110 protein-coding genes and 1 riboswitch (1 of these 111 cut by a window edge) are annotated in these 113,395 nt (G+C 72.5%); of the genes, 62 read left to right on the forward strand and 48 right to left on the reverse strand.

The features are described 5' to 3' along the window. Positions 1–242: 242 nt before the first annotated feature. The 4 genes from Val02_RS14240 (at position 243) to Val02_RS14255 (ending at position 4,743) form a co-directional block, all read left to right on the forward strand. Positions 243–1,166, forward strand: a complete 924-nt coding sequence (locus Val02_RS14240) for a GTPase family protein (RefSeq protein ID WP_203899524.1) — start codon at positions 243–245, stop codon at positions 1,164–1,166. Continuing rightward, positions 1,153–1,353, forward strand: coding sequence for a hypothetical protein (locus tag Val02_RS14245; protein WP_203899525.1), 201 nt, complete (start codon positions 1,153–1,155; stop codon positions 1,351–1,353). Before Val02_RS14240 ends, Val02_RS14245 begins: the two co-directional genes overlap by 14 nt. A gap of 51 nt (positions 1,354–1,404) precedes the next feature. Further along, positions 1,405–4,455 carry a helix-turn-helix transcriptional regulator gene (locus Val02_RS48185; RefSeq protein WP_203899526.1) on the forward strand — a complete coding sequence of 1,017 codons (3,051 nt, stop codon included), beginning with the start codon at positions 1,405–1,407 and terminating at the stop codon, positions 4,453–4,455. Between the two features lie 72 nt (positions 4,456–4,527). Continuing rightward, positions 4,528–4,743: a hypothetical protein gene (locus Val02_RS14255; RefSeq protein ID WP_203899527.1), complete on the forward strand. Its 216-nt coding sequence runs from the start codon at positions 4,528–4,530 to the stop codon at positions 4,741–4,743. Positions 4,744–4,786: 43 nt separating this feature from the next. Here Val02_RS14255 and Val02_RS14260 read toward each other — a convergent pair whose 3' ends face one another. Then, complete coding sequence (locus Val02_RS14260; protein ID WP_239152889.1) at positions 4,787–5,239, reverse strand: helix-turn-helix transcriptional regulator; 453 nt, start codon at positions 5,237–5,239, stop codon at positions 4,787–4,789. Positions 5,240–5,422: 183 nt separating this feature from the next. Here Val02_RS14260 and Val02_RS14265 point away from each other — a divergent pair, with 183 nt between their 5' ends. The 16 genes from Val02_RS14265 to Val02_RS14340 all read left to right on the forward strand — a co-directional run bounded on the left by Val02_RS14265 (position 5,423) and on the right by Val02_RS14340 (position 26,493). Then, positions 5,423–7,975: a caspase family protein gene (locus Val02_RS14265; protein ID WP_203899529.1), complete on the forward strand. Its 2,553-nt coding sequence runs from the start codon at positions 5,423–5,425 to the stop codon at positions 7,973–7,975. A 3-nt stretch (positions 7,976–7,978) separates the two neighbouring features. Next, positions 7,979–11,551 carry a CHAT domain-containing protein gene (locus tag Val02_RS14270; protein ID WP_203899530.1) on the forward strand — a complete coding sequence of 1,191 codons (3,573 nt, stop codon included), beginning with the start codon at positions 7,979–7,981 and terminating at the stop codon, positions 11,549–11,551. A gap of 79 nt (positions 11,552–11,630) precedes the next feature. Next, positions 11,631–12,230 (forward strand): sensor histidine kinase, encoded by a 600-nt coding sequence (locus Val02_RS14275; RefSeq protein WP_203899531.1) that lies wholly within the window; start codon positions 11,631–11,633, stop codon positions 12,228–12,230. Continuing rightward, positions 12,227–12,886, forward strand: a complete 660-nt coding sequence (locus Val02_RS14280; RefSeq protein WP_203899532.1) for a response regulator — start codon at positions 12,227–12,229, stop codon at positions 12,884–12,886. The genes Val02_RS14275 and Val02_RS14280 overlap by 4 nt, the downstream gene beginning before the upstream one ends. Positions 12,887–13,015: 129 nt before the next feature. After that, positions 13,016–13,567: a hypothetical protein gene (locus tag Val02_RS14285; RefSeq protein ID WP_203899533.1), complete on the forward strand. Its 552-nt coding sequence runs from the start codon at positions 13,016–13,018 to the stop codon at positions 13,565–13,567. Positions 13,568–13,716: 149 nt separating this feature from the next. Then, complete coding sequence (locus Val02_RS14290) at positions 13,717–14,709, forward strand: sugar ABC transporter substrate-binding protein (RefSeq protein ID WP_239152891.1); 993 nt, start codon at positions 13,717–13,719, stop codon at positions 14,707–14,709. A gap of 7 nt (positions 14,710–14,716) precedes the next feature. After that, on the forward strand, positions 14,717–15,709 hold the full coding sequence (locus Val02_RS14295) for an ABC transporter permease (RefSeq protein ID WP_203899534.1): 993 nt from the start codon (positions 14,717–14,719) through the stop codon (positions 15,707–15,709). A 23-nt stretch (positions 15,710–15,732) separates the two neighbouring features. Further along, positions 15,733–16,563: an ATP-binding cassette domain-containing protein gene (locus tag Val02_RS14300; protein WP_203899535.1), complete on the forward strand. Its 831-nt coding sequence runs from the start codon at positions 15,733–15,735 to the stop codon at positions 16,561–16,563. Beyond that, a complete protein-coding gene (locus Val02_RS14305; RefSeq protein WP_203899536.1) occupies positions 16,560–17,588 on the forward strand; it encodes a LacI family DNA-binding transcriptional regulator in 1,029 nt (342 codons plus the stop codon). Before Val02_RS14300 ends, Val02_RS14305 begins: the two co-directional genes overlap by 4 nt. Positions 17,589–17,599: 11 nt before the next feature. After that, positions 17,600–20,026 carry a glycoside hydrolase family 32 protein gene (locus Val02_RS14310; RefSeq protein WP_203899537.1) on the forward strand — a complete coding sequence of 809 codons (2,427 nt, stop codon included), beginning with the start codon at positions 17,600–17,602 and terminating at the stop codon, positions 20,024–20,026. 42 nt (positions 20,027–20,068) lie between these two features. Continuing rightward, positions 20,069–20,620, forward strand: a complete 552-nt coding sequence (locus Val02_RS14315) for a PadR family transcriptional regulator (RefSeq protein ID WP_203899538.1) — start codon at positions 20,069–20,071, stop codon at positions 20,618–20,620. 276 nt (positions 20,621–20,896) lie between these two features. Continuing rightward, a complete protein-coding gene (locus Val02_RS14320) occupies positions 20,897–21,535 on the forward strand; it encodes a CPBP family glutamic-type intramembrane protease (protein ID WP_203899539.1) in 639 nt (212 codons plus the stop codon). A 554-nt stretch (positions 21,536–22,089) separates the two neighbouring features. Beyond that, entirely contained in the window at positions 22,090–22,851 is a 762-nt protein-coding gene (locus Val02_RS14325) for a fatty acid desaturase (protein WP_203899540.1), read from the forward strand. Next, on the forward strand, positions 22,848–23,960 hold the full coding sequence (locus Val02_RS14330) for a 5'-methylthioadenosine/S-adenosylhomocysteine nucleosidase family protein (protein ID WP_203899798.1): 1,113 nt from the start codon (positions 22,848–22,850) through the stop codon (positions 23,958–23,960). The genes Val02_RS14325 and Val02_RS14330 overlap by 4 nt, the downstream gene beginning before the upstream one ends. 164 nt (positions 23,961–24,124) lie before the next feature. Further along, the gene (locus tag Val02_RS14335; RefSeq protein ID WP_203899541.1) at positions 24,125–25,453 is read left to right on the forward strand and encodes a hemolysin family protein; all 1,329 of its coding nucleotides are present in this window, start codon (positions 24,125–24,127) and stop codon (positions 25,451–25,453) included. After that, positions 25,450–26,493, forward strand: a complete 1,044-nt coding sequence (locus Val02_RS14340; RefSeq protein ID WP_203899542.1) for a hemolysin family protein — start codon at positions 25,450–25,452, stop codon at positions 26,491–26,493. The genes Val02_RS14335 and Val02_RS14340 overlap by 4 nt, the downstream gene beginning before the upstream one ends. 19 nt (positions 26,494–26,512) lie before the next feature. Here the strand turns inward: Val02_RS14340 and Val02_RS14345 are convergent, their stop codons facing one another. The 9 genes from Val02_RS14345 to Val02_RS14385 form a co-directional block, all read right to left on the reverse strand. Beyond that, positions 26,513–27,808 (reverse strand): sialidase family protein, encoded by a 1,296-nt coding sequence (locus Val02_RS14345; RefSeq protein ID WP_203899543.1) that lies wholly within the window; start codon positions 27,806–27,808, stop codon positions 26,513–26,515. Continuing rightward, positions 27,805–28,338 carry a SigE family RNA polymerase sigma factor gene (locus Val02_RS14350; protein ID WP_203899544.1) on the reverse strand — a complete coding sequence of 178 codons (534 nt, stop codon included), beginning with the start codon at positions 28,336–28,338 and terminating at the stop codon, positions 27,805–27,807. The genes Val02_RS14345 and Val02_RS14350 overlap by 4 nt, the downstream gene beginning before the upstream one ends. Before the next feature lie 99 nt (positions 28,339–28,437). Continuing rightward, positions 28,438–29,190, reverse strand: a complete 753-nt coding sequence (locus Val02_RS14355; RefSeq protein WP_203899545.1) for a D-alanyl-D-alanine carboxypeptidase family protein — start codon at positions 29,188–29,190, stop codon at positions 28,438–28,440. A gap of 86 nt (positions 29,191–29,276) precedes the next feature. Continuing rightward, positions 29,277–31,364 (reverse strand): CotH kinase family protein, encoded by a 2,088-nt coding sequence (locus Val02_RS14360; RefSeq protein ID WP_203899546.1) that lies wholly within the window; start codon positions 31,362–31,364, stop codon positions 29,277–29,279. Then, positions 31,361–32,128 (reverse strand): polyphosphate polymerase domain-containing protein, encoded by a 768-nt coding sequence (locus Val02_RS14365; RefSeq protein ID WP_203899547.1) that lies wholly within the window; start codon positions 32,126–32,128, stop codon positions 31,361–31,363. Before Val02_RS14365 ends, Val02_RS14360 begins: the two co-directional genes overlap by 4 nt. After that, positions 32,125–32,712 carry a DUF4956 domain-containing protein gene (locus Val02_RS14370; protein WP_203899548.1) on the reverse strand — a complete coding sequence of 196 codons (588 nt, stop codon included), beginning with the start codon at positions 32,710–32,712 and terminating at the stop codon, positions 32,125–32,127. The genes Val02_RS14365 and Val02_RS14370 overlap by 4 nt, the downstream gene beginning before the upstream one ends. A gap of 285 nt (positions 32,713–32,997) precedes the next feature. Continuing rightward, positions 32,998–33,822, reverse strand: coding sequence for a carbohydrate ABC transporter permease (locus tag Val02_RS14375; RefSeq protein WP_203899549.1), 825 nt, complete (start codon positions 33,820–33,822; stop codon positions 32,998–33,000). Then, on the reverse strand, positions 33,819–34,691 hold the full coding sequence (locus Val02_RS14380) for a carbohydrate ABC transporter permease (RefSeq protein WP_239152894.1): 873 nt from the start codon (positions 34,689–34,691) through the stop codon (positions 33,819–33,821). The genes Val02_RS14375 and Val02_RS14380 overlap by 4 nt, the downstream gene beginning before the upstream one ends. Then, a complete protein-coding gene (locus Val02_RS14385; protein WP_203899550.1) occupies positions 34,688–36,052 on the reverse strand; it encodes an ABC transporter substrate-binding protein in 1,365 nt (454 codons plus the stop codon). Before Val02_RS14385 ends, Val02_RS14380 begins: the two co-directional genes overlap by 4 nt. A gap of 242 nt (positions 36,053–36,294) precedes the next feature. On the opposite strand from Val02_RS14385, the gene Val02_RS14390 reads away from it, so the two are divergent. Further along, on the forward strand, positions 36,295–37,320 hold the full coding sequence (locus tag Val02_RS14390; protein ID WP_203899551.1) for a LacI family DNA-binding transcriptional regulator: 1,026 nt from the start codon (positions 36,295–36,297) through the stop codon (positions 37,318–37,320). Between the two features lie 40 nt (positions 37,321–37,360). On the opposite strand, the gene Val02_RS14395 is transcribed toward Val02_RS14390, so the two are convergent. From Val02_RS14395 to Val02_RS14405, 3 genes are all read right to left on the reverse strand, one after another. Beyond that, positions 37,361–38,680: a hypothetical protein gene (locus Val02_RS14395; protein ID WP_203899552.1), complete on the reverse strand. Its 1,320-nt coding sequence runs from the start codon at positions 38,678–38,680 to the stop codon at positions 37,361–37,363. 128 nt (positions 38,681–38,808) lie between these two features. Then, positions 38,809–40,329, reverse strand: coding sequence for an alpha/beta fold hydrolase (locus Val02_RS14400; RefSeq protein ID WP_203899553.1), 1,521 nt, complete (start codon positions 40,327–40,329; stop codon positions 38,809–38,811). A gap of 102 nt (positions 40,330–40,431) precedes the next feature. Further along, the gene (locus Val02_RS14405) at positions 40,432–41,172 is read right to left on the reverse strand and encodes a DJ-1/PfpI family protein (RefSeq protein ID WP_239152896.1); all 741 of its coding nucleotides are present in this window, start codon (positions 41,170–41,172) and stop codon (positions 40,432–40,434) included. 148 nt (positions 41,173–41,320) lie between these two features. On the opposite strand from Val02_RS14405, the gene Val02_RS14410 reads away from it, so the two are divergent. Both Val02_RS14410 and Val02_RS14415 read left to right on the forward strand, forming a co-directional pair. Beyond that, the gene (locus tag Val02_RS14410; protein ID WP_239152898.1) at positions 41,321–42,289 is read left to right on the forward strand and encodes a GlxA family transcriptional regulator; all 969 of its coding nucleotides are present in this window, start codon (positions 41,321–41,323) and stop codon (positions 42,287–42,289) included. Between the two features lie 148 nt (positions 42,290–42,437). Further along, complete coding sequence (locus Val02_RS14415) at positions 42,438–43,850, forward strand: FAD-dependent monooxygenase (RefSeq protein WP_203899555.1); 1,413 nt, start codon at positions 42,438–42,440, stop codon at positions 43,848–43,850. Positions 43,851–43,853: 3 nt separating this feature from the next. Here Val02_RS14415 and Val02_RS14420 read toward each other — a convergent pair whose 3' ends face one another. After that, entirely contained in the window at positions 43,854–44,234 is a 381-nt protein-coding gene (locus Val02_RS14420) for a VOC family protein (protein ID WP_203899556.1), read from the reverse strand. 55 nt (positions 44,235–44,289) lie between these two features. On the opposite strand from Val02_RS14420, the gene Val02_RS14425 reads away from it, so the two are divergent. Both Val02_RS14425 and Val02_RS14430 read left to right on the forward strand, forming a co-directional pair. After that, the gene (locus tag Val02_RS14425) at positions 44,290–44,802 is read left to right on the forward strand and encodes a DinB family protein (protein WP_203899557.1); all 513 of its coding nucleotides are present in this window, start codon (positions 44,290–44,292) and stop codon (positions 44,800–44,802) included. Positions 44,803–44,812: 10 nt separating this feature from the next. Further along, entirely contained in the window at positions 44,813–45,853 is a 1,041-nt protein-coding gene (locus tag Val02_RS14430) for an FAD-dependent monooxygenase (protein ID WP_203899558.1), read from the forward strand. Positions 45,854–45,882: 29 nt separating this feature from the next. Here the strand turns inward: Val02_RS14430 and Val02_RS14435 are convergent, their stop codons facing one another. Both Val02_RS14435 and Val02_RS14440 read right to left on the reverse strand, forming a co-directional pair. Further along, positions 45,883–46,953, reverse strand: a complete 1,071-nt coding sequence (locus Val02_RS14435) for a MerR family transcriptional regulator (protein WP_203899559.1) — start codon at positions 46,951–46,953, stop codon at positions 45,883–45,885. Between the two features lie 69 nt (positions 46,954–47,022). Continuing rightward, positions 47,023–47,985 carry an AraC family transcriptional regulator gene (locus Val02_RS14440; RefSeq protein ID WP_203899560.1) on the reverse strand — a complete coding sequence of 321 codons (963 nt, stop codon included), beginning with the start codon at positions 47,983–47,985 and terminating at the stop codon, positions 47,023–47,025. Between the two features lie 90 nt (positions 47,986–48,075). Between Val02_RS14440 and Val02_RS14445 the strand changes: the two genes are divergently transcribed. Continuing rightward, a complete protein-coding gene (locus Val02_RS14445) occupies positions 48,076–48,924 on the forward strand; it encodes an NAD(P)H-binding protein (RefSeq protein ID WP_203899561.1) in 849 nt (282 codons plus the stop codon). A gap of 3 nt (positions 48,925–48,927) precedes the next feature. Then, positions 48,928–49,257: a hypothetical protein gene (locus Val02_RS14450; RefSeq protein WP_203899562.1), complete on the forward strand. Its 330-nt coding sequence runs from the start codon at positions 48,928–48,930 to the stop codon at positions 49,255–49,257. A 51-nt stretch (positions 49,258–49,308) separates the two neighbouring features. On the opposite strand, the gene Val02_RS14455 is transcribed toward Val02_RS14450, so the two are convergent. From Val02_RS14455 to Val02_RS14470, 4 genes are all read right to left on the reverse strand, one after another. Next, the gene (locus Val02_RS14455) at positions 49,309–51,018 is read right to left on the reverse strand and encodes a carbohydrate-binding domain-containing protein (RefSeq protein ID WP_203899563.1); all 1,710 of its coding nucleotides are present in this window, start codon (positions 51,016–51,018) and stop codon (positions 49,309–49,311) included. Beyond that, positions 50,982–51,773, reverse strand: coding sequence for a polyphosphate polymerase domain-containing protein (locus Val02_RS14460; RefSeq protein WP_239152900.1), 792 nt, complete (start codon positions 51,771–51,773; stop codon positions 50,982–50,984). The genes Val02_RS14455 and Val02_RS14460 overlap by 37 nt, the downstream gene beginning before the upstream one ends. Further along, positions 51,770–52,342: a DUF4956 domain-containing protein gene (locus Val02_RS14465; protein WP_203899564.1), complete on the reverse strand. Its 573-nt coding sequence runs from the start codon at positions 52,340–52,342 to the stop codon at positions 51,770–51,772. The genes Val02_RS14460 and Val02_RS14465 overlap by 4 nt, the downstream gene beginning before the upstream one ends. Before the next feature lie 210 nt (positions 52,343–52,552). Beyond that, positions 52,553–53,107, reverse strand: coding sequence for a DoxX family membrane protein (locus Val02_RS14470; RefSeq protein ID WP_203899565.1), 555 nt, complete (start codon positions 53,105–53,107; stop codon positions 52,553–52,555). Between the two features lie 161 nt (positions 53,108–53,268). Here Val02_RS14470 and Val02_RS14475 point away from each other — a divergent pair, with 161 nt between their 5' ends. Next, positions 53,269–54,120 carry a universal stress protein gene (locus Val02_RS14475; protein ID WP_203899566.1) on the forward strand — a complete coding sequence of 284 codons (852 nt, stop codon included), beginning with the start codon at positions 53,269–53,271 and terminating at the stop codon, positions 54,118–54,120. A gap of 61 nt (positions 54,121–54,181) precedes the next feature. Here Val02_RS14475 and Val02_RS14480 read toward each other — a convergent pair whose 3' ends face one another. Then, positions 54,182–57,625, reverse strand: coding sequence for a discoidin domain-containing protein (locus Val02_RS14480; RefSeq protein ID WP_203899567.1), 3,444 nt, complete (start codon positions 57,623–57,625; stop codon positions 54,182–54,184). 286 nt (positions 57,626–57,911) lie between these two features. Here Val02_RS14480 and Val02_RS14485 point away from each other — a divergent pair, with 286 nt between their 5' ends. The 7 genes from Val02_RS14485 to Val02_RS14515 all read left to right on the forward strand — a co-directional run bounded on the left by Val02_RS14485 (position 57,912) and on the right by Val02_RS14515 (position 64,926). Further along, on the forward strand, positions 57,912–59,033 hold the full coding sequence (locus Val02_RS14485) for an inositol-3-phosphate synthase (RefSeq protein WP_203899568.1): 1,122 nt from the start codon (positions 57,912–57,914) through the stop codon (positions 59,031–59,033). Further along, complete coding sequence (locus tag Val02_RS14490; protein WP_203899569.1) at positions 59,030–60,013, forward strand: SCO3242 family prenyltransferase; 984 nt, start codon at positions 59,030–59,032, stop codon at positions 60,011–60,013. The genes Val02_RS14485 and Val02_RS14490 overlap by 4 nt, the downstream gene beginning before the upstream one ends. A 13-nt stretch (positions 60,014–60,026) precedes the next feature. Next, the gene (locus tag Val02_RS14495; RefSeq protein ID WP_203899570.1) at positions 60,027–60,872 is read left to right on the forward strand and encodes a sugar phosphate isomerase/epimerase family protein; all 846 of its coding nucleotides are present in this window, start codon (positions 60,027–60,029) and stop codon (positions 60,870–60,872) included. After that, positions 60,869–61,474, forward strand: coding sequence for an EboA domain-containing protein (locus Val02_RS14500; protein WP_203899571.1), 606 nt, complete (start codon positions 60,869–60,871; stop codon positions 61,472–61,474). Before Val02_RS14495 ends, Val02_RS14500 begins: the two co-directional genes overlap by 4 nt. Before the next feature lie 67 nt (positions 61,475–61,541). Further along, on the forward strand, positions 61,542–62,393 hold the full coding sequence (locus Val02_RS14505) for a TatD family hydrolase (protein ID WP_203899572.1): 852 nt from the start codon (positions 61,542–61,544) through the stop codon (positions 62,391–62,393). Continuing rightward, a complete protein-coding gene (gene eboE / locus Val02_RS14510) occupies positions 62,393–63,532 on the forward strand; it encodes a metabolite traffic protein EboE (protein WP_203899573.1) in 1,140 nt (379 codons plus the stop codon). Before Val02_RS14505 ends, eboE begins: the two co-directional genes overlap by 1 nt. Before the next feature lie 11 nt (positions 63,533–63,543). Continuing rightward, on the forward strand, positions 63,544–64,926 hold the full coding sequence (locus tag Val02_RS14515) for an alkaline phosphatase family protein (protein WP_275415574.1): 1,383 nt from the start codon (positions 63,544–63,546) through the stop codon (positions 64,924–64,926). Here the strand turns inward: Val02_RS14515 and Val02_RS14520 are convergent. Then, positions 64,900–65,439: a WHG domain-containing protein gene (locus Val02_RS14520; protein ID WP_203899575.1), complete on the reverse strand. Its 540-nt coding sequence runs from the start codon at positions 65,437–65,439 to the stop codon at positions 64,900–64,902. The two genes, Val02_RS14515 and Val02_RS14520, sit on opposite strands and share 27 nt — an antisense overlap. Next, complete coding sequence (locus tag Val02_RS14525) at positions 65,436–66,293, reverse strand: LysR family transcriptional regulator (protein WP_239152902.1); 858 nt, start codon at positions 66,291–66,293, stop codon at positions 65,436–65,438. The genes Val02_RS14520 and Val02_RS14525 overlap by 4 nt, the downstream gene beginning before the upstream one ends. Before the next feature lie 70 nt (positions 66,294–66,363). Here Val02_RS14525 and Val02_RS14530 point away from each other — a divergent pair, with 70 nt between their 5' ends. Both Val02_RS14530 and Val02_RS14535 read left to right on the forward strand, forming a co-directional pair. After that, positions 66,364–67,236 carry an NAD(P)H-binding protein gene (locus tag Val02_RS14530; RefSeq protein ID WP_203899576.1) on the forward strand — a complete coding sequence of 291 codons (873 nt, stop codon included), beginning with the start codon at positions 66,364–66,366 and terminating at the stop codon, positions 67,234–67,236. A gap of 58 nt (positions 67,237–67,294) precedes the next feature. Next, entirely contained in the window at positions 67,295–67,861 is a 567-nt protein-coding gene (locus Val02_RS14535; RefSeq protein ID WP_203899577.1) for a TIGR03086 family metal-binding protein, read from the forward strand. Here Val02_RS14535 and Val02_RS14540 read toward each other — a convergent pair. Beyond that, positions 67,849–69,270: a family 43 glycosylhydrolase gene (locus tag Val02_RS14540; RefSeq protein WP_203899578.1), complete on the reverse strand. Its 1,422-nt coding sequence runs from the start codon at positions 69,268–69,270 to the stop codon at positions 67,849–67,851. The genes Val02_RS14535 and Val02_RS14540 overlap by 13 nt on opposite strands. Then, positions 69,270–70,601 (reverse strand): glycoside hydrolase family 43 protein, encoded by a 1,332-nt coding sequence (locus tag Val02_RS14545; protein ID WP_239152904.1) that lies wholly within the window; start codon positions 70,599–70,601, stop codon positions 69,270–69,272. Before Val02_RS14545 ends, Val02_RS14540 begins: the two co-directional genes overlap by 1 nt. Positions 70,602–71,007: 406 nt before the next feature. Here Val02_RS14545 and Val02_RS14550 point away from each other — a divergent pair, with 406 nt between their 5' ends. From Val02_RS14550 to Val02_RS14560, 3 genes are read left to right on the forward strand one after another with little or no spacing between them, the layout of a single operon-like run. Beyond that, positions 71,008–71,856, forward strand: coding sequence for an ABC transporter substrate-binding protein (locus Val02_RS14550; RefSeq protein WP_203899579.1), 849 nt, complete (start codon positions 71,008–71,010; stop codon positions 71,854–71,856). Continuing rightward, positions 71,853–72,710 (forward strand): amino acid ABC transporter permease, encoded by an 858-nt coding sequence (locus tag Val02_RS14555; RefSeq protein ID WP_239152906.1) that lies wholly within the window; start codon positions 71,853–71,855, stop codon positions 72,708–72,710. The genes Val02_RS14550 and Val02_RS14555 overlap by 4 nt, the downstream gene beginning before the upstream one ends. Continuing rightward, positions 72,707–73,447, forward strand: coding sequence for an amino acid ABC transporter ATP-binding protein (locus Val02_RS14560; protein ID WP_203899580.1), 741 nt, complete (start codon positions 72,707–72,709; stop codon positions 73,445–73,447). Before Val02_RS14555 ends, Val02_RS14560 begins: the two co-directional genes overlap by 4 nt. Here the strand turns inward: Val02_RS14560 and Val02_RS14565 are convergent. From Val02_RS14565 to Val02_RS14580, 4 genes are read right to left on the reverse strand one after another with little or no spacing between them, the layout of a single operon-like run. Then, entirely contained in the window at positions 73,431–74,309 is an 879-nt protein-coding gene (locus Val02_RS14565) for an SDR family oxidoreductase (protein ID WP_239152908.1), read from the reverse strand. The genes Val02_RS14560 and Val02_RS14565 overlap by 17 nt on opposite strands. Then, entirely contained in the window at positions 74,306–75,037 is a 732-nt protein-coding gene (locus Val02_RS14570; protein WP_203899581.1) for an SDR family oxidoreductase, read from the reverse strand. The genes Val02_RS14565 and Val02_RS14570 overlap by 4 nt, the downstream gene beginning before the upstream one ends. 54 nt (positions 75,038–75,091) lie before the next feature. Next, positions 75,092–75,928, reverse strand: coding sequence for a helix-turn-helix domain-containing protein (locus tag Val02_RS14575; RefSeq protein WP_203899582.1), 837 nt, complete (start codon positions 75,926–75,928; stop codon positions 75,092–75,094). Positions 75,929–75,972: 44 nt separating this feature from the next. After that, on the reverse strand, positions 75,973–76,515 hold the full coding sequence (locus Val02_RS14580) for a gamma carbonic anhydrase family protein (RefSeq protein ID WP_203899583.1): 543 nt from the start codon (positions 76,513–76,515) through the stop codon (positions 75,973–75,975). 128 nt (positions 76,516–76,643) lie between these two features. On the opposite strand from Val02_RS14580, the gene Val02_RS14585 reads away from it, so the two are divergent. After that, positions 76,644–78,239: a long-chain-fatty-acid--CoA ligase gene (locus Val02_RS14585; RefSeq protein WP_203899584.1), complete on the forward strand. Its 1,596-nt coding sequence runs from the start codon at positions 76,644–76,646 to the stop codon at positions 78,237–78,239. A gap of 43 nt (positions 78,240–78,282) precedes the next feature. Here the strand turns inward: Val02_RS14585 and Val02_RS14590 are convergent, their stop codons facing one another. Continuing rightward, positions 78,283–79,758, reverse strand: coding sequence for a family 43 glycosylhydrolase (locus Val02_RS14590; RefSeq protein ID WP_203899585.1), 1,476 nt, complete (start codon positions 79,756–79,758; stop codon positions 78,283–78,285). A gap of 213 nt (positions 79,759–79,971) precedes the next feature. On the opposite strand from Val02_RS14590, the gene Val02_RS14595 reads away from it, so the two are divergent. Next, positions 79,972–80,631, forward strand: coding sequence for an HAD family hydrolase (locus Val02_RS14595; RefSeq protein WP_203899586.1), 660 nt, complete (start codon positions 79,972–79,974; stop codon positions 80,629–80,631). Here the strand turns inward: Val02_RS14595 and Val02_RS14600 are convergent. Continuing rightward, positions 80,597–81,439, reverse strand: coding sequence for an EamA family transporter (locus Val02_RS14600; RefSeq protein WP_203899587.1), 843 nt, complete (start codon positions 81,437–81,439; stop codon positions 80,597–80,599). The genes Val02_RS14595 and Val02_RS14600 overlap by 35 nt on opposite strands. A gap of 69 nt (positions 81,440–81,508) precedes the next feature. Here Val02_RS14600 and Val02_RS14605 point away from each other — a divergent pair, with 69 nt between their 5' ends. Both Val02_RS14605 and Val02_RS14610 read left to right on the forward strand, forming a co-directional pair. Next, entirely contained in the window at positions 81,509–82,360 is an 852-nt protein-coding gene (locus Val02_RS14605) for a LysR family transcriptional regulator (protein WP_203899588.1), read from the forward strand. A gap of 55 nt (positions 82,361–82,415) precedes the next feature. Continuing rightward, a complete protein-coding gene (locus tag Val02_RS14610; RefSeq protein WP_203899589.1) occupies positions 82,416–83,069 on the forward strand; it encodes a ThuA domain-containing protein in 654 nt (217 codons plus the stop codon). Here Val02_RS14610 and Val02_RS14615 read toward each other — a convergent pair. Beyond that, positions 83,059–84,078 carry a hydroxyacid dehydrogenase gene (locus Val02_RS14615; protein ID WP_239152910.1) on the reverse strand — a complete coding sequence of 340 codons (1,020 nt, stop codon included), beginning with the start codon at positions 84,076–84,078 and terminating at the stop codon, positions 83,059–83,061. The genes Val02_RS14610 and Val02_RS14615 overlap by 11 nt on opposite strands. A 61-nt stretch (positions 84,079–84,139) precedes the next feature. Here Val02_RS14615 and Val02_RS14620 point away from each other — a divergent pair, with 61 nt between their 5' ends. After that, positions 84,140–84,793 (forward strand): class I SAM-dependent methyltransferase, encoded by a 654-nt coding sequence (locus tag Val02_RS14620; protein ID WP_203899590.1) that lies wholly within the window; start codon positions 84,140–84,142, stop codon positions 84,791–84,793. Positions 84,794–84,810: 17 nt separating this feature from the next. Here Val02_RS14620 and Val02_RS14625 read toward each other — a convergent pair whose 3' ends face one another. Next, positions 84,811–85,683, reverse strand: coding sequence for a bifunctional 5,10-methylenetetrahydrofolate dehydrogenase/5,10-methenyltetrahydrofolate cyclohydrolase (locus Val02_RS14625; RefSeq protein WP_203899591.1), 873 nt, complete (start codon positions 85,681–85,683; stop codon positions 84,811–84,813). An 11-nt stretch (positions 85,684–85,694) separates the two neighbouring features. Continuing rightward, positions 85,695–85,775, reverse strand: a riboswitch (ZMP/ZTP riboswitch). A gap of 32 nt (positions 85,776–85,807) precedes the next feature. Then, positions 85,808–86,170, reverse strand: a complete 363-nt coding sequence (locus tag Val02_RS14630) for a hypothetical protein (protein WP_203899592.1) — start codon at positions 86,168–86,170, stop codon at positions 85,808–85,810. A gap of 196 nt (positions 86,171–86,366) precedes the next feature. Between Val02_RS14630 and Val02_RS14635 the strand changes: the two genes are divergently transcribed. After that, a complete protein-coding gene (locus Val02_RS14635; protein WP_203899593.1) occupies positions 86,367–87,107 on the forward strand; it encodes a cupin domain-containing protein in 741 nt (246 codons plus the stop codon). Here Val02_RS14635 and Val02_RS14640 read toward each other — a convergent pair. After that, entirely contained in the window at positions 87,085–87,741 is a 657-nt protein-coding gene (locus Val02_RS14640; protein ID WP_203899594.1) for a maleylpyruvate isomerase family mycothiol-dependent enzyme, read from the reverse strand. The genes Val02_RS14635 and Val02_RS14640 overlap by 23 nt on opposite strands. An 87-nt stretch (positions 87,742–87,828) precedes the next feature. Here Val02_RS14640 and Val02_RS14645 point away from each other — a divergent pair, with 87 nt between their 5' ends. Beyond that, positions 87,829–88,266: a MarR family winged helix-turn-helix transcriptional regulator gene (locus tag Val02_RS14645; RefSeq protein WP_203899595.1), complete on the forward strand. Its 438-nt coding sequence runs from the start codon at positions 87,829–87,831 to the stop codon at positions 88,264–88,266. A 32-nt stretch (positions 88,267–88,298) separates the two neighbouring features. After that, positions 88,299–89,045, forward strand: coding sequence for an alpha/beta hydrolase fold domain-containing protein (locus Val02_RS14650; RefSeq protein ID WP_203899596.1), 747 nt, complete (start codon positions 88,299–88,301; stop codon positions 89,043–89,045). Here Val02_RS14650 and Val02_RS14655 read toward each other — a convergent pair. Genes Val02_RS14655 through Val02_RS14660 form a run of 3 tightly spaced genes read right to left on the reverse strand, consistent with a single transcriptional unit; the run spans position 88,972 to position 91,010 of the window. After that, positions 88,972–89,901 (reverse strand): alpha/beta fold hydrolase, encoded by a 930-nt coding sequence (locus Val02_RS14655; RefSeq protein ID WP_203899597.1) that lies wholly within the window; start codon positions 89,899–89,901, stop codon positions 88,972–88,974. The two genes, Val02_RS14650 and Val02_RS14655, sit on opposite strands and share 74 nt — an antisense overlap. A gap of 13 nt (positions 89,902–89,914) precedes the next feature. Further along, positions 89,915–90,037 (reverse strand): hypothetical protein, encoded by a 123-nt coding sequence (locus Val02_RS48190; RefSeq protein ID WP_275415575.1) that lies wholly within the window; start codon positions 90,035–90,037, stop codon positions 89,915–89,917. A gap of 37 nt (positions 90,038–90,074) precedes the next feature. Next, positions 90,075–91,010, reverse strand: a complete 936-nt coding sequence (locus Val02_RS14660) for a hypothetical protein (RefSeq protein WP_203899598.1) — start codon at positions 91,008–91,010, stop codon at positions 90,075–90,077. Between the two features lie 95 nt (positions 91,011–91,105). Here Val02_RS14660 and Val02_RS14665 point away from each other — a divergent pair, with 95 nt between their 5' ends. Then, positions 91,106–92,047, forward strand: coding sequence for a phosphotransferase family protein (locus Val02_RS14665; RefSeq protein WP_239152912.1), 942 nt, complete (start codon positions 91,106–91,108; stop codon positions 92,045–92,047). Between the two features lie 79 nt (positions 92,048–92,126). On the opposite strand, the gene Val02_RS14670 is transcribed toward Val02_RS14665, so the two are convergent. Together Val02_RS14670 and Val02_RS14675 are read right to left on the reverse strand one after the other, a co-directional pair. Continuing rightward, positions 92,127–93,239 (reverse strand): serine hydrolase domain-containing protein, encoded by a 1,113-nt coding sequence (locus Val02_RS14670; RefSeq protein ID WP_203899599.1) that lies wholly within the window; start codon positions 93,237–93,239, stop codon positions 92,127–92,129. A gap of 52 nt (positions 93,240–93,291) precedes the next feature. Further along, positions 93,292–93,444 (reverse strand): response regulator transcription factor, encoded by a 153-nt coding sequence (locus Val02_RS14675; RefSeq protein WP_373317896.1) that lies wholly within the window; start codon positions 93,442–93,444, stop codon positions 93,292–93,294. A 109-nt stretch (positions 93,445–93,553) separates the two neighbouring features. Between Val02_RS14675 and Val02_RS14680 the strand changes: the two genes are divergently transcribed. Both Val02_RS14680 and Val02_RS14685 read left to right on the forward strand, forming a co-directional pair. Continuing rightward, on the forward strand, positions 93,554–94,042 hold the full coding sequence (locus Val02_RS14680) for a GNAT family N-acetyltransferase (RefSeq protein WP_203899600.1): 489 nt from the start codon (positions 93,554–93,556) through the stop codon (positions 94,040–94,042). A 38-nt stretch (positions 94,043–94,080) separates the two neighbouring features. Continuing rightward, positions 94,081–95,244 (forward strand): MFS transporter, encoded by a 1,164-nt coding sequence (locus Val02_RS14685; protein WP_239152913.1) that lies wholly within the window; start codon positions 94,081–94,083, stop codon positions 95,242–95,244. Here Val02_RS14685 and Val02_RS14690 read toward each other — a convergent pair. Next, entirely contained in the window at positions 95,225–96,295 is a 1,071-nt protein-coding gene (locus Val02_RS14690; protein ID WP_239152915.1) for a sensor histidine kinase, read from the reverse strand. The two genes, Val02_RS14685 and Val02_RS14690, sit on opposite strands and share 20 nt — an antisense overlap. A 17-nt stretch (positions 96,296–96,312) precedes the next feature. Next, positions 96,313–96,975: a response regulator transcription factor gene (locus Val02_RS14695; RefSeq protein WP_203899601.1), complete on the reverse strand. Its 663-nt coding sequence runs from the start codon at positions 96,973–96,975 to the stop codon at positions 96,313–96,315. An 88-nt stretch (positions 96,976–97,063) separates the two neighbouring features. On the opposite strand from Val02_RS14695, the gene Val02_RS14700 reads away from it, so the two are divergent. The 9 genes from Val02_RS14700 to Val02_RS14740 all read left to right on the forward strand — a co-directional run bounded on the left by Val02_RS14700 (position 97,064) and on the right by Val02_RS14740 (position 105,755). Continuing rightward, positions 97,064–97,963, forward strand: coding sequence for an ATP-binding cassette domain-containing protein (locus Val02_RS14700; RefSeq protein WP_203899602.1), 900 nt, complete (start codon positions 97,064–97,066; stop codon positions 97,961–97,963). After that, entirely contained in the window at positions 97,960–99,354 is a 1,395-nt protein-coding gene (locus tag Val02_RS14705) for an ABC transporter permease subunit (protein ID WP_203899603.1), read from the forward strand. Before Val02_RS14700 ends, Val02_RS14705 begins: the two co-directional genes overlap by 4 nt. After that, complete coding sequence (locus tag Val02_RS14710; RefSeq protein ID WP_239152918.1) at positions 99,351–100,079, forward strand: ABC transporter permease subunit; 729 nt, start codon at positions 99,351–99,353, stop codon at positions 100,077–100,079. Before Val02_RS14705 ends, Val02_RS14710 begins: the two co-directional genes overlap by 4 nt. A gap of 44 nt (positions 100,080–100,123) precedes the next feature. Then, positions 100,124–100,723, forward strand: a complete 600-nt coding sequence (locus Val02_RS14715; protein ID WP_203899604.1) for a PadR family transcriptional regulator — start codon at positions 100,124–100,126, stop codon at positions 100,721–100,723. Continuing rightward, the gene (locus tag Val02_RS14720; RefSeq protein ID WP_203899605.1) at positions 100,720–101,091 is read left to right on the forward strand and encodes a hypothetical protein; all 372 of its coding nucleotides are present in this window, start codon (positions 100,720–100,722) and stop codon (positions 101,089–101,091) included. Before Val02_RS14715 ends, Val02_RS14720 begins: the two co-directional genes overlap by 4 nt. 73 nt (positions 101,092–101,164) lie before the next feature. Then, positions 101,165–103,072, forward strand: coding sequence for a hypothetical protein (locus Val02_RS14725; protein WP_203899606.1), 1,908 nt, complete (start codon positions 101,165–101,167; stop codon positions 103,070–103,072). 285 nt (positions 103,073–103,357) lie between these two features. Further along, entirely contained in the window at positions 103,358–103,726 is a 369-nt protein-coding gene (locus tag Val02_RS14730) for an effector-associated constant component EACC1 (RefSeq protein ID WP_203899607.1), read from the forward strand. Further along, entirely contained in the window at positions 103,713–104,960 is a 1,248-nt protein-coding gene (locus Val02_RS14735) for a caspase, EACC1-associated type (RefSeq protein WP_203899608.1), read from the forward strand. The genes Val02_RS14730 and Val02_RS14735 overlap by 14 nt, the downstream gene beginning before the upstream one ends. Before the next feature lie 57 nt (positions 104,961–105,017). Beyond that, on the forward strand, positions 105,018–105,755 hold the full coding sequence (locus Val02_RS14740; RefSeq protein WP_203899609.1) for an OmpA family protein: 738 nt from the start codon (positions 105,018–105,020) through the stop codon (positions 105,753–105,755). Between the two features lie 22 nt (positions 105,756–105,777). On the opposite strand, the gene Val02_RS14745 is transcribed toward Val02_RS14740, so the two are convergent. The 4 genes from Val02_RS14745 to Val02_RS14760 all read right to left on the reverse strand — a co-directional run bounded on the left by Val02_RS14745 (position 105,778) and on the right by Val02_RS14760 (position 109,279). Then, positions 105,778–105,993 carry a helix-turn-helix domain-containing protein gene (locus Val02_RS14745; RefSeq protein ID WP_203899610.1) on the reverse strand — a complete coding sequence of 72 codons (216 nt, stop codon included), beginning with the start codon at positions 105,991–105,993 and terminating at the stop codon, positions 105,778–105,780. After that, entirely contained in the window at positions 105,993–106,454 is a 462-nt protein-coding gene (locus Val02_RS14750) for a DUF2975 domain-containing protein (protein ID WP_239152920.1), read from the reverse strand. Before Val02_RS14750 ends, Val02_RS14745 begins: the two co-directional genes overlap by 1 nt. A 61-nt stretch (positions 106,455–106,515) precedes the next feature. Next, a complete protein-coding gene (locus Val02_RS14755) occupies positions 106,516–108,555 on the reverse strand; it encodes a M1 family metallopeptidase (RefSeq protein WP_203899612.1) in 2,040 nt (679 codons plus the stop codon). 82 nt (positions 108,556–108,637) lie between these two features. Next, a complete protein-coding gene (locus Val02_RS14760) occupies positions 108,638–109,279 on the reverse strand; it encodes a hypothetical protein (RefSeq protein WP_203899613.1) in 642 nt (213 codons plus the stop codon). 140 nt (positions 109,280–109,419) lie between these two features. Between Val02_RS14760 and Val02_RS14765 the strand changes: the two genes are divergently transcribed. Beyond that, positions 109,420–110,394, forward strand: coding sequence for a TIGR03557 family F420-dependent LLM class oxidoreductase (locus Val02_RS14765; protein WP_203899614.1), 975 nt, complete (start codon positions 109,420–109,422; stop codon positions 110,392–110,394). 113 nt (positions 110,395–110,507) lie between these two features. After that, entirely contained in the window at positions 110,508–111,542 is a 1,035-nt protein-coding gene (locus Val02_RS14770) for a trypsin-like serine peptidase (protein ID WP_203899615.1), read from the forward strand. Between the two features lie 76 nt (positions 111,543–111,618). On the opposite strand, the gene Val02_RS14775 is transcribed toward Val02_RS14770, so the two are convergent. Both Val02_RS14775 and Val02_RS14780 read right to left on the reverse strand, forming a co-directional pair. Further along, entirely contained in the window at positions 111,619–112,197 is a 579-nt protein-coding gene (locus tag Val02_RS14775) for a DUF4097 family beta strand repeat-containing protein (RefSeq protein WP_203899616.1), read from the reverse strand. A 115-nt stretch (positions 112,198–112,312) separates the two neighbouring features. After that, positions 112,313–113,395 carry the end of an Ig-like domain-containing protein gene (locus Val02_RS14780; protein WP_203899617.1) on the reverse strand. It continues 2,616 nt past the right edge of the window, so the window shows 1,083 of its 3,699 coding nt (coding positions 2,617–3,699); its start codon lies beyond the right edge, outside the window; its stop codon occupies positions 112,313–112,315.

The following is a 113,395-nucleotide window of genomic DNA, read 5'->3' on the forward strand; positions in this document are numbered from 1 at the left end:
AGCGCGCACGACGGACGCGCGACACAAATACCTACGCACCTTTCCCCATGTACGGCAACGGTTTCGGAGAAGCACCATCGACCTGTCGGAGAAACACCCGCAGGGAGATGCGATGACCGACGAGGAACTGGCGGGCGTCCGGCCGGAACACATCAGCGTCCTCAGCCTCAAGTACGTCGAGGACGACCTCGAACCGCCCCGCCCGGCCTGACCGGGACGGCACACCACGATTGGGAAAGGTCATGGCAGGACTGAGCGACAGCGACAAGGAACGGCTACGCCAGGAGTGGGAACGCGAACTGACCCGCAAGCCGCCGACCATCGGCGTCGTCGGCGTCTCCGGTGTGGGAAAGAGTTCGACCATCAACACGATGTTCCGGACCGATCTGCCGATCAGCCACACCGTCGCCTGCACGAAGGCGGTCACCGACGTGCCGCTGCGGGTCAGGGTCACCGGCGGGCCGGGGGCCGGACGGGACGCCCGGCTGGTGGTGCGTGACGCGCCAGGGCTCGGCGAGGACGTCCGCAGGGATCCCGCCTATCTGCGGATGTACGAGGAGACGTTGCCGGAGTGCGACGTCATCCTGTGGGTCATGACGGCCCGGCAGCGGGCGGTCGCCCTCGACCAGCAGTACCTGCGCCACTTCACCCACCTGCACGACCGGATCGTCTTCGGCCTGAGCCAGGTGGACCTCGTCGAACCGCGCGACTGGAAGGCCGGTTCCCTCGTGCCCTCCAAGGCCCAGGAACGGCACATCGAGCAGATCCGGGCGGACCGCGCCGAACGGCTCGGGGACGTGCTCGGCCGGCCGGCGAAGGTGATCCCCTACTCGAACCATCAGGGCTTCAACCTCGAATGGCTCTTCGCCGGCGTGCTCGAGGCCTGCACCCCGGGACGGAAGTGGATTTTCGAGGGCCTCCGCAACTTCCGGCTCGAGGACTGGATCCCGGCGACCCCGGCGGCACAGCCCACGCCCACGCCGGCTCCGGCACGGGAACGGGCTGCGCCCGGCGTCATGCGGCTCGGCGCCGACATCTGGCGGGTCCTCTTCGGCACCCAGGTCCCGACCACGGAGGAACTCGACCGGATGGACCGGATCGCCCGGAACCTTCGGGCGGAACGCGGCCACGCGGCGATGAAGGAGGTGCGCGATGACCACGTCTGAGTTCCTCGACGACGAGGACATCGCCCGGATGGAGCGCTACGTGCGGGACATGCGCCGCCGCCGCGCGCTCGGCCAGGCGATCTCCCGGGCCGACTTCGCCGCCTGGGCCTCGCACGCCGCGGCGTGGCTGCTCGATCGGCTCGAGGACGCCTGGGACTGGGTGCGCCGGGCGCTCGGACTGGTGTGAACCCGTCCCGGCGGGCAGACACCGGGCGGCACGCGCGGGAGCATGGGCACTGTGGGATTGCCCGCCCGACAGCATCGGCCGGACCCGTCGTTCGTCGGGCGGGAGGACGAACTCGCGCACCTGGACCGGCGGCTGACCCAGGCCGCCGCGGGCGTGCCGTACGCCGTGCTGGTCCGGGGCGAGGCCGGCGTCGGCAAGAGCCGGCTGCTGCGCGAGTTCGCCCAGCGGGCCCGCGCCGCCGATGCCCTGGTGCTGAGCGGCTCGTGCGTCCCGCTCGGCGCCGGCGAACTGCCCTACGCACCGCTCATCGACGCCCTGCGCCGGCTGGTCCGCGAGGTCGGCGAGCCCACCCTCCTCCGGCTCGCCGCGCAGCCGTACGCCGACCTCGCCGACCTGATCCGGGACTTCAGCGACACCGTGCCCGAACCGGTCGGCGAGCCGCGTTCGCAACTGCGCATCTTCGGCGCGGTGCTGCGGCTGCTCGACCGGCTCGGCACGGACCGGCCGGTGCTGCTGACGCTGGAGGACCTCCAGTGGGCCGATCCGTCCACATTGGACCTGCTGGCCTACGTCATCCCGGCGCAGACCGACGAACGGGTGCTGGTGGTGTGCAGCTACCGCACCGGCGACCTGCCGCCACGGCATCCGCTGCGGGCGGTGGTCGCCGAACTCGCGCTGGCCCGACGGGTGGACCAGCTCGACCTGGTGCCGTTCACGCGCACCGAACTGCGGGCGTTCCTCGCGACGTTGACCGGCGCGCCGGTCGCCCCGGAAACGGCCGCCCACGTACACGAACTCTCCGACGGAAACGCCTTCTTCAGCGAGGAGCTGGTCATGGCAGGGGTGATCGAACGCGGCGACCCCACGGCGCCGGCCGTCCGGCTGCCCGGCTCGCTGCGCGACCTCGTCCTGACCCGGTTCGAACTGCTCGGCGACGACGCCCGCGAGGTGCTGCGCATCGCCGCCGTCGCCGGCCGGCGGGTGGGCCATCGCCTCCTCGCGGGGGTGTGCGACCTGCCGGCCCGCCGGATGACGGCGGCCCTGCGCGAGTGCGTGGCACAGCACATGCTGCTGACCGATCCCGACGACGACGGCTACCTGTTCCGGCACGCGCTCGTCCGCGAGGCGGTGTACCAGGATCTGCTCCCCGGCGAGCGGGTGGAGCTGCACGCCGCGGTGGCCGCCGTCCTCACCGCCGACCGGCGCCTCGGCCGCACCGAGGACCTCACCTTCGGCGCCCAGCTCTCCTACCACTGGTACGAGGCGGGTGCGTATGCGGAGGCGCTCGCGGCCGCGGTCCGGGCCGGCGACACCGCCATCCGGGTGCGCGCCTTCCGCGAGGCCGAGCTGCAGTACCGGCGGGCGGTCGGACTCTGGTCGCGGGTACCGGATCCGGCCGCCGTCACCGGCACGACCCATGTCCGTCTCCTCGCCCGCGCCGCCGACGCGTCGCGCTGGTCGGGCCGGACAGAGCAGGCGGTCGAACTGGTCCGCGAGGCGCTGGCGGAGATCGACGCCGCCGACCGGGCCCAGGCGGGCGAACTGTGCGAGCGGCTGGGCCGCTACCTGTGGGAGGCCGCGGACACGGCCGGTTCGCAGCAGGCGTACGCCGCGGCGCTGCGCTGCCTCGCCGACGAACCGGACTCGGCGGTCTCCGCCCGCGTGCTGGCCGGCCAGGCGACGGCGGAGGTGCGCGCGGGACGCTACTCGGCGGGGCTGCGCATCGGTGTCCGGGCGGTCGAACTGGCCCGCCGGGTCGGCGCCAAGGCCGAGGAGGGGCAGGCGCTCAACACCGTCGGGGTGGCGCGCACGATGACCGGCCGGGTCGAGGAGGGCATCGCCGCGCTGCGCTCCGCGCTGCAGATCGCCGAGGCGACCGACCGGATCGAGGAACTCTTCCGCGGCTACGGCAACCTGATGCTGGCCCTGGAACACGCCGGCCGGTTGGAGGAGTCGGTGCGGGTGGCTCTCGAGGGGCTGGACCGCGCCCGCCGGCTCGGCCTGCAACACACCCGGGGCGGCGGCGTGCTCGCCAACAACGCCGGCGCCGTGCTCGCCTCGCTCGGCCGGTGGGACGAGGCGACCGCGCTCCTCGCCGACCTGGTCGAGGAACGGCCGGTGCGGGAGAGCCTGTATCCACGGCTGACGTTGGCGGAGATCGAGGTGGGGCGGGGCCGGTTCGCCGACGCCGAACGGCATCTCGCGGCCGTTCGCGAGGAGGGCGACTCGTTGCGGGAGCCGAAGTTCGTCGCCTCGCGGCACGCGTGCGAGGCCGAGTGCGCCCTCTGGCGGCGGCAGTTCGACGACGTCGGCGCAACGGTCGCCGCCGGTCTGGCCGCGATCGGCGACTCCGAGCAGTTCGTCCTGCTGCTGCGGCTGCACGCGCTCGGGCTGCGCGGCGCGGCCGACCGGTGGCTGCGGCTCTCGGCCCTGCACCGCGCCGGTTCGGAGGAACTGGCCCGGGTGGAGGCGGCTATCGTCGCGCACCGCGGCGCGGTCGACGCGTTGGTCGACTCGCCGGCCTGGTCCCCGCTGCCCGAGGCCCGCGCATTGCACCTGCTCTGCCTCGCCGAACGGGACCGGATCGCCGACGCGCCGGATCCGGCGAAGTGGGGCGCGGCGGCCGACGCATGGGACGCGTTCGGCCGGCCCTTTCCCGCCGCGTACGCCCGGTGGCGGCAGGCCGAGGCGGCGGTCGTCCGGCGCGACTCCGCCGTGGCGACCACCGCCGCGCGCAGCGCACACGCCGCGGCCGAACGCCTCGGCGCCGAGGCGCTGCGGGCGGAGGTCGAGTCGCTGGCCCGGCGGGCCCGCCTGGACCTGCGTGCCGGGGCCGCACCGCCGCCGCCGCGCAGACGCCCGGCCGACCCGTTCGGGTTGACCGCGCGGGAGCGGGAGGTGCTGCGCCTGATCTGCGACGGCAGCACCAACCGCCGGATCGCCCGGACGCTGTTCATCGCGGAGAAGACCGCCGGCGTCCACGTGTCGAACATCCTGATGAAGCTGGGCGTGACGAGTCGCGGCGAGGCGGCCGCCGCGGCCCACCGGCTCGGCATTTTCGATCCCGATGACTCCGGCCCGAACGAGGGACCGGCACCGTGAATCCATTCTACGAAAGGCGAGAAAATGACATCGGCGGAGAAGACTCCGGCGCCGCGAGGGATCCGGCTGCACGTGGGACGCTTCGACTACGCACTCGACCTGGGTGCGGAAAAAGATTCGGTAACCCTGCTCGCGGAGATCGAAACCGCGGTCAGCTCCGGGGCGTTCGTGTCGGTTCCGGTTCTCGACGACCACGGTTGCCGGCTGACGCTTTACCTGAACGGCGCGCTGATCGATTCGTACGCGGTCGACAAAGGCCTCGGGCCTCGGCCGACCGAGTTCTCGTAGGAATGGCGGGCGGATGCTCCGGTGACCCCGGGGCATCCGCGCCTCACATCATGCCCAGGCGCTGCGCGAGAAGCACGGTACCGAGCCGGTCGGCGGTCCCCATCTTGCGGTACAGCTTCTCCTGGTGCTTGGTCACCGTGCGCCGGGAGACGCCCAGCCGGTGCGCGATCGCCGCGGCGGTGAGCCCCTCGCCGAGCAGTCCGAGCACCTCCCGCTCCCGGGGCGTGAGCCGGGGCGCGACGGGCGCGTCCGTGCCGGGAGCCGGCCCGGCCGAGGGTGCGGGAGACGCGCCGGCCCAGACCCAGCGGCCCGCGCGGCGGGACAGCACCCCGAATTCGACACCGACCACGACGAGGGCGCGCACCACGGCGAGATCCCCGCGCGCCATCGTCCACAGCAGACGGAGGGTCTCCGGTTCGACCGGCCCACCGAGCAGTTCGACCAATTGACGATCGACGGCCGCATCATACGGCTCGACGACGTTCACGGCTGTCACGAATCCTCCATTTGAGTTCGCGATGAAAAGACGACACAACGCGGCGATCGCTGCGACCAGCATCGCTTTCGAATGACCCGCGAACATGGGGAGAACTGCGCACGATCGACGCGGTGACCACCCTAGAAATCGCGCCTACGATCCCTAGGCAGAAACGGATCGCATTCCTCCCGGAGGCACACCATGGCACGACGGGCACTTCTCATCGGATCGGCGACCGGCGGACTCACCGGTGTCGCACGCGACATCGAATCCATGGGCGAACTGCTCGACGGCCGGGGATTCGAGATCCGCGAACTGACCGGCGCGAACGCCACGCGGGCGGGAATCCTCGACGGTTACGAGAAATTGATCGCCGACTGCGCTTCGCCCGACACCGCGTTCGTCTACTACAGCGGCCACGGCGGGATCGTGCGGCCGCTGGCGACCGACGCCGCGACGCCGGCCGGCGACATCCCGCGCGACCTGCAGTTCATCGTGCCGACCGACATCGAGGCGTCCACCCCGGCGGACTTTCTCGGAATCCTCGACACCGAGCTGGCGGTCCTGCTCGCCAGGCTGCTCGAGCGCACCGAGAACGCCGTCGTCATGCTCGACTGCTGCCACGCCGCGCACATGGCCCGCGATCCGCAGCTGCGGCCGCGCGCCCTGCCGCGACTGTCCTATCTGGACCTCGCCGACAACCTCGAACGCCGCCGGAAGGCGGGACTCCAGGTGGACCTGCTGCCGGCGCTCGGCAACCGGGGCGTGCGACTGGTCGCATGCGCACCCGAGCAGTCCGCGTACGAGTACCCGAACCGGGACGGCGTCACCGCCGGCATCTTCACCGAGGCGTTCCGGGCGGCGCTGAGCGAGGCCGGCACGGCGCCGGTCACCTGGTCGACGCTGATGCGCCGGATCCGGGACCGCACCCTGACCCTCGCCCCCGAGCAGCGGCCGGAGGTCGAGGGGAACTCCGCGCGCCTGCTCTTCGAAGTGGAGACCGCGGAGCGGACGGACGCCGTTCCGATCGCCTGGGTCGCCGGCACCCGGGCGTCGATCCCGGGCGCGGCACTGCTGGGCATCGGGGCCGGCGACCGGTTCGCCGTCATGCCCGCCGGCGCGGTGCGCGTCGACGACGCGACGACGATCGCGGTCGCGACCGTGGCGGCGGCCCGGGGTGCCGCGGCCGAGGCGATTCTGGAGTTCCGGCCGGGGCACGCCGCGGTGCCGATCGGCGCGCAGGCCCATCCGCTCAGCGCCGCCGCCCGCCGCCGTCCGGTCGCGAGCGGCGGGACGGGCCCGTTCGCCGAGCGGCTGCGGGCGGCTCTCGCGGCGGCGCCGACGCTGCGGCCGGCGGGCCCGGACGACGGCGTCCTGCTGGCCGATGTCGAGTTCACCGGCGACGCGGCGGTCATCCGGGACGCCGCCGGCCCGCTGACCCGACCGGTGCCGGCCGACGACGCGGGCATCGGGCAGCTGGTGACCATGCTCGGCCGGCTGGCCCGCTCGGCCACGCTGCGGGAGCTGGCGCCCGCCCCGGACGAGGTGCTGGACGAGGAGTTCGGCGTCGAGTGGGGACGCGTGGTGGACGGCGCGGCGGTGCCGATGACGCCGTCGGGTGCCCTGGTGCACGCGGGCGACGCGGTGTATGTGCGACTGCGCAACGACAGCGACCGCCGGCTGTACTTCTTCGTGTTCGATCTGGGGGTGTCGGGCGTGATCGACCTGCTCACCCAGGACGATCCGTCCGGGCTGCGGATCGATCCGGGCCGCGAGTACGTGCTCGGCGCCCGCGACGGGGTGCTCGAGGGCAGCGCGGTGAGCTGGCCGGCGGCCGTTCCGGCCGGTGCGGCCCGACCGGAGGCGCTGCTGGTCCTGGTCACCGCCGCCCGTCAGGAGCTGGCCGTGCTGCAGCAGGAGGGGATCACCGACGCCGGGTCCGCGAAGCGGTTCGAGGAGATCAGGCGGGACGGTTCCGCGCTCGAACGGGCGCTCGCCGACATCGTGCTCGGCGGCGAACGCGAGGTGGCCCGTGCCCGCGGACGGCCGGTCGTCCGCTACGCGGCGCAGCGGGTGGAGTTCCTGCTGAGCCCGTTGCCGCGGCCCACTCCGGAGGTCGCGACGTTCCTGGTCGACGAGCGGCCCGAGCGGTCGATACGGCTGCTGGGCGCCCGGGACGCCGCACCGGCCACCCCGGTGGCGATCCGCCTGCGCGAACTGGTCGTGCACCGCAACCGCGCGTGGGGCGGCAGCGACATCCGGGTCGACGCCCTGATCGTCACCGGCGGCGGCGACGGCGACGTCCCGGTGTACCGGGCGGGAACGGCGCGGTTCGGCAACGTACGCGACGGCGACCGGCTGCCGCTGGACAACCTGCTCGTCTACCACGGCCCCGCGGTCGGATACCTCGATCTCGCCTGGTGGGTGTCGCGGGACCGCACCGCGAGCCGCGCGCTCGGCGACCTGCTGGCCGAACGGCTCAACGCCGCGGAGTTCACGGCCGCCGCCGCGCAACTGGCCGGGCTGGCGGTCGCCGCGCCGCAGGCCGCCGCTGCCGTCGCGGCGGTGGGAGCGGCGGCGATCGTGGTCAACACCGCGTACCGGCTGCTGTCCGAGGCCGTCGGCGACAGCATCGGGATCTACCGCACGTCGTTCCTGGCCGGCGAGGACTTCGGGATCGGCCGGCATCCGCGCGACGGGCTGCTGCGCGCGCAGGACTTCTCCTACTCGTACGAGATCGTCGGGGTGGGCTGAGCGATGGGTGGCACCGCGGTCGAACTCCTTCCCGGCGGGCTGCTCGACCGGCTCGTCGCCACGGCCGGCCCCGACGGGCTCTCGCCGGTGCGCGCCGCGGCCGCTGCGGGTGCGTTCGTGCGGGCGCACGAGGAGGTGACGGCGTTGCGGGCCGGCGATCCCGTGTCGCTGCTCGCCTGGGAGCACTACACGTGGCACTCGCGCTGGCTCGGGCTGCCCGACGGCGACGCCCGGCCGATGGGCCACCTGCTGCTGCGGATGTTCGAACGGCCGCCCCGGCCGCGTCGCGAACGGGTCACCCGCGCGGAGGACTGGATCGTCGGCCGGCTGCTCACCGACCTTCGGGACACCCGCGCCACGCTCTCGCCGCAGCTGCTGTCCGCCTCCCCCGCCGGCACCGCCGCGTCGAACCTCGGTCTCGGGATCGCGTCGATCGACGAGGCGCGCGAACGCCTCGCGGACCGGCCCGACCTGCTGGGACACCTGGACCTGCTCGCCGCCGACCTGGCCGCCCGCGCCGACGAGCGCACCCTGGCCGAGGAGTACCTCACCGCGGCGCAGCGGCGGCTGACCGATGCCGGCGACCGGTCCGGCCTGGCCGCCGCGGCGCTGCTGCTCGGCGACCTGCGCGCCGCGCCGCTGATGTCGCCCCTGGGCTGGAACTGCGTGCTGTCCGTGGAGCCTTCCTCGCCCGACTGCGCGCTGGCCGAGACGGTCGAGGCGGCCGAGTTCGACGGGTCCACTGTGGACAGTTCCGGGGCGTTGGCCGCCTACGCGACGGCGGCGCAGTGCTACGAGGCGACCGGCGGCGTGGCCGGCCTGGCGGCGGTGGCGCTGCGGCACTGCTATCTGGCGTTGCTCGACGGCGACCCGGCCGGCGCGATCGCTTTGGCCGAACGGGCCGGGGCGGCGTTCGCGGAGGAGGGCCGGCCGTTGGACGCGGCGGTGGCCGCCTGCCACGGCGCGCTGGCCGCGATCGCCGACGACCGGCTCGCGGTGGACGCGCAGGGCGCGGATCGGATCGTGGCGGCCGGCCGGGCGACGATCGGCGACGCGCCCACCGTCGGACTGGGGCTGTTGTGCACCAGGATGGCGCGCTACTGGGCCTCCCGCGGCCGCCGACCCGAACGGGCCCGCGCCGCGCTGGGCCTCGCGGAGCGGATCTTCGCCGGGATCGCCGAACCCGTGCTGCGCAGCCAGACCGTGGCGGAGATCGCCCAGGTGGCGGCCTCCGTCGGGGACGTGGCGGCGGTGCGGATCGCGGTGCGCGACGCGCTGGCCGCCGACGCGGCGCCGCTGGTCGAACCGGCCGACCCGACCGACGACCGGCGCATCCGTCGCGCCCTGCTCGCGGGCCGCCTGTACACCCTGGCGAGCGGGGTGCGCGACGTCGACGGGATGCGGCTGGCGAGCCGTGACCTGGAGGACGCCCTGGGCCCGTTGCGCACCGGCCTGGCCGGCTACACCGGCCGCGCCCTCGTGATCGCGAACCACCTGCTGACGATCGCTACCCCGCCCGGGCATCGCATCGTGGACCTGCTCTACCGGGCCCGCGAGGCGCGCGACGCCGGCGCGTCCGACGTCGACGGGAGCCTCGTCGCGCAGGCCCGCGCCGATCTGGAACTGATCCCGTCCGGCGAGCGCGACCTCGCCGAGGCGTTGCTGCTGGCGCACGTCGGCGATCGCGCGGGTGCGTCGGAGGCGTTCGCCCGCCACACGCAGCGGGAACTGGCGCCGCTCCCCGCCGGCGGGCAGGAGTGGCGCATGGCGCACGTGGCGGGGTTGGCGTTCCAGCTCACCGTCGGCCACACCGCACGCGCCGCCGCCCATCACGCGGCGCTCGTCGCGGCGCGGACGCCCTGGTGGGCCGGGCTCGGACCGGACTGGCAGCACCTGAGCACGGAGGGTCGGCTGCGCGAACAGCAACACGAGGAGGCGGCGGCGCTCGAGGCGTTCGACCGCGCTCTCGAGGAGATCGAGGGGGTCCGGGCCGGCCTCAATCGCGACGACCTGAAGACGTGGTTCTTCTCGGGCGCGGAGGTGCAGAACACCTATCTGGACGCGATCCGCGTCGCGCTGCGGCTCGGCGAGCACGGCCGCGCCTTCGGGTACGCCGAACGGGCCCGGGCCCGCGCGCTGCTCGACCTGCTGTCCGCGAACGCCGGGGTCGACCACGCCGGGCTCCCGGAGGAACTGGTCCGGCGCTGGCGATGGGCCGGCGCCGACGTGACGCTCGCGCGCGGTCGCCTGGCGCGGGCGCTGCAGCGGCCGGAGCCCGACGGCGCGGAGATCGCCGAACTGCGCGCCCGGCTCGACCGGGCCGACGAGCGGCTGCGCGCCGTCGAGGCGGAACTCCAGGCCGGCAACAGCAGGTTCTGGCGCACGGTCAACCCGCAGGCGGAGACGCGGAACCTGGCCGACGTGGCGGCCGCGCTGCCGCCCGGGGTGGCCGTCCTGCAGTACGCCGTCGGGCGCTACGACCTGCTCTCCTGGGCGGTGACCCGGGACGGGATGGTCGCCGCGCACCGGGCGGAGGGCGAACACGGCATCCAGGGGCTGGTCGCCGGGATGCTCGACGCGTGCGCCACCGGTGACGAGTACGCCGCACCGGCCGAACGCCTCGCGGATCTCCTGCTGGAGCCGCTGCGCCCGGTCGTCGAGGCGGCCACCGCGCTGCTGCTGGTGCCCTCCGGGCCGTTGGCCCGGCTGCCGTTCGCGGCCCTGCCCTGGAACGGCTCCACCCTCGGCGCGGCGGTGCCGCTCACGGTGCTGCCGAGCGCGAGCGCATCGGCGACGGCGCGGCCCGCCGGACCCGCCGGTGGGCGCTCGCTGGTGGTGGGCGACCCGTCCGGGATGGCCTACGTCCCGGAGGGCTCGGCGGTCCCGATCCCGCAGCCCGCGCTGCCGGCCGCCGGCGTCGAGGCGTGGCGGGTCGCCGGCCTGCTGGGCGGCGCGGTGGACCTGCTGCTCGGCGACGACGCGACCGAGGCGCGGGTGCGCGCGCTCCTGCCCGACGCGGCCGTCGTGCATCTCGCCACGCACGGGGTCCTCGACCCGAACGCGCCCCTGGCGACCGCCGTCCTGCTGGCCTCCGGGGAGTCGTTGACGGCCGCGGAACTGTTCGGGCAGCGGCTGAACGCCGATCTCGTGGTGCTGAGCGCCTGCCGCACCGGCACCGGCACCGTGGTGCGCGGCGACGAACTGCTCGGCCTCGGCCGCGCGGTGCTGGCCGCCGGTGCCCGTTCCGTGGTGGTGACGCTCTGGTCGATCAGCGACCTGTCCGCGACGCTGTTCATGAGCGAGTTCCACCGGCGGCGGCTCGCCGGGGAGTCCGACGCGCGGGCACTGCGTGCGGCGGGAGGCTACCTGCGGGCGCTCTCCCGGGAGGAGGCCGTGGCCGCGTTCGAGGGGCTGCGCGCCGGTGCCGAACGCAGCGGTGACGGCGACCTCGTGGCGCGGCTGGACCGGGCCCGGGAGATCGGCGGGTGGTCGCGTACGTCCGCGCCGTTCGCCCACCCGTACCACTGGGCGCCGTACGTGCTCGTCTCGGCCGGTGTCGGGGCGGCGCCCGGATGAGCGGACGCCTGCGGAAGCGAATCATGGGGCACTGCGTGCTTGTGTCTCGTGACGCCGCGGAGCGAAGCGAGGCGGTGTCATGAGCACGCAGTTGCGGCGGGACCTGCACGACGTGCTCGGGCCGGCGTTGGCCGCGCTCGCGTTCCGGCTGGAGGCGGCGCAGGTCATCGTTCAGCGCGAGCCGCACCGGGCCGCGGAGGTGCTGCTGACGCTGCGGTCCGGCGTCGGGCACGCCGAACGCGCCCTGCGCGAACTGGTCGACGGGGTGCGACCGTCCACATCGGACAGTGCGCGGGGCTGCCCGGTCGCCCGGATCAGGGCGTTCGTCGACGGGCTCGCGGGCACACCCGGGCCGGCGATCACCGTGCACGCGCCCCCGGGACCGGCGGTGCCACCGACGGTCGGCGACGCCCTGTACCTCATCGTCACCGAGGCGTTGACGAACGTCCTGCGACACGCCGGCGCCGGCCGCTGCGCGGTGCGCATCACCCGCGGGGAGGCGCTGGAGGTGGAGGTGCGCGACGACGGCGTGGGCATGCCGGACGGGGTTCCCCGGCCCGGTGTGGGCCTGCGGTCGATGGCCGCTCGCGCGCGGGCGCTCGGTGGCACCTGCCGGGTCGAATCGGTGGCCGGCGTGGGCACCCGCGTACGGGTGCGGCTCCCGCTGCCGGCCCGATGACGGACGACCCGATCCGGGTGCTGGTCGTCGACGACCACCCGGTCTTCCGGGACGGACTGTGCGCGCTGTTGGAGGCGTTCGAGGATCTGACGGTGGTGGGGCGCAGCGGTTGCGGTGCGGCGGCCGCGGAACTGGCGCACGCGCTGCGGCCGGACGTCGCCGTCCTCGATCTCGGCCTGCCCGACGTGAGCGGATGCGAGGCGGCACAACGCATCCGCGCCCGCGCTCCGCGCGTCGGCCTGATCGCGTTGACCCTGGCCGACGACGACGCGTCGGTCTTCGCCGCGCTGCGCGCGGGGATGCGCGGGTACCTGCTCAAGGACGCCGACGCGGGTCGGGTCGCGCAGGCGGTCCGCACCGTGGCGAGCGGCGCCGCGTTCTTCGGCCCGGCGGTCGCCGAACGGCTGTCGGGGTTCTTCGCGGCGGCGCCCGGCGCGGCGGCGTTCCCCGAACTGACCGCCGGCGAACGGGCGGTGCTCGACCTGATGGCCGCCGGCCTGAGCAATCCGGAGATCGCCCGGCGCCTGATCGTCAGCCCGAAGACGGTCCGCAATCGGATCTCCTGCATCTTCGCCAAGCTCCGGGTGCCCGACCGGGCCCACGCGATCGTCCGCGCCCGGGAGGCCGGCATGGGCCGGCTCCGTTCGGCTCGGTGACGCGCCGGTGAACCCGGCGGGGACGTCCCGCGTTTCGGGGACACCGCTCCCCTGACGGCGGGACCGGTCCCCGTGAACGGTGTTCCCGTGCACCGCCACCCCGGCGGGCCACGTCCCTTGGGGGAACACATGCGCAGAATCATCACCGGATGTCTCACCGTCCTCACCACCCTGGCCGTCGTGGCGCTCACCGCGGCGCCGGCCGGGGCGGAACCGTCCGGCTCGCAGGCGTCCGCACCGGCCGGCGCCGAACGGGCGACCGTCGAACAGATGCCCCGGCCGGAGACCGCACCGCAGGTGACCGTGCGGACGAGCGCGTACTTCGCCGACTGCCCGCAGTCCGCCGGGTACTGCACCTACGACAGCGGCTGGGAGTACTACGACGGGAGCTGCCAGGCACGCACCCAACTGGCCTGGTGGCGCGGCTCCAACACGGTCTCGATCCAGGTCCACGTGTACAGCCCGTTCCTCTTCGCGGCCTGCCGGGTGTACTCGACGCCGCAGTTCGCCACGACGTTCAACTTCACGGTGAGCGGTGGGTCGTTCTACGCGATGGCCTGCTCGGCGACGGACCCGACCTGCTCGAACTACCAGATCTGGAGCTACTTCGACAACTCCGGCCTGCACCCGTTCTTCGTCCCCTACGTGTACGCGATCTCGGCGGCACACACCAAGGCCTGACCCGAACGGCGCACCGGCCACCGCCGGTGCGCCGGCATCGGACGAAACACGCGCGACATCTTGACGTGACGCGGGCCACGCGCCCAATATCCATAGAAGCATGTCAACGTTGACACACGTTGATCTCTGCTCCAGGGAGGTGTGCGACCGTGGCCGACCGCAGGACGACGACCCTGTTCCTGACCATCGTGCTCGGCTCCGCGTTAGGGGCGGCCGCCTGCGGCGACTCCGACGGCGGGAGCGACAAGGTCAAGATCGGACTGATCACCAAGACCGACACCAACCCCTTCTTCGTGAAGATGAAGGAGGGCGCGCAGAAGGCCGCCGACGCGGCGGGCGTCGAGCTGATGACCGCCGCCGGCAAGAACGACGGGGACAACGCCAGTCAGGTGACCGCCGTGGAGAACATGGTGGCCGCCGGCGTGAAGGGCATCATGATCACGCCCAGCGACACCAAGGCGATCGTGCCGACCATCCAGAAGGCGCGCGCGAAGGGCGTTCTGGTCATCGCGCTGGACACGCCGACCGAGCCGCAGGACGCCACCGACGCCCTCTTCGCCACCGACAATCTCAAGGCCGGTGTCCTCATCGGACAGTACGCCAAGGGCGCGATGGCCGGCCGGACGCCGAAGATCGCCACACTGGACCTGGCGCCCGGCATCACCGTGGGAGTGTTGCGGCACAACGGTTTCCTGCAGGGCATGGGCCTCAAGGACGGCGACCCGTCGATCGTGTGTTCCCAGGACACCCTGGGCGATCAGGCCAAGGGCCAGACCGCGATGGAGAACTGCCTCACCAAGGCGCCCGACATCAACCTCGTCTACACCATCAACGAACCCTCGGCGTTCGGCGCGTACACGGCGCTCAAGGCGAAGGGCCGGGAGAAGGACGTCATGATCGTCTCCGTGGACGGCGGCTGTGCCGGGGTCCGCGGCGTCCAAAGTGGACAGATCGCGGCCACCTCCCAGCAGTACCCGCTCAAGATGGCCGAACAGGGCGTGCAGGCCGTGGTGAAGTTCGCCAAGGACGGGACGAAGGCGACCGGCTACACCGACACCGGGGTCACGCTCGTGACGGACAAACCGATGCCGGGCCAGGACACCAAGGACACCGCGTTCGGCCTCGCCAACTGCTGGGGCTGAGCGGCGGATGTCGACCGAAACCGCCGCCGCCCCGCTGACCGGACCGCCGCTGTGGCGGCGCATGGTGACCGGCTCCACGCTGGGGCCGCTCGCCGCGCTGCTCATCGCGGGCGCGTTCTTCTCGATCCGGACCGAACAATTTCTCAGCGCGGGCAACTTCTCGCTCATCATCCAGCAGGTGATGGTCGTGGGCACGCTCGCGCTCGGCCAGACCCTGGTCATCCTGACCGCCGGCATCGACCTGTCCAACGGGGCGGTGATGGCGTTCGGGACGATCGTCATGACGAAGCTCGCCGTGGACGGTTCGCTGCCGCCGGTGCTAGCCGTCGCGCTCGGGGTGCTGGTGTGTGCCGCGTTCGGGGCCGCCAACGGGCTGCTCGTGACGCGGATCGCGCTGCCGCCGTTCATCGTGACGCTGGGCATGCTCAACATCGCCTTCGCGCTCACGCACATCTACTCGAAGGACCAGACCGTCTCCGGCCTTCCGGGAGCGCTCACCGCGCTCGGTAACACGTTCACGCTCGGCGGCACCGACGTGACGTACGGGTCCATCGTGACGATCGCGCTGTTCCTGCTCTTCGCCTACGTGCTGAGCCAGACGGCGTGGGGCCGGCACGTCTACGCCACCGGCAACAACCCCGAGGCGGCGCGGCTGACCGGCATCGCCACCAAGCGGGTGCTCGTCAGCGTGTACACGGTCGCCGGTGTGGTGTACGGGATCGCCGGGCTGCTGCTCATCGCGCGCACCAGCGTCGGCGACCCGCAGGCCGGGCAGACGGAGAACCTCGACAGCATCACCGCCGTGGTGCTCGGCGGCACGAGCCTCTTCGGCGGCCGCGGCGCCGTGCTGGGCACGCTCATCGGGGCGCTCATCGTCGGCATCTTCCGCAACGGCCTGCAGCTGATGGGTGTCCAGTCCATCTACCAGACGCTCATCACCGGCGTGCTCGTCATCCTGGCCGTCACCGTCGACCAGCTCTCCCGCCGGAGGGCATCGTGAGCGCGCCTGCGCGGGAGGGCCTCGTGAGCGAGCCGATTCTTCAGGCCCGCGGGCTGTTCAAGCGCTACGGGCACGTGACGGCGTTGGACGGCGCGGACTTCGACCTCGAGCCCGGCGAGGTCCTCGCGGTCATCGGCGACAACGGCGCCGGTAAGTCCACGCTCATCAAGGTGCTCACCGGCGCCGAACGTCCCGACGCCGGTGAGGTCCGGCTCGACGGCCGGCCGCTGCACCTGCGCAACCCGCTCGACGCCCGCCGGCAGGGCATCGAGACCGTGTACCAGGATCTCGCCGTCGCGCCGGCCCTGGACATCGCCAGCAACCTGTACCTCGGCCGGGAACTGCGCCGAAAAGGGTTGCTGGGCAACGTTTTCCGGATGCTCGACACGCCAAGGATGCGGGCCGAGTCGGCGCGGCACATGGCGGAGCTGCGGATCGGCCTGCGCACGCTGACCCAGCCGGTGGAGAACCTCTCCGGCGGCCAGCGCCAGGGCGTCGCCGTGGCCCGCGCGGCGGCGTGGGGCAGCCGCGTCCTCGTGATGGACGAGCCGACCGCCGCGCTGGGCGTCAAGGAGTCCGGGCAGGTGCTCGACCTCATCCGCCGCATCCGCGACCGCGGCCTGCCGGTGGTGCTGGTCAGTCACAACATGCCGCACGTCTTCGAGATCGCCGACCGGATCCACGTGCAGCGCCTCGGCAAGCGCGTGGCGGTGGTCAAACCGTCGGAGTACTCGATGGCCGAGGTGGTCGCCGTGATGACCGGAGCGGTCACCGTCGACGGCGGCGCGGCGACCGTCGTGGACCGGGCCGCCGCCGACGCCGCGGGTCTGTCCACAGAGGACGATTCCGCGTGAACGCCCGGACGCGGGCCCACGGTTCGCGTCCCACCCTGCACGACGTGGCCCGGGAGGCGCAGGTCAGCGCCCGCACCGTCTCCCGGGTCCTCAACGACGAGCCGCGGATCAGCGCACCCACCCGCGAACGGGTCCTGCAAGCCGTGGCCCGCCTGGGATACCGGCGCAACGCCATGGCCCGCAACATGCGCGTCGGCGCCCGGGACTCCGCGGTCGGCCTGGTCATCCCGGACCTGGCCAATCCGTTCTTCAGTGTCGTCGCGGCGGCGGTGGAACGAACGCTGCGCACCAGGGGCCTGTACGTCGTCATCGCGTCGTCGGAGGAGGACCCGGCGCGGGAACGGGCCGTCGTCACCGACATGCTCGGCCGGCAGGTGGCGGCGCTCGTCGTGGTGCCCTCCGGCGACGACCACGCGTACCTGCGCCTGGAACGCCGTCGCGGCCTGCCCGTGGTGTTCCTGGACCGGCCGCCGAACCGCCTCGCGGCGGACGCGTTCGTCAGCGCGAACACCGACGGGGCGCACCAGGCCGTCACGCATCTGCTCGCGCACGGCCACCGGCGGATCGGCTTCATCGGCGACCGGCCCACGACGCTCTACACCCGCCGCGAACGCTTCCGCGGCTACCGTTCCGCGCTCGCGCAGGCGGGGATCGCCGTGGATCCCGCCCTGGTCGACCGCGGCCATCACGAGAACGACGCCGCCGAGGCGACCGTTCGGCTGCTGTCCGCTGTGGACCCGCCGACGGCGGTCTTCGCGGCGAACAACCTCGCCTGCATGGGCGCCATGATGGCGCTGGCCCGGGCCCGCCGCCGCGACGTGGCGCTGGTGGGCTTCGACGACTTCACGCTCGCCGACGTCTTCGACCCCGGCATCACCGTCGTGGCGCAGGACCCGCACGGGCTCGGCACCGCCGCCGCCGAACGCGTCTTCGCCCGCCTCGACGGCGATCGCGGCCGGGCCCGCACGACGGTTCTCGCGACGCGGCTGATCGTGCGCGGTTCCGGAGAGATCTCAGCATCCTGAGGAGTGGCACCATGGACCGTCGCACCGTTCTCAAGACCGGCCTCGCGGCGGGTGTGGCCTCGATGGCCGTTCCCGCGCTGGAGGAGCCCGCCGTGGCCGCCGACGACCTGCCCGGCTATCCCGAGTTCCCGTACCCGCCGACGGACTATCGGGAGCCGCTGCGCGGGCAGTTCCACTTCAGCGCGCGCTACGGCTGGATGAACGATCCCAACGGGCTCGTGTACCACGACGGGCAGTACCACCTCTTCTTCCAGCACAACCCGCACGGGCTCGAGTGGGCGGAGATGCACTGGGGCCACGCCACCAGTCCGGACCTGGTGCACTGGACGCAGAAGCCGATGGCGCTGCAACCGGGGACCCATCCCAACCGGCTCTGGTCCGGCAACGGCGTCGTCGACACCGCCGACGTGTCCGGGCTCGGTGCCGGGGCGCTGCTGGTCTTCACGGCCACCGAGGGGGTGGCGGTGGCGTACAGCACCGACGGCGCGCGGACGTTCCAGAACTACGACAACGGCCGCAAGCTCGTCGTGCCGCCCGGTACCGAGAGCCGCGACCCGGTGGTGCGCTGGGATCCCGGCAGCGGCCGGTGGGTGATGGTGGTGTGGTCGAACGGCGGCGGCAACGGCGGATCCTTCTACACCTCCCCCGACCTGCTGAACTGGACCTACCGCAGCCGCTTCGGCGCCGACTGGTTCTTCGAGTGCCCGGACTTCTTCCGCCTGCCGGTCGACGGCGACCCGGCCCGCACGCGCTGGGTGCTGACCCACGCCGGCGGCGACTACGTCATCGGCACCTTCGACGGCACCACCTTTCGGCCCGAGTGGCCGTCCCCGCAGCGGATGGACCACGGCACCAACTTCGCCGGCGGCACCTTCTACGCCGGGCAGACGTTCGGCGGGGTGCCGGACGGGCGGGTCGTGCAACTGGTGTGGCAGCAGGGCGACGTGCGCGGCGCCGCCTGGACCGGCAACGCGAGTTTCCCCTGCGAACTGCGCCTGGTGAGCTCCCCGGACGGGATCCGCCTCACCCGCACACCGGTGGCCGAGATCGCGCTGCTGCGCACCGGTTCGCAGACCTGGCGGGACCGCACGGTGCCGGCCGACGGCACGGGCGACCCCTTCGCCGGCCAGCACGCCGACACCTACGAGATTCTCGCCGAGTTCGACCTGTCGCGGACGACGGCGCGGCAGTTCGGGTTCCAGTTGCACCGGCGGCCCGACGGGACGGCCGATCGCACGCTCACCTACGACGTCGCCGCGCGAACCCTCGACGGCAGGCCGCTGCCGGCCGTGGACAACCTCCTCGAGCTGCGCCTGCTCGTCGACCGCGGGCAGCTGGAGATCTTCGGCAACGACGGGCTCTTCTCCTGGACGGACACCGTCGCGTTCAACAGTGCGGCGGACAGCCAGGGCATCCGGCTCTTCGCCACCGGCGGCGCGGTGCGCGTCGTCAGCGCGACCCTGCACCGGCTCGGCTCCGCGTGGGGTCGCGGCGAGTCCACATTGGACGGCAACCTCGCCGGGCCGTGGACAGCGGTCGGCGCCGTCTGGTCCGACACCCGGAACGGCAAGCAGGGCAACGCCGGCGGCGACGGCTTCTACCTGAGCGCCACGCGCGCCACGGACTTCGTCTACGAGGGCGACGTGCGCCTGGAGACGGCCCGGGCGGTGGCGCTCACGTTCCGGGCCAGCGCGGACGCCCGACAGCACTACACCGCCTGCGTCGACTCCGGCGGGATCGTGAAGCTGTGGCGCCCCGGCCGGGACATCGCCACCGCCCGCGCCGCGATCTTCAGCGGCCGCTGGTTCCATCTGAAGATCGAGGCGACGGGGCCGCGGATCCGGGTCCACCTCGACCACCGGCCGGTCATCGACGCGACCGACACGGCTTACGCCACCGGTCTTCTCGGCGCGAACGTCTACAGTGGAATCGCCACGGTGCAGAACCTGATGCTGAACGGCCCCGGCCTCGTCAGCACCCTCGCCGGCCCGTGGACGCCGGTCAGCGGCGCGTGGACGGTGCCGGTGGCCCGCCCCGGCCTGCACGGGCTCTCCCACTCGGACGCCTTCGCGCTCAGCGCCACGAGCCGGGCCGATCTCACCTACGAGGGCGACCTCACCATCGTCAACGGCACCGCGGCGGCACTGACGTTCCGCGCCAACGCCGACGCCTCCCAGCACTACACCGCGAACATCGACGCGGCCGGGCTGGTGAAGCTGTGGCGGCCGGGCCGCGACATCGCCACGTACGCGACGCCGATCCGGCAGGGTCGCCCGTACCACCTGCGGGTCGTGGCGACAGGTGCGCGGCTCCAGGTCTTCCTGGACGGTGGCGCCGCTCCGGTCATCGACGCCACGGACACCGCGTTCGGCTCGGGACTGTTGGGGGTCAACGTCTTCCGCGGCTCCGGGGTCGCGCAGAACCTGCGTCACACCTGACCACCCTTGCAGATAAGACAGTAGCGATATATCGTTACCGCCATGAGAACACACTTCAGAGGGCGGCCGGAGCGCCGCCACCATCACCCGGACGCCCCGCACGGGGGCATCCAGCACGGTCGCGGTCGCGGCGGACGTCGGCACGGCGGCCGCATGCCCCGCGGCGACGTCCGCACGGCCGTCCTGCTCCTGCTCGCCGACGAGCCGATGCACGGCTACCAGCTCATGCAGGCCGTGGCCGACCGCACCGGCGGCCAGTGGCGCCCCAGCCCGGGCGCCGTCTACCCCACCATCAACCAGCTCGAGGACGAGGGCCTCGTGACCATCACGGCCGACGCCGGGCGCAAGCTCGTGGCGCTCACCGACACCGGCCGCGAGCACGTGGCCGCGCTCGGCGATACCGACCCGTTCGCGTCGTTCGCGGACGGTGGGCGCCCGGTCGACCTGCACGGCGCCGTCCGGCAGGTGCACGAGGCCGTGCGCCAGGTCGGGCGCACCGGCACCGAGGACCAGATCGCGGCCGCCGCGCGGATCCTCGCCGACACCCGCAAGGCGCTTTACCTCCTGCTCGCCGACGGCCCGTCGACCACCTGAGAATCGCTCCGCACCCCCATGAGCTTCCAGGCATACCTCGACACCAGCGACAGGCACGTGGGGACCACCGGCAGGCACCGGGACGAGTCCACCACCCTGCACCTCGACGGCGTGCACAACCGCCCCTGACGGGGCCGTCAGGCGTGGCGGGAAGGTCGCGCTCCTCGACTCCACTGTGGACGGTCACGGCCTCGCCGCGCCGCGCTGAACAACTCGGCCGCCGGACTTCGCCCGCACGCCGCCTCCCGTACACGCGGATGGCGTTCGATCACGAGGATGCGCACCGTCCGGGTCCGGCTCGCCGCCGAGTACGTCCTCGTCTTCTTCGTGCTCGTCGGCGGATACGCCTGGCTCCGGCCGCCCGGCGGGCCCGTCCCACCGCTCGTGCTGCTCTGCGGGGCGGCCCTGTGGTGGCTGCGGCGGCGGCCGGAGTTCGACCGGCGGGACCTGTGGCGGTGGTCCGCCGTGCGGCCGGCGCTCCCCCGGATCCTCGCCCTGTGGGCCGTCGCGACGGCCGCCACGCTCGTGGTCGTCACACTGGTCGAGCCGCAGCGGCTGTTCCAGCTGCCGCGCCAGGAACCGTTGCTGTGGTTGGCAATCATGGCGTTCTACCCGCTGGTGTCGGTGTATCCGCAGGAGGTGTTGTTCCGGGCTTTCCTGCTGCACCGGTACGCGCCGGTGTTCGGCTCCGGGTGGGGCGTGGTGGCCGCCAGCGCGGCGGCGTTCGGCTTCGCGCACATCATCTTCGGCAACGTGATCGCCGTCGCGGCGACGCTCGTCGGTGGGTGGATGTTCGCGCGGAGGTACCGGCGGACCCACTCGCTCGCGGCGGTCTGCGTCGAACACGCCCTGTACGGCGTCGCCATCTTCACCGTCGGGCTCGGCGACCTGTTCTACCACGGCACAAGCCGCTGACCCGCCCGATCGCGCCGCTGCCGCCCCGGGTAAGGAGCGCGTCGGCGACGGTGTGCGCAGATCGTTCCCACGACCGTCCACACAGGACGGTCGATGCCCCCCTCGTCATCAGATCCACCACGATGAACACCGGCACGCACAACGGGTCGAGCGCGCCCGCCACGCCGTGGCCGTCAGCCGCAACGGCACCGGCCGTCCCACGCGCTGCAACCCCTACGCCGCAACGGCCGCCGCGTCGGTTCGAGGTGACGGCTCGCACGTTTCTCCGTTTGCCCCTTCCCGTAAGGGTCGATGGCGTGAAATGGTACGCAGGGTTTAACACCGGTGAACGGACGGAGGTGGGCAGCATGGCCAAGAAGTCGAAGAAGGACAAGAAGGACAAGAAGAGCAAGAAGAAGGACAAGAAGAAGTAGCTTGCGGTCGATGCCGCGTCGGCCCGCTGCCGTTGGTGTGGCGGGTTCGACGGCGGCCGCCGCCGGCAATTCATCAGTCGCACGCCTGATGTGCGACCACCGCTGCCACGGACGTCATTCGACGTTCTCAGCCTCGGTAAGGTGCGCAACCCCCTGACCGCCGTCGCGGCCGCGATCGTCGCCGGCGGGCTCGTCCTGCAACTGCTGTTCGTCCCCCTGCTGCTGCTCGTGCGCGGCGCCTGGTGGGGACTGGTGTTGGTGCCCGTCGCGGCGACGACGATGCCGCTGTGGTCCCTGGTGCACGAGGCGATCCACGGCACACTCTCCGCCGATCGTCGGTGGAACGACCGCTGCGGCCGCGCGCTCGCCGTCGGTTACGGCGCGCCGTTCGTGTTGCTCAAGGGTGGGCATCTGCTGCACCACCGCTACAGCCGCACCCGTAAGGAGCGCACCGAGGTCTTCGACCCCACGCGCACCACGAGAACACGCGCGGCACCGCTGTACTACGTGAGACTCCTCGGCGGGCTGTACCTGTCGGAAGCGGCGTCCGTTCTGCTGGCCGTGCTGCCGCGGCGCGCGTGGTACCGCCTCGCCGCGCGGTGGGACAGCCCGGACACCGTCACCCGTGAGCTCCTGGAACGGGTGGCCGCGCGCCAGCTCCGCCGGGGCTGCGCTGGCACGAACTGCGGGCCGCGTTCGACGCCGACGGCGACCGGTTCCATCTCGGCTGGGTCGAGGCGGTGGCGCGGCAGTTCCGCGGGCCGATCCCGGAGACCGATCCGGCGATCCGTGCGCCTGACGGGTGAACGACACGCCTTTTGTGCACGGGGACACCTACGGCGACGTCGGGCGGTGCAGAATCGGCCGCGTCGCCGTTCCCCCACGATCGGAGCACCCCCATGACCCACGCGGACGTCCTCATCCTGACGGCGCTGCCGAAGGAGCTGAAGGCGGCGAAGGCCGCCGGCGCGGAGGCCGGCATCGCGTCGTGGTCGGAGGAGGGTCGCTACACGGACAGCCCGTACTGGCGCGGCGATCTTCTCTGCGGGGACGGCCGGAAGCTGTCGGTGGCGCTGGCCCGCCCGACCCGGATGGGCAGCCGCTCGTTGATCGGCCCGGCGACGGAGCTGACCCGGCTGCTGAGGCCGCGCTGTCTCGCGATGACCGGGGTCTGCGCGGGTCACCCGGAACGTACCGCGTTCGGGGACGTCATCGTGGCCGAGGTCGCCTACGACTACGGCGAGGGAAAGCTCGGCGAGACGGAGTTCAGCGGCGACCACCGCCAGTACAAGCTCAACGAGCGGTGGCTGTTCGCGGCGCAGGACTTCGAGCCCGACGGGCTGCCGAGCCACGGTGCCGCCACGGTGATGGACGCCGCGATCTGGTTCCTGGAAAGGCTTCTGCGCGGGCAGGACCCGGCGAAGCATCCGGCCCGGGCGCGGTACTTCCCGCGCAACACGTGGGCGCCCCGGCTCGAGGCGATCGCGGCGGACGGGCTGATCGTCCGGGACGGCTCGGGATACTCGCTCACGCCCGACGGTCGGGAGTACGTCGAGCGCGTCCTCTTCGACGACGTCGACGGACCGTCGCGACTGCCGTTCGCGGTGGTGACCGGGCCGATGGCAAGCGGCAGCGCGGTCCGGGCCGACGGCCGGGCGTGGCAGCAACTGGCCGCCATGGGGATGCGTTCGATCGTCGGGCTGGAGATGGAGGGCGCGGCGCTCGCCACGGTGGCGCAGTCGCAGAAGGTTCCCGAGTGGGTGGTGGTGAAGGGCGTGATGGATCACGCCGACGGGGACAAGGACGACCGCTTCAAGGAGTTCGCGGCGACGGCCTCCGCCGAGGTCCTCTTCGCGCTGCTGGACCGGCTGGGCAGGCCGGCCGAGGGCGGCGCGGACGAGGACGTCACCCCGACGGCCGGCGCCGAGGGCGGCAAGTACCACGTCACCATCACCAACGCGCACGGCGTCCAGATCGGCGACCGCAACGTCCAGTGGAACGAGTTCCGCTGATCGGCGGTGGCGCTGACCCGGCAATCCCGATGTCACCTGGGGAAACTCTCAGCGAAACCGTACAGTCGCACGTGCTAGTTTGGGTACATGTCACGCTCCGACGACGGGTGCAGTACCGGGCCGGTCACTGACCGGCCTCCCCTTCCCGCCCCACGGGCCGCCACATGTTGATCATCATCGGCCTGCTGTCGATCACGCTGCTGACCGTGGCCACCGGCTACTTCGTGGCGCAGGAGTTCGCCTACGTCGCCGTGGACCGGGGCCGCCTGCGCGCCCTCGCCGAGTCCGGTGACGCCGCCGCCGAACGCGCCCTCACCGTGACGGCGCGGCTGTCGTTCATGCTCTCCGGCGCCCAGCTCGGCATCACCGTCACCGCGCTGCTCGCCGGTTACGTCGCCGAGCCGTACCTGGGGCAGGGCCTCGCCGCGCTGCTCGGCGCCGCCGGTGTACCCACCGCCGTCAGCCTCTCGGTGAGCGTGGCGCTGGCGCTGGTGTTCGCCACCGTCATCCAGATGGTCTTCGGCGAACTGGCACCGAAGAACCTCGCCATCGCCCGCCCCGAGACGCTGGCCCGCGCGCTGGCCCGCTCGACCCTGATGTACCTGGCGATCGCCGGGCCGCTGATCCGGCTCTTCGACGCCGCGTCCAACCGGCTGCTGCGGACGTTCGGGATCGAGCCGGTGGAGGAGCTGCCGCACGGCGCCACCCCCGAGGACCTCGACCGCATCATCGCCACGTCCCGCTCCGAGGGGCTGCTCGACGCGGAGACGTCGCGGCTGCTCGAGCACGGGCTGGAGTTCCGGGGGCGCACCGCCGCGGACGTCATGGTGCCGCGCGTGGACGTGGTGACCGTTCGGCCCGAGGACCCGGCCACGCGCGTGGTGGAGCTGCTCGACACCGGCCACAGCCGGTTCCCCGTCGTGGACGGCGCGGCCGACGAGCTGATCGGCGTCGTGCACATCTCCGACGTGGTCGACGTCGAGCCCGCGCAGCGGCACACCGTGCCGGCGCTCACGCTCGCCGCGCCGCCGGTGCTCGTTCCCGAGACGCTGCCGGTGCCGGCCGTGCTCGAACGCCTGCGCGCCGAACGCACCCAGCTCGCCTGCGTCATCGACGAGTTCGGCGGCTTCGCCGGTGTGGTGGGGCTGGAGGACATCGCCGAGGAACTGGTCGGCGACATCCGCGACACCGACGATCCGCCCGCGCCGAAGGCCGCCCGGCAGGACGACGGCTCCTGGCGCCTGCCGGCCCGCTGGCGGCTCGACGAGGTCGAGGAGGCGACCGGGGTCACGCTGCCGGAGCACGAGGACTACCGGACGCTCTCCGGGCTGGTGCTCAAGAGCCTGGGCCGGGTGGCCGTTCCGGGCGACACCGTCACCGTCGCGCTGCCGTCCACTGTGGACGGACCCGCCGGCGAGGTGCGGCTGCGCGTCGAGAGTGTGCGCCGGCACGTACCCGAGTCGGTCACCATCCACGGTGGAGGGTCGCGGTGACGCTCTTCTTCTCGCTGATCCTGTTGGCGCTCAACGCCTTCTTCGTCGCGGCCGAGTTCGCGCTCGTCGCCGCCAAGCGGCACCGGCTCGAGCAGGCCGCCGCCGAGGGCAGCCGCGGCGCACGGGCCGCCCTGGCCGGCGTGCGGGAGCTGTCGATGATGCTCGCCGGTGCGCAGCTGGGCATCACCTTGTGCACCCTCGGTCTCGGCGCGCTCGCGAAGCCGGCCGTGGCGCACCTGATGGAGCCGGCGTTCGAGTCCGTCGGGCTGCCGCCGGAGGCGGCCTACGGTGTGGCGTTCGTGCTCGCCGTGGCGGTCGTCGGGTTCCTGCACGTCGTCGTGGGCGAGATGGCGCCGAAGTCGTGGTCGATCAGCCATCCCGAGGACTCGGCGGTGTTGCTCGCGCCGGCTTTCCGGGCGTTCACCCGGATGACAAGGCCGGCACTGGCGGCCCTCAACGGCCTCGCCAACGCCGCGCTGCGACTGGTCCGCGTCGAGCCGCAGGACGAGCTCGCACAGGCCCACGGCCCCAACGAGCTGCGGATGCTGATCGCCGCCTCGAAGGAGCACGGCACGCTCCCGGACCCCGACCACGACCTGCTCACCGCGATGCTGTCCGTCTCCGACATCACCGTCGACCGGGTCATGACGCCGGCCGAGCGGATCGTGTCGGTCGCGCCCGAGACGCCCGCCCGCGAGGTCGAGCTGGCGTGCCGCCGCGCGGGCCTGTCCCGCCTCGCCGTCTCGGACGACGGTCGGATCACCGGGATCGTCCACCTGCGCGACGCGATCCGCGCCACCACCGCCGGTCATCAGGCCTTTGCGGGGGAACTGGCAACGCCTACGCTCTCGATTCCCGTCGACACGCCCGTGGCGACCGCCGTGGGAAAGCTGCGCGACCGGCAGGCCCAGCTGGCCGTGGTGTCCACTGTGGACGGCGGCGTCGCCGGTCTGGTGGCCCTGGAGGACCTGCTGGAGGAACTGATCGGCGACTTCGAGGACGAGACGGACCCGGTGCCCGGCGCCGCCCGCAGGCGCTGACCGGACACCGGGACGTCGCTCAACGCGGCGGTGCCTGCACCGGGTGACGCGTCCACCGGATGCCGTCGCTCGAGCGGTACACCGCCTCGGTGTCGAACGCCAGGAACACCCCGGGCGCGGGATTCGTGACCAGCGGGCCCCGCCCCATCGCCCGGTCGCCCAGCTTCGCCAGCACGTCCGGGGTCTCCTGCGTGTAGCCCGAACGGCCGGCGCCGCCGACCCACCACTGCCGCCCGTTCTGGCTCAGCCGGTGCGTGCCGTCGGCGGCGACGTAGGCGTGCGCGCTGTACAGGGTCGGCTCGGTCATGGCCGGCCCCGGCTCGTCCCGGTACCAGGTCGTCCCGCCGTCGTTCGTGCGGTACACGACGTACCGCCGCCCGGTGGGACCGTTCACCGCGATGAACGCGTAGGCGATGCCGCGTTCGGCCCCGACCGCCAGGGAGCCCAGCGCCGAACCGGGCGGCACGTCGGCCGCACCGGCCCCGAGCGTGTTCCGCACCCAGCTGCGGCCGCGGTCGTGACTGGTCGCGACGGTCAGCACCCCCGCGTCGTCGAACCCGGTGACCCACAACCCCACCGACGGGGGCACCGGCACGACGCGCAGATTCTCGACCGGCGGCTGCGTGGCCAGCGGCGCGGCGCGGCGCGTGGCCGGGTCGAAGGCCCCCACGACGCACGGCTGCGGGGGCAACCCGCCGTCGTAAGTGTTCATGCACTCCGCCCACCCGCCGGCCGGCACCTCGGCGACCGGCTCGGTCCGCAGCTCCAGCTCGGCCCAGGAGCGGCCGCCGTCGGTGCTGGTGCGGTACAGCGTGCTCGACCTCCGCTCGCCGTCGGCCGGCGGCTGCTCGACGAGGCGCAGCAGCACACCCGGTGCCGGTGAGCTGACCCGCCCGTCGCCGAACTCGGCCTGGCGCAGCGTCCAGGTGCGCCCACCGTCGTCGGAGCCCATCAGCGTCGCCGCGCAGGCGCGCTGCCCGCCCCCGTCCAGGACGCAGGAATTGACGCCCGCGTAGACGTGCTCGGCGTCGGTGGCGACCGCCGAGATGACGGTGCCGTTGCGGGTGTCGGCGGGCCAGCCGTCGGCGGTCGGGTCCGGTGACGGCCGCGCCGCGGGGTCGTTCCGCGCCGCCGACACCACCGCCAGTCCGGCGCCGGCGGTCAGCCCGATCACGGCCAGCAGCGCGGCGGCACCCATCGCCAGCCGCTGCTGCCGGCGCCGCCAACCCGCCCGGTACACGGCGTCGGCGGTCAGCCGGCTCGGTGGTGCCGGCGTGCCGGCCAGGTCCTCGAAGCGTTCCCGCAGCCCGTTCATCGCGTCCCCTCGGTCATCGCCATCGCGCCGTTGTCCCCCAGCTCCGCGCGCAGTTTCGCCAGGGCCTTGGCCGTCTGGCTCTTCACCGTCCCCTCGGCACACCCGAGCGTCGCGGCCGTCTCCGCGACGTCGAGATCCTGATAGAACCGGCACACGAGCACCGCCCGCTGCCGTGGCGGCAACCGCCGCAGCGCCTCCTCGAACGCCAGCCGCCGCGCCGCCCCCTCGGTGGAATCGTCGGGCGCAGCCCGCTCCGGCAGGGCGGCCACGCTCCGCTCGCGTCGCCGCCACACCCGCCGCACGTCGGCCAGGTACGTTCGCACCAGGACGGTGCGCACGTAGGCACCGAGCGCCTCCCGGTCGCGCACCTTCCTCCAGCGCACCGCCAACCGCATGAACGCCTTCTGCGTCAGGTCGTCCGCCCAGTGCCAGTCGCCGCAGAGCACGTACGCCGTGCGCCGAACGGCGTCCCGCCGCGCCGTGAAGTATTCCCGGAACTGTCTCTGATCCTCGGTCTCGCCGCCCCGCATGGGCACCTCCTCGCTCCAAGGTGCCCGTCGGCCGGGCGTTCGGTTGCCCGCTCCCGCCGGACAATTTCCGCGCGGCACGGTCGGCGGGACGGGACGCGTCTAACGCTCGACGTGGAACACGAACTCCGCCCAGTGCGCCCGCAGGAAGGCGTACCGGGCGGAGTTCCCCCACAGGGTCCGCAGGCGGGTGTCCACTGTGGAGCGGTGCGCGTCCACCCACTCCAGCATCGGCTCCGCCACCGGGCGGTACGACCAGTGCCAGCGTTCCTCGGTGTACGCGTGTGCGACGGCCGCCGACCGGGCGGTGAAGGGCTGGATGAAGCCGAACGCCGCGGCGTGGCGGGTCAGCCAGGAGTATTCGTTCGCCAGGCTTCCGCCGTCGGCGTAGTGCACGGCCGAGGTGTTCCACAGGTCCAGATCGGTGCCCCAGTGGTGCCGGGAGATGCCGGGGCCGCTGGAGGTGCGCATGATCTCCCTGCCCCGTTCCTCGGCGCTCAGCCCCTCCCAGCAGGTGCGGTGGGTGTCGTCGGCGGTGTCCCACTCGACGGCGGCGCCCAGCGCGGGGAACGCGGCGCGGGCCTCGTCGGTGATCGCACCGAACCTGCCGACCCCCACCTCGAAGTCGAACTTCCGGGACCAGATGCGTTCCTGCCGGGTGTAGTCGCGGTGCCCGGACACCACCGTCGGCCGCCCGGTCGCGGTGAACGTCGCACCGGGCGCCGCGGCGTCCGCCCGCAGCGCGGCGATCATGCGCTCCAGCTGAGCGGCGACCTCGCCGGTGACCGCGGCCGGCGGCGGTGCCACGCCGGTCATCCAGTCCAGGACGGCGCTCTCCCCCAACCCCGCGAACACGGGTGGAAGCTTACGCATGCGACGGCGCGAAACGCGGGTCAAGGTCAGCGACAACCCGCGTTTCGCGCCAGTACCTGCCGGCGTCGCTACGTCGCGGCGCAGGTGAGCGTCGGCGGGTCGTTCGTGGTGCCGTTCCACGCGCCGAGGAAGCCGAACGTGGTGCTGGACCCGGCGGCCACGGCGCCATTGTGCGAGAGGTTCCGGGCGGTCACCGTCGCACCGGAGCTCGTGGCGCTCGCCTCCCAGATCTGGGTGACCGTCTGGCCGTTGCGGAACGTCATCGTCACCGTCCAGCCGCCGATCGCGACCGTGCCGGCGGCGACGCGGACTTCGCCCTGGAAGCCGCCGGGCCACTGCCCGCGGGCCGTGTAGGTGGCGGTGCACGCCCTACCGGCCGGGACCGACGGCGACGCGCTGGACGGCGCCGCACTCGACGGCCCCGCCGAAGACGGCCGGGGCGAGGACGGGCCGGGTGAGGACGGCGCCGGTGAGACCGTTCCGCCCCAGCCCGCCGCGCTGTCGAGCCACGCGGCCCGCTGCGCCATCCAGTCCCGCATGACGGTGAGCTGTCCCTGCCAGGTGGCCGCCGTCGGCGTCACGAAGAAGCCGACCTGCGCCTGGGTCAGGATCGGCCAGCGCTGGAAGTTGCGCTGGGCGGCGTTCGCCAGCCGGGCGGTGAGCGTGGCGACGCGCTGGTTCAACGCCGTCGGGGAGAGCAGGCCCTGGCGCAGGCTCTGCCAGCGGCGCCGCACCTGGTCCACATAGGACGGATCCTGCAGCAGGCGCTGGTGCCAGTCGTTCGCGGACGGGCTGCGGGTCTGCTGGTACTGCCAGCCGCTGGTGGACTGGTTGTTGAAGAAGCCGCCGGTGTTGAACGACAGGTCGTAGTCCCACACCGGCCCGGCGGTGATCTTCCCGCCGCGGTCCTTGTAGAAGTACGCGCTGCGCACGTAGGCGTCCATCTCGCGGCCCAGTTCGTTGAGGATCGTCCGGTCGATGAACGACCCCACGTCGATGTACGCGGGATAGCCGGTCGCCGGGTCGGCGAAGCCGGGTGAGCGCAGCATGTCGTGGAACTGTTGCAGATGCTGCGTGAGCCAGGTGCGTTGGGTGGCGTTGAGCGGGTCCGGGTCGTCGACCTCCAGGTAGTGCCAGCAGGTGGTGTCGTTGCCGGCACACGGCAGGATCGGCTCCTCGGCCGCCATCCAGTCGAACTTCCAGATGTACCCGCCGGTGATCTTCGCCGGGTCGACGTCGTCCTCGTCGAGCTGCTTGAGGTTCAGCCGGTTCTTGGAGTTCTTGATGGTCTCGGTGAGCAGGTACACGCCCATGTAGTCGTTGGCGGCCATCGGCTGCGCGTCGGTGTTGAGGTACACCTCGAAGAACGCGAAGCGGGGCGCCTGCAGGCCCATGTCGCGCGCCAGCCCGTAGGCGAACGCGTCGTGGATCAGCGTCTTGTCCGGATACGGGCCGCGCAGCACCCAGTCGGAGTCGGCGGGCATGCCGCCCAACGGGTAGTCGGCGTCATCGTCGTCGTTCCCCCGCAACTCGAGGCGGTACGGCGCCTTGGGGAACGTCGCGCTGGACTGGCCGCGCAGGTGGATGCCGGCGCGGGTGGCGACGGCCGGTGCGGTGGCGAGCGTCGCGGACCCGCCGGAGGGCTGGATCTCCAGCACGGCGGCGTCGACGTAGTCCCGCCCGGGTGCCCCGCGCCCGTACGCGTCGAGCACGAGCAGCGGCAGGTCGTGGCTCGTGCCGACGGAGCCGCGCGCCACGTAGAGCGCGGTGCCGGGCGCCCCGGACGCGGCCCCGTTGACGTACGCCTGCGCCCGCACCTGGGTGGTGCGGGTCAGCGCGATCGGCGCCGAGTACACCGGTGAGGAGGCGTTCGGCAGCGTGCCGTCGGTGGTGTAGCGCAGCTGCGCGCCGGCGACGGAGGTGCTCAGCGCGACGCTCTGCGCGGTGGCGAAGGTGCCGCTCGGCGGCGTGAACACGATGTCGCCGAGCAGTTCGGTCCTCGACTCCGCCGCCTTGGCGCGGTCGGCGTCGGTCATGTCGGCGGGCGTGTAGGCGCCGGCGCCGGCGGCCGTGTCGGCGGCGGACTCCGGTGCCTGCACGGTGACCACGACCAGCGCGGCGGCCGCCAGCAGGACACCGCAGACGAGGCGTCTCATGTGGACACTCCTTCGGTGCGCGGGAAATGCCGGCGCAGCGTGCGCCACCAGGGCGTCGCGGGCAGGCCGGGGTGCAGGGCCGCGAGCCCCGTGGCGAACTTCGACACGCGCGCCGGCCGGTGCCCGTGTGTCCACAGGAGACGGTCGGCGGCCGAGGCGGTGGAACCGGTCTTCGTCTCCACGATCGCCAGGTGCGGCAACCGCAGCACCCGACCGCCGGTGCTTTCCCAGGTGAGGTCGACGTCGACGGTGACCCGGCTGGACGTCTCCGGCAGGAACAGCGTCGTGCGCCGGTAGCGGGTCACCAGCACCGGCGCGAAGTCGTGGTGGCCCACCGCGATGCGTTCGCCGGAGAGCACACCGGCGACGAATTCGCGTCCCGGGTGGATGGTGCCGCGGTGCGCGACGTCGTACGGCAGGCGGTTCTTCAGCGTGTCGCCGCGGCCGCCGCGCGTCTTCACCTCCAGCCAGCACTCCGCGGAGTCCACGTAGAGCCGCGTGCGTATCTTGAACCGGCGCCGGCGGCGGCGCGCGGCCAGCCGGTAGCAGTAGAGCGCCTCGGTGTCGAAGTACACCGACTCGTAGCCGAACTCCCGCACGCCGCCGATGTCGAGCACGAACGCCCTGTCGGACAACGCCTCCACGAGCCGGTCGGCCGCCTCGACCGGCAGCACGTACTTCCGGTCGAACCGGCACTGCAACGCGGCGCGCTCGACCAGTTCGGCGAGCTCGATCGCGGGGAGCGTGGTGGCCGCGGCCGTCATCGCAGCACCTTGTCGCGGTCGAGGGTGACGACCCGGGACGGTCCGGCGTAGCGCACGTCGACGACGGTGGTGTCGTTGACCAGGTCGACGCGTTCGACGTTTGCGGAGTAGACGCGCGTGCCGAGCAGCCGTTGCAGGTGCGCGAGGAGTGCGGCGTCGTCGGTGACGGCGGTGTCGAGCACCATCACCTGCCGCCGGTGCCCGCGCAGCAGTCGCGGATGGTCGCCGACATACATCACCGCCAGAAGCAACGCCATCATCGCCACCGGCCGCCACAGCGGGGTGGCGTCGAGCGCGCCGAGGATGCCGAGCGCGAGCGCGCAGAAGTAGTACGCCACCTCCTGCTGATCCAGCTCGGTGGAGCGCAGCCGGATGATCGACAGCACCCCGAACAGCGCGAATCCGAGGCCGAGCCCGGCTCCGGCACCGGCCGCGCCGAGCGATCCGGCGACGGCCAGCACGCCGATGTTCACCCCGAGGTAGGCGACGACGAGGTCGCGCCGGCGGTGGCGGGGCACGTAGAGGCCGAAGACGAGCACGGTGACGGCGACGAGGTCGCTCCCGAAGAGCAACAGTTGGGGCATGCGGTCCACCCTTCGGTACGCAGACTTTCGGTGTACGGCAGGTATCCGCCGGGGAACGGAAAGTGGTCCAAAGAATGTCCATCGGAGGCCGTGAATACAACCGCGCGCCCCGGTTGCGGGGCGGACTTTCGACGCCCGGTGCCAGGTCCCGCCGCGGGAAGGGTGCGAAAATACCCGTGCAAGTTTCGTGAAATGTTCGGTAGCGTGCCCGGTCGCGCATCCGGGTCAAATGACACTTCCACCCGCGATCGTGCGCGTGCCCGCCGACGAACAGGCGGGCCCGGGTCAGCCCTTCAGCGAGCCCTGCAGGAGCGCGCTGATGAAATGCCGCTGGAAGATCAGGAAGACGACCAGGGTCGGCGTGAGGATCAGCAGCGAGCCGGCGCAGAGCAGGACCTGGTCGGTGCCCCACTGGCCCTGGAAGGCGCCGAGGGCACCGGCCATCGTGCGTTCGGTCGCGTCGTCGACGAGGACGATGGCCAGCAGGAACTGATTCCAGGTCCAGAGGAACAGCAGAATGGTCAGGGACGCGATCGCGGGCCGGGCCAACGGGACATGCACGCGCCAGAAGAGCTGCCAGGTGGTGCTCCCGTCGACGCGGGCGGCGTCGGACAGTTCCTGCGGGACGTTGGTGAAGTGGGCGCGCATCCAGAAGACGGCGAACGGCATGTAGAGACCGATCAGCGGCAGCACGATCGCCCAGCGCGTGTTGAGCAGGCCGAGATCGCGCATCTGGTAGTAGATCGGCGTGACGACGGCCTCGAACGGCAGCGTGAGCCCGATGAGCAGGAGACCGAACGCGATCCGCCCGCCCGGTACCCGGAGGTGACCGAGGCCGAAACCGGCCATGGTGGCGATGGCGACCGAGACCGGTACCACGCCGACGGTGATGAACAGGCTGCTGCGCAGCAGCGCGGCCATGTTCGCGACGGTGAACGCGTCGACGAAGTTGCTCCACTGTGGATCCGCGGGCCAGGCCAATCCGGTCGGCACGGTGCCGCGCGGCTGGAGCGCCGCGGAGAGCATGCTGACGAAGGGCAGCAGCGTGATCAGCGCCAGCGCGACCAGGAAGGCGCGCCCGGTGAGCCGTTCGCGGCGGCTCAGCCTCATGCCTTGTCCCCCCGGGTGAGCCGCTGGATCGGCAGGACGCAGACGAGCACCAGCACCATGAGCACGATGGCGAGCGCGGAGGCGAGGCCCACCTGGCGCTGGGCGAACGCGAGCCGGTAGATCTCCAGGCCGGGCACGGTGGTCTGCAGGCCCGGACCGCCGGCGGTGGCGATGTAGACGATGTCGAAGCTGGCCAGCGCGGCGATCACGGTGACGGTGAGACAGACGCCGATCTCCCGCCGCAGGCTGGGCAGGGTGACGGCGAGGAACTCACGGATCGGACCGGCACCGTCGATGCGGGCCGCCTCGTACAGCGCGGGGTCGATCTTGCTCATCCCGGTGACCAGAAGGATGGTGCAGAGGCCGAGCAGGACCCAGGCGCCGATCATCCCCACCGACGGCAGGGCGGTGTCGAACTCGCCGAGCCACGCGCGGGCCCACCCGCCCAGGCCCACGGCCCTGAGCAGCTGGTTGATCACGCCGTTCGAGGAGAGCAGCCAGCTCCAGGCGATGCCGGCCGCCACCAGCGGGATCACCTGGGGCAGGAAGAGGATGGTCCGCACGACGGTGCCGAACGGCCCGCCGCTGGCCCTGCGGACCAGGCTCGCCACCAGCAGGCCCAACCCGACCGGGATGAAGCTGAAGAAGATGATCAGGACGAACGCGTTGCCGATGATCTTCAGCAGGTCCCCGTCGGTGAAGACGGTCAGGTAGTTGTCGAGGCCGGCCCAGCGCGCCACCCCGATGCCGTTCCAGTGGTACAGCGAGTACTGGAACGTGAGGCCGAGCGGGCGCAGCACGAAGATCGCGTACATCGCCAGGGCGGGCAGCACGTAGAGCCAGCCGCTCCAGCGGGCTGCGCGGGTCACCGAGACAGTTCCTTCGCGTACTCCGCCTGGACGGCCTTCACGTACCCCTCCGGGGTCTGCTGGCCGGCAACGAGCTTCTGCATCTCCGGAGTGATCGCGGACGCGAAGATGGCGCCGGTGGCGTTCGCGGTGAAGTCGACCGCCCCGTTCTCGGCGCCCAGCTGTTGTGCCGCCTTGAGCGTCTCGGCCAGCACGGTGCCGGCGGCGGCGGGTGGCACCGGCAGGTCGGGCGGGCCGCCGGGGCTGGAACCGCCGACCGTCACGGTGATCTCGCGCGCCTTGGGGTCGGTGTGCACCCAGTTGAGGAAGAACGCGGCGGCGCCCGGGTTCTTCGCCTTGGCGCCGATGCCGAACGTGTTCGGGGCGGACATGGCCACGTGCTTGGCGCCGGCGGTCTCGCCGGGGAAGAGGAAGAATCCGACGTTGCCGCTCATGTTCTTGTCGAGGTTGGCCGACTCCCAGTCACCGTTGAACATGAACAGGCCGTTGCCCTTCTGGAACTCGCCCACCATCGTCGTGTAGTCGATGGCGTTCGCGTCCTTGGGGAAATAGCCGGCCTGGGCCCACTTCTGGATCGTCTGGCTCGCCCGCAGCGCGGCCGGCGTGTCGAACGTGGCGCCCGGCTTCTGGAAGATCCAGTCGGCGATCCGAGCCGGGTCACCGAACTGGTTCTGCAGCGCCTGGTGCGCGAAGTTGATGCCGGCCGTGTTCTTGTTGAACTGCATGATCGGCTGCACCCCGGCGGTCTTCGCCCGGGCCAGCAGATCCTCGAACTCGGCCACCGTCGCCGGCGGTCCGGACATGCCGATCCGCTGGGCGAGGGACCTGTTGTAGAACACGCCGGTGACGCTGTAGCCCAGCCCCATCGCGTACAGCGAGCCGATGCCGCGCGGGCGGCCCCCGTCACCCACACGCAACTGCACCAGCTGCGAGGCGGGGAACCTGTTCCAGCCGTAGGCGGTGAAGTACGGGTCGAGGTTGCGCAGCAGGTTGTCCTTCACCAGGTCGACCATCGTGGGCAACCGGATGATGTCCGGCGCCTTGTCCGAGGCCAGCACGCGTGGAGCGTTTTCCACGATGACCGTGAACTGGTCCTCGCGGACGTTGAACTTGACGTTCGGGTGCTGCTTGCCGAACTCGTCGGCCAGCGCCTTCGCGAGCGGGAATCCCGTCTCGGCGTACATCTCCAGGGTGATCGGCGCATCACCCAGGTCGGTGCGCACCGGCTCGGCGTTCTGCGTCGGCGACGACTCGTCGGCACCCGGTGCGCTGCACGCCGCGTTCGCCAGGGCCGCGGCCACGAGCGGGACCGTCAGCACCACGCTTCGCCGCGACAACCGTCCTGCCGTCGATTCAGTCATCTGTGGCTCCTCGCTACGTCACCGGCCGCGCGTTCCGGGGGGTTCCGCCATGGCGACGTTGTCCGTTGACCCATTGCTAAACTGATTTAGCGCGAGCATGCGCGTGTTCGGCCGACCGTGTCAAGAACCGTCCGGCAACAGCTCGGAAACGGCGTATTCACCACACCCACCGTGCTCGCACGGCCCGGGACGGCGCATGATGTTGGGCGAGGCGGCCCGTTGACCGCCGCTGCGGAGGACTGATGAGGCACAACCGAGCGACCCTGGCGGACGTGGCGCGCCGCGCCGGACTGTCCAAGACGGCCGCGTCCATGGTGTTGAACGGACGGGAAGGCACCCGCCTCTCCGCCGAGGCGCACCAGCGCGTCTTCGCCGCCGCGGAGGAACTCGGCTACCGGCCCAACGTCGCCGCGCGGAGCCTGCGCACCCGCAAGACCGCCACCATCGCATTCGTCTCCGACGTCGTCGCCACCACCCGCTTCGCCGGAGACCTCATCCGTGGCGCGCTCGACGCGGCCCGCGAACGCGACCACGTGCTGCTCATCGCCGAGACGCAGGGCGATGCGGCGTTCGAGCAGCACGCCATCGACGCCATGCTCGACCGCCAGGTCGACGGCGTCATCTACGCCGCCATGGCCACCCGCCGGCTCACGGTGCCGCCGGCGCTGCGCACCGGTCCCGTCGTGCTCCTGAACGCCACCAGCTCCGACGGCCTGCCGTGCGTGGTGCCCGACAACGAGCGGGCCGGGCGCACCGCCGTCGCCGCGCTGCTGGACCGGGGCCATCACGACCGGATCGCCCTGATCGGCCGCAACCGCCCCAAGGAGAACGACCCCGAGATCTCCCTCGCCGCGCACGCCCGCCTGCGCGGCATCCAGGACGCGCTGGCGGAGGCCGGCACCACCCTCTGCCGCGAGGCGTTCTGCCACGAATGGCTGCCCGAACACGGGTTCAAGGCGATGCGGACGATACTGCGCCGGTCAGCCCGGCCGACCGCGGTCATCTGCATGAACGACCGTCTCGCGTTCGGCGTCTACCAGGCCCTCGCCGAGGCCGGGCTGGCCGTGCCCGACGACGTCTCGGTGGTCTCGTTCGACGACGACCCGATCGCCGCCTGGCTGCGCCCCGGGCTGTCCACCATCGGCCTGCCGCACGTACAGATGGGCCGGCGCGCCGTCGAACTTCTCCTCGACGGCAAGGCGACCGGGCCCACCACGGTACCGATGACGATGCGGCGGCGCAGTTCGATCGGGTCTCCCGCCGCCTGAGCGCCGGGCTGCGGGAGACCGCGCGTACGGGGTGGCCCGATCAGGCCTGCGGCTTGGTCCGGCTGAGCAGCCACCGCAGGATCGAGCCGTCCTCGTAGGTCGGGCCGAACGCCGCGTGGTAGTCCGGCAGCGCGAACGAGGCGTCCTCGTACTCGGTGTAGCGCAGCAGTTCCTCGATCTCCTGGGGTGTCCTGCCGCGGGCGGCGTGCGCGTCCCGCAACGCCGTGCGGGTGTTGCGCGCGAGGGAGATGTTCAACAGGTGGTCGTGCACGCCGTGGGTCACCCACAGCGGGATCCCGGCCGCCGCGATGGCCGCCGCCTGGTCGGCGTTCACCGCGAAGCCACCGGTGACGAGCCCCGCGGCGAACAGGTCGGGCCGCTTGGCGAACGCGTTCCACAGCAGCTGCGAGCCGTACGAGACGGTCGTCGCGTAGACCCGCCGCTTGTCGACGGCGAAGTCCGCGACGAACCGGTCCAGGAGCTTCACCAGCAGGTCCGCCTCGGCGGGGCCGCCCACCCGCTGGTGCTGCGGAGCGAGGATGATGACGTCCTCCGTGGTGCCGGTCCGCTGCGGTTGCAGCCACGCGGTCGCCGGTATGTCGGCGGCCACCTGCACCAGGAAGTTGTCGCCGTCCCACCCCATGCCGTGCCCGGGCAGCACCACCATCAGCGGGTAGGAGCGGGCCGGGTCGTAGTTCGCCGGCAGGTGGTAGTGGTACGGCAGCACCGTTCCACGATCGAGGAACGAGCCGTACCGGAACTCGTCGACCAGCAGGTTGACCGGCTTTCCGGTCATCTTCCGGTCCTGCTGCGGATTTCCCCTGGCCAGTACGGGACCCCTGCCGGCACCGAAGCGGGGCAGGCCGTACACGGTCTTCCGCTGGGCCACCCGGGTCGGCAGTTCGGGGTTGACCTTCACCGTGCACAGGAACGTCGGGCACTTGGAAACGACCACGGTCCAACCGGCGTTCTGGTCCGGATCGAGCTCCACGATGACGTACCGCCCGGGTATCGAACGACGGTCCGCCCGGGTGGTGGCGGCGTCGTTGGTGTAGGTGCGCACCACCGTCCGGTCGACCAGCCGGGGCAGGTCCTCGACGGGATTGAAGCGGAAGTTGTAGCGGGTGTCCCGGACGGAGAACGTCGCGTTGTCGAGCATCCGGTGATTGACGATGTCGCCGTACTCGACCGCCACCGCGGAGACCTTCTGACCGTAGGTGTAGACGGTGGTGATGGGGGTGATGCCGCGGATTCCTTCATCCGCACCGCCTCCGCCGCCGTTGTGGGCGCCGTACGCCAGTCCCGTCGTTGCCAACGCCAGGGTCGAGGCGATCGCCGCGACCCGCCTGCCGAGGTGCATTTCGCCGTCCTCTCCCGCCACCCGCGAGTCGAACCGAGACGCTCAGCGACGATCGCTAAACTGATTTAGCACGAGCATGTGCGGATCTACACACACCTGTCAAGAACGCTGCGGCGGATGCGCCCGCCCTAGAGGGTCCAGAGGCGGGGCCGCTCGGCGAAGGTCGACACCTCCTCCGGCGACGGTCCCCGGCAGAACCGGTCCTGTGCCGGCAGTACGCCACCGACCAGGAATCCGGTGGTGACGGCGTCGGTGCACGGGCCGGAGCGGAGGGCGTAGATGCCGTGGCCCCCGGCGTCGACGCTGACGAACGCCGCCCGGTCGCCGAGCGCGCGGCGCAGCCCGTAGCCGTTGCGCCACGAGGTCGACGGGTCGCGCAGGTTCTGCAGGATCAGCACGTTGCGTGGGCCTCGACCGGTCACCGCGACCGGCGGCTCGACCGGCTGCGCCCAGAACGCGCACGGCCAGATGTTGCCGGGCATGCCGGCCAGCCCCGGGTAGGCGCGGCGGTCGGCGGCGGAGTTGCGTGCGTACAGCCCGATCCCGCGCGGCCAACTCACGTCGCCGCAGACGACCGCGTACAGCACCGAGGTGACGTTGTCCGGTGCCGGCGCGGCGAGCGGGACCGTCGCGGCGGACCGGGTGGCGGGCGGCGCGGCCGGGTCGGACAGCACGTGCCAGAACTCGGCGAGGTCGCCGAAGGCCCGATCGTGCTCCAGCGTGCGGAGGTTCAGCTGGCGGAAGATATTGCCGTTGACGGTGAGCTCGGGGAAGGCGACCGGCGCGCGGTCCAACTGTTCGGCGATGCGGTAGTAGGTGCGTTCCACCGCGTCCGGGGTGGCCCCGAGGTGGTAGACGTCGTCGCGGGCCGCCGCCCATTTCGTGAAGTCGGGCAGCCGCAACGCGAACGCCTCGCTCTTGCTGCGGATCAGGCCGTACCACACGCTCGTCGGGTCGACCGCGCTGTCCAGCACGATCCGGTCGGTCCGCTGCGGGAACAGCGACGCGTAGACCGCACCGAGGTACGTGCCGTAGGAGTACCCGAGGTAGGAGAGCTTCGGCTCGCCGAGCGCCGCGCGGATGCGGTCCATGTCCCGGGCGGTGTTGGCGGTGGTGATGTGCGGCAGCAGGTCCCCGACGGACTCGGCGCAGCGCCGCGCGGTGTCCCGGGCGAAGGCGATGTTCCGGTCGATCGAACCGTCCGGCGCCGGGTACGGCAGGTACAGGTCCGGCGGCGTGTCTTCCGGGATCCCGCAACTGATCGGCGTGCTGCGCCCGACACCCCGCGGGTCGAACCCGATCAGGTCGTAGCGTTCGCGAACCTCGGCCGGCAGCGCGTCGGCCAGGTGGGCGGCCAGTTCGATCCCGCTGCCGCCCGGACCGCCGGGATTGACGAGCAGGATCCCGCGACGTTTGCGCGGATCGGCCGCCTTCACCCGGGAGACGGCGACGGTCAGGTGCGCACCGCCCATGGCCCGGTAGTCGCGCGGCACGGAGAGGTCGGCGCATTCCGTGCGGGTGTCGGTGACGTCGGCGCACGGCCCCCACCGGATGGACTGTGGGGGCTGCGCCCGCACGGGAGTGGCGGGTACGAGCGCCGCGACGACGGCGATGGCGACGGTCGATCGCAAACGTGAGAGTTTCGACATGGTCCCATCGTCACGATTCGATGCGCGCCGCGAGTCGGCCGCGGGTCGGACGCCACCCTCCGTCCCGCGGCCGACCGCCGTCATCAACAGAACTGACATATGTCACGGGCGGATGCTGCCCTGCAACAGTTCCAACGCATACCGCCGCAGGTCCGGACCCGCCTTGTCCGGGCTGCCGCTGTCGAACGGCGGATCGGGGTCGTACTCGACGACGAGCTGCGCGGCCCGGGCGGTCCGCTCGTCGGTCAGCCGGGCGGTGAGGTGCAGGGCGAGGTCGATGCCGGCGGAGACACCGGCGGAGGTCATTATCTTGCCCGCCTCGACGAACCGCCGGGGCACGTACGTCGCGCCGAAACTCGCGAGCCGGTCCGTCAACGCCCAGTACGTGGTCGCCGGCAGCCCGCGCAGCAGGCCGGCCGTGCCGAGGATCAGGGCGCCGGTGCAGACCGCGACGGTCCACGTCGTGTGCCGGTGCAGCCGCTGGATCCAATGGATCGTCTCCGGGTCGGCCTGGACGTCGGCGACCCCTCCGCCGGGCACGAGCAGGACGTCGGCCCGATCGACCTCGCGCAGGGCACGCGCGACGCCGAGGGTGATCGCGCCGGTCTCGGTGCGGACCGCGCCGCGCCGCTTGCCGACGGTCAGCACGGACGCGCCGGGGATCCGGCTCAGCACCTCGTAGGGGCCGATCGCGTCCATCGCGGTGATTCCGTCGAAGAGCAGCAGCGCGATGCGCGGGCCCGCGCTCCCGGCGGCGGTGGTGGGCGCGGCTGCGGGAAGGGCCACGCCGGCGGCCGCGGTGGCCCTGAGGATCGTGCGTCGGTCGATGTTCTCGGTGTGCACAGGAGTCTCCGTCCGGATCGGTGTGAGGGTGGTCGACGTGTGGCGGGGCACCGGTTCCCGGCCCGTCGGGACCGGTCCGGATGTGCCGGGTTCCGGTCCGGATCGGATGTGTGGGAACCGGCGCGGCCGGGCCGGGGACTACCTCCGCGTGGCTCGACAACCCGCGCATGACGTCGTCGTCGTGGTGCACGACGGCGTGGTGCTGCTCGACGTGGCCGGACCGCTCCAGGTGCTGGGCGTCGCCGGTGGCTACCGGGTGCGCCTGGCGTCGCCCGGCGGACGGCCGGTGCTGACGGACGTCGGCGTGCGCCTGCGTGCCGACGTGGCGCTGGCCCGGGTGACCGCACCGGTCGACACGCTGCTGGTCGTGGGGCGCCCGTTCCCGGCGCACACCGGTGCGCCCGCCGCGGTGGTCGACGGGGTCCGGCGCCTCGGCGCATCGGCGGCGCGGGTCGCTTCGGTCTGCACCGGCGCGCTGGTCCTGGCCGGGGCGGGCCTGCTGGACGGCCGGCGGGCCACCACGCACTGGGCCGCCTGCGCCGAACTCGCCCGGTTCCCCCGGGTCGCCGTGCGGCCCGACGCGATCTGCGTGCGGGACGGGGCCGTGCTCACCTCGGCCGGCGTGACCGCGGGGATCGACCTCGCGCTGGCGCTGGTGTCCGAGGACCACGGTCTCGACCGGGCCCGCACGGTGGCGAAGTATCTGCTCGTGTTCCCGCACCGGCCGGGTGGTCAGGCGCAGTTCGGCGCGGCGGGTCCGGAGCCGCGCGACCCGGCCCTGCGGCGGGTGCTCGACGCGGTGCGCGAACGGCCGTCGGACGGGCACGGCCTCGCCGCCATGGCGGTGCGCGCCGCCGTCAGCGAACGCCACCTGACCCGGCTGTTCCGCCGCGAACTCGGCACCACGCCGGCCCGATACGTCGAGCACGCGCGGGTCCGGACGGCACAGGCGCTGCTGGACACCGGTGCCGCCACGCTCACCGCCGTCGCGCACCGCTGCGGGTTCGGCTCCGCCGAGACGATGCGTCGGGCGTTCCTGCGGGTCGTAGGCGTCACGCCGACCGCCTACCGGCGCCGGTTCGCGAAACCGCTGGACGGCATGATCTCCGGGCGGTAACTTCGGTGGCCCGTGACACCGCCCGAGGAGGTGAGACCCATGAACGTCACAGCGAAGTGGGTGCTCCCCCTGCCGTCACGGTCGGGCGATTGACGTAGGTGTCGCCGGGAGCGCCCCGCCACACGGCACTCCCGAAAGGCAACACCACATGTATGACGTGATCATCGTCGGCTGCGGACCCACCGGTGCGACGCTGGCGGCCGAGCTGCGGCTGCACGACGTGCGGGTACTCGTGCTGGAGCGGGACACCGCGCCGACGTCGTCCGCCCGCATCGTCGGCCTGCACATGCGAAGCCTCGAGCTGCTGGCCATGCGCGGGCTGCTGGAGCGGGTCCGGGCACACGGGCGGCAGCGTCCCGCCGGCGGCTTCTTCGCCGCCATCGACAAGCCCGTGCCCGAGGGGCTCGACTCCGCGCACGCCTACCTGCTCGGCATCCGGCAGCCGGATCTGGTGCGGCTGCTGGAGGAGCACGCGATCGCGATGGGCGCGCGGGTCCGGCGCGGGTGCGCGGTGACCGGCCTCGCGCAGGACGGCGAGGGCGTGCGCGTCGAGCTGGCCGACGGGGAGCGGCTGCGGGCGCGCTATCTGGTCGGCTGCGACGGGGCCCGCAGCGCCGTGCGCAAACTGCTCGGCGTCGGCTTCCCCGGCGAGCCCGCAAGCCACTGGACGCTGATGGGCGAGATGGAGATCGGTGTGCCGCCGGAGGAGCTCGGCGCCGCGATGGCCCGGGTCGGCCCGACCGACCGGCGCTTCTGGATCCGGCCCGCCGGCGTCGGCGTCTTCAGCGTCGTGGTCCCGGCCGCCGGCCCCGACGACCCGACCCTTCAGGACTTCCAAATGCAACTGAAAGCCTTTGTGGGAACGGACTTCGGCGTGCACTCCCCGCGCTGGATGTCCCGCTTCGGGGACGCCACCCGGCTGGTCGAACGCTACCGCGTCGGGCGGGTGCTGCTGGCCGGCGACGCGGCACACATCCACCCACCGATCGGCGGTCAGGGCCTGAACCTGGGCCTGCAGGACGCGTTCAACCTCGGCTGGAAACTGGCCGCACAGGTCGACGGGACGGCCCCGGACGCGCTGCTGGACACCTACCACGCCGAACGCCACCCGGTCGCCGCGGACGTCCTGGACAACACCCGCGCCCAGACCGAACTCTCCTCGACCGCACCGGGCGCGCGGGCCGTTCGCCGGCTGCTCGCCGAGCTGATGGACTTCAACGAGGTGAACCGCCACCTGATCGAGAAGATCGCCGGCATCGGCGTCCGCTACGACTTCGGGCCGGGCCCGGAGCTGCTGGGCCGGCGGCTGCGCGACATCGACGTGCGGGCGGGCACCCTCTACGGCCTGTTGCACGGCGGCCGCGGGCTGCTGCTCGACCGCACCGAACGCCTGAGCGTCGGCCGCTTCGCGGACCGGGTCGACCGGCTCGGGGATCCCACCGCGGCGCTGGACGCGCCGGCCGTCCTGCTGCGCCCCGACGGCCACGTCGCCTGGATCGGCGACGACCAGCGGGAGCTGGACGCGCACCTGGCCCGCTGGTTCGGCGCACCCGCCGCCTGAGGCCTACTCCTGGAGCACCGACAGGATGTTGCCGGCCGGGTCACGGAACCACGCCTGCCACGGCCCCGGGTGCGCGATGCCCAGTTCGTCGGTGGCGATGGGGCCGGAGTCGTAGCGTTCGAAGACGACTCCGGCCGCCGTCAGACGCTCCACAGTGGACCGGATGTCCGCGACCGGGAAGTTGAGCACCGTGTGCGCCGCCGGCACGTGGCCGGGTTTGGGATAGACCAGCACCCCGGCGCCGTTGCCGGCGCGCAGCCACAGCAGGCCGCCGGCGTCCTCGACGGTCACACCCAGGACGTCGGCGTAGAACGCCCGCGCCGCGTCGAGGTCGTCGACGGCGAAACCGGCGTAGAAGGGCGCGTTCGTCTGGATCCCGCTCATCGGGCCACCGTATCCCGTGTACCGCCGACCCGCGCGCGTTTGCGATGCTCCACCGGTGACCGACGCACCGACCGGCTTCCCGGGAACCTTCGCCGACGACGTCATCGCCGAGAGCGCCAGGACGCAGTTCGAGGTGTTCATCGACGAGCACCGCGCCGCGCTGAACGCCTCCCTCGACGGGCTCACCGAGGAGGAGGCGCGGCGCTCGCTGGTGCCGTCCCGCACGACCCTGCTGGGGCTGGTGAAGCACGCGACCTTCGTGGAGAGGGTGTGGTTCGACGAGGCGATCACGTGCCGCCCGCGCGCGGAGATCGGCATCCCGGCCTCGCCGGACGAGTCGTTCGCGCTCGACGCGGCCGACACGGTGGCGAACGTGCGCGCGGCACACCGTGCGGCGTGCGAGGCGTCCCGGCGGGCGACGGCCGGCCTCGCCCTGGACGACGTGCTGCGCGGCAACCGGCGCGGGCCGCTCCCGTTGCGCTGGGTGTACCTGCACATGCTGCGCGAACTGGCCCAGCACTGCGGCCACGCCGATATCCTCCGCGAGCAGATCCTCGGCGCCCGGTAGCGTTCGTCGCATGCGGGTGCTCGTGGTGGGCGGCGGCGTGGCCGGTACGGCGACGGCACTGGCGCTGCGGAGATACGGCATACCGTCGACCGTTTTCGAGGCGTACGGCGCCGGCGGCGACGACGCGGGGGCGTTCCTCACCGTGATGGCCGGTGGCATGTCCGCCCTCGCGTCGATCGACGCCGCCGACGCCGTCGTCGCGGTCTCCTACCCGGCCGCCGCCGTGGAGACGTTCACCGCCGACGGCACGCATCTCAAGCACGGCGACATCGCCGGTCCGGCCCGGACGTTGAGCCGCGCCGCGCTGTACCGCGCACTTCAGGAGCTGGCGGTCGAACGGGAAATCGAGATCGCGCACGGCCGGCGGATGGTGGACGCCACGCGCACCGGCGGCGGCGGTGTCGAGGTGCGCTTCGCCGACGGCAGCCGTCGGGACGGCGACCTCCTCGTCGGCGCCGACGGCATCCACTCGCTGACCCGCCGGCTCATCGACCCGCAGGCCCCGTCGCCGCGCTACACCGGACAGCACGTCGTCTACGGCTACGCCGACGGGCAGCCGGTGCCGAGCGCACCCGACGCGTACCACATGGTCTTCGGCAGCCGCGCCTTCTTCGGATTCACCGCGCCGGGCGACGGGCGCACCTGGTGGTTCACCCGGATCAACGGCGAGAGCCGGCCGGCCGGGACGACGCCGGCGCAGTGGCGGGACCTCGCCCTGGCGGCGGCCCGCGTCGACGACGGCCCGGCGGCGGCGATCATCGGGGCGACCGGCGAGCACGTCGTCGGCGGCGACTCCTACGACATCCCGACGACGCCGCACTGGCACGACGACCGCATGGTGCTGGTCGGCGACGCCGCGCACGCCGCCTCCCCGGCCGCCGCGCAGGGCGCGTCGATGGCGGTCCAGGACGCCGTCGCCCTGGCCGAGGCCCTGCACGAGCAGGCCGAGCCCGCCGCGGCCTTCGCCGCGTACGCGGCCCGCCGCCGCCCGCCGGCCGAGGAGACCGTCGCCGCGAGCGCCCGCCTCACCGACCGCGGGGAGCCGCGGTAGCGCCCGCAGGGGTGCCGTTCGGCGGGTGGTCAGGCCGCGACGATGTCGGCCACGACGCAGGCGACGTTGTCGGGCGCACCGGCGGCGTAGGCGAGTTCCACGAGGCGCCGCACGGCGTCCTCGGGCTCCTCGGCCGCGAGCAGGGTCTCCCGCAGCGCGTCGCGACCCACCACAGTGGACAGTCCGTCGGAGCACAGCAGGTACCGGTCCCCCGGCAGCGCGGTGCGCAGCGCCAGGTCGGCCTCGACCGCGGCCGCACCGGTGCCGAGCGCGCGCACCAGCAGCGCCCGGCGCGGGTGCGCGGCGGCCTCCTGTTCCGTCATCCGGCCCTGGTCCACCTCGGTCCGCACCCAGGTGTGGTCCTGGGTGAGCGGCGCCAGTTCGCCCCGACGCAGCAGGTACGCGCGGGTGTCGCCGATGTGCACCAGGGCCAGCCGCGGGCCGCTGCGCAGGATCGCGGTGAGCGTGGTGACCGGCCGGTGGTCACCGGTGGCCGAGGCGCGCACGTCCCGGTCGGCCCGGCCGAGCGCGTCGGCGAGCAGGGCCAGCAGCTCCGCCGGCGGCGCGTCCGCCCGTTCCAGCGGCTTGAGGGCCTCGACGGCGGTGGCGCTCGCCGCGGCGCCGCCCGGCCCTCGCGCGCCGTCGGCGACGGCGAACAGGCGGTCACCGGCGTACGCGCTGTCCTCGTTGCTGTCCCGCCCGCGGCCCGTCACGCAGGCGGCGGCGTGGCGCACGGTCACACCGGAGTCGTTGTCGGACACGGCTGTGCTCCTTCCGGTCAGTTCCGCGACGAGGGCGGCGACCTGCTGCGCGCGGGCCGCGGTGTGCGTGGTGACCCGCCGCCAGTAGGCGTCGACGGCCTCGGCGGCCGCGGCCGGCGGCAGGTCGCACGTGGCACGCACGTCCGCCAACGGCATGCCGACCCGACGCAGCGCGGCGATCAGCCGGGCCCGGGCCAGTTGGGCCGGGTCGTAGAGCCGGTAGCCGTTCTCCGGGTCGACGGCGGCCGGGGGCAGCAGCCCCAGCTCGTCGTAGAGGCGCAGCGCCTTGGGGGTGAGCCGGGCCGCGCGGGCGAACGCCCCGATCGTCAGCAGCGCCACGTCACCGTCCTCCTCGCGCCGGTCGGGTGACCGGCAACCGCCACCCTTGGCCTTCCCCGAGGGTGAAGGTCAAGCGCCCGGCGAGGTGCGGTAACGGCCCGGCGCCACACCCACCGTCCGCTTGAACGCCCGCGCGAACGCGAACTCCGAGTCGTAGCCCACCCGTGCGGCGACCTCGCGCAGCGGCCGCCGTTCCTCCCGCAGCAGGCGGGCGGCGACGGCCATCCGCCACGCCGTCACGTACGCCATCGGCGGCTGCCCGATGAGCGCGGTGAACCGGCGGCTGAACGTCGCACGTGGACAGTCGACCGCACGGGCGAGCGCGGCGACGCTCCAGGGGCGCCCCGGCTCGGTGTGCACCAACGTGAGGGCCCGCCCGACCACGGGATCGTGCAGCGCGCGGATCCATCCGTCGGCGGCGCCTCCCCGCTCGGCGAGCCAGGCCCGCAGGACGTAGACGAAGAGAAGTTCGACCAGGGAGGTGAGAACGGCCGGTGCGCCCGGGTCCGCGCGCTCGACCTCGTCGGACAGCAGGTCCACGGCCGCGGCGAGCCCGGAGTCCCGGGAACGCGCCGCGGCGACGTGCACCACGGGCGGCAGCGCGGCGGTGAGCGGGTGCGCGGGCCCGGCGTCGAGCAGATAGCCCCCGCACAGCAGAACGGTGGCCGGCCCCGGCCCGTCGATGACGAGGTCGCGCGGCGGCGTCTCCCCCAGCGGCCCGCCGATCAGCTCGGTCAACGGCCGCACCGGGCTCCCCGGACTGTCCACAAGGGAGTGTCCCGCCCCGAACGGCACCAGCACCACGTCGCCGCGGCTCAGCCGCACGGGCGCGGCGCCGTCCGGGAGGAGCCAGCCGGCGCCGGCCGTCACGACGTGGCAGCTCGCCACGTGCCCGCCGTCGACACGGATGCCCCACGGCGCGTGGAACCGGTTGCGCGAGTACAGCGCGGTGCCCCGCCGGGTGGTCGCCACGATGTCCGCGACGAGGTCGGCCACGAGGTCGCGCGCGGGAGCACCGGCGAGCAGCACCATGCGCGCCAGCGTACGCCGATGAGCCGATCGGACATGTTTCGGCGGTGAAGTGTCATGGATCGTCGCAGAAAGCCGTTCCATCGTGGAGCGATGACCGACACGATCCTGGTGACCGGCGCGACCGGGAAGACCGGCCGCCGCCTCGTCCCGCAACTCCTGCGGCGCGGCGCCGTCGTGCGCGCGGCGAGCCGCACCCGCGCGGGGATTCCCTTCGACTGGACCGATCCCGGCACCTACGCGGCGGCGCGCAAGGGCGCCGACGCCATCTATCTCGTCACCGACTTCCCGGCGAGCGGCGACCCCACCGACCGGGTGCGCGAACTGCTCGACGGCGCCGACGCGCGGCGGGTCGTGCTGCTCTCGGCGCTCGGCGCCGGCGAGGCGCCGCCGGACGACCCGCTGCGCCGCGTCGAACTGGCCGTCGAGTCCGCCGGCATCCCGTGGACGATCCTGCGTCCCGGGGCCTTCGCCCAGAACTTCTCCGAGCCGCACTGGATGCGCCTGCGCGAGGGCATCCGCGACCGCGACGAGATCGTCATGCCCGGCGGCGAGGGGCGCGTGTCGTGGGTGTCCACAGTGGACATCGCGGCCGTGGCGGCGGCGGCGCTGACCGAGGAGGGCCACGGCGGCAGGGGATACACCGTCGTGGGGCCGGAACCGCTGACGATGCCGGAGGTCGCCGCCCGGATCTCGGCCGCCGCCGGACGGCCGATCGGCTACGTCGAGTCCGGGCGGGCCGCGGTGCGCGCCGGCCTCGTCGCCGCCGGCTATCCGGGGGAACTGGTGGAGCCGGTCAGCGACCTCTACGTGCACGCCCTGACGAGCGGCGCCTACGGCATCGGCAACGACGTCGTGGAGTCCGTGACGGGACGGCCGGCGGAGAGCTTCGCCGAGTACGCGGCCGGCGCGGCGGCGGCCTGGGAACGCCGGTATACATGAGGGATGCACACTCACGTGGATGCCGACCTGCACTCCGAGGTGGCCGTCCGTAACCTGACGGCGGCCACGTTCGGTCTGGTCGGCAGCCTGCCCGCACAGGCGACCACCGGCTGCGGGATCCGCGTGCCGTACGTGGAGACCTCCACCGAGCCGGACTCCGTCACCTGCCCGCCGTGCCGCGAGTACGCCCACCGCCGCTACCTCGAACTGGCCGACTACGTGGTGCGGGCGACCGACATCCCCGGCACGCCACCGGATCTGCGCGCGCGGGCGGCCCGGGCCCGGACGGAGTACCAGGAGCTGGCCGGCCGGTACGCCGCGCCGCGGGAGTGACAGCCGGGCGGGCTCCCCGTCGAGGGCGCCCGCCCGGCGCGGACCGGGCCGCTACCTGCCGGCCACCACGGTGGAGACCCTGGTGCCCGACAGCGTGCCGCCGGTGTACATGTTCCCGCCGACGGCGGTGCCGCTGACGCTGCCGCCGGTGTACACGTCGTAGCTGGTGCCCCGGGTGATCTGGGTCGAGGAGAAGACCACCTGCCGGAACGCCTTCGTCGAGCGGTACGCCGCGATCTGCGTGCCGGACGTGGTCGCCAGGTGCACGATCGTGCCGGCGGGCTGGTTCGCGGCGAACGTCACCCGCAGCCAGCCCTGGCCGGACGCCGGCAGCGTGCTGGTCGAGGCGCTGATGCCGGTGGAGTAGACGACGCCGCCGGTGATGGTCAGCGCGCCGTTGGAGTCCAGGCCGCCCTCGCCGCCGCCGCGGGTGCCGGAGCCGGCGACGACCACGGTGCCGCCGGTCAGCTGGAGGGTGCCGTTGGAGTCGAGGCCGTCGGTGCCGCCGTCGGCGACGACGGTCCCACCCGTGACGCGGATGAACGCGTTCGGCGCGACCTGCATCTCCGGCACACCCTCCTCGGCGGCGTTGACCGCGTCGTCGGAGGCGACCGCGCTCGCGCTGCCGCCGCTGAACGTCACCTTCAGCCCCTCGAAGCCCTCGTACGACTTCGTCACGTTGACGGTGCCGGCCCGAACGTCCAATGTGGACTCGGCGTGCACGCCGTCGTCGGCGGTGGCCACGGTGGTGGTGCCGCCCTCGACCACGATCGCCGCGTCGGAGTGCACCCCGTCGTCGGAGGAGTCCACAGTGGACTGCCCGTCGCTGAGGATCAGCAGCACACCCGCCTTGAGCCCTTTCGCCGAACCGTCGGCGGGCGGCTGGACGGTGCTGCCGCCGCCGGACTTCACGCTCAACGTGCCGCCGGACTTGATGACGTCGGTCGTGGCGGTGACGCCGTCGCCGGTGGCCGTCACGCCGACGGTGCCGGCGACGAGGGAGACGTAGCCGCGCGTGGCATCCTCGTCGTTGTCGGACTTGATGCCGTCACCGGTGGCGGTCACGCTCAGCGTGCCGCTGTTGACGATGACGTAGTCCTGACCGCGGATGCCGTCGTCCCTGGCCGTGACGGTGATCCGGGCGCTGTCGATGACGAGCCCGTCCTTGCCGGCGATGCCGTCGTTGAAGCGGCCGTTGACGGTCAGCGTCCCGCCGCCGGTGATGGTGAGGTCGGCGGCGCTGAACAGGGCGGCGTTCGGGTCGTCGGCGACGGGCGTGTACGTGGTGGCGTCGGTGAGGGTGTTGGTGGTGCCGTCGGCCACCACGACCATCACCTCGTCGGCGGCGATGACGTTCACGGCGGCGTTGGTGTTGTTGGTGACCGTGACGCCGTTCAGGATGAGGCGCACGATGCCGGTGCCGGTGGAGTTCACCGCGATCTGGCCGTCGGTGAGCGTTCCGCTGAACCGGTAGGTGCCGGCCTGGGTCACCGTCACCGTGCTGCCGCTGACGGTCACGCCGGGCGCGGTGGTGCTGGCGCCCGAGCCGGTGAGGGTGACGGCGTGGACGTCCGCGCTGTTCCAGGAGTGGTCGGCCGTCGAGTCGTGGCTCGGCTGGTTGGCGGCGAGGGCGGCGGCCGCCGCGGGACCGGCGACGAGCGGCTGCGCGTCGGCCTCGGCGACCGTGATGCCGGCGGCGGTCGCGGCGACGGTGGTCACGGCCGTCACCGCGCTGAGGAGTACTCGTCTGGTGCGAGGCACGAGGGTTCCTTTCCTTCCGAGGGAACGAACCAGCGGCGCAGGGTGCGTCGCCAGGGGGTGGCGGGCAGGTCGGGCCGGAGCGCGGCCAGGCCCGTCGCGTACTTGGAGAGGGCGACGGGGCGGTTGCCCCGGGCCCACAGCAGCCGGTCGACCGGTGAGGCGCCGGAGCGGGACTTGGTCTCCACGACGGCCACACCGGGCAGGTCCAGCCGCCGGCCGTCGGCGTCCTCCCAGGCGAGGTCGACGTCGACGGTGAGCCGGCCGGCGTCGCCGGGCAGCAGGAGGGTGGCGCGCCGGTAGCGGGTCACCAGGACGGGCGCGAGGTCCCGCGGGGCCGCGAGTCCGGCGAGGGCCGCGTCGACGAAGCCGCGCCCGGGGGCGATCGTGGCGCCGTCGTCGGCCCGGTAGGGGTGCCGGTTCTTGACCGTCCCGGCCCGGGTGCCCCGGGTCTTGACCTCCAGCCAGCACTCGGCCGAGTCGAGGTAGGTGCGGGTTCTTATCTTGAACCGGCGCCGCCGGCGGTGCGCGGCCAGCCGGAAGCAGGTGAGTTCGGCCGTGTCGAAGTAGACCGACGCGTAGCGGAACTGCCGCAGCCCGTCGACGTCGAGCACGCGCGTCAGCGGCCCGAGCTGCTGCACCAGGGTGAACGCGCCGGCGCGGGACAGCACGTACTTGCGGTCGATGCGGGTGAGCAGCGCCGCGCGTTCGATCAGCTCGGCGAGGCCGATCCCGGGCAGGCCGGCCAGTTCGCTCACTTGTGCGCTCCGACGCGGGCGGCGAGGCGGGTCCCCTCGGAGTAGCGCACCTCGACCGTGGTGGTCTCGTTGGCGAGGTCGACGCGTTCGACGGTGGCGGCGTGGACCCGCGCGCCGAGCACCTGTTCCAGGTGGGCGACGAGCGCGACCCGGTCGGTGACGGCGGTGTCGAGGACGACGATCTGCCGCCGGTACGTGCGCAGCAGCCGGGGATGATCGCCGAGGAACATCACGACGAGCACGAGCGTCATGAGCGCGGCCGCCATGTGCACCGAGCCGCTGAGCGGGCCGAGAATGCCGAGCGCCAGCGCGGAGAAGTAGTAGGCGACCTCGTGCTGGTCCAGTTCGGTGGAGCGCAGCCGGATGATGGACAGCACGCCGAACAGGCCGAGCCCGAGGCCGGCACCGACGTTGCTCGCGCTGAGCGAGGCGGCCACGGCGAGCACGCCGACGTTGACCCCGAGGTAGGCCACGACCAGGTCCCGGCGGCGGTGCCGCGGGAAGTACAGGCCGAACACGAGCAGGCTCACCGCGATCAGGTCGACGCCGATCGATGCATATCGCGCCATGCGCGCCCCTTCCCGAATGCCGATTGCGCCATCGATGGGCGCGAATGGCTAGGTTAGGCGCGATTCACCCGGTGTCCACGGATTCGAACCTCGGAGTTTCCTCAAAGTTCGCTTGCACGGCCTTCGTCGGGCCGCGACGCGCGGGCGCTGAAACATTCACCGACGGCGACGGGGCGGTGGTTTCCCACCGCCCCGCACTCCCCGATCGGGCTACCGCAGCCAGGCGTTGGTCCGCACGATCGGCAGCTTCTTCCAGAACCGGCCGAGCCCGAGCGTGTCGCCGGCGCCCACGAGGGCGAGCGCGACGATCAGGCCGGCGTAGATCAGGTGGTCGTCCATGAAGAGGTTGTTCTCGGGGGGCAGCACGGCGGTCCACATCAGGACCAGGAGGGTGGCCCCGGCGGCGGCGGCGACGCGCATGCCGACCCCGAGGATGAGCGCCAGGCCGATGCCGAGCAGGCCGAGCATGAACAGCCAGTCGGCCCACGCCTGACCGGCGAGGTCGTTGTAGACGCCCTGGAACGGACCCTTCGCGGCGTGCGCCAGGAAGCCCTCGGTCGGGTGTCCGCCGTTGATCCAGGCGGCCTTCTCGGCGGTCTCGTGGCCGAGCCCGAACGTCTTGTCCAGGAACGCCCACAGGAAGACCCAGCCGAGCGCGAGCCGCAGCCCGGCGAAGACGTAGCGGGTGGCGGTCGCGGTGCGGGCCGTGACGGCCGCCTCGGTGCGGGGTGTCGTGGCGAGCGTGCCGTGGGCGATGGTCGCCATCAGACTCACTGTCCCTTCGTTCTCGTGTCCCTCGTGGTGACATCCACAGCGTCGCTCCCGCGTCGGGCGAACGGGCAGAGCCGAAGGTCCCCCGACGGGTCCCGACGGCACGGGACCGAAGCCTCTGGGCCGGCGCCGCTGGAAGGGCAGACGCTGGTCGCATGAGAAGCAACGAGATCGTCGTGGGCGTCGACGGTTCGGCCCGGAGCCGGGTGGCGCTGCGCTTCGCGGCCGCCGAGGCGGATCGCCACGACGCCGCCCTGCGCGTGGTCGCCGCCTACGAGATCGACGCCCGCGCGGAACGGTTCGGCCCGGTCCGGTCGCTGGTGCGCGAGCGGTACGTGGGCATCGTCGACGAGGCGCTGCGCGAGGTCGCGAACATGGTGCCCGAGGTCGTCGCGTCCGGCGCCGCGCTGGAGGGCGTTCCGGGACGGGTGCTCGTGGACGCGGCCGACGGTGCGCGGCTGCTGGTCGTCGGCAACCGCGGGCTCGGCGGATTCGCCGGGCTGCTGCTCGGTTCGGTGGGCGGGTACGTGGCGACGCACGCGCGGGTGCCGGTGATCGTGGTGCGCGGCGGGTCCGACACCGCCGGCGGGGCCGTCGTCGCCGGGCTGGATCTGTCCACGAGAGACAGTGCGGTGCTGGAGGCGGCGTTCGCGGAGGCGGGGGTGCGCGGGACCGGACTGGTCGCGGTGCACGCCTATCCGATGCCGGTGACGGCGTGGAGCGCGGCTTTCGCGGCGGTGCCGTTCGACCCGGCGGAGGTGCGCGAGGCGGCCGTCGAGGAGGTGGAGACGGCTCTCGCGCCGTGGCGGGAGAAGTACCCGCGCGTGCCGGTCGAGGTGGTGGTCGGCGGCGGGAGCGCGGCGCGCCTGCTGGTGGACCGGTCGCACGGCGCGGGGCTGGTCGTCGTCGGTTCGCGCGGGCACGGGGTGACGGCCGGGACGCTGCTCGGCTCGGTGGGGCTGCAGCTGTTGCACCACGCCGACAGCCCGGTGCTGATCGCCCACTAGAGCACAGGGGCGGCGGCCGCGAGCCTCCCCACGCGGCCGCCGCTGTCCTGCGGTGTGCTGACTAGAGGGTCATCGGCTCGAGCCAGATGTTGCGGTAGCGCACGTTCGCGCCGGCGTCACCGTGGTCCTGCAGCCGGAGCGGGCCGGCCGTCGGGCCCTCGGCGGCGCCGCCGCCCGTGGAGCCGTCGATCTCGACCCAGTCGTGCACGACGACGCCGTTCCAGACGACGGTGGTGCGGGCGTTCTCCGTCTTCGTGGTGCCGTTGTAGCGGGGCGCGCGGAACAGGATCTCGTACGTCTGCCACGTTTCCGGTGCGGTCGAACGGTTCGAGTCCGGCGCGCGCTTCTGGTAGAAGCCGCCGCACTCGTCGTTGGCCGGGGTGGTGTCGCCGTACGAGTCGAGGATCTGCAACTCGTAGCGGTCCTGGAGGTAGACGCCGCTGTTGCCGCGGGCCTGCCCGGTCACGTCCGCCGGCAGCTGCGGAATCTTGAACTCCACGTGCACCCGGAAGTCGCCGAAGCTCTGCCGCGTGCGCAGGTCGCCACCGAGCACCTCGGCCGAACCGTCGGAGATCGGCCACGTCGACGCCGACCCGTTGGTGTGCTGCCAGTCGGCGAGGCTGGTGCCGTCGAAGAGCACCTGCCGGTTGGCGGCACCGCTGCCGTACACCTCGAACTCGTAGATGCGCGCCGCCCCGTTGGTGTCCTGCGCCGGGGTGGTGATGTTCAGCCGCACGTATCGCGCCGTGACGGCGTTCACCGGGTGGTTGGTGCTGTTGGCGGTGTTGCCGGTGACCGTCGCGACGGTGTTCCACGTGCTGCCGTCGGTGCTGACCGCGATGGAGAAGTCGCGGGTGTTCCAGGTGGCCGTCTCACCACCGGCGCCGGCGTGCTGCACGGCGAACCGGCTCACCGAACGGTTGGAGCCGAGGTCGACCTGCAGCCACTTGGTCGTTCCCGCGGAGCACCACTTGTCGGTGTTGCCGCCGGAGATGGTGCCGTTGAACGCCTTCGACGGCCCCTCGGCTGCCGCGCACGAACTGTCCGATGTGGACCGTGCGCCGAGGGCGATGTTGGCCGCCGGTGGTGTCCCGTCCGAGCCGTACGCCTCGAACTCGTAGATGCGCGCGGCGGTGTTGCCGTCGGACGACGGGGTGGTGATGTTCAGTCGTAGGTAGCGGGCCTGGGTGGCGGTGAAGTCGTGCGTGGTGGTCGAGGCGGTGTTGCCGCTGACCGTGGCGACCGTGCTCCACGTGGAGCCGTTCGTGCTGGCCTGCAGCGTGAAGTCCCGCGTGTTCCAGGACGTCTGTTCGGCGCCGGCACCGGCGTGCTTGAGCACGATGCGGTTGACCTGCTTGGTGGCGCCGAGATCGACCTGCAGCCACTTCGTGCCGCCGGTGGAGCACCACTTGTCGAGGTTGCCCGAGGTGACGGTGCCGTTGAACGCCCGGCCCGGGCTCTCGGCCGCCGCGCACGAGGAGTCCGCCGACGCGGCCCCGCCGAGCGCGAGGTTGGTCGGCGCCGGGGCACCCGGGATGGAGTTCAGCGTGTACCACGCCTCGGTGCTCCACAGCGACTGGCCGCTGCTCGAGGAGAACGGCTTCGGCGAACGGATGTACACGACCCGGCCGGCCTGCAGGCCGTTGATGACGAGCGTGACCTTCTTGCCGTCGGCCGACACGGTGGCCGAGGAGACGCCGAGGGTCTGCTCGTCGATCTTCGGGCCGCCGTAGGCCGCGGTCGGCGTGTAGCGCCACTGCTTGACGGTGAACTTCGCGGCGAGCCCGCTGATCGTGTCGGCCGACAGCGGCTGGGTGTACTCGATCTCAAAGCCGTTCGGCTTGGCGCGCATCGCGAGCATGTCGAACGGCGTCGTCCCGTTGGGGGTCAGCTTCTGCAGGCCGAACTGGAGCTTGCCGGCCTGGCCCCAGTTGCCGTCGGCGCCGAGGCCGCCCGCGTAGATCGCCCCGTCGGGGCCGAGCGCCAGCTTGGTGAGCCCGGCCTCCATGCCCTGCGTCATCCGGAACAGCGCGCCCTGGTCCTGCCCGTTCACCTGCTCCAGGAACGCCCGCTGGATGCCGCCGTAGGTGACGTCGGAGATGAGCGTCTGCCCGGCGTAGGGGCCGTTGTTGACCAGCAGCGGCGTGCTGGGCGAGTTGGCGATCTCGTTCTGCGGCATCCACAGCACCGGTGCGGTGACCGGCCGGTCGTCGAACGGCCCGACCGGGTTGGTGTAGTGGTTGAAGAAGCGGCCCTGCTTGATACGCAGCAGCTTCGAGGAGGGCAGCCAGCCGCCCTGGTTGTCGGTGACGTAGATGTCGCCGTCGGCGCCCCAGCCGATGCCGTGCGGGGTGCGCAGGCCGCCGGCGAGGTAGGTGACGGCGCCGGTGCTGCGTTCCACCCGGATGGTGGTGCCGCGGTTGGGCGAGCCCTGCGGGTCGGTGGTGGCGCCGCCGAGGTTGATGCTGACGGAGAGGTTCAGGTAGAAGTAACCGTCCTTGTAGAGCAGGCCGAAGCCGAACTCGTGGAAGTTGCCGTCGAACGGCCACGTCGCCACGGTGCGCTTGCGGTCCAGGGAGCCGTCGCCGTTGCTGTCGGTCAGCTCGCTCAGTTGCTGTTTCTCGCTGACGTAGACGATCCCGTCGACGATCTTGAGCCCCATGGGTTCGCGCAGGCCGGTGGCGACCCGGGTGCGTGTCACGTTGCCGGGCGAGGTGTTGCCGGTGACGTTCCCGAGAATCCAGACCTCGCCGGCGATCTGGTCGCTCTTGCCCCACGTGGAGATCGCGAGACGGCCGTCGGGGAAGAAGTCCATGCCCGTGACCTGCGGCTCGAAGCCGGACGGGCGCAGGTTGGTGAGGTTGTAGCCGGGGTTGACGCCGGTCAGCGGGAGGCCGTCGCCGGGTGAGTCGCCGGTGGCCTCGCACTCCTTGCGACCGGGCGCGGTGACGCGCACGACGCCGGCGTCGGTGCTGAGCACCGAGTTGGGGACGGTGACGAAGCCCGAGGTGCCGGGCGGCTGCCACTGGAGGGTCAGCTGCTGGCCGCCGGTGGCCTCGAAGAAGTCGATGCGCAGCGCGTGGGGGCCGGTGGTGAGGGCGATCGCGCCGTCCTTGGACGAGACGCCGTGCAGCCCGTCGTGGTCGATGACGAGCTGGTCGTCGATGAGCAGGCGCGAGCCGTCGTCGCTGGAGAGCCGGAACGTGTAGGTGCCGGCGGTGGAGATGTTCACGTAGCCGAGGGCCTGCGCGGCGAAGTTGTCCTCGATGCCGAACTGGGTGGCGCTGTTCCAGTCCACTGTGGACATAAGTTTGTCCACATTTGGCGTTTGTCCGGGCTTGAGGGTGCAGAGCTTACTGAGGCTCTGCTGGAGGTCGAAGACACGCAGCGTGACGCCGGGCTCCTGGGGCGGGATCGCGGCTTTGGCGGGGGCCGGTGCGGTCGCGGCAACGGCCGCGAGCACGAGTGCGGTCGCCGTGAAGGCACGGCGATGCCAGCGGTTCATGGGCATGACTCCTGGCGGTGAAGGGGTGGTAGACCGTCGACTCCGCCGAAAAGTCACGGGCTGTGATGCCAGAGAGTAGGGATCGCATGGTATCGATGTCTACCCCCCTTTCGGATGTTCCAAGCAAAAGTTCTGGCGATCCATATAGAAGTTCGTGCCCGCGCGCTCTTTCTTTTCGCCCCTGGCCCGTCTAGCGTCCTGCACTACCAACCTCGTGACGGTGAGGTAGACGCCGACTACCCCACCGTCACGACGGGTTCCCCGTGCACCAGAAAGGGGGCCAGGGATGACAGCCGAAAAAACCGGGGTGTGGTTCCTCGGAGCCCGCGGATCGGTGGCCACCACCGCCACGGTCGGGGCGCTCGCCCTACGCGCCCGACTGATCGACCCCATCGGATGCGTCACCGAGCTACCACCGCTACGCAGTCCCGCACTACCCGGCTGGTCGGACCTGGTCCTCGGGGGCCATGACCTGGACACCACCCCGCTACCGAAGAAGGCCGACGCGCTCGCCGCCGCCGGGGTCCTGCCCGCCCGGGTGGCCACCGCCGTCGCCGACGAGCTGTCCGCGGTCGAGGAGGAACTGCGCCCGCTCCCCCACGCCGCGACGCAGTCGCAGCTCGTCGAGGCGATCGAGGCCGATCTGCGGTCGTTCCGTCAGCGTCATTCGGTCGAACGACTCGTAGTGGTCAACGTGGCCACCACCGAGCCCGTGCCGTCGTGGTTACCCGAGCACGACGACCCGTCCCGGCTGCTGCACGATCCGCTTCCGCCCAGCGCGCTGGCCGCCTACGCCGCGTTCCGGGCGGGAGCGTCCTATGTGGACTTCACCCCCTCGACCGGCGCCCGCCTGCCCGCGCTCGACGCCCTGGCACACCGCGTCGGGGTGCCGTACGCCGGCCACGACGGCAAGACCGGCGAGACCCTGGTCAAGTCGGTGCTGGCGCCGATGTTCGCCCTGCGGGCGCTGCGCGTGCACTCCTGGTCCGGGCTCAACCTGCTCGGCGGCGGCGACGGCGCCAACCTCGCCGACCCGGGTGCCAACGCCGCCAAGGTGGCCAGCAAACAGCGCGTGCTGCAGGACTCGCTCGGCTACGCGCCGCAGGGCACCAGCCGCATCGACTACGTGCCCGAACTGGGCGACTTCAAGACGGCGTGGGACCTCATCTCGTTCAGCGGCTTCATGGGAACGGCGATGCGGATGGAGTTCACCTGGCACGGGTGCGACTCGGCGCTGGCCGCCCCGCTGGTGCTCGACCTGGCGCGGATCACCGCCGCCGCGCACCGGGCCGGGCGGGTCGGCCCGCTGCCGGAGCTGGGCTTCTTCTTCAAGGACCCGCTCGGCGACGGCCCTTCCGACCTCTCCTCGCAGTGGGACCGGCTCGTGACTTTTGTAGGAACGTTGTGAACGCTCTCTTCGAGTTGGTGCGGGCGCCCGCCGCACTGTCGGTGCCCGGTGACGTGATCGCCGGCGCGGTCGCCGCGGGAGTTCCCGTACGGCACGCCGTCGGGCTCTCCGCCGCGTCGGTCTGCCTCTACTGGGCCGGCATGGCCGCCAACGACTGGGCCGACCGCCACGTCGACGCCGTCGAACGCCCGCACCGGCCGATCCCCTCCGGGCGGGTGTCGCCGGAGGCCGCGTTCGGCGTCGCCGCCGGGCTCACGGCCGCCGGTGTGGCCCTCGCCGGGGCCGCCGGCGGCAAGCGCGCCCTCGCCGTGGCCGTGCCGCTCGCCGCCACCGTCTGGACCTACGACCTCGCCGCGAAGAACGGTCCCGCCGGCCCCCTGGCGATGGCCACCTGCCGCGCGCTCGACGTGCTCCTGGGCGCCAGCACGGGACGGCCGGCGCGCGCCCTGCCCGCGGCGCTCACCGTCGGCGTGCACACCTACACCGTCACCGCCCTGTCCCGGCACGAGGTCGCCGCGCCGCTGCCGCCGCCCACGCGCGAACGCGCCGTCCGCGACGTCGCGCGCCGTACCCGCGCCACGACGGGGATCGTGGCGGGCACGGTCGCCGCCGGAGCCCTGGCCGCCGCGGCGACCCGCGCGCTCACCTCCCCCGCCCCGGCACGTGCGAAGAGCCCGCGGAGGCGTTCGCTGAGCGGTCTGGCCCGCTCCGTCCTCGGTGGACGGTCGCCGGTCGGGACGGTCGCGGTGGCCGCCGCGCTGGCCGCCGGCTACGCGGTCCGCTACGGCAAGGCGCAGCAGCGCGTGCTCGCCGACCCGCAGGCGCCCCGGGTGCGTTCGGCCGTGGGCGCCGGCATCACCTCCCTGCCGGCCCTGCAGGGAGCACTGACCGCCCGCGCCGGTGCGCCACTGGCCGGCCTCGCCGTCGCGCTCGCCGCCCCGGCGGGCCGGATCCTCGCCCGGCTCGTCTCCCCCACCTGAGGAGGTTCCCCCGATGCTGCGCTACGGCTACGGCACCAACGGTTTCGCCAACCACCGCCTGCCCGACGCGCTCCGGGTCATCGCCGACCTCGGCTACTCCGGCGTGGCGCTCACGCTCGACCACGACCACCTGGACCCGTTCGCCCCGGGACTGGCGCGGGAGGTGGCGCAGACGGGCGACCTGCTGCGCGAGACCGGACTGGCCGTCGTCATCGAGACCGGCGCCCGCTACCTGCTGGACCCGTGGCGCAAGCACGCGCCGACGTTCCTGCACGAGGAACGGGCGCGCCGGGTGGACTTCCTGCGCCGGGCCGTCGCGATCGGCGCCGACCTCGGGGCCGAGGCGGTCTCCTGCTGGGCCGGCGTGCGGCCGCCCGACGTGCCGCCCGAGACGGCGTGGCCGCGCCTGATCGACGGCCTCGCCGAGGTGCTGGCCGCCGCGGAGCGGGTGGGCGTGCCGATCGGGTTCGAGCCGGAGCCGGGCATGCTCGTCGCCGACGTGGCCGACTGGCACCGGCTGCGCGCCGCACTCGGCGAACCGCCGGGGCTCGGCCTCACCCTCGACATCGGGCACTGCCGCTGCCTCGAGCCCCTGGACGTCCCACAGGTGGTGGCCGCCGTCGCGCCTTACCTGGTCAACGTGCAGATCGACGACATGCGCCGGCACGTGCACGAACATCTGGAGTTCGGCGACGGCGAGATCGACTTCCCGCCGGTGCTGGCCGCCCTGGCCGACGGCGGCTACCGCGGCCTGGTGGCGGTCGAACTCCCCCGCCACTCGCATGCCGCCCCGGACGTCGCCCGCCGGTCGCTGGAGTTCCTGAAGGCGGCCGAGGCGCGGGTGGAGATCGCCGCATGACCCCCGACGACCTGCGGGCGGGACTGCTCGGGCATCCGAAGTGGGACTGGCTGGTGGCCGCCGAGGCGCACGTGCGGGCCGACCCCGACGCCGTCGCGACGCTGTTCGCCCGCGCCGAACGCACCCTCGGCCGCGACCCGCTACCCGGCCGTCCACAGTGGACCAGCGGCCGGGCCGGACGCGCACTGCTGCTCGTGGCCCTCGCCCGCACGCCCGACCGGGTCGACCGCATCACCACCGTGTACACCCAGGGCGACACCGCCGAACGGATCGCCGTCCTGCAGGCGCTGCCCATGCTGCCGATCGGCGCGGCGGCGGCCCCGCTGCTGCACGACGCCCTGCGCACGAACGACGCCCGCCTGGTCGCCGCCGCACTCGGCCCGTACGCCGCGCACCTGGACCAGCCGTCCTGGCGGCAGGGCGTCGTCAAATGCGTGTTCATGGGCATCCCGTTGGACGCGGTCGACCGCCTCGACGAGCGGGCTGACGCGGGGCTCGCCGCGATGCTCGCGGCCCTGGCGGAGGAACGCACCGCCGCCGGCCGTGCCGTCCCGGACGACGCGCTCGCCCTGCTGCACCGGCTCACCGAGAGCGCTTCCTGAGAGCAGCAAGGAGCGCAGCTTGCGAGCACCGCCGTCGCGAACAACCGCCACAGAGGAGGCGACTGCCATGCGCGTCTTCGACCCGCACATCCACATGACCTCACGCACCACCGACGACTACCGCAACATGGCCGCCGCCGGCGTGCGCGCCGTGCTCGAACCGGCGTTCTGGCTCGGGCAGCCGCGCACCAACCCCGGCTCGTTCGCCGACTACTTCGACTCGCTCATCGGCTGGGAGCCGTACCGGGCCGCGCAGTTCGGGATCAGGCACCACTCCGCCATCTCGCTGAACCCGAAGGAGGCCAACGACCCGCGCTGCCGCGCCGTGCTGGACCTCATCCCGCGCTACCTCGACAAGGACGGCGTCGTGGCGGTCGGCGAGATCGGCTACGACTCGATGACCCCGGTCGAGGACACCGTGTTCGCCGCACAGCTGGCCCTGGCGCGCAGCTACGGCCTGCCCGCACTGGTGCACACGCCGCACCGGGACAAGGCCGTCGGCACGAAGCGCACGCTCGACGTGGTCGCCGAGTCCGGCATCGACCCCGGCTGGGTGCTCGTCGACCACCTCAACGAGGTGACCGTGCGACAGGTGCGCGACTCCGGCTGCTGGACGGGGTTCTCCATCTATCCGGAGACGAAGATGTCGCCGGATCGCATGGTGGCCATCCTCAAGGAGTACGGCCCCGAACGGGTGCTGGTGAACTCGGCCGCCGACTGGGGACACTCCGACCCGCTGCTGACCGTCGTCACCGGCAACGCCATGCTGGCGGCCGGGTTCAGCGAGGACGACGTGGACCTGGTGCTGTGGCGCAATCCCGTGGAGTTCTACGGGCAGTCGGGGAAGCTGGACCTCTCCGACGTGCCGAAGCCGGAGGGCACCTTCGCCGGGAGTTCGATCGCGCGGGGCGGCAGCTGATGCGGCTGCGCCATCGCGACGGGACCTTGGTGCACCTGTCCTACTGCACCAACGTGCACGCCGCCGAGGATCTGGAGGGCATCCTCGCGCAGCTGGACACGTTCGCCGTCCCGGTGCGCGAACGCCTGAACGCCGACGTGCTCGGCCTGGGCCTGTGGCTCGCCGCGCCGGTCGCCGGACACCTGGCCCGCGACGCCGCCGCCCGGCACGTCCTGCGCCGGGCGCTGACCGAGCGGGGGCTGGAGGTCGTCACGCTGAACGGCTTCCCGTACGCGGCGTTCCAGAGCCCGGTCGTCAAGTACGACGTGTACCGGCCGGACTGGACGGACCGGCGGCGCCTGTCGTACACCCTCGACCTGGCCCGGGTGCTGGTGAGCCTCCTCCCGGACGACGCGGCGCACGGCTCGATCTCCACGCTCCCGCTCGCCTGGCGCACCCCGTGGACCGTGCAGCGCGCCGACGCGGCCCGGCGCAACCTCGACGCCCTCGCCACCGAACTGGCCCGACTGGAGCGCCCCGTGCGCGTAGCGCTGGAGCCGGAGCCGGGCTGCGTCGTCGAGACGACCACGCAGGCGGCGGCGCTGCTGTCCGGCGTGGACACCGAACGGGTCGGCGTCTGCGTGGACCTGGCGCACCTGGCCGTGGCGTGGGAGCAGCCCGTCGACGCGTTGGCCCGACTGGCGAACGCCGGCCTGCCGATCGTGAAGACCCAGGTCTCGGCCGCCCTGGAGAGCGCCGACCCGCACGCCGACGCCGAGGCGCTGGGCCGCTACGTCGAACCGCGGTTCCTGCACCAGACGCGCGGCCGCGCGGGACTGTCGACCGACGACCTGGACGAGGCGTTCGAGGCGCTGGAGACCGGGAGCGCGCCGCAGCCGTGGCGGGTGCACTACCACGTGCCGCTGCACGCCGAACCGGAGCCGCCCTTGAGGTCCACTGTGGACTTCCTCGGAACCGCGCTGGAAGCGTTGCTCAGCGACAGGGCTCGATGTGACCATCTCGACGTCGAGACCTACACCTGGCACGTGCTGCCCGAGGGCCACCGCCCCGACACCGACGCGCGCCTGGCCGAGGGGATCGCCGCCGAGTTGGCCTACGCCCGGGAAGCCCTCAAAGCGATCGGGCTCAAGGAGGAATGACCGTGAGCGCCGTGAAACCTGTCGTCGTGCTGGACGTCGTCGGCCTGACCCCGCGTCTCCTGGCGCACATGCCGCGCCTGCGGGCGGTGGCGGACAAGGGGTTCCAGGCGCCGCTCGGCACCGTGCTGCCCGCCGTGACCTGTTCGGCGCAGTCGACGTTCCTGACCGGCGCGCTGCCGACCGAGCACGGCATCGTCGGCAACGGCTGGTACTTCCGGGACCTCGGTGAGGTGTTCCTGTGGCGCCAGCACAACGGCCTCGTCGGCGGGGAGAAGCTGTGGCACGCCGCCCGCAAGCGGCAGCCCGGGTTCACCGTGTCGAACGTGTGCTGGTGGTACGCGATGGGCGCCGACGTCAACTTCACCGTGACGCCGCGCCCGGTGTACCACGCGGACGGGCGCAAGGATCCCGACTGCTACACGGATCCGCCGTCGCTGCACGACGAACTGGAGGCGAAGTTCGGCACGTTCCCGCTCTTCTCCTACTGGGGCGCGGGCGCGGGCATCGCCTCGTCGGAGTGGATCGTCGCCGCCGCCAAGCACATCCTCGACACCCACCGCCCGGATCTCAACCTCGTCTACGTGCCGCACCTCGACTACGACCTGCAGCGCTACGGCCCGTCGGGTCCGGAGGCGATCGCCGCGGCCGTCGAACTCGACGCCGTCCTCGAGCCGCTGCTGGACACCGAGGCCGCCACGGTGGTCGTGCTGTCGGAGTACGGCATCACCGACGTGTCGCGGCCGGTGGACGTCAACCGGGCGCTGCGCGCCGAGGGGCTGCTGCGGGTGCACACCCAGGCCGGCATGGAGTACCTGGACCCGTGGACGTCGCGGGCGTTCGCGGTGGCGGATCACCAGGTGGCGCACGTGTACGTGCGCGACCCGGCCGACCTGCCGGCGGTCGAGAAGATCTGCGGCGCGCTGCCGGGTGTGGCCGAGGTGCTCGGCGAGGAGGGCAAGCGGGAGCACGGGCTCGACCACGACCGCGCCGGCGACCTGGTGCTGGTGGCCGAGCCGGACTCCTGGTTCACGTACTACTACTGGTTGGACGACGCGCGCGCGCCGGACTTCGCGCGGCTCGTGGAGATCCACCGCAAGCCCGGCTACGACCCGGCGGAGCTCTTCTTCGACCCGGCCAACCCGGGCGCCGCGAAGGCCCGGGCCGGCAAGGCGTTGCTGCGCAAGAAGATGGGCATGCGCTACCTGATGAACGTGGTCGGCCTCGACGCGGGGGCGCGCGCGGTGAAGGGTTCGCACGGGCGCTTGCCGTCCACAGTGGACGACGCGCCGGTCTTCATCTGCTCGGACGCGGGCTACGCGCGGGAACGCATCGAGGCGACCGAGGTGCGCGACCTGCTGCTGGACATCTCACTCGATGCCCCAGAGGGTCAGTAGGCGTTCGACCTCCGCGTCGAGGTCGTCGGTCCAGGGCAGGAAGGGCTTGTGGATCCGCAGCGACACGAGGCCGTGCGCGGCGATCCACAGGTCCTGCCCGCGCACCGCCTCGCGGCCGGCGGCCTTCAGCAACGCGTCCATTCCCTCGATGACGCGGTCGGCGACGTCGCCGCGCACGTAGTCGTCCCCGAGCGCGTCGGCGCTCTCGAAGCGCAGCTGGTACAGCCCGGGATTCCTGATGCCCCAGTCGAGATAGGCACGCCCGATGCGGTGAAGACGTTCCCGCGGAAGAAGATGGGGGGCGTCGGCGCCGGAGACGGCGGCGGCGAACGAGTTGTCGATGCCCATCAGAAGTGCTTTGTTCAGCGCGCTTTGCGACGGGAAGTGCCGGTAGACGGCGGTGGCGGAGACGTCGCACGCCCGGGCGACCGAACGCAGCGACGGGATCGTGACCGGGCGCGGCGCGGTGGCGAGGTCGAGCGCGGCGGCCAGCAGCTTGTCGTAGAGACTCATGATGCGGCCCCCGCCACCGCGACGGCGGTGCGCACAAAGGCGGCGACGGCCGGGGAACGCGACTCGCGTGGCCACGCGACGACCATTGTGGACGGTGTCAGGTCGTGCACCGGCCGGTAGGCGATGCCGGGCCGGGGATGCCGGCGCACCACCGACTCCGGCGCGAACCACACCACCTCGCCCAGCTCGATGAGGTTGAGCAGCTGCGGCAGGTCGAAGAGCATGGCGCCCGCCGGCGGCGACGAGTTCCCCTCCTCGGCGGGCGAGCCGTACGGCAGCAGCCGGCCGGAGAGGTCCGCGAGATACAGGGAGTCCTTGTCCGCCAACGGATCCGTCGCCGCGACGGCGAGGAAGCGGGACTCGGTGTGCAGCGGCACGGTGTCGATCCCCCGGTCGTCGAAGGGTTGCCAGACGAGTGCCACGTCGGCGCGCCCGTCCCGCAGCGCCGGCGCCTGCTCGCCCCGGTTGCCCATCAGCAGCTCGACCGGAAGCGCCGCCTCCTCCCGCGCGAACGCGGCGAGGATCCCGGGCAGCAGCCCGGCGTCGTAGTCGGCCTTCAGCGCGAGCCGCAGCGCGGGACGCGGCCGGCCGGCGTTGCGGGCCCGGTGCTCGGCGGCGCTCACCGCGTCGAGGGCGGTGCGGGCGTCGCACAGCAGCGCCTCGCCGGCGGCGGTGAGGGCCACGTTGCGGGTGGTGCGTTCGAGGAGCGTGACGCCCAGCTGGCGCTCGAGGTCACGGATGGCGCGCGACAGCGGCGGCTGGGCCATGCCGAGGCGGTCGGCGGCCCGCCCGAAATGCAGTTCCTCGGCGACGGCCACGAAGTACCGCAGCTGCCGCACCTCCAGGTCACTCATATCCGCAGGGTATCAATCGGGATCGGATCGGTCCTTCAGAACGGTCCGGAGCGGGTCTTCACTGGAGGACATGATCGTTGTGACCACACCCACCGGCGACATCGGCGGCCAGGTGCTCGCCGGGCTGCTCGACCGGGGCGCGCCGGTGCGCGTCATCGCCCGCGACCCGTCGCGCGTACCGGACGGCGTCGACGTCGTCGCCGGCTCGCACGGGAATCCCGACGTGGTGGCGAAGGCGTTCGCCGGCGCGGACGCCGTCTTCTGGTTGGCGCCGCCGAACTTCGCCGCCACGAACGTCGTCGAGTCCTATGTGGACTTCTCCCGCGCGGCGGCGACCCTTGCGGCGCACGGCGGCCAGCGCGTCGTGGCCGTCTCCGCCCTCGGCCGGGGCACGCCGATGGCCGCGCGTGCCGGCATGGTGAGCGCCTCGCTGGCGATGGACGCGCTCTTCGCCGACGCCGGGGTCGCCTACCGTTCACTCGCCCTGCCGTCCTTCATGGACAACGTGAAACGCCAGGTCGTCCCGATCCGGGAGCACGGCGTCTACCGGGAGCCGTTCCCGGCGACCCACTCCGCGCCGACGGTCGCCACCCGCGACGTCGCCGCCACCGCCGTCGGGCTGCTCCTCGATTCCTCGTGGAACGGCGTCGGCGACGTGCCGCTGCTCGGCCCCGCCGACGTCACGTTCGAGGAGCGGGCGGAAGTCCTGTCGGAGGTGCTCGGCAAGCCGGTCCGCTTCGAACGGACCCCGGACGACGCCCACCGGGCCGTCCTGGTCTCCCGCGGCGCCTCGCCGGCGGTGGCCGACGCCATCATGGACATGGTGCGCGCCAAGCGCGAGGGCGGCCTGGACTTCGGCGTCACGCGCACGCCCGCTTCCGCCACGCCCACCACGTTCCGGCAGTGGTGCGAAGAGGTGCTCAGGCCCCTGGTGTCGCCCTAGCGGGTGACGTCGCGTTTGTTCAATCCGGCGGAGCGCGCCGCTCAATAGGCTGCGCTCCATGGATGACATCGCGCTTCTGTCGGGTGTGCTCGCCCGCACCGGCGACCTCATCGGCGGGGTCGCCACCGACCAGGCGAAACGACCGACGCCGTGCCCCGACTACGACGTCTCGACCCTGGTCGACCACATCGTCGGCTGGGTGCTCGCGTTCGAGGACGCGGCGCACGGGCGGCCGGTCAGCGGCGAGGCCGCACACTACCGGTGCGGCGCCGACCCGGCCGCCGAGTTCCGGGCCGCCGCCGACGGGGTGGTGTCCGGGTGGCAGAAGTACGGCACCGACCGGCAGGTCGCGTTCATCGGCTCCGAACTGCCGGGCGCGATGGTGTTCAACATGACGCTCATGGAGTACCTGGTGCACGGCTGGGACCTCGCCGTCGCGACCGGTCAGCCGGTGCCGTACACCGAGCAGGAGGCCGCCGAGACGCTGGCCCGCGCCGAGGCGACCGTGCCGGCGCAGTACCGCGGCGAGGGCATGCCGTTCGGCGAGATCGTTCCCGTCGACGCGCACGCCCCCGCCGTGGACCGACTGGTGGGCTTCCTCGGTAGGCGGCCTCAGTCCAGGTAAAACGTCGCGTCGGCCCGTCCGGCGGCGTCGCTGACCGCCTGCACGTACAGCAGCGACCCGGAGACGTGCCGCACGTAGCGGCCCGCGTAGTTCGCCGACTCCAGCGACACCCCGCTGCTGTCGGCGAGCCCGGCCCGCCGGTAGAACGACGCGTCGGCCCGGAACGCCGCCGAGCCGTCGCTCTTCTCCACCCACACCTCGAAGTTCCTGTGCCGCAGGTAGTAGCCGGGGAAGTTGGTCGACTCCAGCGACACCGTGCCGCTGCCGGAGAGCCCGGTCACGACGCGGAACTGCGAGTCGGCCAGGTTGGTCACGTCGGCCTCGACGCGTGCCCGGTACTCCCAGTGCCGGACGAACCGGTCGGGATGGTTGGACGAGCGCAGCCGCACCGGCGAGATGCCGTCGGCCACCGGGATGCCGAAGTTCGGTGTGCCGTCGGCGTTCCAGTAGACCTTCTGCAGGCGGGTGCGCCGGTTCGGGTCGTTCAGCGGGTCGCCGGTGATGTTCTGGTAGCTGCGGTCGTGGTAGACGAGGATGTCGCTCTGCCCGTCCTCGGAGACCGTGAACGAGTTGTGCCCCGGCCCGTACTGGCTCGTGGCCGCGTTGCTGGTGAAGACGGGGTTCTGGTGCTTCGTCCAGGACGCCGGGTTGAGCAGGTCCGCGCTCGCCGACGCGCTCAGCAGGCCCAGGCAGTAGTTGGCGTCCGTGGCGCTGGCCGAGTACGTCAGCCAGACGCGGTTGTTGCGCACGATGACGGCCGGGCCCTCGTTCACCCTGTAGCCGCGGGTCTCCCAGGCGAGCGTGGGCACGCTCAGGCGCACCGGGGTGCCGGTGATCTGCCACGGGTTCGACCCCATGCGGGCGATGTACAGGTTGGAGTTGGTGGAGATGCCCGGCTCCGACTGCGCCCACACGAGATAGCGCACTCCATTGTGGACGAACGTCGAGGCGTCCAGCGAGAACGTGTCCCAGGCGGTGCCGATCCGGCCGCGTTCGGTCCAGGTGCCGGTGAGCGGGTTGGCGCTGCTGCTCTCCAGCACCCACATCCGGATGCGCCACACGTCGTCGGAACGGCCGGCGGCGAAGTAGATGTACCACTTGCCGTTGATGAAGTGGATCTCCGGTGCCCAGATGTGCGCGGCCATGTCGCCGCTGGAGTGCTTGCGCCACACGGTCGTCTCCGCGGCGCTCGCCAGCCCCTGCAGCGTGGTGGCGCGGCGCAGCACGATGCGGTCGTACTCGGGCACCGTGGCCGTGTAGTAGTAATAGCCGTCGGTGTGCTTGAAGATGTGCGGGTCCGCCCGCTGCGCGATCAGCGGGTTGGTGAACGTGACGGCCGGCGACGCGACGGCCGGTGTCCCCACGAGGACCAGGCCGACGGCGAGCAGGGCCGCGAGGAGGCGTCTCATCACGCCGCCCACGGGTTGATCGGGGCGAACGACGCGTCCGCGCGGTACGTGGCGTTGTCCGCGAACGGATCGATGCGCAGCTCGTAGTTGTAGTGCCGCACGTAGTTGCCCGGATAGTTGTAGGACTCCAGCGACACGTTACCGCTCCCGCTCAGGCCCGGCTTCGCGCAGAACGTCGCGTCGGAGCGGAAGGTCGCCGTGCCGTCGTTCGCGTCGAGCCTGATCCGCCGGTCGTAGTGGCGCAGGTATCCGGAGACGTTCACCGCCTGGAACGAGTAGCAGTTGGCGTCGGCGAGCCCCGGCACGACGGTGAACGTGGCGTCCTGTCGGGTGGTGGCGTCGCTGCCGGCGCTCACCGGCTCCACGTAGCCGAGGTTGTTGCGGTGGCGGATCGAGCGGTCGGTGGCGTTCGCGGAACGGAACGAGCGGCGCGCGCTCGTCGGCAGCGTCACCCCGCCGGAGACCGTCTCCTTCAGCACCGTGAAGTGCCGCGCGAAGCCGGACAGCCCGGGCAGCGCGGTCCGCGCCGTCCAGGTGGTGAACCCGTCGTAGCTGTCCGAGTAGTAGTACGCGCCCGAGGTGTAGGCGTCGAAGTAGATGCGCCAGCCGCCGTTGTCCAGCTGCACCAGGGACTGGCCCTCGTTCGGCCCGCCCCAGCCGGCCCAGTTGCCCGTGCGCCGGAACGTGTACGGGCCGGTCAGGCTGGACGCCGTGGCGTACTCGATGTACTTCGTCGTCTCGTTCTTGGTGAACGCGTGATACGTCGAGCCCTGCTTCACGATGAACGTGTCGATGTAGTTCGGCTGGATGCCGCTGAGCACGGTCGGGCTGCTGAACGCCGACAGCGCGCTGTTCGTGGCGGTGATGCGGTAGGGCCGGAAGCCGCCGGTGTTGCCGAACTGCAGCGAGAACACGATGTTGACACTGCCGTCGGTGTCCTTGAACCACTCCGGCGCCCACGTCTGGCTGATGTTGCTCAACCCGATGGTCACGTTGCGCACGAACGTCCAGTTGAGCCGGTCGGTGCTGCGCGCGAAGCCGATCGTGTCGCCGTTCCAGTTGGTGGTGTAGACGATCCAGTAGTAGCCGTCGGTGTGCTTCATGATGCTGGGGTCGCGGATGAGCCCGCTCGGCGGCGTGAACGCCGGACCCCGCAGCAGCCGGTAGCCGGTGGCGTCATTGGCTTCGTAGACGTACATGTTCGACTCGCTGCTGTTGGTGAACGCGGTCATCGTGTACCGCGAGATCTGCCCGGGGGGCGGGGCGGCCGCGCTCGCCGGCGCGCTGACGAGGGTCGCGAGCAGGACCGCGACCGCGAGGAGGTGTCGCACGTGAATTCTCCTTAGACGGGGGTGAGAGTCCACTGCTGGCAGGCGTTGTTGAGCCAGGACCACTGCCGCACGTCGGTGCCGTCGGTGATGACGGTGCGGAAGCGCGCCCTTCTACGACTTGATCGGATTGGTGTGGCCGGTGGCCGCCTCCGCGGGGCGGGCCACGACGACCCGGCTCGCGAGCAGCAGCAGGACGGGGTGAGCACGGCGACGAGGCGCCTGCGGACCATGACGCAACCTCCTGGCGGGGAAGGATTGTTAGCGTTCACATTCCGAGCGACAGTTTCGGATCTTCCGGCCGAGACGGGGGTGCCCGATTGTTAACGCGCACATCGACAGTCGTCAAGCCCCCGTGAATGACCTTTCAGCCGATCAACCTACTTGATCACTAGGTTATGGTGGCGGCATGCGCTCCCCTCGGCTCGGCTACACACTGCTGCTCGTCGTCGCGCTCGCCGCATGCGCACCGGCGGACGAACCCGACCCCCAGGCCTCCGGCGCCGGCTGCGCACCCGGCGGCCTCAAGACGCTCACGGCCGGCAAGCTGACGTTCGGCACCGACGATCCGGTGTATCCGCCCTGGTTCGTGGAGAACAAGCCGGACAACGGCCAGGGCTTCGAGGGCGCCGTCGCGCTCGCCGTCGCCACGAAGCTCGGCTACACCAAGGAGAACGTCGTCTGGGTGCGGGTGCCGTTCAACACCGCCATCGCGCCGGGCGCCAAGACGTACGACATCGACATCAACGAGTTCTCCATCACCGACGAACGCAAGCAGGCGGTCGACTTCTCCGCGCCCTACTACGACGTGACGCAGGCGGTGGTCGCCCTGAAATCCTCACGCGTCGCCGGCGCGAAGAGCATCGCCGACCTGCGCGGCGCGAAGCTCGGCGCCCAGGTCGGCACGACCAGCCTCAAAGCGATCAACGAATCGGTGCAGCCGACGGCCGCACCCCAGGTCTACAACAACAACGACGACGCCAAGCAGGCACTGCAGAACGGCTCCATCGACGGGCTCGTGGTGGACCTGCCCACGGCGTTCTACATCACCTCGGCGGAACTCGACAACGGCCTGATCGTCGGGCAGCTGCCGCAACCGTCGGGGACGCCGGAGCAGTTCGGTCTGGTGCTGGACAAGGGATCCGCGCTGACCGCGTGCGTCTCCCAGGCGGTCATCGCGCTCAGGGGCGACGGCACGCTCGCCGGCCTGGAGAAGCAGTGGCTCGCCGGGGTCAGCGGCGCGCCCGTGCTCTCGTGAGCCTCACCCCCGGACCCGACGGGTACACGCCGAGCGCGCGGCAGCGCGAGCGGATCGCCTACCGGCGGCGGCAGAGCGTGCGGTCCGTGGCGATCGCCGCCGTCTCGACGCTCGTGCTCGGCGTGGCGCTGATGCTCGGCGTCACCGGTTCGCCCGGCTGGCAACGGGTGCGGGAGAGCTTCCTCGACGCCTCCGTCGCCCGCGCGGCGCTGCCGAGTGTCCTCAGTGGACTGTGGCTGAACCTGCGGCTGCTCGTGTTCTGCGCCGTCGGCGCGCTGGCGCTCGGGCTCGGCATCGCGCTGCTGCGCACGTTGCGGCCGGCGGTGTTCTTCCCGCTGCGGGCGCTGGCCACCTCGTACACGTACGTCTTCCGGGGTGCGCCGCTCATCATCGTGCTGTACGTGATGACGTTCGGGGTGCCGGGGCTGCGCCTGTCGGGAACGCCGTCCGTGCTGGTGCTCGGCGGCATCGCGCTCGTCCTCGTCTACGGCGCCTATCTCGCCGAGGTGTTCCGCGCCGGGATCGAGTCGGTGCACCCGTCGCAGTGGGCGGCGGCGCGTTCGCTCGGCCTCACGTACCGGCAGACGCTGCGCCACGTGGTGCTGCCGCAGGCCGTTCGGCGGGTCGCGCCGCCGATGCTCAACGACCTCGTGGCGATGCAGAAGGACGTCGGGCTCATCTCGCTCGCCGGGCCGGTCGACGCGATCCGCGCCGCGCAGATCGTCACCGCCGAGACCTACGACTTCACGCCGTACATCGTGGCCGGTGTGCTCTTCGTGCTGCTGGCCGTCCCGCTGGTCGCGATCACCGACCGGATCACCGTGCGCGCCGCGCGCCGGCAAGGAGCCGTATGACCCCCGTTCTGGCGTGCGACTCCGTGCGCAAGGTCTTCCATGGGAACGTCGTGCTGGACGACGTGTCGCTCACCGTCGACGAGGGCGAGGCGGTGGTGCTGATCGGCGCCTCCGGCTCCGGCAAGTCCACGCTGCTGCGCTGCGTCAACCTCCTGGAGACGGTCGACGACGGCACCATCCACCTCGACGGCCGGGACATCACCGACCCGCGGGTGAACGCCGACGAGGTGCGCCGGAACATCGGCGTCGTCTTCCAGTCCTACAACCTGTTCCCGCACCTGACCGTGCTCGACAACATCACGCTGGCGCTGCGCCGGGTGCACAAGCGGCGGCGCCGCGACGCCGAACAGCACGCCCGCCGGGTTCTCGACCAGGTCGGCCTCGCCGACCGGGCGGGCGCCTACCCGGACCGGCTCTCCGGCGGGCAGCAGCAGCGGGTCGCGATCGCCCGCGCGCTGGCGAGCTACCCCCGGCTGCTGCTGCTCGACGAGGTGACCTCGGCCCTCGACCCGGAACTCGTCGGCGAGGTGCTCGCGCTCGTCCACGAACTGAAGGGCATGGGCATCACGATGGTGATCGCCACGCACGAGATGGGCTTCGCCCGCGAGGTCGCCGACCGGGTCTGCTTCCTCGACGCGGGCCGGATCCTGGAGTCCGGCCCGCCCGCCGAGCTGTTCGACGCGCCGCGCGAGGAACGCACGCGCCGCTTCCTGGCCCGCGTCAGCGCGCGGGGCTGAGCAGTTCCTCGAAGCCGACGTTGCGGTAGAACTCCCGCCGGACCCGATCCCCGATGCGGAACACCTCCTCGGCGCCGTCCTGCGCGGGGTCGACGTAGACCCGGAACGGGCGGCTCCCCTTCGGCAGCCCGACCAGGCGCACGATCTGCCGGGCGACCTCCTGCGGGTCGGCGTCCTCGGGCGACAGCGCGGCCTGCCGGGCGAGCAGCGTGTCCATCATGCCCGGGGTCGCCGTCTCGTACGCGTCGCGGGTCGCCTCGTCGTCGGGGTGCCCGGCGTGCGCGTAGTGATTGGTGCCGGTGGTGAACGACCCCGGGACGACGATGCACGAGTCGATCCCGAACGGCGCCACCTCGGCGGCGTAGCTGACCGCGAGCGCGTCCATCGCCGCCTTCGCCGCGAAGTACGGCCCCAGGTAGGGCGGCGTTCCGCCGCGCGAGCTGCTCGACCCGACCCACACCAGCAGCCCGTCGCGCTGGGCGCGCAGGTGCGGCAGCGCCGCCCGGTTGACCCGTTGCGTGGAGAGCACGTTGGTGTCGTAGACCGACGCGAGCTGCCCCACGGTGAACGACTCCACGGGGCCCAGCGTCATGTGGCCCGCGTTGTGCACGACGACGTCCAGCCGCCCCGCCTCGTCGACGATCCGCGCGATCGCACCGTCTACAGAGGACTGTTGCGACACGTCCAGCTCCACGGTGCGCGCCGTGTCGGCGTACTCCTCGAACTCCTTGGCGGCCGCGGCGTTGCGTCCGTCGGTCTCGCGCATCCCCGCGTACACGGCGTGCCCGGCGTCGGCGAGCGCCCGCGCCGTCATCGCACCGAACCCGCTCGACGCCCCGGTGACCACGATAATTTTTCTCACGCCACACCGCCGTTGCTGTAGATGACCTGGCCGTTGATCCAGCGCGCCGGCCCGGCGAGGAACGCCACGGTCTCGGCGACGTCCGCCGGCTGCCCCAGCCGCTCCAGCGGCGGCGCCTTCGCCGCCTGCGCGACCGTCTCCTCGTCCTTGCCCTGCAGGTACAGCGGCGTCGCCGTCGGGCCGGGCGCCACCGCGTTGACGGTGACGTCGCGCCCGCGCAGTTCCTTGGCGAGGATGAGCGTCATCGCCTCGACCGCGCCCTTGGTGGCGGCGTACGCGGCGTACGTCGGCGGGGCCAGCCGCACGACCGAGGTGGAGAAGTTGACGAGTGCGCCGCCGGGGCGCAGCCGCCGCACGGCCTGCTGGCTGACCAGGAACGTGCCGCGCACGTTCGTGCGGTGCATGCGGTCGAAGTCGTCGACGTCGAACTCGGCGAGCGGCTTCAGGATCATGATGCCGGCGGTGTTCACCACCACGTCGACGCCGCCGAACTGGCGTTCCGTCTCGGTGAACAGGGTCTCGACCTGCTGGGCGTCGGCGACGTCGGCCTGTGCCGCGAACGCCGAACCGCCCTGGTCCGTGATGGCCTTGACGACCTCGTCGGCGCGGGCGGCGTTGCCGGCGTAGTGCACCGTCACGCTCATGCCGTCCGCCGCGAGACGTTCGGCCACCGCGCGTCCGATCCCACCGGAGCCACCGGTGACGATGGCGACGCGTGTGTCGGGCATGTCCTACCTCCTTCAAGATCTACTGGAGGCGTAGGTACCCGCGCGCCGGACGGGTCATGTCCCCGGTATTGCGCGATCCGCGCGGCGCATTGCGCTCGGCGTCATCCCGTACTCCTTGCGGAACGCCGCCGCGAACTGGCCGGCGCTGCGGTAGCCGCACTCCCCCGCGACGCGGGCGACGTCGAGACCGGTGGTGCGCAACAGTTCCGCGCCGGTGCGCAGGCGCATCCGCCGCAGGTAACGGTACGGCGTGAGCCCCGTCGTCGCCGCGAACACCCGGATGAAGTGGAACTTGCTGACGTTCGCCACGGCGGCGAGTTCGTCGATCGACACGTCGCCGGACAGATGCGCCCGCATGTACTCGTCGATCCGGGCCACCTCGTGCCGGCCGAGCGTGGCGGTCGCCGCCCCGGCTTCCGGGGGTGGTCGCAGGGCCAGATGCGCCACCAGTGCCCGCGCGACCGAGTCGGCGTAGAGCGCCGGGGCCGATCCGTCCAGCGCCCGCGCCATCGCCCACGCCCCCGCGGTGACGAACTCGTCGTGCACCGTCAGCGCGTCCGGAAAGACCGGTCGCTCCACAGTGGACGGATCGAGGCGCAGATGCACCGACCGCATCGGTGCCGCCCCGCCGGAACGCCACCGCAGCACACTCTCGTTGCCGGGAGCCGTCGCGCCCACCGAGCCCGCCCGGTACGCCGCGCCGCGCCAGGTGTTCCCGTGCCGGCTCTCGATGCGGTACCGGCCGGCGGTCACGAGCACCAGCAGCAGCCGCCGGTCCGGCCCGGTCCGGAACGCCTCCGCCGCCGGCGGGTCCGCGTAGGAGGACGCGTCGACGGTGCGCCACCCGAGTCCGGCGCTGTCGGCGAGCAACCGCGACGGCAGTCCCTCCATCCGCCGACCGTACCGCCTAGGCGGTCATGCCCGACCCGTGCCGGTCAGAACTGCAGGTGCGTCACCAGTGCTGCACGATGTTCCGCCGCCCGTCGCACGTATCGGCCCGCAGCTTCGGTGATGCCGGCCCGTTCCTCCGCGGTCAGCGACCGGACGACCCGGCCGGGCGCGCCGAGCACGAGGGAGCCGGGCGGCACCTCGGTCCCCTCGACGATCAGCGCGCCGGCACCGACGACGGAACCGGCACCGATCCGGGCGTGGTTCATCACCACCGACCCCATCCCGATGAGCACGTCGTCCGCCACGACGGCGCCGTGCAGGACGACCCGGTGCCCGACCGTCACGCGGGCACCGACGACCAGCGGGGCGCCCGGGTCGGCGTGCAGCACGCTGCCGTCCTGGATGTTGGTCTCCGCCCCGACGGTGATCGGCGCGGTGTCCCCCCGGACGACGGTCGCGTACCAGATCCCGGCCCGCGCGCCGATCGTCACGTCGCCGACGACAACGGCACCCGGCGCGACGAACGCCGCCGGATCGATCTTCGGGCGGCGATCGCCGAGGCGCAGCAGCAGCGGGCCGTTCTCCACGTTCGAACCTCCGTCATATGCGATAGCAAATTCCTAAGCCATGCTTGACCGCGATGCTATAGCAAAACTAGCGTGGCGCTCACGGCCGTGCCCCTCGCGGAACGCACCTTCCGGGAAAGGACGATCCCATGAGCGCCGCTCAGTACAACCTGGCGACCCTGCTGGAACACTCCGCCGAGGAGTTCCCCGAACGCGACGCCGTCGTCATGCCGCGGCCGGACGGACAGCGCACCCGGCTGGACTACCGGACGCTCGACGCGCACGCCGCCACGGTCGCCAACCTCCTGCGGAACCGCGGCATCGGCCGGGGCGACCGGGTGGCACTCAGCTGCCCCAACCTGCCGTACTTCACGATCGTCTACTTCGGCATCCTCAAGACGGGTGCGGCGGTCGTGCCGCTGAACGTTCTGCTCAAGGGCACGGAGATCGCGTACCACCTGCGCGACTCCGGCGCGAAGGCGTACTTCTGCTTCGAGGGCACGCCGGAGCTGCCGATGAGCGCCTACGGCCACGAGGGCTTCCGCGCGGCGCAGCGGTGCGAACAGTTCTTCGTCATCACCGCCGACCCCACGGCCGCGTCACCGATCGAGGGCGCCGAAACCCTGGCACAGGCGATGAACGGACAGCCGCCGGCGTTCGAGACGGTCGCGACCGACGAGGACGACACGGCGGTCGTGCTCTACACCTCGGGCACCACCGGGCAGCCCAAGGGTGCCGAACTGAGGCACCGCAACATGCGCGACAACGCGCTGACGAGCGGGACGCTGCTCGGCGCCGACCCGTCCGACCCCGACACGTACCTCTGCGTCCTGCCGCTGTTCCACTCGTTCGGGCAGACCGTGTGCCAGAACGGCGCGCTCGCCCACGGCGGGACCATCGTGATGCTTCCCCGCTTCGAGCCGCGTTCGGCCACGTACCTGATGCTCGACGAGAAGGTCACCTTCTTCGCCGGCGTTCCGACGATGTACTGGGCACTGCTCGGTGTGCTCGACGAACTGCTGCCCGAGCGCGCCGCCGACCTCGAGGCCCTCGTCCGGCGGCTGCGCATGGCGGTCTCCGGCGGTTCCGCGCTGCCCGTGGAGGTGCACCGCGAGTTCGAGCGCCGCGTCGGCGTCACCGTCCTCGAGGGCTACGGACTGTCGGAGACCTCGCCGATCGCGTCGTTCTCCCGGCGCGGCGAACCGGCGCGACCCGGCTCCATCGGCGTGCCGATTCCCGGCGTCGAGATGAAACTCGTGACGCCGCAGGGCAAGGAGATCGAGGGTCCCGACGAGGTCGGCGAGATCGCGATCCGCGGTCACAACGTCATGAAGGGCTACCTGGGACGCCCCGACGCGACGGCCGAGGTGCTCGACGCGGACGGCTGGTTCCGCACCGGTGATCTGGCCCGCCGCGACGCCGACGGCTGGTACTTCATCGTCGACCGCGCCAAGGAAATGATCATTCGCGGCGGCTTCAACGTCTACCCGCGGGAGGTCGAGGAGGCGTTGCAGGCCCATCCCGACGTGTCGCTGTGCGCGGTGATCGGCGTGGCGCACCGGACCCACGGCCAGGAGATCAAGGCGCACGTGATCCCGGTGGCCGGTGCGACGCTCACCGCCGAGGAGCTCATCGACTGGGCGCGCGAACGGATGGCGGCCTACAAGTACCCGCGCATCGTCGAACTCGTCGACTCCCTCCCGATGACCGCGACCGGAAAGATACTCAAGCGCCGACTCAGCTGAACGGCGACGATCCGCAGCACGGCGGACCGTCGCCGCAGGGCCTCTAGAGCTTCGACACCACCACGTTGTCGAACGCCGCCGCCGCGTCGAAGACCCGCACGCCCGTGGCGCCGGAGGTGTTCGACGTGTCCGTGACGCTGATCCGCAGGGTGTCGTTGACGTACACCCGGATCGCGGAACCGACGGCCTCGACCCGCAGCCGGTACGTCACCCCGGCGGTCACGGTCAGCGCCGCGGAACCGAGCTGGGTCCAGTTGTTCGCCGCCTTGCCGAGAATCACCCGGCCCTGCGTGGTGATTCCGGCGTAGTAGCCCCTGTACGCGTCGGTGCCGGTCGCCGGGCTCGTCGCGCGGAACACCACACCGGCGTCGCCGCGCCCGCTCGTGACGCTCACGTCGGCGTCGAGGCGCACGTTGCCGAAGTTGGTGTCCTGCAACGACTTCCCGCCGTAGGAGGCACCGGTGCGGTACTTCCCGCCGGAGGCCGACCAGGACCCGCCGAACGTGCGCCAGCCGACCGCGTTGTTGTCCTCGAAGTTGTCCTTCACGAGCATCGTCACCGGCTTGATGGTGCCGTCGGCGTTGAACGTCATCCGGTCGTAGGCGACCATCCGGTCGTTCGCCCCGTTGAGGCTCAACGGCCGCCGGTGGTAGACGATGTACCAGATGTCGGTGCCCGGCACGTTGATGACGGAGTTGTGCCCGGATCCCTTCGCCACGGCCGGATCCTGCGCCAGCACCCGCCCGATCCGCGTGAACGGCCCGGTCGGCGAGTCGCTGATCGCGTACGCCACCGCGTAGTTGGGGCCGGTCCAGCCGTCCTCCGACCACATGAAGTAGTACTTGCCGTTGCGTTTGAACATCTGCGAACCCTCGGTGTAGTTCGCCGGCGTGATCTCCTTGAACTGGCTGCCGTCGGCGAACGTGCCGAGGCTGGTCATGTCGGCGTTGAGCCGCACCACGTTGGCGTGGCCCCAGCCGCCGTAGTACATGTACGCCTGGCCGTCGTCGTCGATGAACACGTCCTGGTCGATCGGCTGGGCGCCGTTGACGAAGCGGCCGATGAGCGGCCTGCCGATCGCGTCCCGGTACGGGCCCTCGGGACGGTCCGCGACCGCCACGCCGATCCCGCCGAGCTGGCTGTCGGACTGGATGTCATTGGCGCCGAAGTACAGGTAGTACTTCCCGTTGCGGGCAACGGGTGCGGGCGCCCACAGCGCGCGGGTCGCCCACGAGATGTCGGCGGTCGTGAGGACGTTCGGGTGACGGGTCCAGTTCACCAGATCGGTGGAGGAGAAGGCGTCCAGGTAGGTCTGCTGGTCGTACGGTTTCGAGGATGTCGGGTAGACCCAGTAGGTGCCGTTGTAGATGACGGAATCGGGGTCGGCGTACCAACCGTCCACAATGGGGTTTCCGGCCTCGGCGGTGGGGAAGTCCGGCACGGCGGTCGTGGACGGGGGCGCTCCGGTGAGGACGGTCGCGGCGATGACGGCGGACACGAAGGCGTGGGCAACACCCATGTGCGGTCTCCTCCAACGGGTTTCCTTGCGGCGAAGTCCGACCGTATCGCAAAAGATCTATGAGCTTCAATCTTTCACGGGCTCGTGGTGGACCCGACCGTTGCCTCCCGGGCTGCACCGCTGGGCCCTTCGGGCCTACGCTGCCACGTTCGCGTGCGGTCGCGGCGCCTCCGGCGGCCGGATCCCCACCGGCGTCGCCGGTAGTGTCGGACCGTGGTGAAGGGTCTGCTGCTCGACTTCTACGGGACCGTGGTGGAGGACGACGACAGTGTCGTGGAGGCCGTTGCCGCACGGGTGGCCGCTTCCGCCGCCGCTTCCGTGACGGCCGTCGAGGTCGCCGACGCGTGGATGCGGCGGTACGCGGAGGTCGCCGAGGGGCCGCCGTTCCGGACGTTGCGGGTGAGCGTGGTGCGCAGCCTCGCCGACGTGATGCGCGACGTCGGCTGTGCGGGCGACGCGGCGGCGCTGCACGCGGAGCACCTCGCGAGGCGGGGCACGCTGCCGCTGCGGCCGGGCAGCCGGGCGTTCCTGGAACGGGTGACGGTGCCGGTGTGCGTGGTCTCCGACGCGGACCGGTCCGTCCTCGACGCGGCGATCGCGCGGCACGGGCTGGCGTTCGCGGCGGTGGTCGCCAGTGAGGACGTCGGCGCGTACAAGCCGGCGCGGGTCATGTTCGAACGGGCGTTGGGTCTGCTCGGGCTGCGGGCCGACGAGGTGGTACACGTCGGCGACTCGCTGCGCACCGACGTGGCCGGCGCGCGGGCCGCCGGGATCCGCGCGATCTGGGTCAACCGCCGCGGCGCGGCCGCCCCGCCCGGCGTGGAGCAGATCCCCGACCTCAGCGCCCTCGCGTGCCGACGGCGACGGCGTTGACCGTGACGATGACGGCGGTGCCCAGCCAGACGTTCGGCGCCGGGGTCTGGTGCAGGACCAGGAGACCCGCCAGAGCGGCGAGCACGGGGTGGACGCTCATCAGGACGCCGAAGAGGCGCTTCGGGACCCGACGCAGCATCACGACGTCCGCGGCGTACGGGACCGCCGAGCTGAGCACACCCGCCGCCACGGCGTAGAGGAGCGCGCTGCCGTTCGGGCGGCCGTGCAGCACCAGGAACACCGCCACGGGCACGTACAGCAGGGCGGAGACCGACGTGCCGACCGCCGGCGCCTGGAGGCCGGGCAGCCGCGCGCCGACGAGGCCGTTCAGGACGATGGAGGCGGCCCAGCAGCACGCCGCCGTCAACGCGAGGGCCACGCCGAGCAGGTCGCTGGACGGGCCGGGCAGCACGAGCACGTACACGCCGGCGCCGGCGGCCAGCGCGCAGCACAGGTCCCGGCGGGTACGCGAGCCGCCCAGCGCCACCGCGAGCGGGCCGAGGAACTCAAGCGTCACCGCGAGCGCCAGCCCGATGCGGTCGATCGCGGTGTACAGGGTGAGGTTCATCGTCGCGAAGACCAGCCCCAGCGCCAGCGTCGGCCACCACTGGCCCCAGGTGAAGCGGCGCACGTCCGGCCGCGCCACCGGCAACAGCACCGCCGCCGCGACGAACTGCCGCACCGCCACCACCCCGGCCGTCCCGATCGTCGGGAACGCCAGCGCGCCGAGCGCCGCACCGACCTGGTTGCTGGCGCCGCTGCCGAACAGCGTGGCCACGCCGGCCGCCAGAGACCCACCCTGCTTCATGCGTCGAGCATCCGGCCCGCGCCGCCCGGTCCGGAAATGCGCGCGCCGCGCTACTTATACGCTGGCCGCATGGATGTGGAGGTGCGGCACCTGCGGGCGCTCGTGGCGGTGGTCGACGCGGGAACGTTCACCGACGCGGCCGCCGCGCTGGGCGTCTCGCAGGCCGCCGTCTCCCGGGCCGTCGCGGCGCTCGAGAGCACGCTCGGCGCCCGCGTCCTGGAACGTTCGACCCGGCACGTGGCCCTCACCGGCACCGGGACCCGCGTGCTCACCCACGCCCGCCGCGTCCTGGACGAACTGGCGCACCTGCGCCGCACGGTCGAGGACGCCCGGGGCGAACTGCGCGTCGGCTACGCGTTCGCCGCGCTGGGAAAGCACACCCGCCGGCTGCAGAAGCGGTGGGCCGCCGCGCACCCCGGCACGCCGCTGGTCTTCACGCACGCCAACACGGAGACGGCCGGCCTGAGCGAGGGTACCGCCGACGTGGCCGTGCTCCGCAAACCGTTGCGCGACAGGCGTTTCGCGGTAGCGGCCGTCGGGACGGAGGCCCGCTACGCGGCCGTGGCGACGGACAGCGCGGTGGCGCGAAGGCGTTCCCTCAAAATAGCGGAACTGGCGCGGTATCCGATCGCGATCGACGAACGCGGCGGGTCGACCACGCCGGGGCTCTGGGAGGGCCCGATCCGGACCCGCGCCACCCACAGCGTCGACGAGTGGCTCACGCTCATCGCCGCCGGCCAGGCGGTCGGCGTGACGGCGGAGGCGACCGCGAACCAGAATCCGCGACCCGGCGTCGCCTACCGGGTGCTGCGCGACGCGCCGCGCATCGAGGTGAGCCTCGCGTGGTGGCGCGACGATCCGCCGCCGCACCTCGACGAGCTCATCGGCGTCGTGCGCGAGCTCTACGCGGCGCGGCGCTGACCGGGTCGCTGCACTATCCTTCCTGCGGGGTCCACGCGGTAACGGGAGGTCGCGCATGCGGGCGCTGGTCGTGCGGGGCGGTTGGGAGGGCCACGAGCCGGTCGCCTGCACCGAGCTGTTCCGGCCGTCGCTCACCGACGCCGGATACGAGGTGGAGGTCGCCGAGACCCTCGACGTCTACGACGACCGCGCGGCGCTCGAGCGCGCCGACCTCGTCGTCCAGTGCTGGACCCGCGGCTCGCTGACCGAGGCCCAGGAGGACAACCTGGTCGAACGGGTACGCGCCGGCGCCGGTTTCGCCGGCTGGCACGGCGGCGTGACCGCCACGGCCTACGAGTCGCGCAAGTATCACTACATGGTGGGCGGCCAGTTCCTCTGCCATCCCGGGGACTTCGTCGACTACGACGTGGACATCGTCGGCGAACACCCCGTGGTGGACGGCGTGTCGAGCTACCCGGTGCACACCGAGCAGTACTTCTGTCACGTGGATCCCGGAGTGACGGTGCTGGCGACGACGACGTTCGCGGGGCTGCACGGTGCGCCGGAGAACGCGGGCACCGTCATGCCGGTGGTGTGGCTGCGGGACTTCGGCGCCGGGCGGGTCTTCGTCTCGACACTCGGCCACGGGCCGGACGATCTGCGCGTGCCGCAGACCCGCACCGTCATCGAACGGGGCCTGCTCTGGGCCGGCCGGGCCGTCACGCGGTGACCGGGAGGTCCTCCGCGCGCACCGCGCCGCGCAGGGGCCGGCCGCGCAGCAGGCGTTCGACCTCGTCCGTGGCGAACTCCCCCAGCCGGCGCTGCTCGCGCCCCTGCGCACCGGCGAGGTGCGGGGTGATGAAGACGTTCGGCAGAAGGGTCAGCGGGTGGCCGGCGGGCAGCGGCTCGGGGTCGGTGACGTCGAGCACGGCGGACATCCGGTTCGCGGCACAGCGCCGGGTCAGCGCCTCGGTGTCCACAATGGACCCACGCGCCGTGTTGACCAGAACGGCCCCGTCGCGCATCAGTCCCAGCCGCCGCTCGTCCAGCAGGTGGCGGGTCTCGGGCAGTTCCGGGGCGTGGACGGTCAGCAGGTCGCTGCGCCGGCACAGGGTGTCCAGGTCGACCGGCTCGGCACCGAGCAGGCGCGCCTCGGCCGGCGCCACGTAGGGGTCGTACAGCAGCGCGGTGACGTCGAACGCGGCCAGCCGGGCCAGCACCAGCCGCCCGATCCGGGAGGCGCCGAGCACCCCGACCGTGCAGCCGGTCAGCCCGCCGGCCGCCGTGCCGCTCCAGCCGCGCGCCTCGCCGGCCCCGTACAGCCGCGCCCGCGTGAACGCCTGCTTGGCGGCGAGCACCAGCGCGGCGACGGTGTACTCGGCCACCGGAACGGCGTTGGCGTCGGCGGCGGAGGAGACGAGCAGCCCGCGCGCGAACACGGCCGGGTCGAGGTGGTTCTTCACCGTGCCGGCCGCGTGGATGACGGCCCGCAGGCGCGGGGCCATCGCCAGGACGCGCTCGTCGACGCGGGGACTGCCCCAGCCGGTCACCAGGATCTCGGCCCGCCCGAGCACGGCCTCCGCCCCCTCGAACGTGGTCAGGCACACCGCCGGGTCGAGGTCGACCAGCCGGGTGAGCCGGTCGCGCACGTCCGGCGGGAAGACGCTGTCCCGCGCCCAGGAAGCCATGGCGAAGGCGGCGACGGGGCGGGAGCCGGACGGTGCAGACGTGTCCACCACCGCCGTCACGATACCGACGGGGACGCGTCGCGTGCTACCGCGAGCCGCGTACGCTCGGTCGGTGGACGACGCCGCACTGCGCAGGGTCATCGAGGCACGACGTCGCCTGCGCGAGGACGGTCCACTGTGGACCCGCCCGCACGAGGACGACTTCGCGACCGTGACGCTGCCCGCCGCGGACTGCGACGGGCTGCGCGACCTGCTCGTGGCCGAACGCGCCCGCACCGTCGTGGAGATCGGCCTCGCCTACGGCAGTTCCGCGCTGGCCGTCGCCGAGGCCCTGTTGACCGTCGGCGGGCCGGGAATCCGTCATCTCATCGTGGATCCCTTTCAGGACAGCGCCTACCGCGACGTCGGCTGGAACGCCCTCCTCGACGCCGGCCTGGCGGCCACCACCGAACTCCGGCGCACCCCGTCGGCGCTCGCCCTGGCCCGGCTCGTCGAGGAGGGCCACACCGCCGACGCCGCGTTCGTCGACGGCAGCCACCGCTTCCACGAGGTGTTCGTGGACCTCTACTACCTCCGCAAGATCGTGCGGCCCGGCGGGCTGGTGGTCGCCGACGACGACTGGGCGCCGTCGGTGCACACCGCGCTGCGCTACTACGTCGAACACCTCGGCTGGACGCCGGTCGACTGCGGCCTGCGCCGGTGTCGCGCGTTCCGCCTGCCCGCGGAGTCGTTCGAGCCGGACTTCCTTTCGTTCCAGGGCTTCTGAGGAGAACGCCCGGACGCCTACGCGCGTTCGGCGGCGCGCACGGCGTTGCGGAAGAGCATCGCCACGGTGGTCGGACCGACACCGCCGACGCGCGGGGTGATGGCGGCGGCCACCTCGGCACACGCCTCGTCCACGTCGGGCAGCAACCGGCGCCCCTCGTAGCGCACACCGGCACCGACGACCACCGCGCCCGGCTTCACGTGATCCGGCCGGATGATTCCGGGAACGCCCGCCGCCGCGACCAGAATGTCGGCGCGACGCGTGTGCTTCGCCCAGTCCGGGACACCGGAGTGCACCACCGTCACCGCGGCGTCGGCGGTCGGCCGCTTCTGCGACAGCAGCATCGCGAGCGGGCGGCCCAGCGTCGCGCCGCGCCCGAGAATCACCACGTCCCGCCCGGCGGTGGGGATCCCGTGGTGCGCGAGCAGCGCCTCGATGCCGGCGGGGGTGCACGGCAGCGGGCCGGGCAGGCCGACGGAGAGGCGCCCCAGGTTGAGCGGGTGCATGCCGTCGACGTCCTTGTCGGGGTCGATCGTCAGCAGCGCGGCGTCGTAGTCGAGGTGTCCCGGCACCGGGTACTGCACGAGGATGCCGTGCACGTCCGGGTCCTCGTTGTAGCCGGCGATGACGCGGTGCAGGTCCTGCTGCGTGGCGTTCGCCGGGAGGTGGGTGTGCGGCGAGGCGAAGCCGAGCGCGGCGGCCTGCCGCTGCTTGATGCGGATGTAGCCGGCGCTGGCGTCGTCGTCGCCGACGAGCACCGTCGCGAGGCTCGGCACCACGCCCGCTTCGCGCAGGCGCGCGACCGTGGCGGCGGTCTCGGCGTTGACGGCGTCGGCGACGGGTGCGCCGGGCAGCAGCCGGGCGGTGGTGGGCTCGGTGGTGACGGACATGCGCGCTCCCGCACGGAGGCCCAGGCGGACGACCCCCGCGAGGCGCTCCCCGATGGTTGCCCATCCTCCTGCCGCCAGTCGCAGTCGCCGCCCATTGTGCCGCATCGCCGGTCGGCCCGGCGACTCAGCCGGCCGGGCCGGCCCCGGGCTCGTCCCGCAGCGGGGTGGACGCCGCCTTCATGACCTGCGAGAGCTGGGTGTTGTCGAGCCACCGGGCGTCCCAGGCGAGCCGGGCCAGCGCCGCGTGGTCGGGGTGCGCCCGCGCGCGTTCGTCCGGCGGCCCGACGCCGACGATCGCGGCCAGGTCGCCGGGCGGGATGCCGAGCACGTACGCGAACGCGGTCACGTACTGCCGCGTCAGCACGGTCCGGCCGGTGCCGAGGTGGTAGATCGTCGAGGCCGCCACGTACGGCCCGTCCCCGATCGCCATCAGCACGTCGGGGCAGCCCGGCTTGATGTTGCGGTTGGCCAGCAGGCGCAGCAGCATCGCGCCGTACGAGGGCGGAAACTCCGTCGGCGCCCGAGTCGAGCGGAACGTCCCCGGGCCGCATCCCCCGATGTGCGAGCAGCCGGCCGAGCAGCACCTCGAAGGCCGGCATCGCATCCACGCCCGCCACTCTACGGGGAACGCCGGGCATCCAGCGGCGACGTGCGGGCGCGACGTGCGGGGGATACTCGCGAACATGAGCAGCCCGCACCCCTTTCCCGGCGGCACCTCTGTCACCCGCCTGTCCGTCTACACCGACGCCTGCGCCGACGGCCTGCACGGCGGCACCCCGCACCTGCACACCGTCTCCACCGAGGCCTACGTCGTCACCGGTGGCTCGGGCACCCTGCAGACCCTGGACCCGAACGGCTTCCGGGAGACCCCGCTCGCCGCGGGCTCGACGGTGTGGTTCAGCCCCGGGGTGATCCACCGGGCGGTCAACCACGGCGGGCTGAGCGTCGTGGTGGTGATGTCGAACGCGGGCCTGCCGGAGGCGGGTGACGCCGTGATGACGTTCCCCCGGGAGATCGTGACCGACCGGGACCGCTACCGGGCGGCGGCCGCACTGCCCGCGGGCGCCGAGGAGGAGGCGGTGATCCGGCGGCGGGACCTCGCGGTCGAGGGCTTCACCCGCCTCGTGGCCGCGGCCGTTAAGGGCGACCCCGCGCCGCTGCACGCCTTCTACGACGCGGCCGTCGCGCTGGTCCGACCGTCCATAACGGACTGGCGGGAACTGTGGCGGGAGAACGTCCAGCGTGACGCCCGGCGCACCGCGGAGGCGCTCGACGCGCTCGAACGCGGCGACGGCGCGCACCTGCGCGACACCGCCCTGCTGGAGTCGCCGCGCAGCGACGACGCGAAGTGGGGCATGTGCGGCCGGCTGCGCACCCACGACGTGCGCCACCCGACGCTGCTCACACCGGGCGGCCCCGCGTAGGTCCGGCCGACAGCGCCGCGACGCCCGGACCGCTCAGGCGGTGCACGACCGCCTCGGTGCGCCCGGTCAGCAGGAGCAGCAGCGCGTCGATCGGGCCGCGGATCTCGGCGCCGGCCCCGGCGCTCCAGTCGACGTCGGTGGCGACGAGGCGCATCCCGCGCAGCCGCCGGCGCGCCCAGAACGGCCAGCCCATCCCCCACACCCGGCTGGCCGCGGCGAGGGCGCCGTCGCGCGGCATCGGCAGCTCCCGGCCCAGCGGCACGGCCATGTCCTGGGCGTGCACGAGCAGGTCGAACAGGATGTTGCGGTAGTTGGTGACCGCCGGCAGGCGCCGCGAGGAGGCGTGCGCGCGCAGCTCGGCGACGAGCTGCGCACCCGTGCGGGCGGCGGCGTGCCGGACGGAGATGTCGTGGTTGAGCCGGTGGAAGCTGCCGCGGGCGCGCACCGCGTCGGCGAGCATCGCGCCGAGGCCGGGCGGCTGCGGGGCCAGTGCGACGTGTGCGGCCACGTCACGCACCCGCCAGCCGGCGCACAGCGACGGGGTGTCCCACTCGGCGTCGGTGAGCGGCGCGAGCAGGTCGGCCAGCGCCAGGCGGTGTGCGGCGATCACCCGCCAGCTGTCGTCGCGGTCCATGCGGGCCTCCCTGAACGCCACGGAATTTGGTAAGTTTCTCTGACGAGAATAGTCAGAGACTCTGACCGTATGCAAGGGAGCACGAGGGTGAACGACGAGCCGCTCAACCTGGGCCTGCTGCTGTTCATCCCGTACCGCGCGATGGAGACGCGGGTCTTCGCCGCGCTGGCCGAGGCCGGTTTCGACGACTTCACGCCGGCCCAGGCCCGGGTCTTCCAGCGGATCTCACCGGGCGGCAACCGACTCACCGACCTCGCCGAGCAGGCGCAGATCACCAAGCAGTCCGCGGGGTTCCTGGTGGACCAGTTGGAGCGCGCCGGCTACGTCGAACGGGTCCCGGACCCCACCGACGCGCGGGCCCGGCTGGTGCGCGTCGCCGCGCGGGGAGCCGCGGCTGTTCCGGTCGCCGCGGCGGTCGTGGCGGCCGTCGAGCAGGAGTGGGCGGCGCACCTCGGCGGCCGGGACGCGCAGCGGCTGCGGCAGCTGCTGACCCGGCTGCGCGAGATCACCGATCCCTACCGGTGACGGCGCCGCCCCCGTTGACATAGCCTCGGTTGGTGAGAGTGCCGATCCGCACGTACGGTCGCGAGGATTCCGACGTCCGTCTCCTGTGGACACACGGCGGCGGGTTCTTCACGGGCGACCTCGACATGCCCGAGGCCCACCTGGTGAGCACCGAACTCGCCGCCCGGGCCGACGCGTTCGTGGTCTCCGTCGACTACCGCCTCGCGGGTGACGGGGTGCGCTATCCGGCGCCGCTGGACGACGTTCACGACGAGTGGAAGGCGTTGTGCGCCGAGCGCTCCGACGCCCGGGTGGCCATCGGGGGTGCGAGCGCCGGCGCCGCCCTCGCACTCGCGACGGCGTTGCGCACCCGCGACGGCGACGGCCGGCTGCCGGACGCGCTGCTGCTGGTGTATCCGTTCTGCCACTTCCCCAATCCGGCCCTCGACGAGGAGACCCGCGCCGTCATGGCGACGATGCCGGAGCTGGGCCGCCAGACCCCGGCCGCGGTCGAGGACATGGTGCGCACCTACGTCGGCCGGATCACCGACCTGCCGCCGTACGCCATGCCCGGTGCGGCGCGCCTGTCCGGGTTGCCGGCGACCGGGATCCTGCTCAGCGAGTTCGACGATTTGCGCCCCTCCGGCGAGCTCCTGCACCGCCAGCTCGCCGACGAACGGGTCCCCGTCACGTCGCACCTGGTGCGCGGGGTGCCGCACGGGCATCTCAACCTGGGGGCGGACTTCCGGGGCTTCGACGAGTCGCTGGACTTCCTGGCACGGTTGCTGCGAAGCCGCTGATCAGGTCGGCCGCCTCGACGCCGGCCGTGGTCAGGGCGTTGTGCCCGGCACCGGCCAGCTCGGCGGTCTCGACCGGGCCGGCGCAGCGGGCCGCCGCACGGGCGATCCAGTCGCGCGGTGCGACCGGATCGGCGCCGCCGCGCAGGAGCAGGACCGGCGCCGTGATCGCGCGGAGGTCTGCCTCGATCGCGTTGCGCACGGAGGAGCGAAGCGTGCGCAGGATGCGGCGCGGCCCCGCGTCGCGCACGTCCCGGGCGAGGATCGCCGCCTGCCGCGGGTCCTCCCGCGCGAGGTCGAGCAGCCAGCGGCCGACCTGGCCGCGGTAGGTGCGCGCCGCCGGGTCGCTGGTCGGGCCGGCCAGCACGAGGGCGGCCACCAGGTCCGGCCGGGTGGCCGCGAGGCGGGCCGCCACCTCGGCCCCGAACGAGTGCCCCACGAGACACACCCGCCGCCCCACCCGGCCCGATGCCACCCCGCCGACATCCGCCGGGCCGCCGAGGAGGCCGCCGCCGAGGAGGCCGCCGGCGTCGGTCTGGGGCGGGTCGAGCATGGCGGCGACGTGGCGGGCGTGGGCGTTCGGACCGTAGACCCGCGGCGGGCCGGCGGAGAGGCCGAAGCCGGGCAGGTCCGGCACCAGCACCGGGTGGCGTGCGGCGAGCGCGCGGGCCGTCGGCATCAGGTACCGGTGCGACACCGCGAGCCCGTGCAGCAACACGACCGGCGTCCCGCCGGCGCCGGCCGCCACGCGCACGTGCGTCGCGAGGCCGTCGACCGTCACCCGACGGCTGACGAACCCGTCGCGCGGGCGCGGGGCGGCCGTCGCCGAGCGCAACTCGTCCCGGGTGAGCGCGCTCATGCCGTTTCCACGGCTAGCGGAACAGGAGGTTGAGGCCGACGGTCAGGACGACCGAGGCCACGACGGACAGGAGGATCATCAGGAGGCAGCCCAGCCCGCCGCCGAGCGGGCGGACCTCCACGTTGCCGATGCGCATGGGCCCGGGCTACCCGGGCGGGGCGGCGGCAATCGCGTCAGAGGAAGAGTTCCTGGTATGCGGCGACGCCGTCGGGGTCCGCGTAGCCGCCGGCCGGGTAGGTCGTGGCGCCGAGGTACCAGTTGTCGTGCTGCCACCAGCAGACGATCGTGAAGCCGTGGCTCGCCAGCCAGGTCTTCGACGCCCGGATCGCCGGTCCGCGCGAGGCGCGCGGCGCGACGTCGTCGTCGATGCCCCACTCGGTGAGCGTGAGCGGCTCGCCGAGGCCGCCGAACGCGCCGTACCAGCGCAGCATCCGCGGGTCGCTGCCGACGCCGACCGGGTCGTCGGGTTCGCTGCCGCGCGTGCTCGCCTGCCAGTACAGGTCCACGCCGTAGGCGTCGGCGTGGGTCGCGGGCACGATCCAGTCCTGGATCTCCCGGTCTCCGCCGGTGCCGTTGTTGGTCACGTTCGTCGAGCCGGGTCGCCATTGATAGGCCATGTGTACGGGAACGACCTTGACAGCGGCATTGACCGCCTTGGCAACCGTAAATACGCGTTTGAACGCGTTCACGAACTGCACGCCGGTCATGTCGTCCTCGGGCTCGTGGAAGTAGGTGAGATAGCTGCCGCTCGGCATGGCGGTGGCGATGTTCTGGATCTCGGTGTCGCAGCTGCCCGCGGCGACGGCGGTCGGCGTGCACGTCGTCTTGAACGAGTACCAGAGGATGCCGCCGTGCGTCGTCTGGCAGGTGATCGCGTCGGCCGTCGGGACGGCGGCGCCGGAGGTGAAGACCCGCCGGACGGCCAGCGGTCCGAGATGGGTGCGCTCGTCGAGGAACCCGGCGCAGGTGTTGCCGCTGCCGACGGTGTCGCCGACCGAGGTGGTGGCCCCGACGACGGCGAACGTGGCGGCGAGCGCGGGCGCGGCGGGAACGGCGACGCCGCCGGCCAGCACGATCGGGACGAGGAGTGCGGTGCGTGTGCGTGACATTCATGCCCCCAGAGGGAGTCAACGGATTGTCACATTGACGTTACTCACCGCGTTAATTGCTCACGAAGTTTCACTCAGGTCGATAGGGTGCCGGGGTGCTGCGGGAGCGACTGGGCGAGGCGTTCGGCAAACGGCTCGTCGACGTGCGACGGCTACGGGGCGGCAGCCGTAAGGGCGTCTACCGGCTCACCGCCGCCGACGGGTCGACCGCGGTCGCCTACCTCTGGAGCGCCGCCGAGAACTACTGGCCCGCCGCCGACAACGACGGCGACCTCGCCGACCCGTTCTCCTCGACGTGCGGGCTCGAGCCGTTCCTGGCCGCACACAAGCGGCTGGTCTCGCTCGGCGTGCGGGTGCCCGAGGTGTACCACGCGCACGGCGACCTCGCCCTCGTCGAGGACGTGCCCGGCGACAACCTGGAGACGCGCTTCGCCCGGGACCCGCGCGCGACGGCGTCCACAGTGGAGCGTCTCGGCGAGTTCCTGAACGCCATGCGCGCCTGCCGGGCGCCGGCGTTCGGCCACGTGGGATGGGTCGACGCGGGCGGGTTGTCGCACCGGGCGACCTGCGAGGCTACGGTGCTCGCCTTCGCGCTGCGCTGCCTGGCGGATGCGGCCGCCCGCGACCGCCGCGTCGCGGACGCGCACGACCCCCTCGCCGGCCGCCTCCACACCCTGGCCGCCGCCGTGCGACCCCGCACCGAGTACAGCGTCGTGCACGGCGAACTCGGCCTCGACCACGTTCTCGTCGACCGGCACGGGACACCGGTGATCATCGACTTCGAGCACCTGCTCTACTTCGACGTCGAGTGGGAGCACGTGTTCCTGCGCATCCGGCTGCACGGCGACTACGAACGGCTGGCCGCCGACGGGCTCGACGAGGACCGGCTCGCGCTGTACATGCTGGCGCAGCGGCTCTCCCTGGTGGCCGGGCCGCTGCGACTGCTGGAGGGCGACTTCCCGGACCGGGCGTTCATGCGCGGCATCGTGGAGCACAATCTGCGCGAGGCCCTCACGTGGGTCGGGTGTCCAGAGTAGAGCGTCCCAGGCCGTGGGTCGAAGTGGTCGGTCGAGCCTGAGTCCGCCGCAGGCCGGCCAGCCACTTCGACACACGGGCCTAGGTGCACAGTGCGCGATCGATGAGTTCCCGGACGGCCTCGTCGCGCGCCTCCGACACGGGTCGGTCGAACGTGCGGCTGAACACCGACAGCGTGAGCCGGCGCCGCCCGTCGTCGGTGACCGCCGGTTCGAACTGGTAGCCGAAGCCGTTGCCGCCGTGGCGCCAGTACCCGCCGCCGCAGGAGAGCGGCACGTGGAACACGCCCAGCCCGTCGCCGCTGCCGGGCGGGAGGCCGTGGCCGTCGGGGACCGGGACGAGGGTGCGCATCCGCTCCCACTGCGCGGGTTCGAGCAGCCGGCCGCCGACCAGCGCCGCGAAGAAGCGGTTCATGTCGGTGGCGGTGCTGATCATCGAACCGTCGGCACCGCTGTCCAGCCCGCGCACCGCGATCGTCGTGTCGACCGGCTCCGCGCCGGGCGCGAAGACCTGGTAGTTCCGCGCGCTGGGCGCGGGCAGGTAGGGCCAGGTGCCGGGAGTGCGGGTGTGCCGCAGCCCGAGCGGTTCGAGGATGCGGGTGTGCACCTCGTGGGTCCAGTCCCGGCCGGTGACCGCCCGGATCAGCATCCCGGCGAGGACGTAGTTGGTGTTGGAGTACGACCACGTGCGCGCGGCCGGCGGATGGCCCATCGCGACGGCCACCAGCTGTCGCGGGGTGTAGGTGCGCCAGCGGTTCGCGCGGTAGGACCCGGGCGTGACGTAGTCGTGGACCAGGTCGGCGGAGTAGTCGTAGAGGCCGCTGGTGTGCTGGAGCAGCTGCGCCACGGTGACGGTGCCGCCGTCGTTGCCGTTCCCGGAGACGACGCCGGGGAGGTGGCGTTCGACCGGATCGTCCAGGGAGAGCCGGCCCTCGCCGGCGAGCTGCAGCACGACGACCGCGACGAACGCCTTCGTCGTACTGCCGATGCGCAGATACGGGTCCGGCGGCAGCGGCCGGCCGGTCTCCAGGTCGGCGACGCCGGAGCGGGCCACGCGCACCCCGGCCGGGGTCTCCAGGCGGGCGAGCACGCCGCTGACGCCGGTGGCGCGCAGGGCGTCGACGTCGCGTTGCAGGGTGTCCGGCGGGGCGGGTGCCACGGCGAGCGTGAGCATCAGCAGCAACACGGATTTCATGGCTCCACCGTGGACGAACCGGCCGGGGGAACACACTCCGGGCAGCGGTACTTCAGGCGGTGGGGCCTCCCCCACCGACCAGCCCGGCTTCGTAGGCGGCGATCACCAGGTGCACGCGGGCCCGCGCGTCGAGCTTGGTGAACAGGCGCGCCACGTGCAGCTTCGCCGTCGCCGCGCTGATGTGCAGGCGGGCCGCGATCTCCACGTTGGACAGGCCGCAGGTCCGGCGGGGCTACGCTGCCACGTCCGTGGGCAGTCGCGGCGCCTCCGGCGGCCGGATCCCCCGCCCGCGCGTGGTGGCGTAGCGTGCCGGGATGTCGATCGTGCTTCGTGCGCTCACGCTCTCGGACGTCGCGGCCGTTCACGCGTGGGCTTCGCTGCCGGAGGTGTGCCGGTATCAGCCGTGGGGGCCGAACACCTACGAGCAGACCCGTGAGTACGTGCGGGCCGCCGTTTCGGCTTCCGGGGACCGCCGGGTGTTCGGGGTCGTCGTCGACGGCGACGTGGTGGGCAGTGCGGAGCTGAAGCTGCACGGGGCGAGCACCGGGGAGATCGCGTACGCGCTGCATCCACGGGTGTGGGGGCGGGGCGTCGCCACGGCCGCGGCGCGCGAACTGCTGCGGATCGGCTTCCGCGAACACGATCGCCACCGCGTCTTCGGCACCTGCGACCCGCGCAACGTCGCCTCGGCGGCGGTGCTGCGCAAGGTCGGCATGCGCTACGAGGGCCGGATGCGCGGCACGGCGTACATCCGCGACGGCTGGCGGGACTCCGACCTGTACGCGATCCTCGTCGATGATTGAGCGCTGCCGAGTCCGGCGAGCTTTGAAATGATCGTTCCGTGCGGGTGTCGACACGCAGGGCACGGGGGGCGTTGGGGGTCATGGCGCTCGCCGCGTTCGCGTTCGTCACCACCGAACTGCTGCCGATCGGCCTGCTGACGTTCATCGCCGAGGACCTGCGGCGCTCGCGGACCGAGGTCGGGCTTCTCGTCAGCGGGTACGCCGTCGTGGTGGTGCTCGGTTCGGTGCCGCTGACCGTGCTGACCGACCGGGTGCCGCGCCGGCTGCTGATCGGCGCGACGATGGCGCTGTTCGCCGTCTCCAACGGGGTGGCCGCACTGGCCGACAGCTACGCCGTTCTGGCCGGGGCGCGGCTGGTGACGGCGCTCGGGCAGGCGCTGTTCTGGTCGATCGCCTCGGCCACCGTCACCGGGCTGTTCCCGCTCGAGGTGCGCGGGCGGGTGGTGGCGCTCTTCTCGACGGGGGCGGCGCTCGCGCCGGTGCTGGGTGTGCCCATCGGCACCTGGTTCGGCCAGCACTTCGGGTGGCGGGCGCCGTTCGTCGCGATGGCCGTCGCGGGGATCGCCATCGCGGCGGCCGTCGTCGCGCTCATCCCGTCGTACCGCCCGGAGGCCGGCGGGGCCGCGCGCGGGAGCGCCCCGAGCCGCGGGCGGTTCCGGGTGCTGCTGGCCGTCACCGCGGTCGCCGTCACCGGTTTTCTCACGTTGAACACCTACGTGACGCCGTTCCTGCTCGACGTCACCGGCTTCGCCCCGTCGGCGCTGGCGCCGCTGCTGTTCGCCTCCGGCGCGGCGGGCGTCGCCGGGACGCTGACCGTCGGGCGCTTCCTCGACGTGCGGCCGGTGGCCTCGCTGGCCGTGCCGCTGGGCGTCGGGGTGGCCGCGATGCTGGCGCTGTGGGCGTTCGGGCGGGTGGAGGTGCTCACCGTCGTGCTGGTCAGCGCCGTCGGGGCGGCGTTCTCGGCGTTCGCCACGGCGGTGCAGAGCCGGATGCTCCAGGTCGCTCCCGGCTCCACGGATCTGGCGTCGGCGGGCGTCAGCACCGCGTTCAACGCCGGGATCGCGGCCGGCTCGGTGCTCGGCGGGGCGATCCTGCCCGGGCCCGGGCCGCGGCTGCTGCCCGTCGTCGCCGGCCTGCTCGCCCTGGTGGCGTTCGGGCTGCTGGCCGGCGACGCGCGTCGGGTCAGGGAAACGTCACGGTGACGTCGAGGCCGCCGTCGGGTCTACTGTGGACGGTCAGGTCGGCGGCGTGGGCGTTCGCGATGGCGCGCACGATGGCCAGGCCGAGGCCGTAGCCGTCGCTGTGCCGGACCCGTTGCGCCCCCTGCCGCTGGAACGGCTCCAGCAGCCGCCCGATCTCCGCCGCCGCCACGTGCGGCCCGCTGTTGGCGACCACGACGCGCGCGGGAGTGGTCTCGACGCGCAGCCACCCGTCCGGAACGTTGTGCCGGATCGCGTTGTCGACGAGGTTGGCCACGAGGCTCTCCACCAGCCGCGGGTCGCCGGTCGTCGGCGCGGCGGCCAGGTCGGACTCCACCCGCACCCCGCGTTCCTTCGCCGCGTCGGCCCGCCCGTCCAGCACACCGGCCGCGATCGTCGCCAGGTCCAGCGGCTCCCGGTGGGTCAGGCCCTGTTCGCTCGTGGCGAGCGTGAGCAGGGCGTCGATGAGGCGTTCCTGGGCGCGGCCGAGCGAGAGCACATCCCGACAGGCCGCCCGCAGCGTCTCCGGATCGGCGTCGGGGTCGGCGAGGGCGACCTGGAGCAGGGTGCGCTCGGCGGTGAGCGGGGTGCGCAGTTCGTGCGCGGCGTTGGCCACGAACCGCCGCTGCGCCTCGAACGCCGCCTCCAGCCGCGCGAACAGTTCGTCCAATGTGGACGACAGCCGGGCGAACTCGTCGTCGCGGCGGGACGGCCCCAACCGGCGGTGCAGGTTGCTGGCGGAGATGTCCCGCGCGGTGGCGGTGATGGTGCGCAACGGTCGCAGGAACCGGCCGGCCACCAGCCACCCCGCGGCCACCGCCACCACGGACACGGCGGCCAGGCCGAGCAGTGCGCCGACGAAAAGCCGTTCCAGATAGGGATCCGGGACCGGCGGCGCGCCGGAGGCCGACCCCACGGGTGCGGTGACCCGGGTCTGCAGGATCGGGATGCCGACCAGAACGACCGCCGACAGCAGGAACGGCACCGCGTACAGCAGGGTGAGGCGCCCCCGCAGCGACCAGGTGATGCCGGTTCGCGACAGCGGTCCTCGCAAGCTGCGGTCCTTGCTGCTCACGGTTGCCCGATCCGGTAGCCGGCCTCGCGCACGGTGTGGATGACCGGCGGGTCGCCGAGCTTGGCGCGCAGCCGCTTCACGGTCGTCTTGACCGCCGTGGTGAACGGGTCGGCGGCCTCGTCCCACACCCGCTCCAGCAGGTCCTCGGCGGACACCGGCCGGCCCTGCGCGGCGAGCAGGCACTCCAGGACGGCGAACTCCTTCGGGCTGAGGCCGAGCCGCCGCCCGGCCCGGGAGGCGACCCGTTTCGCCGGGTCCACGCTCAGGTCGCCGCTCACCAGCACCGGCGGCAGCGCGGTGGCCGGACGCCTTGCCAGCGCACGGATGCGGGCGACCAGTTCGGCGAACTCGAACGGCTTCGGCAGGTAGTCGTCGGCACCGATGTCGAGCCCCTCGACCCGGTCGCGCACGGTCGACGCGGCGGTCAGCATGAGCACGCGGCTGTGCGAGTGCCGCCCGACGATGCGCCGGCACACCTCGTCGCCGTGCACGCCGGGCAGGTCGCGGTCGAGCACGACGACGTCGTAGCGGTTGACGGCGAGGCGTTCGAGCGCACCGGGGCCGTCACCGGCGACGTCGACGGCCATCCCCTCGCGGCGCAGCCCGGTGCCGATCGTGCGGGCCAGGATCTCGAAGTCCTCGACGACCAGTACGCGCATGCCGACCACCATGCCAGGCCGAACGTGGCAGCGGGGTGTCAACCGCCGGCACCGTCGCGACACCGCCGCGGGCGTAGAACCGACGGCCATGGAAGAGCTGACTATCGAGGTGAACGGGCTGCGCAAGCGGTTCGGCGGCACGCTCGCCCTGGACGGGATGTCCTTCACGGTGTGCCCCGGGGCGGTGACCGGGTTCGTCGGCCCGAACGGCGCCGGCAAGTCGACGACGATGCGGGTGATCCTGGGGTTGGACCGGGCCGACGCGGGCACCGCGCTCGTCGGGGGCGTGCCGTACCGGCGGCTGCGGCGGCCGCTGTGCCGGGTCGGTTCGCTGCTGGACGCGGGTGCGCTGCAGCCGAGCCGCACCGCCCGCAACCATCTGCTGTGGTTGGCCCGTTCGCAGGGCCTGCCGGCGCGGCGGGTGGGCGGGGTGCTGGAGCGGGCCGGCCTGGCCGGGGTGGCCCGCCGGCGCGCCGGGGCGTACTCGCTCGGCATGCGGCAGCGGCTGGGGATCGCCGCGGCGCTGCTCGGCGATCCGCCGGCCGTGCTCCTGGACGAGCCGTTCAACGGGATGGATCCGGAGGGCATCATCTGGATGCGCGGCTTCCTGCGCGGGCTCGCCGGCGAGGGGCGGGCGGTGCTGGTCTCCAGCCACCTGATGGGTGAGCTGCAGGGCACCGCCGACCGGGTGGTGATCGCCGGGCGGGGCCGGGTCATCGCCGACGCCTCGGTCGCGTCGCTGCTGGCGAGCGACCGGGTGCTGGTGCGCGGCGACGCGGTGCGGGCGGCGGCGCTGTTCGACGGGGCCACGGTCACCGGGCCGGACACGCTGCTGATCGCGGGGCTGCCGGCCGAGGCGGTGGTGCGCCGGCTGAGCGCGGCCGGGGTGGCGTTCGCGGAGGTTTCCGCGCATCGCAGCACGCTGGAAGAGGCGTACCTGGAGCTGACCCGCGACGCGGTCGACTACCGGGCGGAGGCCGTGCGATGAACCTGCTGCGCGCGGAGTGGACGAAGCTGCGCACGGTGCGGGGCTGGGTGGTGGCGCTGTTCCTCGCCGGGGTCGCGATCGTCGGGATCGGGGTCGCCCCGGGGCTGTCCGGGAACTGCCATCCGCCGCAGTGCGCCCTGCCGACGGGGCCGGGCGGCGAGGAGGTGACCGACGTGTACTCGTGGGTGCACCGGCCGCTGTCCGGGGACGGGAGCGTGACGGTGCGGGTGGCGGCGTTCGGCGGGAACCGGGGGCCGGGCGGCGAGGGGCTCGTGCCGTGGGCGAAGGCGGGCCTCATGGTGCGGGCGGGCACGCAGCGCGGCGCTTCCTACGCGGCGGTCATGGTGACCGGTGCGCACGGCGTGCGGATGCAGCACGACTTCACCCACGACCGGGCCGGTTCCGCCGCCGCGACGGTGCCCCGCTGGCTGCGGATCACCCGCACCGGTGGGGCCGTCACCGGCGAGGAGTCCGACGACGGGGTCACCTGGCGCACCGTGGCGACCGTGCGGCCGGCGCGCCTGCCGTCCACTGTGGAGGTCGGGATGTTCGTGACGTCGCCGCAGTTCTCCGCGAGCGACACCGAGTCCTTCGGGCGCACCGGCGTCAGCGGCGGCCCGTCCGAGGCGACCGCTTCGTTCGACTCCGTCGCGCCGGCCGGCGGCTGGAGCGAGGCCGGCGGGAGCTTCACGGTCACCGGCTCCGGCGACGTCGCGCCCGCGGTCTCCGGCCCGAACGGCCTGGGCACCAGCCTCACCCAGACGCTGGTCGGCACGTTCCTCGGGCTGGTGTTCGTGGTCGTGGTGGCGGCGCTGTGCGTCACGGCGGAGTACCGGCACGGGACGGTGCGCACGACGTTCCTCGCGGAGCCGCGTCGGCTGCGGGTGCTGGCCGCGAAGGCGCTCGTGGTGGGGGCGGCGGCGTTCGTGCTCGGGACGGCCGCGGCCGTCGCGGTGGTGACGCTCGGCGCCGCGAGCCTGCGCGGCAACGGGGTGTACGTCAACGCCGTTCCGGCGCTCGTGGCGGTGCGGCTCGTGGTGGGCACCGGCGGGCTGCTGGCCGTCTGCGCGGTGCTGGCGCTCGCGCTGGGCACGCTGCTGCGCCGCAGTGCCACGGCCGTCACGGCGGCGCTGCTGACGATGGTGCTGCCGTACCTGCTGGCCGTCGCGGTGCTGCCATTGGATGCGGCGCGGTGGCTGTTGCGGCTGACGCCGGCGGCCGGGTTCGCGGTGCAGCAGAGCGCGCTGGAGTACGACGTCGTCGACAACCTGTACACGCCGTCGGCGGGCTACTTCCCGCTGCCGCCGTGGGGCGGGTTCGCGGTGCTGCTCGGCTGGACCGCGCTGGCGTCGGTCGGCGCCGCGTACCGCCTCACCCGGAGCGACGCGTGAACGCCCTGGCCGTCCTCCGCGCCGAGTGGACGAAGTTTCGCACCGCGCCGGGCATGGCGTGGCTGCTGGTCGGGGTGGCCGTCGCGACGGCCGGGTTGAGCGCGTGGGCCTCGGGCGTCAGCGGCGGCGCGGTGCCGGATCCGGTGCGGGTGAGCCTGACCGGGGTGATGTTCGGCCAGGCGGTGGTGGCGATCGTGGCGGTGCTGCCGGTCGGCGACGAGTACGCGTCGGGGATGGTGCGGGTGTCGTTCGCGGCGGTGCCCCGCCGGTGGGCGGTGCTGGGCGCGAAGGCGCTCGTCGTCGGCGGCGCGGTGGCGGTCGCGGCCGTCCCCGGGGTGCTGGTGTCGCTGTGGGCCGGGCAGCGCTGGCTGTCCGGGTATGCCGGCGGGCTGTGGCGCCCCGGCGTCGGCGCGCTGCTGTACCTGGTGCTGGTCGGGCTGCTGAGCGTCGGCGTCGCGGCCGTCCTGCGCAACTCGGCGGCGGCCATCGGGGCGGTCCTCGGGCTGCTGTTCGCGTTCCCCCTGATGGCTCTGTCGGTCCCGGACCCGGACTGGCGGCGCCACATCGAGCAGGTCGGACCGATGTCCGCCGGGATGTCGGTGCTGGCGACGCGCGGCCTGGACGAGCTGCCGATCGCTCCCTGGCGGGGTCTCGGGGTGCTCGCCGCGTGGGCGCTGGGCTTCCTGCTGGTCGGGGTTCTTCTGACGGAACGTCGTGACTCCTGAGTACTGCATTCCGCATTACTGAAATCTGCACTAAAGTCGGCGGGGTGCGCAGGGCGGATCGGGACATGGTGGCGTTGACGGTGCTCGCGCTGCTGCTCACCGGCCCGCGGCACGCCTACGAGATGCACGTGATGATCGAGCGCACGCACAAGGACTTCGTGACCGGACTGCCGCGCTCGATCTACCACGCGGCCGAGCGGCTGCTCACCGCCGGCCACATCGAGGTCGCCGGCACCGCCCGGGCCGGCGCCCGACCGGAGCGCACCGTGTACCAGCTGACCGACGCGGGTCGGCTGCGCCTGCGGGAGTGGGTGCGGCTGCTGCTGGCCGAGCCCGACCCGGCCGCGCACCTGTTCGTGCCGGCGCTCTCCTTCGCGGGTTGCCTGCCGCCGCCGGAGGTCGCGGCCGCCCTGCGGGCCCGCCGGGACGTGCTCGCCCACCGCGAGTCCGCGGCCCGCGCCGCGCTGTCCACGCCGATTCCACGGATCCTGCTCATCGAGGCGGAGTTCGAGGCGCACCGGCTGGCGGCCGAGATCGAGTGGGTGGAGCGGCTCGTGGCCGACCTCGACAGCGGCGGGCTCCACTGGTCCACGGATCCCGCCTCGGTCGCCGACATCGAGAGCCTGATCGGGGAGATCGAATGAAGCTGCTGTTCGAGGCGTCCGCGCCGGTGCGCGCGCCGCTCGCCACGGTGCGCCGGCTGATCGACGACGGCTGGCTGCTGAACGCCTTCTTCCACGGCCGGCCGGACGCACTGTCCTATGTGGACGTCGACCACGCCGACGGCGTCGTGGGGTTCCAGGGCCACTGGTGGTACCGGGGCGAGATCGCCGCCGCCGAAGGCCCCTCCGGGCAGACGATCCTCACGTACCGGGTGTTCAACGTCGCCACCCGCGCCGCGTGGGCGGTGCCGCTGGCCAACCGTTTGTTCATCGGGTACGACCGGTCGGTGCGCGACGGGGTCACGGGCCTGGCCGAGGCGGTGGACGCCCACGTGGCGGGGACGGCCTGAGTGACCGAAAGCTGACTTTTGCGGATTTGTCGAACGGCCACCGCCCGGCCGGCATCCGAGGATCGTTCACGACATGGCGAACTCCACGGTCAACGGCCCCGTCTCCCGGGCGGAGACGCTCGCGCGCTGCCAGCACTGGGTGGACAGCGGCGTCACCTACACGCAGACCGGCACCTGGGCGCCGGACCCCCAGGGCAAGGCGTACCGGCGGGACTGCTCCGGCCTCGTCTCGATGGCCTGGCACCTCGGTTCCTCGCTCAACACGTGGGGCTTCGAGGACTTCAGCGCCAAGCAGTACCTGCCGAGCCTGCACGACCTGAGGCCGGGCGACGCCCTGCTCAAGGAGGGCCACATCGAACTGTTCGCGCGGTGGGTCGACCCGGACCGGCACACCAAGGGCGCCTTCGTGTACTCGTTCAACACGACCGGCGAGACCGTGCAGAACCCCGCGAAGAAGACCAACAAGGGCCACCTCGGGCGCAACTCGTGGGACGACCTCAACACCTATCGGCCCATCCGCTACAAGCGGATCCAGGACACCGGCGCGGCGGCCCCCGCCGGCGGCGGCCTGCTGCGCGAACCCGACGGCGCGATCAGTCTCGTCGTCGGCGGCGCGCCGTTCCATCTCAGCCCCGACGAGTACGCCGCGCTCGGCAGTCCCCCGTTCGACAGCGTGCCGGCGGGGACGTTCGAACGGATGCCGAGCCTCATCGCCGACGGCACGCTGATCCGCACCGACGACGGCGCCATCCACATCGTCGCCGGCGGCGCCCGCTTCCACCTCACACCCGCCGACTACGAGACCCTGGGCAGGCCGCCGTTCGTGCGGGTGCCGGGGCGCCTGGTCGCCGGGCTGGACACCGCGCCGGTGGACGACACGTTCCTGCGGGACATCGTCGACGGGGCCATCTGGCAGGTCACCGGCGGCACCCGGTACCACCTGGACGCCGGCGAGTTCGCGGCGCTCGGGTCTCCCCCGTTCACCACCGTGCCGCGCGCCTTCGTCGACACGGTCGCGGCGGGCGTGCCGGTCGAGCCGGCGTTCCTGCGCGAGGTGGGCAGCGGCGCGATCCACCAGGTCGTCGGCGGCCGGCCGTATCACCTGGACCCGGCGGAGTACGCGGGGTTGGGCAGCCCGCGGTTCAGCAACGTGCCGGCCGGCCGGATCGCCGGGCTGCCGAACGTGCCGGCGGACGGCACGTACCTGCGCGACCTGACGGACGGCGCGGTCTGGGTCATCGTCGGCGGCGCCAAGTACCACCTGTCCCCGCAGGAGTTCGGCACCGAGCTGGAGGGGCCGCCGTTCACCAACGTGCCGACCGGTTTCCTCACCGGGATCGACCGCACGCTGCCGAGCACGGGGTTCATGCGCAGCCCGGGCGACGCGACCGTCTGGCAGGTGGTCAATGGCGCCGGCCACCCGCTGAGCGACGCCGAGTGGGCACAGCTCGACCGGCCGGAGCCCACCACCGTGCCGGCGGGCCTCATCGCGCGCCTCGGCACCGTCCCGGACGACGGGTCGCTGCTGCGCGACGTCACCAACGGGGCCGTCCATCAGGTTGTCGGGCGCGCCAGGCGCCACCTGAGCGCCGACGAGTACGCGGAACTGGGCGAGCCGCCGTTCGTGGACGTGCCGCCCGGGTTCCTCGCGAAGATCACCGACACGACGCCGCAGGGTGCGCTGTTCCTGCGCGACGGCACCGGCACCGTGCACCGGGTGGTCAACGGGGCGAAGTTCGCGCTGGACGCGGCGGACCTGTCCGCGCTCGGCGGGCCGCCGAGCATCCGGGTCCCGGCGGCGACGCTGGAGCTGTTCGGCACCGTCCCGGCCGACGGCTCCCTGCTGCGCGACGTCGCGGACGGGGCGGTCTGGCAGGTGCTGGACGGCAAGAAGCGGCACCTGTCGCCGGAGGAGTTCGGGGCGCTCGCCGAGCACGGGTGCGCCGACGTCACCGCCCGCCTGCTCGATGCCGTCCCGTGAGCACCGTCCGGCGCGCCGGTCACACCTCGGAGTCCGCCGCGCGTCGGCGCCTTGGACGGCTTCGGCGGTGTCGCCGGCGGCCGGAGGTCACCGCCACGCCCAGGTACCGGAGTCAGTACCGGTGCGGACGGTCCGACGCCTGTGCGCGCACTCCAGGGGTCTCCGCGGCGTCGACGAATAGCGCACCCGCACGCGTGATCCCGACCCGACCGAACGGGCCGACGCCAATCCGGAATCGAATTCTCCTCACCTTTTCGCATTGCGGCTCTCCGGTATTCTCCTGGCGTGGAACTTCGAATTGAGATCGCCGCGAGTCGCCATCCGTACGACGATCTCTGTTCTCTGATTGATTGGCTCGACCACGAGCCGGAATTGCGCGGACGCGTGAAAACCCTGCAGCGCTCACCGCGGGACGGCGAGTTGGGCGGCGTGGTGGAGGCCGTACAGGTCGCCGCGGGCGCCGGCGGCGCGTTGGCCGTACTGGCATCGGCGCTGCGCGTCTGGTTATCCCAACCGCGCCGGTCTGACGTGCGCATCAAGGTGCGCGGCCGTCACGGTCGCAGCATCGAGGTGGATGCCCGGCGCGTCGCCGACCCGGAGGCCCTTCTGCGCACCGTCCTCACCGCGGAGGAGGACGACGGTGGGTCGTCCTGATCCGCGCCGATCGCGTGCGGTCATCATCGGAATGAGCCGATTCGACTCCGCCGACCTGCCGGATCATCCCGTGATCGAGAACAACGTGGTCGATCTCGCGGAGACGTTGACCTCCGCTATCGACGCCCCTTTCCTCGCGGACCATTGCGCGTCATTCGTCGACGAGACGGACATGGCCGCGCTGGGGCGCTCCATCAAGGCAGCCGCAGACACGGCCGAGGATCTTCTCCTGGTCTACTACTCCGGGCACGGCTGCCTGGATCCCCGACGGCATGACCTGTATCTCGCGCTTCCGGGCACCGATCCGGACAACCTCGGCTTCACGGCGATACCCGCCTCCGTGCTGAACGAAGCGATCCGCAACAGCCCGGCGGACAACAAGGTCCTCATCCTCGACTGCTGCTTCTCCGGTCGTCTGGAGACTGGTCGCCTCGGCGGCCAGGAAAGCTTCGTGCGTGGCGGGCTCGGTGTAGCGGGGCGATTCACCCTGACATCGGCAACCGGAAACCAGGCGTCGGTGGTACTACCGGGCGAGCGGCACTCGGCGTTCACGGGGCGACTGCTCGACCTGCTGCGCCACGGCGTGCCCGGCGGGCCTGCGGAACTCACCCTGGAATACATCCATCGGCGCCTGGAAACCGTCATGGCGCGAGAGGGACTCCCCCGCCCGGAGTGCTTCGGCCAGGGCACGGCGGCACAATTGGTGCTCGCGACGAACCGCGCCGCCCCGACCGTGATCGGCGCACCGGGAACTCCCGACCCGAACACGTTGCAACCGGTACTCGATCCCCTGTGGAGCGAGCGTCCCGAGGCGCTTTACCGAGACGCACCCTGCGGATTCCTGACCACACTGCCCGACTACAGCATCATCCATGCCAATGACACTTTCCTCGACTGGATGGGCTACAGCCGGAAGGAGCTGACCGACAGGTACCTCACCGATCTCTTAAACATCGGCGGTCGGGTCTACTTCGATACACATTTGACCCCGCTGCTAAAAATGCAGGGAAAGATCACCGAGATCGCGCTCGAAATGCTCCGCTCGGACGGCACACGTATGCCGGTCCTGGCGAATTTGTCTCTCGTTCGCGACCCGTCCGGCGATCCGAGATTCTGCAGGGTGATCATTTTCGACGCGACGAATCGGCGAGCCTACGAGCGCGAGCTTCTCGCGGCGAGGCGCCAGGCCGAACGCGCGCTACAAGAGCTGAAGGAACAGATCAGGTCACCCTGAACGGTCGGCTCCGTCGAATCGCCGGTGGACCTTGCACACCGCGCCTACGCTGCGCGGATGCGTGGTGCGACGATCGTTCGGCTGCTGCTCGCGGCGAGCCTTCTGCTGTCCGGCTGCGGGGACGACGGCGCGCCGGTCGCGCGTTCCACGCCGGGGGCGTCCGATCCGGCGGCCCCGGCCGTCGAGGAGGAGGCGACCTCCCTGCCGCCGGGTGCGCAGCCCGGGCTCGACGACCTCGACGGCGACGGCAAACCGGACCCGACGTGCTCGACCCAGGACTTCGGCGCCGGGCTGACCCTGCGCATCCCGTGCGAGATCCCCAATCCGCACGAGCCCGCGGAGGGAACGACGCTGGTCAAGGACTCGCTCTTCCGACTGCCGGCCTACGAGGCGAACCTGGACGGGATCAGCGGCGCGCTGGTGACCGCGCGCGACACCGGCGGCGCCAAGGTCGTCATCATGATCTTCAACAGCGACAACCTCTTCGCCACCGGCGCCGACACGCTCAACGAGTCGCACACGCTCGACCCGCTGATCGCCCTGCTGAACGCGAAGTTCGCCGGCGCCGCCGTCCAGGTGCGCGGGCACACCGACGCCACCGGCACGGCGTCGGCCAACCAGGCCCTCTCCGAACGCCGGGCCGAGACCGTGCGGGCGTACCTGACCGGCCACGGCATGCAGGCCTCCGGCGTGACGGCGGTCGGCCTGGGCAGCACCCGCCCGCTCGTCGAGGAGACGAACGACGCAGGCCGGGCCTTCAACCGCCGCGTCGAGCTGGCGATCCGGCTCCCCTGACCAGCGGAACACCGCGGCCCGCTCACGGCGCCTCGTCGTCCACGAACTCCAGCAGGTCTCCGGGCTGGCAGTCGAGCACCCGGCACATGGCCTCCAGGGTGCTGAACCGCACGGCCTTGGCGCGCCCGTTCTTCAGCACCGCCACGTTCGCCGGCGTGAGGCCCACCTTCTCGGCGAACTCGCCGACACTCATCTTCCGTCTGGCCAGTTCGACGTCGATCCGCACCACGATCGACATCAGATCACCGCCTCCATGTCGGTGCGCAGCGTCGTGGCCTGTCGCAGCAGCGCCCGCATCACCACCATCAGCAGCCCCACGACGCTCACACCGACGACCGCCAGGAACAGCAGCAGCGGCAGGCCGGGGTCGGTGGCTTTGAAGCCGACGTAGAGGAAGACGCCGACCAGCGTCACCCAGCCGGCGGCGACGGCCCACACGACGGCGTCCACCCACACCAGCGCGCCCTCGGTGAAGATGCGGTCGCTCTTGACCAGGCTGAGCAGTTTCCAGGTGGCGACGATGACCACCTGGACGCAGAGCAGCCAGAACACGGTCACGGCCGTCGCGGGCCAGCGGAGATAGGCCATCTCCGGGTCCTCCTTCGCCATGTGGGCGAACTGCCCCGGCAGCGACATGGTCTGGAACAGGACCAGGACGCCGAACAGCACCACGAGGAAGACCCGGAGCGGGGTTACCACTCGATACACGTTGTACATGTATCGAATGTCGCCCACTACCTATCGAAAGTCAATAGGTCGGCTAGACGGCTGGCCGACCCGCCCGGAACAGCCACGGGTCGAGCACACCGCCCAGCGGCCGGCCGGCGACGCGTTCGGCCACGGCGACGAAGTCCGTGGTGGTGGCGTTGCGGCCGGCGAACTCCGACGTCCACGTGCGCATGATCCGGAAGAACGGCTCGTCGCCGACGTTCCCGCGCAGCACCTGCAGGGTCATCGCGCCGCGCAGGTAGACGGAGTTCCACAGCATGGCCTCGCGGCCCGGTTCGGCGAGCGCGAAGTCCCAGATCCCCGAGTCCTCCGGCAGGGCGGCGTAGGCGCTGTCGAACGTCTCCTGCGGCGAGCGGCCGCCCTCGTGCTCCTCCCACAGCCACTGCGCGTACGTGGCGAAGCCCTCGTTGAGCCAGGTGTCCCGCCAGCCGCGCACGCTCACGCTGTCGCCGAACCACTGGTGCGCCAGTTCGTGCAGCACCACGCTCTGCGCCCCGGAACGCGTCCAGAACACCTGCGTCGAGTAGATCGGCCGGGTCTGCGTCTCCAGCGAGAAGCCCAGGTCGGACTGGTCCACGATCGCGCCCGCCGTGCGGAACGGGTACGGCCCGAAGTTCGACGCGAGGAAGCGCACCATCTCCGGCTGCCGGGACAGCGCCTGCCCGATGGTCGCACCGCCCGCCGGGATCGTGTCGGCGGCGGCCGCCGTCCAGGAGCGCGCGTCGGCCGGGCTGCCCGGCGCGGTGCCGGCGCTCCAGCCCTCCAGCCCGGTCTCGAACGACGTGCTGCCCGCATCGGTGGAGAGCACCAGGTCGTCCAGGAACACGCCCGGCCGCTCGGTGTCGTCCTCCCAGGACTCGACCGGCTTCGTGCTCACGTAGGACAGCGACAGCTCGACCCGCTTGCCGGCATAGGCGGCCAGGTCGTAGGACCACTCGCTCCACTCCCGGCCGGAGTTGTACGAGGAGAGCCCGCGCCACACGCCGGTGGTGCCGGTGGCCTCGCACTCGCCGTCGGCGCCGGCGCGCACGTAGTGCGCCAGGAACGGGTGCGTGTCGAAGTGCCTGCACAGCGAACCGGCCCACGGCCGGCCGAGCCCCGAGGACTCCTCCAGCGTCGTCCAGTCCGCCGCGCCGACCGTGTGCGCCTCGACGAAGAAGAAGCCGGTGTCGGGCGTGTTCATGATGTTCCAGAAGGACAGCCGGGCACCGGTGGCCGGGACGTCGACGACGCGGGTGAGGCGGCGGTAGGCCGGGATCCCGTCGCCCGACCAGGCGAGCCGGGAACCGCCGTGCGGCACGGCGGCCGGCGCGGTCAGCCGCGGATCGACGGCGTCCCACCACTTCAGCCCGTCGGCCTCGTAGGCGCGCAGGTCGAAGCGGCCGACCGCGACGGTCGCCAGGTACGGCGCCATCGGCTCGTCGGCCCGCCACGTCCAGGTCGTGCGCCCGTCGCGGGTGGCGCTGCCCTTGAGCGCGCCGTTGGAGACGGCCGTCAGGCCCCGCGGAACACTCATCCGGACCGTGTAGGTCGCCTTGTCGGTCGGGTGGTCGTTGACCGGGAACCAGGTCGCGGCCGCGTGCGGCTCCCCCGCGACGATCATGCCGTCGTCGGTGTGCACCACCCCGGAGGTGCCGATGGTCGGATCGTCGATCGGCGCGGGAACCCCGTCGTAGCGCACCACCGTCGTGAACGCCCGACCGCGCGGCAGCCCGCGCGCCGGCGTGACGGTCAGCTCCCCGTCGGCGCGCTGCCACCCGGCCGCCCGCCCGTCGACGGTGACGCTCCGCACCGTCAGCCCGTCGAAGTCCAGGTTGAACGCCGACAGGTCCTGCGTCGCCGTGGCCTTGATGGTGACGGCGCCGGTGAGCGTGTCCGTGTCCGGCGCGTACGCCAGGTCGAGCAGGTAGTCGCCGACGTCGTAACCGCCGTTGCCGTCGAGCGGGAAGTACGGGTCGCCGGCACCGGGCGCGCCGGGGCTGAACGCGCCACCGGCGGCCTCGGCGGCCGACGCCGTCGAGACGGCCAGCACAGCGGCACAGACCGCCGCGAGAAGGGACTTGGTTCGCATCACAGCACACAGACGAGAGCCGGGATCCCCGGGGTTGCACGCGATCCCGCCTTTTAGTGATGTCCGTCGAACCGCCGGCCGGTCACTCGACCAGGACGTCGACCCGGCCGCCGCACAACCAGCAGCGCGGGTCCGCGTGACCCGACCCGTCGGTCCGCTGCGGCACCGCCCGATAGCACCACGCGCAGCCCAACGCGCCGCAGTCCGCGCACCGGAATCCGGAGCCGTCCCGTGCCATCCCGTCGAGCGCGACCGCCACCCGCACCGTGGCGGCGCCGTCCAGTTCGGGCAGCGCGCCGGGAATCACCGGGTAGCCGCAGCGCGCGCAGTCCTCGTCGGAGTGCCGTGGTGCCGGCAGCGGGCTGCGCTCGCCGATCTCGACGGGTGCGCCGTCGGCCTCCTCGAAGATCATGATGAGGTCCCGGCCGAGGTTGCCCTCCGGGTTCTCGGCGATGACGTAGATGCGCTCCTCCCGGATCTCGCAGCGGCGCAGGAAGTCGAGCGCGGCCGCCCGGCTCGCGAACTCCTCGATCAGGAAGAGCGCGTCGGGCCTGCGCACCATCCGGATCGGCCGGTGCTCCGCGTAGCCGGGGGGCCAGGTGATGCGCAGCTTCTTCGCCGTCACGTAGTACGGATGGACACGCCGCCGCCGGACGCTTCGCCGCCGCAGCACCACTACGGCCGCAGCCAGCACTGCCGCGCCGACCGCGATCCAGATCCACATCGCCGCACTCCCGCCCGGGTCTCGGTACGCACGACGGTAGCGGCGGCAGTCCGGGAGCGGTCCCGGCCTTGTTTGACCGCGTGCGCTCCGGGCAGACCTGTGGGCGGTAGATCGGTGTCGACGAGCGAGGCGGTGCGACGGTGGTCCGGTTCGGATACACGCTGATGACGGAACAGAGCGGGCCGAAGGACCTGGTGCGCTACGCCGCCCGGGCGGAGGAGGTCGGGTTCGACCTGGAGGTCATCAGCGACCACTACTCGCCATGGCTCACCGAGCAGGGGCACGCGCCGTACGCCTGGTCGGTGCTCGGCGCCGTCGCGCACACCACCTCCCGGGTCGAACTGGCCACCTACGTCACCTGCCCGATCCAGCGCTACCACCCGGTGGTCGTCGCGCAGAAGGCCGCCACGATCCAGGTGCTCTCCGACGGCCGCTTCATCCTCGGCCTGGGCGCCGGCGAGAACCTCAACGAGCACGTCACCGGCGAGGGCTGGCCGCCCGTGGCGCAGCGGCAGGACATGCTCGAGGAGGCCGTGCAGATCATCCGCGAACTGCACACCGGCGAGCTGGTCACCTGGGAGGGCGACTACTTCCGGGTCGACTCCGCGCGGGTGTGGGACGCCCCGGACGGCGGCGTCCCGATCGGCCTGGCCGTCTCCGGCGAACGTTCCGTCGAACGCTTCGCACCGCTGGGCGACCACCTCATCGCGGTCGAACCCGACGCCGAACTGGTCAAGGGTTGGACGAAGGCGCGCCCGGACGGACTCGCGCGGGCGATCGGCCAGATCCCGATCTGCTGGGCGCCGGACAAGCAGCAGGCGATCGACCTCGCGCACGAGCAGTTCCGCTGGTTCGGCGGCGGCTGGTACGTCAACGCCGACCTGCCCACGCCGGCCGGGTTCGCGGCGGCCAGCCAGTTCGTCCGCAAGGAGGACGTCGCCGGGTCCATCGCGTGCGGGCCGGACCTGGACGAGCTGGCCGAGAGCGTCAAGCCGTACTGGGAGGCCGGTTTCACCGACGTGGCGCTCGTGCAGGTCGGTGACGCGCTGCAGCAGGAGTTCCTCGACAAGGCGGCCGGGCCGCTGCTGGAGAGGCTGCGCGCCCTGGCCCCCTGAGCCGCGACCCGCGGGGTGTCGTGTTCGCGCGAGTCCCGAGTCCGACCGGACGCTGTCGATCACGCCGATCGCCGGATAGACACGGCGCAATCGACACAGCTCCTGGAGGACACGTGGGAACCTGTTTCAGGCTCAGGACCGCCGGACTCGCCCTGGCACTGGCGGCCGGGGCGGCGCTCGCCGCGACCGGCACCGCGTCCGCGGCGGTCCCCGCGGACCTGATGTCCGCGCCGACCGGCATCTCGTCGAGACAGATCCCCGACCAGGTCGCCGCCTACTGGACGCCGGAGCGGATGGCCAAGGCCACCCCTGAGATTCCCCGGTCGAACGGCACCAGCACCGCCACGGCGCAGCCGTCGAGACTCGGCGCGCAGTCGGCCGACGGTGCCCTGCCCCGCGGCGGCAAGGCCGGGATCGCCGGTGGCACCACGGATTCCACCGTCCTGGGCGGCCGGGCCACGCTGTGGAGCCCGCACGGCGTGATGCCGGCGCGCACCATCGGCAAGCTGTACTTCACCCGCGACGACGGCGGCAGCGGCTACTGCTCGGCGAGCGTCATCAACGCCGACAACTTCAGCAGCATCTGGACGGCCGGCCACTGCGTGCACGGCGGCGGCGCCGGGCGCGGCTGGTTCAGCAACTTCTTCTTCCGCGCCGACTACGACAACGGCAGCTTCCTGGCGGCGTGGAGCTGGAAGTACGCGGCTTCCACCAACGGCTGGATCAACAACGGCGACTTCGGCTACGACATCGGCGCCGTCGCCCTGTGGCCGAACTCCCTCGGCCGGGTCGCCGACGTCACCGGCTACCAGGGCTACAAGTTCAACACCGGCGTCTACAACTGGACCGTGACGTCGTTCGGGTATCCGCAGGACGCCTACCCGGCCCGCACCGACATGACCGGCGAGCGCCTGTTCGCGTGCACCAACACCACCACGTGGAAGGTGAACGACAACCAGATGGGCCAGCAGTGCGACATGTTCCACGGTGCCAGCGGTGGCCCGCTGCTGCAGGACCTGCAGTTGAGCCGCGGCTGGGGCTACATCGTCTCGCAGAACAGCTGGCACTTCTTCGCCGTCGACGAGTGGCGCCAGCCGTACCTGGGTGACGGTGCCGTCAACGTGCGCAACCTCATCAAGGTGCAGTAGCCGCGGGACCGACCGTCCGGGGAGCCGCCATCGACGTCGCGCACCCCGGACGGTCCACTGTGGACAGCACCGGCCGTCAGCCGAGGCGCACGGTGCCGTTGGACGTCTTCGCGTCGACGCCGGACTCAGCCCGTTCGACCGAGATGTCGCCGTCGGCGGAACGGACCCGCAGCGGGCCGGTGACCGTGCCGATGCGCACCCGGCCGCTGCCTGTGGCGATCTCGGCGTCGCCGGCCACCGCACCGACGGTGACGTGGCCGGTGGTCGACAGGCGTAGCGGACCGGTCCGGTCGAGGCGGAAGTGACCGGCGGAGGTCCTGAAGCGGGACTCCCCCAGCACGCCGCTGCTGTCGACGTCGCCGACCGCCACCTCCCCGTGCACGGCCGAACCGGTCGGCAGCTCGACGACGATGGTGACGGCGCGGCTCCGGCGGGAGAGGTCGAGCATCGGCCGGCGCGGCCCGCGCACGCTCAGCCCGCCGTCGGCGAACTCGACCCGGGTCTGCCGCGCGGCCTGCACGTCGGAGTCGTCGGCGGCGTTGCTCGGGCGCACGTCCACGACGGTGTCGGCGCGGTCGCTCGCGACGAACCTGACGTCGCCGACGGACAGGTCGACGGTGACGCGGATCGGGTCGGGGGTGGTGTAGGTCGGCATCGTGGGCTCCTCGCGTTTCGGTTCGCTCGTTCGGTGACGAGGCAACGATGGCCGGGCCCGCTGACACGGCGCCGCCGTCGCGCGGACGCCGCCGCGACGCCGGTCTCCGGTGGTGTCAGGTGATCGTGTAGGTGGTGCGGTCCTGGCCGCCGTTCAGCTCGACCTGGCCGGGGCCGCCGTTGGGGTCGGCGACGGTCTGGTCCGGATACTCGGCGATCAGCCGCACCGGCCCCTTGGGCAGGGCGGTGGTGCTCACCGACGCCTTGCCGTCGGCCACGTTCCGGGTGCCGAGCGACTGCCGGCCGAGCGGCAGTTCCGCGGAGAAGGTCACCTGCCCGGCCGGCGGCGGGCCGCCGGGCAGGAACAACTGGGCGGTCAGGGTGACCCGGTCGCCGGCGTTCGCCGTCTGGAACGGGGTGACCGCCAGGATCACCTTGACCGTGCGGGCCGCGAAGTCCCGCATGTCGGCGCGGTAGGGCTCCACGAGGTCGAGGGTCTCGCGGTCCTCGGGCCGGCGGGTGCCGTTGAGGAGGCGGTTCCACGCCGCCTGCCGTTCGTCCATCGCACGGATCTTCTGCTCCCTGGTCCAGGCCGACCAGGGCACGGCGGCGCGGGCCAGCGGCCGCCACTCCGCCGGATCGGGCACCGCCACGCCGAACAGCAGATGCGCCGTCCCGTCGGGGGTGACGGCGTTCCGCGCGGCCGTGGTGTACAGCTCGCGGCTGTCCTGCGGGCTGAGCAGGCCCCGCTCCTCGGCGTTGCCCAGCACCCGCTGGAGATCGTGCAGGTCTCGGCTGGTGGTCGACGGCTCGGTCGGTGTGGCGCGGGGACCGCCGACGGCGCCGTTCGGCGCGCCGGGGCCGCCGACCGGGGCCACGCCGCCGCCGGGGTGCGCCTGCTTGGCCTGGATCCCGCGGGCGATGCTGGACGCCTCGGCGATGCTGACGCTGTTGTCGGAGAGCCGCTTGAGCAGATCGTTCAGCTCGGCCCGGCCGGACATGTCGCGGAAGACGTTCGGGGTGGTGATGCCGGCGACGGCGGCGGCGAGGCCGGTGGGATCCGGCGCGGCGGGCGGATTGACGATGTTCACGATCGGCTGGGGCAGCGCGGTCGGTGTGAGGTCGGTCGGCTCGGGGCGCGGGGTGACGGCGTTGATCGCCGCGATCTCGGCCGCGGTGTGCGGGATCGGCGACTGCTG

Source organism: Virgisporangium aliadipatigenens, assembly GCF_016863615.1.
Lineage (GTDB): Bacteria > Actinomycetota > Actinomycetes > Mycobacteriales > Micromonosporaceae > Virgisporangium > Virgisporangium aliadipatigenens.

Coding starts and splice junctions, on each gene's coding strand:
- Val02_RS14700 (WP_203899602.1), top strand. CDS start 97,064: ATGGAAGAGCTGACTATCGAGGTGAACGGGCTGCGCAAGCGGTTCGGC.
- Val02_RS14640 (WP_203899594.1), bottom strand. CDS start 87,741: ATGGACCGCGACGACAGCTGGCGGGTGATCGCCGCACACCGCCTGGCG.
- Val02_RS14725 (WP_203899606.1), top strand. CDS start 101,165: ATGGCGAACTCCACGGTCAACGGCCCCGTCTCCCGGGCGGAGACGCTC.
- Val02_RS14530 (WP_203899576.1), top strand. CDS start 66,364: ATGATCGTTGTGACCACACCCACCGGCGACATCGGCGGCCAGGTGCTC.
- Val02_RS14755 (WP_203899612.1), bottom strand. CDS start 108,555: ATGCGAACCAAGTCCCTTCTCGCGGCGGTCTGTGCCGCTGTGCTGGCC.
- Val02_RS14280 (WP_203899532.1), top strand. CDS start 12,227: ATGACGGACGACCCGATCCGGGTGCTGGTCGTCGACGACCACCCGGTC.
- Val02_RS14420 (WP_203899556.1), bottom strand. CDS start 44,234: ATGAGCGGGATCCAGACGAACGCGCCCTTCTACGCCGGTTTCGCCGTC.
- Val02_RS14590 (WP_203899585.1), bottom strand. CDS start 79,758: ATGGGTGTTGCCCACGCCTTCGTGTCCGCCGTCATCGCCGCGACCGTC.
- eboE (WP_203899573.1), top strand. CDS start 62,393: ATGCGGCTGCGCCATCGCGACGGGACCTTGGTGCACCTGTCCTACTGC.
- Val02_RS14270 (WP_203899530.1), top strand. CDS start 7,979: ATGGGTGGCACCGCGGTCGAACTCCTTCCCGGCGGGCTGCTCGACCGG.
- Val02_RS14440 (WP_203899560.1), bottom strand. CDS start 47,985: ATGGTGCTGCTCGCCGGTGCTCCCGCGCGCGACCTCGTGGCCGACCTC.
- Val02_RS14370 (WP_203899548.1), bottom strand. CDS start 32,712: ATGCCCCAACTGTTGCTCTTCGGGAGCGACCTCGTCGCCGTCACCGTG.
- Val02_RS14705 (WP_203899603.1), top strand. CDS start 97,960: ATGAACCTGCTGCGCGCGGAGTGGACGAAGCTGCGCACGGTGCGGGGC.
- Val02_RS14470 (WP_203899565.1), bottom strand. CDS start 53,107: ATGGCGACCATCGCCCACGGCACGCTCGCCACGACACCCCGCACCGAG.
- Val02_RS14400 (WP_203899553.1), bottom strand. CDS start 40,329: ATGTCGAAACTCTCACGTTTGCGATCGACCGTCGCCATCGCCGTCGTC.
- Val02_RS14245 (WP_203899525.1), top strand. CDS start 1,153: ATGACCACGTCTGAGTTCCTCGACGACGAGGACATCGCCCGGATGGAG.
- Val02_RS14610 (WP_203899589.1), top strand. CDS start 82,416: ATGCGGGCGCTGGTCGTGCGGGGCGGTTGGGAGGGCCACGAGCCGGTC.
- Val02_RS14330 (WP_203899798.1), top strand. CDS start 22,848: ATGACCCACGCGGACGTCCTCATCCTGACGGCGCTGCCGAAGGAGCTG.
- Val02_RS14475 (WP_203899566.1), top strand. CDS start 53,269: ATGAGAAGCAACGAGATCGTCGTGGGCGTCGACGGTTCGGCCCGGAGC.
- Val02_RS14660 (WP_203899598.1), bottom strand. CDS start 91,010: ATGTCACGCACACGCACCGCACTCCTCGTCCCGATCGTGCTGGCCGGC.
- Val02_RS14505 (WP_203899572.1), top strand. CDS start 61,542: ATGCGCGTCTTCGACCCGCACATCCACATGACCTCACGCACCACCGAC.
- Val02_RS14375 (WP_203899549.1), bottom strand. CDS start 33,822: ATGAGGCTGAGCCGCCGCGAACGGCTCACCGGGCGCGCCTTCCTGGTC.
- Val02_RS14570 (WP_203899581.1), bottom strand. CDS start 75,037: ATGCCCGACACACGCGTCGCCATCGTCACCGGTGGCTCCGGTGGGATC.
- Val02_RS14575 (WP_203899582.1), bottom strand. CDS start 75,928: ATGGAGGGACTGCCGTCGCGGTTGCTCGCCGACAGCGCCGGACTCGGG.
- Val02_RS14500 (WP_203899571.1), top strand. CDS start 60,869: ATGACCCCCGACGACCTGCGGGCGGGACTGCTCGGGCATCCGAAGTGG.
- Val02_RS14265 (WP_203899529.1), top strand. CDS start 5,423: ATGGCACGACGGGCACTTCTCATCGGATCGGCGACCGGCGGACTCACC.
- Val02_RS14695 (WP_203899601.1), bottom strand. CDS start 96,975: ATGCGCGTACTGGTCGTCGAGGACTTCGAGATCCTGGCCCGCACGATC.
- Val02_RS14295 (WP_203899534.1), top strand. CDS start 14,717: ATGTCGACCGAAACCGCCGCCGCCCCGCTGACCGGACCGCCGCTGTGG.
- Val02_RS14680 (WP_203899600.1), top strand. CDS start 93,554: ATGTCGATCGTGCTTCGTGCGCTCACGCTCTCGGACGTCGCGGCCGTT.
- Val02_RS14415 (WP_203899555.1), top strand. CDS start 42,438: ATGTATGACGTGATCATCGTCGGCTGCGGACCCACCGGTGCGACGCTG.
- Val02_RS14430 (WP_203899558.1), top strand. CDS start 44,813: ATGCGGGTGCTCGTGGTGGGCGGCGGCGTGGCCGGTACGGCGACGGCA.
- Val02_RS14625 (WP_203899591.1), bottom strand. CDS start 85,683: ATGTCCGTCACCACCGAGCCCACCACCGCCCGGCTGCTGCCCGGCGCA.
- Val02_RS14285 (WP_203899533.1), top strand. CDS start 13,016: ATGCGCAGAATCATCACCGGATGTCTCACCGTCCTCACCACCCTGGCC.
- Val02_RS14605 (WP_203899588.1), top strand. CDS start 81,509: ATGGATGTGGAGGTGCGGCACCTGCGGGCGCTCGTGGCGGTGGTCGAC.
- Val02_RS14540 (WP_203899578.1), bottom strand. CDS start 69,270: ATGAGACGCCTCCTCGCGGCCCTGCTCGCCGTCGGCCTGGTCCTCGTG.
- Val02_RS14240 (WP_203899524.1), top strand. CDS start 243: ATGGCAGGACTGAGCGACAGCGACAAGGAACGGCTACGCCAGGAGTGG.
- Val02_RS14495 (WP_203899570.1), top strand. CDS start 60,027: ATGCTGCGCTACGGCTACGGCACCAACGGTTTCGCCAACCACCGCCTG.
- Val02_RS14450 (WP_203899562.1), top strand. CDS start 48,928: ATGCACACTCACGTGGATGCCGACCTGCACTCCGAGGTGGCCGTCCGT.
- Val02_RS14390 (WP_203899551.1), top strand. CDS start 36,295: ATGAGGCACAACCGAGCGACCCTGGCGGACGTGGCGCGCCGCGCCGGA.
- Val02_RS14745 (WP_203899610.1), bottom strand. CDS start 105,993: ATGTCGATCGTGGTGCGGATCGACGTCGAACTGGCCAGACGGAAGATG.
- Val02_RS14635 (WP_203899593.1), top strand. CDS start 86,367: ATGAGCAGCCCGCACCCCTTTCCCGGCGGCACCTCTGTCACCCGCCTG.
- Val02_RS14465 (WP_203899564.1), bottom strand. CDS start 52,342: ATGGCGCGATATGCATCGATCGGCGTCGACCTGATCGCGGTGAGCCTG.
- Val02_RS14360 (WP_203899546.1), bottom strand. CDS start 31,364: ATGAGACGCCTCGTCTGCGGTGTCCTGCTGGCGGCCGCCGCGCTGGTC.
- Val02_RS14315 (WP_203899538.1), top strand. CDS start 20,069: ATGAGAACACACTTCAGAGGGCGGCCGGAGCGCCGCCACCATCACCCG.
- Val02_RS14560 (WP_203899580.1), top strand. CDS start 72,707: ATGACCCCCGTTCTGGCGTGCGACTCCGTGCGCAAGGTCTTCCATGGG.
- Val02_RS14485 (WP_203899568.1), top strand. CDS start 57,912: ATGACAGCCGAAAAAACCGGGGTGTGGTTCCTCGGAGCCCGCGGATCG.
- Val02_RS14350 (WP_203899544.1), bottom strand. CDS start 28,338: ATGCGGGGCGGCGAGACCGAGGATCAGAGACAGTTCCGGGAATACTTC.
- Val02_RS14335 (WP_203899541.1), top strand. CDS start 24,125: ATGTTGATCATCATCGGCCTGCTGTCGATCACGCTGCTGACCGTGGCC.
- Val02_RS14655 (WP_203899597.1), bottom strand. CDS start 89,901: ATGAGCGCGCTCACCCGGGACGAGTTGCGCTCGGCGACGGCCGCCCCG.
- Val02_RS14775 (WP_203899616.1), bottom strand. CDS start 112,197: ATGCCGACCTACACCACCCCCGACCCGATCCGCGTCACCGTCGACCTG.
- Val02_RS14550 (WP_203899579.1), top strand. CDS start 71,008: ATGCGCTCCCCTCGGCTCGGCTACACACTGCTGCTCGTCGTCGCGCTC.
- Val02_RS14445 (WP_203899561.1), top strand. CDS start 48,076: ATGACCGACACGATCCTGGTGACCGGCGCGACCGGGAAGACCGGCCGC.
- Val02_RS14275 (WP_203899531.1), top strand. CDS start 11,631: ATGAGCACGCAGTTGCGGCGGGACCTGCACGACGTGCTCGGGCCGGCG.
- Val02_RS14520 (WP_203899575.1), bottom strand. CDS start 65,439: ATGAGTCTCTACGACAAGCTGCTGGCCGCCGCGCTCGACCTCGCCACC.
- Val02_RS14535 (WP_203899577.1), top strand. CDS start 67,295: ATGGATGACATCGCGCTTCTGTCGGGTGTGCTCGCCCGCACCGGCGAC.
- Val02_RS14395 (WP_203899552.1), bottom strand. CDS start 38,680: ATGCACCTCGGCAGGCGGGTCGCGGCGATCGCCTCGACCCTGGCGTTG.
- Val02_RS14585 (WP_203899584.1), top strand. CDS start 76,644: ATGAGCGCCGCTCAGTACAACCTGGCGACCCTGCTGGAACACTCCGCC.
- Val02_RS14760 (WP_203899613.1), bottom strand. CDS start 109,279: ATGTGGATCTGGATCGCGGTCGGCGCGGCAGTGCTGGCTGCGGCCGTA.
- Val02_RS14670 (WP_203899599.1), bottom strand. CDS start 93,239: ATGAAATCCGTGTTGCTGCTGATGCTCACGCTCGCCGTGGCACCCGCC.
- Val02_RS14600 (WP_203899587.1), bottom strand. CDS start 81,439: ATGAAGCAGGGTGGGTCTCTGGCGGCCGGCGTGGCCACGCTGTTCGGC.
- Val02_RS14310 (WP_203899537.1), top strand. CDS start 17,600: ATGGACCGTCGCACCGTTCTCAAGACCGGCCTCGCGGCGGGTGTGGCC.
- Val02_RS14365 (WP_203899547.1), bottom strand. CDS start 32,128: ATGACGGCCGCGGCCACCACGCTCCCCGCGATCGAGCTCGCCGAACTG.
- Val02_RS14320 (WP_203899539.1), top strand. CDS start 20,897: ATGCGCACCGTCCGGGTCCGGCTCGCCGCCGAGTACGTCCTCGTCTTC.
- Val02_RS14720 (WP_203899605.1), top strand. CDS start 100,720: ATGAAGCTGCTGTTCGAGGCGTCCGCGCCGGTGCGCGCGCCGCTCGCC.
- Val02_RS14385 (WP_203899550.1), bottom strand. CDS start 36,052: ATGACTGAATCGACGGCAGGACGGTTGTCGCGGCGAAGCGTGGTGCTG.
- Val02_RS14480 (WP_203899567.1), bottom strand. CDS start 57,625: ATGAACCGCTGGCATCGCCGTGCCTTCACGGCGACCGCACTCGTGCTC.
- Val02_RS14345 (WP_203899543.1), bottom strand. CDS start 27,808: ATGAACGGGCTGCGGGAACGCTTCGAGGACCTGGCCGGCACGCCGGCA.
- Val02_RS48190 (WP_275415575.1), bottom strand. CDS start 90,037: ATGCGCATCGGCAACGTGGAGGTCCGCCCGCTCGGCGGCGGGCTGGGC.
- Val02_RS14740 (WP_203899609.1), top strand. CDS start 105,018: ATGCGTGGTGCGACGATCGTTCGGCTGCTGCTCGCGGCGAGCCTTCTG.
- Val02_RS14630 (WP_203899592.1), bottom strand. CDS start 86,170: ATGCTGCTGCGCCTGCTGGCCAACCGCAACATCAAGCCGGGCTGCCCC.
- Val02_RS14525 (WP_239152902.1), bottom strand. CDS start 66,293: ATGAGTGACCTGGAGGTGCGGCAGCTGCGGTACTTCGTGGCCGTCGCC.